General features: G+C 51.1%; 61 protein-coding genes and 2 pseudogenes. 22 read left to right on the top strand and 41 right to left on the bottom strand.

Features of this window, described 5'->3' with window-relative positions; translation table 11 throughout:
* The 12 genes and pseudogenes from BUF15_RS19605 to BUF15_RS19545 form a co-directional block, all read right to left on the bottom strand.
* Positions 1–734 (bottom strand): annotated as a pseudogene (locus BUF15_RS19605) (hypothetical protein); the annotation flags it as partial.
* Between the two features lie 683 nt (positions 735–1,417).
* Entirely contained in the window at positions 1,418–4,000 is a 2,583-nt protein-coding gene (locus tag BUF15_RS19595; RefSeq protein WP_073615408.1) for a TolB family protein, read from the bottom strand.
* 64 nt (positions 4,001–4,064) lie between these two features.
* Positions 4,065–6,221, bottom strand: coding sequence for a hypothetical protein (locus BUF15_RS19590; RefSeq protein ID WP_073615407.1), 2,157 nt, complete (start codon positions 6,219–6,221; stop codon positions 4,065–4,067).
* A gap of 2 nt (positions 6,222–6,223) precedes the next feature.
* Positions 6,224–7,030 carry a tetratricopeptide repeat protein gene (locus tag BUF15_RS19585; protein WP_159441334.1) on the bottom strand — a complete coding sequence of 269 codons (807 nt, stop codon included), beginning with the start codon at positions 7,028–7,030 and terminating at the stop codon, positions 6,224–6,226.
* A gap of 78 nt (positions 7,031–7,108) precedes the next feature.
* A complete protein-coding gene (locus BUF15_RS19580; protein WP_073615405.1) occupies positions 7,109–11,314 on the bottom strand; it encodes a tropomyosin in 4,206 nt (1,401 codons plus the stop codon).
* Positions 11,315–11,385: 71 nt separating this feature from the next.
* Positions 11,386–12,480: a S41 family peptidase gene (locus tag BUF15_RS19575; protein ID WP_143170790.1), complete on the bottom strand. Its 1,095-nt coding sequence runs from the start codon at positions 12,478–12,480 to the stop codon at positions 11,386–11,388.
* Between the two features lie 8 nt (positions 12,481–12,488).
* Positions 12,489–13,034, bottom strand: coding sequence for a hypothetical protein (locus BUF15_RS19570; protein WP_073615403.1), 546 nt, complete (start codon positions 13,032–13,034; stop codon positions 12,489–12,491).
* The gene (locus tag BUF15_RS19565; RefSeq protein WP_084554235.1) at positions 13,031–13,678 is read right to left on the bottom strand and encodes a YMGG-like glycine zipper-containing protein; all 648 of its coding nucleotides are present in this window, start codon (positions 13,676–13,678) and stop codon (positions 13,031–13,033) included. The genes BUF15_RS19570 and BUF15_RS19565 overlap by 4 nt, the downstream gene beginning before the upstream one ends.
* A gap of 80 nt (positions 13,679–13,758) precedes the next feature.
* The gene (locus BUF15_RS19560; RefSeq protein ID WP_143170789.1) at positions 13,759–15,456 is read right to left on the bottom strand and encodes an SUMF1/EgtB/PvdO family nonheme iron enzyme; all 1,698 of its coding nucleotides are present in this window, start codon (positions 15,454–15,456) and stop codon (positions 13,759–13,761) included.
* A complete protein-coding gene (locus BUF15_RS19555) occupies positions 15,446–17,278 on the bottom strand; it encodes an ABC transporter permease (protein ID WP_073615402.1) in 1,833 nt (610 codons plus the stop codon). Before BUF15_RS19555 ends, BUF15_RS19560 begins: the two co-directional genes overlap by 11 nt.
* On the bottom strand, positions 17,275–18,033 hold the full coding sequence (locus BUF15_RS19550) for an ABC transporter ATP-binding protein (RefSeq protein WP_200802428.1): 759 nt from the start codon (positions 18,031–18,033) through the stop codon (positions 17,275–17,277). Before BUF15_RS19550 ends, BUF15_RS19555 begins: the two co-directional genes overlap by 4 nt.
* A 12-nt stretch (positions 18,034–18,045) precedes the next feature.
* The gene (locus tag BUF15_RS19545) at positions 18,046–20,118 is read right to left on the bottom strand and encodes a vWA domain-containing protein (RefSeq protein WP_073615415.1); all 2,073 of its coding nucleotides are present in this window, start codon (positions 20,116–20,118) and stop codon (positions 18,046–18,048) included.
* A 345-nt stretch (positions 20,119–20,463) separates the two neighbouring features.
* On the opposite strand from BUF15_RS19545, the gene BUF15_RS19540 reads away from it, so the two are divergent.
* Positions 20,464–21,576: a GNAT family N-acetyltransferase/peptidase C39 family protein gene (locus BUF15_RS19540; RefSeq protein ID WP_073615400.1), complete on the top strand. Its 1,113-nt coding sequence runs from the start codon at positions 20,464–20,466 to the stop codon at positions 21,574–21,576.
* 8 nt (positions 21,577–21,584) lie between these two features.
* Here the strand turns inward: BUF15_RS19540 and BUF15_RS19535 are convergent, their stop codons facing one another.
* Positions 21,585–23,975, bottom strand: a complete 2,391-nt coding sequence (locus tag BUF15_RS19535; protein ID WP_073615399.1) for an ATP-binding protein — start codon at positions 23,973–23,975, stop codon at positions 21,585–21,587.
* Positions 23,976–24,514: 539 nt separating this feature from the next.
* On the opposite strand from BUF15_RS19535, the gene BUF15_RS19530 reads away from it, so the two are divergent.
* On the top strand, positions 24,515–25,858 hold the full coding sequence (locus BUF15_RS19530) for a cyclic nucleotide-binding domain-containing protein (RefSeq protein ID WP_084554229.1): 1,344 nt from the start codon (positions 24,515–24,517) through the stop codon (positions 25,856–25,858).
* The gene (locus BUF15_RS19525) at positions 25,855–26,340 is read left to right on the top strand and encodes an LEA/WHy family protein (protein WP_073615397.1); all 486 of its coding nucleotides are present in this window, start codon (positions 25,855–25,857) and stop codon (positions 26,338–26,340) included. Before BUF15_RS19530 ends, BUF15_RS19525 begins: the two co-directional genes overlap by 4 nt.
* Before the next feature lie 8 nt (positions 26,341–26,348).
* Here BUF15_RS19525 and BUF15_RS19520 read toward each other — a convergent pair whose 3' ends face one another.
* The 3 genes from BUF15_RS19520 to BUF15_RS19510 are packed head-to-tail and all read right to left on the bottom strand — an operon-like array spanning position 26,349 to position 29,326.
* A complete protein-coding gene (locus tag BUF15_RS19520; protein WP_073615396.1) occupies positions 26,349–27,176 on the bottom strand; it encodes an MBL fold metallo-hydrolase in 828 nt (275 codons plus the stop codon).
* On the bottom strand, positions 27,173–27,586 hold the full coding sequence (locus tag BUF15_RS19515; protein ID WP_073615395.1) for a PaaI family thioesterase: 414 nt from the start codon (positions 27,584–27,586) through the stop codon (positions 27,173–27,175). Before BUF15_RS19515 ends, BUF15_RS19520 begins: the two co-directional genes overlap by 4 nt.
* Positions 27,587–27,628: 42 nt before the next feature.
* Positions 27,629–29,326 carry an FAD-dependent oxidoreductase gene (locus BUF15_RS19510; RefSeq protein ID WP_073615394.1) on the bottom strand — a complete coding sequence of 566 codons (1,698 nt, stop codon included), beginning with the start codon at positions 29,324–29,326 and terminating at the stop codon, positions 27,629–27,631.
* Positions 29,327–29,603: 277 nt separating this feature from the next.
* Between BUF15_RS19510 and BUF15_RS19505 the strand changes: the two genes are divergently transcribed.
* The 5 genes from BUF15_RS19505 (at position 29,604) to BUF15_RS19485 (ending at position 35,346) form a co-directional block, all read left to right on the top strand.
* Positions 29,604–31,043 carry a TIGR01777 family oxidoreductase gene (locus BUF15_RS19505; protein ID WP_084554227.1) on the top strand — a complete coding sequence of 480 codons (1,440 nt, stop codon included), beginning with the start codon at positions 29,604–29,606 and terminating at the stop codon, positions 31,041–31,043.
* Positions 31,040–32,185, top strand: coding sequence for a hypothetical protein (locus BUF15_RS19500; RefSeq protein WP_073615393.1), 1,146 nt, complete (start codon positions 31,040–31,042; stop codon positions 32,183–32,185). Before BUF15_RS19505 ends, BUF15_RS19500 begins: the two co-directional genes overlap by 4 nt.
* A gap of 15 nt (positions 32,186–32,200) precedes the next feature.
* The gene (gene yfcD / locus BUF15_RS19495; RefSeq protein ID WP_073615392.1) at positions 32,201–32,725 is read left to right on the top strand and encodes an NUDIX hydrolase YfcD; all 525 of its coding nucleotides are present in this window, start codon (positions 32,201–32,203) and stop codon (positions 32,723–32,725) included.
* Positions 32,726–33,097: 372 nt separating this feature from the next.
* On the top strand, positions 33,098–34,540 hold the full coding sequence (gene pyk, locus BUF15_RS19490; protein ID WP_073615391.1) for a pyruvate kinase: 1,443 nt from the start codon (positions 33,098–33,100) through the stop codon (positions 34,538–34,540).
* 107 nt (positions 34,541–34,647) lie between these two features.
* On the top strand, positions 34,648–35,346 hold the full coding sequence (locus BUF15_RS19485; RefSeq protein WP_073615390.1) for a DUF554 domain-containing protein: 699 nt from the start codon (positions 34,648–34,650) through the stop codon (positions 35,344–35,346).
* 30 nt (positions 35,347–35,376) lie between these two features.
* Here the strand turns inward: BUF15_RS19485 and acuI are convergent, their stop codons facing one another.
* On the bottom strand, positions 35,377–36,366 hold the full coding sequence (gene acuI / locus BUF15_RS19480) for an acrylyl-CoA reductase (NADPH) (protein ID WP_073615389.1): 990 nt from the start codon (positions 36,364–36,366) through the stop codon (positions 35,377–35,379).
* A gap of 349 nt (positions 36,367–36,715) precedes the next feature.
* Between acuI and BUF15_RS19475 the strand changes: the two genes are divergently transcribed.
* Positions 36,716–39,328, top strand: a complete 2,613-nt coding sequence (locus BUF15_RS19475) for a response regulator (protein WP_073615388.1) — start codon at positions 36,716–36,718, stop codon at positions 39,326–39,328.
* Positions 39,329–39,347: 19 nt separating this feature from the next.
* Here the strand turns inward: BUF15_RS19475 and BUF15_RS19470 are convergent, their stop codons facing one another.
* Positions 39,348–39,899, bottom strand: a complete 552-nt coding sequence (locus BUF15_RS19470; RefSeq protein ID WP_073615387.1) for a cysteine hydrolase family protein — start codon at positions 39,897–39,899, stop codon at positions 39,348–39,350.
* A 381-nt stretch (positions 39,900–40,280) separates the two neighbouring features.
* Between BUF15_RS19470 and BUF15_RS19465 the strand changes: the two genes are divergently transcribed.
* The gene (locus tag BUF15_RS19465) at positions 40,281–41,270 is read left to right on the top strand and encodes a GlxA family transcriptional regulator (RefSeq protein WP_073615386.1); all 990 of its coding nucleotides are present in this window, start codon (positions 40,281–40,283) and stop codon (positions 41,268–41,270) included.
* 5 nt (positions 41,271–41,275) lie between these two features.
* On the opposite strand, the gene BUF15_RS19460 is transcribed toward BUF15_RS19465, so the two are convergent.
* Positions 41,276–42,184 (bottom strand): PilZ domain-containing protein, encoded by a 909-nt coding sequence (locus BUF15_RS19460; protein WP_073615385.1) that lies wholly within the window; start codon positions 42,182–42,184, stop codon positions 41,276–41,278.
* 485 nt (positions 42,185–42,669) lie between these two features.
* Here BUF15_RS19460 and BUF15_RS19455 point away from each other — a divergent pair, with 485 nt between their 5' ends.
* Positions 42,670–43,911, top strand: coding sequence for a phosphate/phosphite/phosphonate ABC transporter substrate-binding protein (locus BUF15_RS19455; RefSeq protein ID WP_159441333.1), 1,242 nt, complete (start codon positions 42,670–42,672; stop codon positions 43,909–43,911).
* Positions 43,912–43,950: 39 nt separating this feature from the next.
* On the opposite strand, the gene BUF15_RS19450 is transcribed toward BUF15_RS19455, so the two are convergent.
* Both BUF15_RS19450 and BUF15_RS19445 read right to left on the bottom strand, forming a co-directional pair.
* Positions 43,951–45,606, bottom strand: a complete 1,656-nt coding sequence (locus BUF15_RS19450) for a SpoIIE family protein phosphatase (RefSeq protein WP_073615383.1) — start codon at positions 45,604–45,606, stop codon at positions 43,951–43,953.
* A 16-nt stretch (positions 45,607–45,622) separates the two neighbouring features.
* On the bottom strand, positions 45,623–46,333 hold the full coding sequence (locus BUF15_RS19445; RefSeq protein WP_159441332.1) for a class I SAM-dependent methyltransferase: 711 nt from the start codon (positions 46,331–46,333) through the stop codon (positions 45,623–45,625).
* Positions 46,334–46,626: 293 nt separating this feature from the next.
* Here BUF15_RS19445 and BUF15_RS19440 point away from each other — a divergent pair, with 293 nt between their 5' ends.
* On the top strand, positions 46,627–49,008 hold the full coding sequence (locus tag BUF15_RS19440; RefSeq protein WP_073615382.1) for a PAS domain S-box protein: 2,382 nt from the start codon (positions 46,627–46,629) through the stop codon (positions 49,006–49,008).
* A gap of 8 nt (positions 49,009–49,016) precedes the next feature.
* On the opposite strand, the gene BUF15_RS19435 is transcribed toward BUF15_RS19440, so the two are convergent.
* Both BUF15_RS19435 and BUF15_RS26870 read right to left on the bottom strand, forming a co-directional pair.
* Complete coding sequence (locus BUF15_RS19435; protein WP_073615381.1) at positions 49,017–49,460, bottom strand: PPC domain-containing DNA-binding protein; 444 nt, start codon at positions 49,458–49,460, stop codon at positions 49,017–49,019.
* 51 nt (positions 49,461–49,511) lie between these two features.
* Positions 49,512–49,709, bottom strand: a complete 198-nt coding sequence (locus BUF15_RS26870; RefSeq protein WP_143170787.1) for a hypothetical protein — start codon at positions 49,707–49,709, stop codon at positions 49,512–49,514.
* Here BUF15_RS26870 and BUF15_RS19430 point away from each other — a divergent pair.
* The 4 genes from BUF15_RS19430 to BUF15_RS19415 all read left to right on the top strand — a co-directional run bounded on the left by BUF15_RS19430 (position 49,702) and on the right by BUF15_RS19415 (position 55,849).
* On the top strand, positions 49,702–50,175 hold the full coding sequence (locus BUF15_RS19430; protein WP_073615380.1) for an alpha/beta fold hydrolase: 474 nt from the start codon (positions 49,702–49,704) through the stop codon (positions 50,173–50,175). The genes BUF15_RS26870 and BUF15_RS19430 overlap by 8 nt on opposite strands.
* Positions 50,176–50,226: 51 nt before the next feature.
* On the top strand, positions 50,227–51,135 hold the full coding sequence (locus tag BUF15_RS19425) for an RluA family pseudouridine synthase (RefSeq protein WP_073615379.1): 909 nt from the start codon (positions 50,227–50,229) through the stop codon (positions 51,133–51,135).
* A gap of 161 nt (positions 51,136–51,296) precedes the next feature.
* Positions 51,297–54,749 (top strand): hybrid sensor histidine kinase/response regulator, encoded by a 3,453-nt coding sequence (locus BUF15_RS19420; RefSeq protein ID WP_073615378.1) that lies wholly within the window; start codon positions 51,297–51,299, stop codon positions 54,747–54,749.
* Complete coding sequence (locus tag BUF15_RS19415; RefSeq protein WP_073615377.1) at positions 54,746–55,849, top strand: HD-GYP domain-containing protein; 1,104 nt, start codon at positions 54,746–54,748, stop codon at positions 55,847–55,849. The genes BUF15_RS19420 and BUF15_RS19415 overlap by 4 nt, the downstream gene beginning before the upstream one ends.
* A gap of 50 nt (positions 55,850–55,899) precedes the next feature.
* Here BUF15_RS19415 and BUF15_RS19410 read toward each other — a convergent pair whose 3' ends face one another.
* The 3 genes from BUF15_RS19410 to BUF15_RS19400 are packed head-to-tail and all read right to left on the bottom strand — an operon-like array spanning position 55,900 to position 58,558.
* On the bottom strand, positions 55,900–56,475 hold the full coding sequence (locus tag BUF15_RS19410) for an NF038143 family protein (RefSeq protein WP_073615376.1): 576 nt from the start codon (positions 56,473–56,475) through the stop codon (positions 55,900–55,902).
* 39 nt (positions 56,476–56,514) lie between these two features.
* Complete coding sequence (locus BUF15_RS19405; protein WP_200802426.1) at positions 56,515–56,781, bottom strand: hypothetical protein; 267 nt, start codon at positions 56,779–56,781, stop codon at positions 56,515–56,517.
* Between the two features lie 25 nt (positions 56,782–56,806).
* On the bottom strand, positions 56,807–58,558 hold the full coding sequence (locus BUF15_RS19400) for a YeiH family protein (protein WP_073615375.1): 1,752 nt from the start codon (positions 58,556–58,558) through the stop codon (positions 56,807–56,809).
* Between the two features lie 716 nt (positions 58,559–59,274).
* Here BUF15_RS19400 and BUF15_RS19395 point away from each other — a divergent pair.
* Complete coding sequence (locus tag BUF15_RS19395) at positions 59,275–62,682, top strand: PAS domain S-box protein (RefSeq protein WP_073615374.1); 3,408 nt, start codon at positions 59,275–59,277, stop codon at positions 62,680–62,682.
* Positions 62,683–62,693: 11 nt separating this feature from the next.
* Here BUF15_RS19395 and BUF15_RS19390 read toward each other — a convergent pair whose 3' ends face one another.
* The 3 genes from BUF15_RS19390 to BUF15_RS19380 form a co-directional block, all read right to left on the bottom strand.
* Positions 62,694–63,878 (bottom strand): sigma-70 family RNA polymerase sigma factor, encoded by a 1,185-nt coding sequence (locus BUF15_RS19390; RefSeq protein WP_073615373.1) that lies wholly within the window; start codon positions 63,876–63,878, stop codon positions 62,694–62,696.
* A 197-nt stretch (positions 63,879–64,075) separates the two neighbouring features.
* Complete coding sequence (locus tag BUF15_RS19385) at positions 64,076–65,326, bottom strand: mechanosensitive ion channel family protein (RefSeq protein ID WP_234981227.1); 1,251 nt, start codon at positions 65,324–65,326, stop codon at positions 64,076–64,078.
* A gap of 363 nt (positions 65,327–65,689) precedes the next feature.
* Positions 65,690–66,613, bottom strand: a complete 924-nt coding sequence (locus BUF15_RS19380; RefSeq protein WP_073615371.1) for a LysR family transcriptional regulator — start codon at positions 66,611–66,613, stop codon at positions 65,690–65,692.
* Between the two features lie 75 nt (positions 66,614–66,688).
* On the opposite strand from BUF15_RS19380, the gene BUF15_RS27830 reads away from it, so the two are divergent.
* From BUF15_RS27830 to BUF15_RS19365, 4 genes are all read left to right on the top strand, one after another.
* Positions 66,689–66,826: a hypothetical protein gene (locus tag BUF15_RS27830; RefSeq protein ID WP_234981226.1), complete on the top strand. Its 138-nt coding sequence runs from the start codon at positions 66,689–66,691 to the stop codon at positions 66,824–66,826.
* A gap of 340 nt (positions 66,827–67,166) precedes the next feature.
* Positions 67,167–68,000: a cytidylate kinase-like family protein gene (locus BUF15_RS19375; protein WP_073615370.1), complete on the top strand. Its 834-nt coding sequence runs from the start codon at positions 67,167–67,169 to the stop codon at positions 67,998–68,000.
* A gap of 121 nt (positions 68,001–68,121) precedes the next feature.
* Complete coding sequence (locus tag BUF15_RS19370) at positions 68,122–69,969, top strand: SLC13 family permease (RefSeq protein ID WP_073615369.1); 1,848 nt, start codon at positions 68,122–68,124, stop codon at positions 69,967–69,969.
* 100 nt (positions 69,970–70,069) lie between these two features.
* Positions 70,070–70,477 (top strand): cytidine deaminase, encoded by a 408-nt coding sequence (locus BUF15_RS19365; RefSeq protein WP_073615368.1) that lies wholly within the window; start codon positions 70,070–70,072, stop codon positions 70,475–70,477.
* Positions 70,478–70,920: 443 nt separating this feature from the next.
* Here BUF15_RS19365 and BUF15_RS19360 read toward each other — a convergent pair whose 3' ends face one another.
* From BUF15_RS19360 to BUF15_RS19305, 12 genes are all read right to left on the bottom strand, one after another.
* Positions 70,921–71,805 carry a tyrosine-type recombinase/integrase gene (locus BUF15_RS19360; RefSeq protein WP_073615367.1) on the bottom strand — a complete coding sequence of 295 codons (885 nt, stop codon included), beginning with the start codon at positions 71,803–71,805 and terminating at the stop codon, positions 70,921–70,923.
* Positions 71,729–72,844 carry a tyrosine-type recombinase/integrase gene (locus BUF15_RS19355; RefSeq protein WP_073615366.1) on the bottom strand — a complete coding sequence of 372 codons (1,116 nt, stop codon included), beginning with the start codon at positions 72,842–72,844 and terminating at the stop codon, positions 71,729–71,731. Before BUF15_RS19355 ends, BUF15_RS19360 begins: the two co-directional genes overlap by 77 nt.
* 409 nt (positions 72,845–73,253) lie before the next feature.
* On the bottom strand, positions 73,254–74,261 hold the full coding sequence (locus tag BUF15_RS19350; RefSeq protein WP_073615365.1) for a hypothetical protein: 1,008 nt from the start codon (positions 74,259–74,261) through the stop codon (positions 73,254–73,256).
* 421 nt (positions 74,262–74,682) lie between these two features.
* Complete coding sequence (locus BUF15_RS19345) at positions 74,683–75,255, bottom strand: lipid-binding SYLF domain-containing protein (RefSeq protein WP_073615364.1); 573 nt, start codon at positions 75,253–75,255, stop codon at positions 74,683–74,685.
* A 182-nt stretch (positions 75,256–75,437) separates the two neighbouring features.
* Positions 75,438–77,741: a tetratricopeptide repeat protein gene (locus BUF15_RS19340; protein WP_073615363.1), complete on the bottom strand. Its 2,304-nt coding sequence runs from the start codon at positions 77,739–77,741 to the stop codon at positions 75,438–75,440.
* Between the two features lie 4 nt (positions 77,742–77,745).
* Complete coding sequence (locus BUF15_RS19335) at positions 77,746–78,264, bottom strand: QcrA and Rieske domain-containing protein (protein WP_073615362.1); 519 nt, start codon at positions 78,262–78,264, stop codon at positions 77,746–77,748.
* A gap of 4 nt (positions 78,265–78,268) precedes the next feature.
* Positions 78,269–79,555, bottom strand: a complete 1,287-nt coding sequence (locus tag BUF15_RS19330; RefSeq protein ID WP_159441331.1) for a cytochrome b N-terminal domain-containing protein — start codon at positions 79,553–79,555, stop codon at positions 78,269–78,271.
* Between the two features lie 68 nt (positions 79,556–79,623).
* The gene (locus BUF15_RS19325; RefSeq protein ID WP_084554219.1) at positions 79,624–80,823 is read right to left on the bottom strand and encodes an OmpP1/FadL family transporter; all 1,200 of its coding nucleotides are present in this window, start codon (positions 80,821–80,823) and stop codon (positions 79,624–79,626) included.
* 67 nt (positions 80,824–80,890) lie between these two features.
* On the bottom strand, positions 80,891–81,418 hold the full coding sequence (locus tag BUF15_RS26635; RefSeq protein WP_143170786.1) for a hypothetical protein: 528 nt from the start codon (positions 81,416–81,418) through the stop codon (positions 80,891–80,893).
* A gap of 251 nt (positions 81,419–81,669) precedes the next feature.
* A complete protein-coding gene (locus BUF15_RS19315) occupies positions 81,670–82,671 on the bottom strand; it encodes an HAD family hydrolase (RefSeq protein ID WP_073615360.1) in 1,002 nt (333 codons plus the stop codon).
* Between the two features lie 127 nt (positions 82,672–82,798).
* Complete coding sequence (locus tag BUF15_RS19310; protein WP_407642631.1) at positions 82,799–84,403, bottom strand: arylsulfatase; 1,605 nt, start codon at positions 84,401–84,403, stop codon at positions 82,799–82,801.
* 31 nt (positions 84,404–84,434) lie between these two features.
* Positions 84,435–84,803, bottom strand: a complete 369-nt coding sequence (locus BUF15_RS19305; protein WP_327021883.1) for a putative quinol monooxygenase — start codon at positions 84,801–84,803, stop codon at positions 84,435–84,437.
* Positions 84,804–84,854: 51 nt separating this feature from the next.
* On the opposite strand from BUF15_RS19305, the pseudogene BUF15_RS19300 reads away from it, so the two are divergent.
* Positions 84,855–85,077: pseudogene (locus BUF15_RS19300) on the top strand (IS256 family transposase); the annotation flags it as partial.

Below are 85,077 nucleotides of genomic sequence, written 5' to 3'. Positions count from 1 at the left end.
AATTCTCCCTCAAACACCACTTTTGAGCATAACTCTATGCTGCTTGCCCAGACTCTACGGGTCGTGATATTGAACTCCCAAATCCCAGCTTCTGCTGAAGTCGCAGCCAGATGAAGACGATTTTCACTGATGAGCAATTTGCTTACCACCTCTCTTTGGCGAAGAGCACTGACGAAAATTTCGCCAACCAGTCGAAGGCGAACAATAAACTCCTTCTGCCAGAGAACCTCCTTTTCAATTGCATGGACAACGATGAGATGATGAATACGACCTGATACACATAAAGGAATCGCCAGGTTCGACGTTACCTTCAGATGAAGAAATGCCTGCTGGTCAAGTTCCGCTCCCTCAGGCAGATGGGCAATACTTGAAATGGCAAGGGTTTTCTGTTCATTTACGAGCTTGTGATAGCACCAGGGAAATACTTCAGCAAGATTGATTTCTTCAGAAACAGTCTCGACACCTTCGGCATACCAGGCATGGGTCACCCGCGCCACTGGCTGTTCAGCAGCAACTTCAAGAAGGCCACCTCGGCCAACACCCAATAAACAACAGAGCGTCTCAAAAGATGCAATGATCGCCTGATCGAGCTGTTCGGCAGGCGTCTTCACGAGACGATAGGAAATGGCGGCTATCTGCCCTTCCAGCAACAGGAGGTCCTCCTGGGAATATGGGCGAGACCGTTGCTCATCCGACGTATGGGACCTTTCGGGAATATGTAGAATATTTTCCATTTAAACCTTGTACACAGGTACCTGACTGTAATTTATAACAGCATGAGATTTTGAAATTGAGCAAGTGGCCTGAAGGTTGGTATATTCTTACAGAAATTATGCAGAGAAATTTCCTAACCTATTCTTTATTCAGTTATACGGTAGCACATTGCGTTAGGCAAACGAAAAGATACCGTCTTGATCGGGAGCAAGTCTCTGACTTCCATACAAATACAATCTCAACCACATCGTCGCTTAAAGATAGGACAGATTTTTTCGTAAAGGTTTCTACAGGTTATGACCAAAACATAACGAAAAAGAAAATACAGGAAGAGGTCAGAATTCGCTTTTGGAAGGTGAAAATTCAACAATACTAAAAATACTGCTTTATCTCTGCTTCCTTTTGGGTATCCCCCACAGGTGCTTTAGGCATGTGGACACTTTATCTATGATGTGTTTTCACATGAGACCACGTTGAATACATCAACATGTCGTTCAAGATCAAGGCATGCAAACAGATATAGAGACAGATAAAGAAGGCCTGCCACTGTCTCATCACAGTACCAGGCCTTCTTTTCATCGGCTAACTCCAATACTCATGCCCTGCTTTACCAAATAGCGGGATACCAAAAGCCACAAATCTGAAGGAATTCAGCATGGCCGAACCGGCCTTAAATCCTTCTCACTGTTTGTGACTATCCTTATTAATTCAGCGGGAGGTTTTCTCGCCGCAAGCGGTTCCCGTCGATGGCAAGATATTCAACACCTGACTCAGTAAATACGGCCCGAGGCGGAATGGCTTCGTGGGTGCGATCTTTACCTCCGAAATCGGCAACATGCATCTTCTTTTCCCCATCAATAAAAAAATAAATCAGATGGCGACCGTCAGGGCTGAACTGTGGAGGCTCTTTTTCATATATTTCTCTAACTTCTGGTCCTTCTTTGCCATCAACATATGCTCGCCATGATTTTTTTTGTTCTTCCAACCAGGCAATCCTGCTGCCGTCAGGACTGAAAACGATCTTGCGGGGAGAACCCGTGCCGCGTCCGATCTCTTTACCGTCGGCCAACACAACGTACTCCTCATCTTGGAGGCGGAAAGCTGCTGCCCATCGTTGGCCGTCAGGACTGAAGGTCAGGCCCACAATGGATTTAATTGACCCGTAGCCATGACTGAATTCCGTATCATCTAGAACCAGAAAGGATTCCTCTCCCTTCTTTCCCACGTAGGCGTACCGCGTACCATCATCGTTAAATAAGGGTTTGCTCCAGATATCTGTATATTCGGGGCCGATTTTTCCGTTGACGATCAAACATTCGACTCTCTCACCGCAAGGAGCGACGTATGCATAGGAAGCACCATCAGGTGTCACGGTAAATTCATATCCAGAACCCATCGTCGGTTTCAACTCTTCCTCGTTACGCACGAGAAATCGTTCACCATCCTCTTTTGCGGCAATGTAGTAGAGATCTGCCCTGTTCTGGGTGAAGACAGGATCGCTATAGATGGCAGAATATTTCGGCCCCTCCAGACCTTTTGAGGTCACAATCTGGGCAAACTCTTGCCCGGTTTGAGCGTCACGTCCACTTTCTACCCATGCAGCTGTCCCATCATAGGCAAGAATTGCTTTACTCACCCGCGCCGATGTCTCCCGAATCTGCATCCCGTCCAAAAAAACCCGTGACACATCATTAGCAACTTCCCCAGCAACCATTATATGTCCACCGTCTGCACTCATGGTCAAGGTTTCGATGTCTTTGAACAGGGGCCCTTCTGCGCCATTACATACCGGGATTTCCTTGTCTCCCAACTCGGCTTGAAAACAGAAGATCTCACCCTGAGATGAAAAACGCATGGAGTAACCTGTCACATCATCATAGCGTTTGCCGGGAGAACCATTGACCACCACCCATTTTTGTCCTTTTTTCTCTCCGTCGATCCAGGCCACGTGGTGCATGTCGTCTGACACCCGGATCTTTTTTGTCTCCATCGTGTAGGGGGGCAATTCAAAATCAAATTTCTCGGGGGCTGTAGCCCGATTCCCCTGGGAGGCAGTTACGGGCTCAACTTTGCCTACCTCATACATGAGATCCCCGACCACATATAAATCCCCGGGCATCGCAACCACAACCCAGCCAATCCGCCTGTAATCAAGACGCAGGGTGCCGAAATCGCCGCCACCTGGACTCAACACTTTAACCCTGTACGCCATATACACGCCGACAGCACGTGGGCCAACCAAGCGACCGGTGCTAGCGTCGAGGCGCGGCGTCCAGCGCAATTCGCCCTTCTCATCGTCAGAATATTCTATTTCGGCATCGCCCGACGCCTCGCTGGACGTCAGATATAAAAATGACTTACCGACTACTTTATATGATTTCCCGTCTTTCGACGGCGGTATTACAGGATTTTCCGGAGCTTCAACACGAATGACAATGGGATTGTCAGCCTGAGCGAACCCAAGGTTCAGATCATACGAGGAGCCCATAGCGCCCGAATCTTCAGACACAGGCAGATGGCTTAATCTGTCCTTAAAAAATCTCTGTTCCAATTGCCGTATTTCGGAATTATCTGGCAATACCTGAGGCAGCATGCGTCCAAAATAGGGGTCATCTTCCGCCTTCGCAATCTTCAATCCTTCGACCTTGAGGCGGGCCCGAAAAGTACCGGAAGTCTGCTCGCTGATCCGGAATTCCAAACCTTCCCCTTCCGCAGAGGCCGGCTCAGCAACCACTGCATTAACAGGCTCTACAACTTGCGGATCGGTTGATTCTTCCTGTTTCACGTTGCCCGAAAGCGCAGCGACTACCTGAGAGGTCGGAATGGCTGGTTCACCTGAATGCACCCAACGCTGCCCGCTTTTGCGGACCAGCGTACCGTCAGGAAGCTGGGTTTCATCAGCAGCAACGATCCATTCGAGATGCTCACCTTGCTCGATGAATATAGCGAGTTCGGTCAGGCTATCGTGCATTTTTGCCAGAATGGCGTCGCCCTGATCCCCTTTCGCAATCCAGCCTTTTATCGTGTTCAGATCGGCTCCAAGCAAATCCAGACCAGCTTCCTGACGAAGCTTTTGCGCCAACTGAATGTATTTGTCCGGTAAACGCCCCCAGGCACGCAGAGCACGAACGGTGATTTTGTCTTGCTGCTCCAGTTCCAGTAACCCAGCTGGCCCGGTTGCCGTTTCAATAGCAGACGAAGGTTGCTCCTGAGTACCAAAGGCTGTGCTCATTTCACTTGCATATACCAGGGCTGTCACCATTAACCACGCAGCCAAAAAGCGCATGTACGTTCCCTCCTCAAAATCAAGACCACTGAAGTCGATACGTACAACCCGTCATGGGGTTGTTCTATTGGGCCATTTGAAAGTTTATCTGCACCTGCTCGAGCATATTCCAGGTATTGGTGCCACCGTCAAACTCAACATTCTCCACTTCTTTCCATTTAAGCTCGCTTTTTGTCATATCTTTCCCATCACTATGAAATTCAACCTCTCCATAATGGTATGTTCCTCGTTTTTCTCTATCTCCTAAAGCATAGACATAGCGTAGTCCATTCTTTTTGGAGTACTTCAAATTACTGCCAAGGTTATGGGCTGGATCGAGTGACACCTCCCGAAATGGGCCTATCCGTATCTCTTCTTTGGCCATTAAGCCATATTCTCCGCTGATAATCTGCAGGTCGAGGCTGAGTTGTTGAATGGTTGCACCGTCGGTGGAAAAATGTAGAATTCCCGTGCCCTCGTAACGGAAACCGTTTTCCTGATAATTGACCGGAAAAGATATTTCAGTGCCAGGGCTTATCGTAGCTTTGACCGTCGCCCGGGTTGCTCCGTAACCTTTCTTAAAACTAATTTCCAGGTTTGGTGTATCCTTCATAATTTCCCAGATATCGCCGGTCAGTTCCTCGCTCGCAGTGTCTGCCTCAATCTCCACTTTTTTTTGCACCTCAGCGATCTTACCGAGATTGTCCTGCACCTGAAATATCAGTGTCTGAGATCCCAGCCCCATCGGCGCCTGCCAATAAAAGAGCGCACCAGTTGTCAAGCCCAGACCATTCATACCCACCGGTGTGTAATCTGGAATCCCCCCTTGAAGCGTGACTTCATACTGGACTTCCTCGCCTGGCTTCACCTTGTCCGGGCCAGTTACATTTGCCTCTCCCAATGGCGGAGCTTCAGCTATCATTTTCTCGATAAACGCCAATAGCGCCTGTGCTTGCTGGACCCGTGCATGCAGTTCAGGATATTGCCCCTGCGCCTCCTGCAGGATCACGAGGGCATCTCCGACAAGATTTTTTGCCTGAATCAGGTTGCGGCCTTGGTCGGCAAGGCGATACCCCTGCATATAGGGTATTCGAGCCTCGGCAATAATCCTGTTGGCATGCAGCTGTTCTTTCGCTTGTACGATATTCTTTTCAAGCTCATGAATTTTCTCGTACAAGCCTTCATTTGGGATTTTTTTACCATAGGTGAAGCGCTCGACCTTACTGAGATAGTCTTCCGCCTTCTGCAGCTGACCGGTTTTGATCAGTTCATCAACTTTGAGCATGCCCTTGATGACATCCATGCGCAGCTCCATGTCAGCCCATTGGTCTTTCATGGCAGCGTTTTCGAGATCATATTGCAGCATGATTATCTCGGTAACCAGTTCCTTGACCTGCGCACTCGACCAACTGACTACCAGACCGGGAAGAAAGCCTCCACCCAAGGATGCAACAGCTGCAGTTCCGGTAGCCTGCGCAACATAGCCAAAGCCAACACCTGTGGCACTGGCAGCTTTTTCTTCGGCATCACTCAGAGCAATGAGGTTGGGCACATCAAAGGCCAGGACAAAAACACCATCAACAAAGGAACCGAGTACTGTCGGATTATTGGTAAGGTAATCTTTTACTACGCCACGAGCTCCTTTTTCAGCTAGAAGCTGGCGAGCTGCGCGAGCCTGCTCGGGTGAGAGCTGTTTGAGGGCGGTTTTGAGATCATTAGCCAACTTTGCCGGTACCTCACCGGTCCGGGTAATAACATCCTCAATCTGATTGAGAATATCCAGGGCTTTCACCCCGGCACTATCCAGACCATCAGCTCCGTATCCGACCAGCTTCTTCAGACCGTCTGCATTGATTCCACGAAACGCACTGCTGCCGCTTTCATCCATCACCGCAACGGCAAAGGTTTTCAATCGGTTTCCTTTTATCAGCTCACCCAGCTCGGATTTTCCACTATTTGCCATGGTTTTCAGACGCTTGGCAAATTCTGCCAAAGCAGCTTTGTTGCCCTTTAAAACCTCGAGAGCATCCCGTACTTCCTTTGCTGCGGCCTGTCGTACTGTGTCAGGGCTCAAACCGATATTAACACCAGATTTAAATAACGATTTCATGGTGTCATCGATAATAACGGTCACCGCAATTTCGTCCTGGGTGGGCTGCTTGAGTTTCTCGGCAAATGACAGACCTCCGAAACCAAGAGAGATGCACATCACAAGAAGAGGTATCTTTTTAAAATTGAACATGATTACTCAACCTCCCACATTGCCAGCTGTGAACCCGCCTCAGCTGCCTGCTGCCGCAACTGCCTGGCTTTTTCCTCGTCCTGTTTGATCCAGAGGCCAGATGCATATTCATCAGCCAGTGCAGCCATAGCATCAGCTTCACCTGCGGAGGCTGCATCCTCGAGAAGTTTTATGGCTCTGTACGGATCTGGTGGACCGGTAGCACCGGTTTTAGTAAGCAGCGCGAGCGTAAGCATTGCCTTGGTATTGCCGGCGTCTGCCTGTACGCCAAGATCGGCAACCATTTGAGTAATATCTGTTGTGTCAACGCTTGTTCTGGGCGAAGAATTGTCGACTTCGACAATCTGCCCAACAATAGAGGATGAATCGCTGTCATGGACAGCGACGCGGGTCTCTGCACTTGTTTTTTCGGCAGATTTAACCTGCGCAGTTTCAGGAGGAACAACACCAGTGACAGAATTCATTCGCTCGACCAATGCGGTGAGAATGGCCTTCTGCTCTGCATTGAGCTGAAGTTGCCCATATTCTGCCTGCTGCAACCACGTCGTGAGTTGCTCGTTATTCGCACCCAGCAGATCGTACCCGAGGGATCGAAATTCAAGAGCCATGCCCGCTGTTGATTCGGGGACAAGCTTCCAGGCCCATAAGGCCCTGACGGTAAGCTTGCCCTGGCTCTGCAGCTCCATCAACTCTGGTGGCAGGGAATGAGGAGCCGGTTCAGTAGCATAAATATTGGACGGCGCTATCCCGATCATCAAAAGCAGTATCAGAATACACTGCCAACGCTTTATTATTGCTCCAGTGTTCATGATCAACTTACCCATAGAGTGATATTGCAATTCAGACCGAACCTGCATTTCTTTTCAAACATCTCACCTGCAACGGAACTATTGACTGCCATTCATGCGAAACGTCTTCAAAATCGCGTCAATAGTCTCCGTGGTTCCTCCCTGGCCTCGAAAGATTATCAGAGCCACACCTCTATTTCCGGCCATTGCCGGGAAAAGCAGATTGATGGCTGGTCCATCATCAACCCATGAAACGGTTGTTCCAGAAAGTTCAACGGGCCTTGAGCCAGACATTTCCGCTTTACTCTTCTGCCAATCCAATGCAATTCCGCCAGAAAGGCCATGGACCGGGGAATCGAAATCTCCTTCCCAATAGATGTGTAGAAGTTCGACTTCAGGTTCTTCCATCGTCCTATGCTTCCAGGAAGAGGGTAAGGCGAAACTGACATTGCCCAAAGTAATCGACTGCCATCCCTGGGCCGCAGATTCCTGTTCAGGAGGTGCGGGAGACGTTTTGTTAGTGGAAGGTGATGCTGACTGCACAGCAGGTGAAGGTGACGCAACTGTTACAGGAGCTATCTGGGTTGCCGTCCATTGATACGAGCCTTGATTATTCTGGGTGAAAGTGCCGGTGATGGTCACCTTGCCATCGTCACTGCGTGTAATTGTGCCGGTAAAATCCTGTCGCAGATCTGGCGACTGATTTTTCCATCCCGTCCTGGCAAATGAAACCATGCTCCCGGATATTTGCCCTTTGATACTTGAGTCGTGAGGAGGTTGGTCAGGGTAGACTCTGCCTGAAAAAGATGCTCCATTCTGCTCTGACACCAGCATCCTTCCTCTATGGCCATTCCCAACAATAGCCCATTCACCGATAAGGCTGGCGACATCTGATTTTGCGATTGCCTTGGGTGGCGTATTCTCAACGACAACAAGATTTCGACGCTGCTGAACAACATACCCTCCTTTGGGCCAGTCGTGATACGTGCGAATCTCGTATTCCCCTGCCGGAAGGGCCTTAAACGTATGGCGGCCAGAAGTTTTCCCATCTGTATAAAACCATTCAGCATAGGTGTTATCAGGCTTATCCTTTTGAATCAGGGTTATCCAGTCCTGTCGATTACCCGGCAAATTGTCATAACTAATTTCTATTAATTCACCGGCCTGATAGACATCTTTCACTGCATGTACCGACCCGGAGGTTGTTTTGGCTGGTGCTGGCGATGATTTCGAGACAGTCTTTGGCGAGGCTTTTGGGGCTGTAACCACTTTGGTACCGGTCTCTTTTGCGACAGGTTTACCCTGAGCTTTCGACGCCTTCGTCAGCTCAATATATTTTTCCAGTTTTTTCGCACGATCCAAAATGACCGGATCCTTGAAGATAGCAAGCCCCGCTTTGTATTTCTGGAGAGCATCACCATATTTTTGCTCTCTCTGCATTTGTTCAGCCTCGTTCCAGATCCCCCTGGCCCTGTTCTTGAGATTTGCGGTTTGCTCAAGAGTTTTTTGCAAACCCGCAAGTGTCTCTTCCAGACTTGCGTCACTTTGGATCGCAAGGCTGGCAGTGTACTGTTCAATCGCTAGATCAATTGATCCCGTTTCCTGATATTTCTGGCCAAGAGTTTTTTTCTGCTCAGCTTTTTGCACTTCACTCTTGTTGTAGGACAACTGTCGGGTGAGAGAATCTTTATTGTTCTGGTGATGCTCCCAGTCCTTGAGGCTTTTCTCAAGTACAACTATAGCGGCACGGCGATCTCTCGCTTTTTCGAGAGAGCGAACCTTCTCCCAGGTTGCAGCGAGAGTTTCTGTATATTTTTTACCGAGGGCGGCCACTCTCTCTTTAAGTGACACAAAAGCAGGGTCGTGAATAGCAGGAGGCAATGCACTATTGGGCGCCTTGAGCATCAAGAATTCGAGATTTTCGATCTCCCCTCGGGCACGTTGCAGCTGATTGGTGCGGATGTTTTCGGAGATTTCCGGAAAGGTCTTTTTCTTTTTTTCATCCCAATTCGTTTTCCATTGTTGATACTGGGCTTTTTTTTGCCGAAGCCGTCCAGCTTCCTGAAAGCTCCGTGGCCCCATCGTCTCGAGCACAAGATCCAGATTTTTGAGGGCTTGATCAACCTTGCCCTCCTGAAGCCTGTTGACCGCATGGTTCTCAAGATATGGGCCGACCATTGCCCGCACATAATCGGCATCACCCGGCAGGAGCAGATCTTTTATTGCCCCGAACTGGTTCGCTATGTCTTTTGCGACTGCTTCATCGTCTTTTGCTTTTCCTGCAACAATATCAGCTTTGATACTCTCCAGGTCGCCCTGAACACTTTTGGCATTTTCAACTTCCAACTGCCTGGTCCAGGAGTCAAAGACTGCTCTGGCCTCGTTGTAACGCATTTGGGTAACGCTGTTAAAACACCTATATTGCGCCTCTTTGTCACCAGCCGGTAAAGGGGTTTTCCAGATGGTGAGGGGGCCATTGCACTGGCATGGACCGTGGCCGATATCGGATGTGCATTCCGGGTTAAAAAGACCACCCAGCGAGCCGCCGCAGTCACGACAAAGGCAATTCAGAAACGGCAATGCATCTGAGTCATGAAGACCGATCTTCCTCATGTCGGTCATCACCCTGTCAAAGGCCTGTCGATCTAGAACGATCTGGCGCATAATGGCTGCCAGTTCGTTCTGCATCTTGGCATAGCCTTCCATAGCCTTTTCTTCTGTGAAATACTCCCAGATAGCATCAGGAAGGTACAAGACGCCAACAATCGCATCCCGGCCCATATAGGTACTTGTCTTGAGCAAAGTGAGAGTAACATGCTTGACCATAGATGGGTCCTGACCCGCCTCGTGCTCTTTAAGATAGCGTTCAATCTCTTCTCGCTCTGCCTGTTCAAAGGCAGGACCGATCCCCGTTCCTTCCCAGGCTGAGTGGTAATAACAGTTTCGGAAATAGTCCCAAAGGGTATCGGTAGCTTTAACATTATCAAGGGTGATGGTGATTCCCTGGTGCGCCATCAACACAGCCCCACCGGCTGTCATGATCACGGAAACCTTGCTCAGTTGATTGATACCGCTAATATTTTTGACACCGCTTTTAAAGGATGTCCATTTCGAGGCCGCTGCTACCTGCTTGATTGCTTTAGCCTCTGCGACCACATTTTTCGCAAAGGCCGGGTTCGCCGCCTTCATGGCATCATCTATGCGGCTAACGGCCTGACCGGCACGATTTGGCGGCAGGGAATTCAACTCTTGCGCCAGGGCTCGACTAATCTCACCAGCTTTGGCGGGATCCTTCCTGGCAATCTCAAGCAAGGTATCGATCATGTCATCTGCCGAGCGCTGCAAAGCATTTTTATGCAGATTATTGACGACAGAAGCATCTTTGGCGGTAAATGGGTTACGGCCAATAGTGTCAATGTTTTTGACGGCCTTGGTGAAGCCCTTTCCGGTTTGATCAGGAGGAGAAAGATGATACTGCTCGCGAAGATGGGTATTTAGCTTGTCGATCCGATCATGATATTTTGATGCCTGATAATCATACTGCCTCGCCTGCGCTTCAAACGCCTCAGCCTTGCCTGGGTCTGTCGTGCGAATCGCTGCTGCATTTTTGCGAAGGTTATTCGCTTTTCGAATTTTAGCATCGGCCATCTCTTTCATGGTCGAACTAAATGAGGCTGCTTCATCAATTCCCATGGGCTGTGTTGTGCCCAGCTTGAATTGTGCTGAAGCAGCTTTGGGATCCGTATAGGCGGTCCCCCCATTATCATTGATATACTTGACGATCTTCTGAAATTCCGCCGGATCAGTGTGGGCGGGATTGGGCATAAAGTCTGTTTCGGTATTGATGCGTCCGGTTGGAGGCTCGAGCCCTTGACTTTTAAAATGCTGTTTGACGATTTTCTGATAGTTGTCGTCAATTTTTTTCATGTCTTCCAGGGTGAGTTTCTTACCACCCCTGGCATTGACATTGACATCGGTGTCGGTACCCGGATTGAATTTTCGGTTACTAATGCTCGGATCATACCCCAACTCTCGAACAGCCTTATCTGCAAAGCTTTCATTGAGTCGAAAAAAATCGTCCTGACATGACGCGTAGGTGAAATCAGATATCTTCCCTTCCTGGGCCAACAGATTCACTTCACTGTTGTTGATGAAGACCATCATTTCCTGTTCAGGCAGGGCTGTACCTTTCGCCACCGCCTCAGCAGCTTCCTTTAAACCATTTGTCCATGCGCATGCCAGTGATGGAAGAAGGCTAATCGATGCGATAATATGTATAATTCGGTATAGTTGCAGAAGTTTCATCGCCCCCTCTCTCACGCTTAATTATCGATGGCCTTCAACAACGTTTTTAGCCACCTTTGCCGTGTTATCTTTTATAAAAGAGCATCTGCTTCGGAAACAAGCCATGTAAGGTCTCGTAATTCAGCATCTCTCACATCCCGATCCGGCTGCAAACCAACCCCAGAACAGGATGTACCATCAGGCAGGCGAACCTCCGCATTGGTGTAGCGCAAAACTGAGCCATCAGAGAGGTGAACATCGGTCTGGGTGACACATTTTCCGAATGTTCGCTGGCCAATGAGCTTTGCCCGCCCATATTGTTGCAAAGTCCCGGCAAAGACTTCAGCCGCGCTTGCTGTATCAGGGCCAACCAGCAGTGCCATCGGCATAGTGAATTTTTCCCCGTCCGTAGACCGAATTTCGCGGTTGTCATCTGCGCGCCTGCACATTGTTCCAAGGATCGCCCCTTGTGGAAGGAATAAGCCAGCCACATCAAATGCTTCATACAAATCCCCGCCACCCGCATCACGCAGGTCAATAATCAGCACATCTGATCGAGCACCAGTCGCAGCACGAGACTCTCTGCCAAGGAAATCCAGAGTGGCCAGCAAAGCCGATTTGGTGAGTCCTCCGACAAACCTGCGTATACGGAGCACCTGATGTACACCCGGCGTAATCGGTTCTACATCAAGAGGTGAGAACATTTCCCTCTCAACCTGGAACCGACTCATCCTTCCCCCCGGCTGCTCAACAAAAAGTGAAACGGAGGTCCCTTCCATACCTTTGAGGCTATCAGCGATACTTTCTACGTCGACATGGGCGACGCTCTTACCGTCGATCTCAATGAGCCGGGAGTGGTCGGCAATACCGGCCAATTCCGCTGCACCACCATGGTATACTGCTAAAAAAAATTTACCATCCTGCTCTACCAGATCAGCACCAATGCCAACCCAGGATTCACGCCGGGACATTGGGGAGTGATACTCGTCAGATTCGAAATAGCGCGCATAGTTGTCTATTTCCCGCAGCTTTTGGAGCAGGTTTTCATCACTCATGGCAGCCAGCTGTGATTCAGCCGGAGGCTTGAGCGACTTCTCCCTCAGAATCTGACGAATTTCCTCCAGAGGTGCCGCCCAGGCCAGACACGATGCCGAAAGAACCAGCATCATGAGCAGAAGCAAGGACACATAATGTCTCACTGAACTAATTCCATCTGCATTTTCATGAGCAGGTCGTATTCGCGAGCCAAAGCATCTCGCTGTTTCTCAAGCTGCTTACGGCGCAGATCGACATCTGCATCGCCAAGACCGCTGCCTTCCAGGGCATCGAGGTCAGAAGCCTGCTGCCCCATCTTGGATTTGAGTGCCTTGACCCGTTTGTCCAGTTCAGCAACCCGCTGTTGGTCTGTTCCCTGCTGCGCAGCCAGGGCCTTTGATTTTTTTTCCAATTGGGCTATTTCAGATTGCATGGCATTGACCTCGGCCTGGTCTTTTGCCACCTTGGCATAGGCTGCAGATTTCTGTTCCTCGAGCTGACCGGTTTCAGCATCCAGTTGCCTTTGCGTGGCCCGTAGTTGCTCAAGACGCGCCTCGCGTTCTTTTACGCGATTCTCATAACTGCCGCTGCTCAAGCCGGAAATACCGCCTAAAAGCCCCCCTGAACGTGGATCCTGATCTACACCCGCACAACCAGCAAGCATACCTGTCAGGAAAATCATGATAACGATTGTTCTCGGTTTCATACAGATAACCTCTGATCAATGCTGGCAAGCTGGGTGCTTCCATCGCGGAGGGTTTCCAGGTTTTTCTGCAGGGTATTCACCTCTTTTTCCAGCCTGGCAATGTACTTGTCATCTGCCGGACGATCCTTTCGCTCCTGCGCTAGAATGGCATTCTGGACTTCAAGCTCCTCGGAAAGTGTCTTCTCAAGTTTGGCATTGTCAGCAAGCTGCTTTTCCAGATCGTTCTTTTTAGCCGCAAGGGCCTTTTTATCGACTTTGCCCTTGTCGTATTTGGCACGAAGCGAGGTGGATTCCTTTTCCAGAGAAGCTATTTCCTTCGTCAGTTGCTTATTGTAGGCAATAGCGGTCTTATTGAACTCCTGAGTGCTGGCAATCTCGGCATCAAGGAAATCTTCGGTATTGGCATAGGCCTGTTTACGCTTTGCGACTTCGTTTCCAACCAGAAAACCAAGTCCGGCACCGGCCGCCGCGCCAATGGCCGCACCCTTCTCACCGCCGATTACAAGACCCAACAAACCGCCGGCTACTGCGCCAATAGCGGTCCCCTCAGCTTTGGTGCGCCCTTGGTCGGACATGCCGGCACAGCCTGGGATTAAGGAACAAATGAGCAGTACTAAAACAACCATCCTCATAGTTTTCATCATGTGGCTCTCCTCTATCTATTGCTTTGTATCTACGAACCCCGTTGAACGGGAATCTGTTTTCAGCGCCCCCCTAAAAGGCACTAATCTGAAAATCCATCAAAACGTTTGTGAAACTCTCCAAGCCAGACCTCAACATCAGCCCGTCGCTGTTCAGCAAAAGACTGCACATGAAGCTTTAGCAACTCGGTAACAACCTGCTCTCGCTTGGTCATCTCCTTCGTCCCTAATTGCTCAAATGCATACTCAATATATGTTCCCTCGTATTCGCCGAGGCTCCCAACCTTTTCTTGATAACCACGCATCTGCTCGCCCATAGCTTTTTCCAGTTCCTGCATAGATTTTTCAACAGCAGCAACCTGCTCCTGATACCGCGAAGAGACTGCTGCCAGCTCCTGCGCCGTTTTCAAGGTAGCCGTCAGTCGTTCGAGCCGGGAGAGATAGACCGAAAGATTTACGCCGTTCCTAGCCGCATCCTGAGCCAGGCTGCGAGCGCTTTCCCGCTGAGCAAGTTCCAAGCGTTCCTTGGCCTTATCCAGAGTTGCCTGCACGGCCATCAAAGGTTCATTCAAGGCCGGGTTATCCTTCATCAGCCTGGCCAGAATAGTGTCAGCCGAGCCCAGCTGAACAGTGGCCTGGGCAACAAGGTTGTCCAGAGTTCGCCCCACCGGCATGGTGCGACGAAGGTCCGCCCGATATGTTTCATACTCTTGTTCTATCTGGGTTCGCTGAGCCGAAGTGACCACCACGTTAGAGCCAATTGCCAATCGTAATCCGGTGTTGAATGATCGGCGCTCCTCAATAATATTTTTGTCGACATTCCAGGCATAGACATCAAGCTCTGCACGCTGGGCACTGCGCAGATCCATAGGCTGGGTGGACACACTCCCACCACGCACGGCAACCCCGCCCGGTTTCCCCTGCCAGATTTCCGGTCGAAACATGCCGGACGTCATCTCCTGCGCATTGCCAAACAGATCATGAAATCCCAGCACATCTGCCTTCCTGAGCCCAACCGGACGAAGCTGATGTTTAGCATTACCCAGATGCCAGGCATACTCTTGAGCCTCAGCTATCGGGAATGGTAATCCATTGTCGAAGGTACCGGCCTGAGTGGAAGCTACGCCACCCCGGGCACAGTACTCCCATTCGTCTTCAGCGGGCAGCCGCATAAACCCAGGCGCCCCGTCTACTCGCGGCATCGCTGCTATTCGCTCGGGATATTCAGGATCAAACAGCCATTGATTGTAACGGCGGATGAATTCTAGTACATCACCATAGCTGACATAGGTGAGAGGACGCATCAACGCATCGCGCAACGCCCGGCCCTTTAAGGTGGGCAGTTTCTGATCCTCAGGGTCCCCGCTGACTGCCAGTAAAGCATCCATGCCCATTACCGCTGTGTACTGGCCACGGGTCAGCTCATATTTGGCAAGAACAATCTCCCAGACATTCTCTTTTCCCACTGGAAAAGACCCACTGATCTGGGTACGCTGGAGACCCTCGAAAATGCCCCCGGCTGCGTCACCGATTTGAATGATACGTTCCTGATCACCCCAGAAACCTTTTCCCGGTACAGGTACTCTGCGAAAAACCATTTCCGCGTCACCTGGCATAGGCAAAATGAGATCATTTTCCGCCGGTTTGGGATTATACACCGTTTGCGGCGGAACTTCGGCCAGCGCTGTTTCAACCAGCAAACCATTGTCCCCTATGCCCGCTGTCACGAGGATGGATAGAAAAGTCGCCCAACACCAAACAGAAAAAACTTTATTGCTCACGAATGGCCTCCGCAGGATCGATACAGGTTGCTCGCCACCCAGCCACCAAAGATGCCAGCCCGGCCAAGACAAGCGTTACAAAACAAAATACTGGAATATATTGACTGGGGATGACGCAAAATGCTTCTCCGGGGGCTAACTCGGTGGCAAAGGCATGATTGATGACCCAAGCCAGGGCTGCATAGCCACCAAAACCTGCCAGCAATCCCAAGATCGCGACCATAAGCCCCTGAGCTATTGGAAAGAAAAACACATGCAGGCGAGAAAAGCCCAGCAGCCGCAGCACCCCAAGGTCTCTTCGCCTGCGTTCCACCGCCGCATAGAGACTCGAAACCAGCACGGCAGTCCCGCCAAAAAGCCCGAGCAGGGCAATAAGCCAGAAGAGACGGGTCAAGCCCTGATCAAGGACCCTGATCCGTTCAATGGCCTCAACCTCCGCTATAACTTCTATTCCTTCTGCTTTCAGCTTGTAATAGAGTTGAGGAACGTCATCGATGCTCTCTGCGTAGAGACGGAACCCTCGATAGCCACCGCGGGCCATTTCAAAGCGTTGGGTCTTCTGATTAAATGAGATTGCACGCTGGCTGGCGGTTCGTAAAATTCCCATCAGTTCGATCGGCACCACCGGCCTGCCAAACGATGTTGTACCAATCACGCGCAGGTCAAATTGCAGTTCCGCAATTCCTGATGCCCGCACGTGCATTTCATCAGCTGAAGTCTCCCCTTCGGGCCACAAGGTGTGCACCAGCCGTCCATCCTCGGGTGAATTTCCAGTGTACCCGCCCCAGGGCGTCTCCGGAACGCCAAGTAGCTGTGCCTGTTCTGAGGTGAGTGACAAGCCAATGGGACTCAGAGACTTTCCGCCACTTTCGATAGTTACACCTCGAACATACGGGAGGAGGACCCTGGTCTGTCCTCTCAGCTTCTGATCGATAGCACGCAGGTTGGTCATTGTTACAGGTGTTCCAGGAGCGAGCAGGTCATATGCGCCAAAACCATGGGGAGGAGAAAATCCCAGCAACTCTTTAACCCGTTCTGCAGATACATCAGTAATACGGCCAAAACCGGTGTTGATTACAAGGCCAGAACGCGCTATGGGGAGCATGGGGTGTGGTAGGAGAAGTATTGCCCCATCAAAGCTCGGATAAGGCTGCGGAGTCTCACCCGCCCACCCACGAGACGGAGCTGCGTATCCCTCCTTATACCCTTCCACATCAAGGACAAATGGCAGAGGCGCATAGACCCGTGCCAGAGATCCGGCGCGAGGGCTCAGCACCGACACAACACGTAACCGCTCTTCGACAAAGTCCATGCGGCCACCGCGAGACCTGGTAACCCGCGAGATAATGTCTTCCCCACTCTGCACTCCACATCGTCTGGCAGCCTCAGCTGAAAGCACAACCTCACCGTCAGCGGGTACAACCCCACCATTTTCCAGAAGCAACGGATCCCCTGCCGCAGTAGGAATAAGATCAATAAGCTCAGCACTATTTGAGCCGCCGTGTACTACTGAAATCACAGACGACAAGGGCAGAATGGTCGGCGTATAAAAACCGACCCCGGGCCAGACAGACAACTCCTCAAACCACTGAGGACTGAATTCACGCGTCTGAGATGGTCTGATCTCACGGAAAACAGGATCTTCAACCAGCCGCTCGCGCAGGGTTTGAATGGTACCATACTTAAGGCCAAGCAAGACAAGCAGCGGGGCTATCACCGCTGCCAGGGCGATGACAAGACAGAAGGTCAGTATCCACTCGTGCCTGAGGTGGGACGCCGCCAAAGAGGGTATATATTTAAGGGGATTCGCAGGACGGGTCATGGGCTATGCTCCTTGACCAGCCGGCATGTGGAACGGGTGAGCTGTTCGGATACCTCTATCGTATCAAAGGTATAGGCAACCTCGACTCTGTCCATGATCAAATCCACATCATGGGTCACCACCACCACAGCTACGGACTCATCCTCGGCCAGCCTTTGCATGTCGTCCATAATGGCCCGAGCACGTGCCTTGTCTACAGCCGCGGTTGGTTCATCTGCCAGGACAAGGCGAGGCTGATGCGCCAGGGCTCGAACAATAGCTACTCTCTGCCGTTGCCCGATGGACAGGGATTCCGGCATCCGGTCAAGGCAACCGGCAACCCCCAGCCTTTTGGCCAGCGTCCCCACCCGGCCCGGCAAGATAGGATGCCCTTTGATGCGTCCTGGTAAACAGATGTTCTGTCGTACGCTCAAAAATGGTAACAAACCGCCTGTCTGTAGAACATAACCGAAAAAATCCCGGCGCAGGGCGGACAGAGCTCCTTCATCCCCACGCGCCCACAACGCAGCAACATCACAAACACCGCCAGTATTGCCAGTTGATATTTCAAAGCGTGCGACCTCCGTCGGCTCCATGACCAGGGCTATCATGTCTAGCAAGGTACTTTTGCCACAACCGCTCTCACCAATTACCGCCACCATCTGGCCGGGATGGACGGCAAAAGAGGGAACCTGCAGTTCAAACACACTCTCGCTCTGGCTGCGTCTCTTGACAATATCTTCGAGACGAACCATGGGTACACTATTTTCTGCCACGCAACAGCCCACTTACGGCAAATAGTCGAGATGCAGCGGATATACCAGATCCTGATCGGGATCCGTATCGTTGACGCGGAACCAGGCATCGACCTGCTCGTTGATGGTACGATATTGATCAAGCTTAGCCAAAATACTCCATTCGAGCTGCGAACGCTGCTCGGCTGTCATACTGGCAAACATATCATCGGTCAAAGAAAGTATGTCACTTTTATAGGGCAAACTCTGGATGAAGGCCGGCAGTAATCCAGTGTCGGCCAGACGGGTCGGCCCGCCAAGATCTTCTGGCCGCTTCATTGCCTGTCCCGCCACACCCTGCAACGCTTCAAAGAATTGTCCCTGGGTCACCTCGGCACGCATCAGCGCCTGCACCACCTGATCCAAGGCTTGAGAGAGCGACGACAACTGCTCACGCGTCACTAAAACTCGTACATCGAGTGACTTGTCGGCTGGGTTTATCAGGTCACGATCCAAGGCCCAGGCGACAATATCTTTTGGTGGGGTCGCTTCCTTGCCAATGTATTCGATCAACGCGGACTCCCAGAGCTTGTCGAATTCCTCTAGAGGCACCGATTCTCCTGTAGGTTTGCCACCTGTGGCAACAGTGAGCTGATCATTGATACGGGAAGTCAGATGTTCAACCAGTGCACGGTACTGATCTTCCTCAAAGGCATTTATTTCCTTGATAGCAGCACTCGCGTCATCACCTCGTACTCGAGCAAGATGCGTGAATTGAGCCAGGGCCCTGGGATGATCCTCAGTTGCACGGGGATCCTGCAGATGAATGGCAAAGAGGTGTACCTGGGCATCGTCATACTCTCTTCGAAGATCGGTCTCATCCTTGCCTGTCGTGTTCTGGGCATGCCCCTTGGGGTGCGAGCTTGCATCTCCGATGAAAATGACAAAGCGCAACGCGCCTTCACGCCACTTTGACTGCAAGGCCACCTCAACCCCGGCAAATGCCTCCTCTGCATAATCAACACTGCCGACAGCCGTTGCCTTTCCATCTTTTTCCAGGATTTCAACTAATTTTTCACCACTTACCAGATCAGGGGTAAGGTTGCGTGTCACATATTCAAGCTGAGGAGCGACATCCAGAGAATCGCGAAACACGACCAGCCCAAACCGGAAACGATCAGCGGTTTCCGCACTGAACTTTTTCGTCATCTCCGCCACCGCTGCCTTCGTCATATCAATAAAGGGCTGCATACTCCGGCTGGTATCGATGACAAAAACGATATCGGTCTTTGCATCTTTCAATAATGCACTGCCTGCTGTACGACCCACCTCGGCCTGGTTGCGATAATCAGAACTCTCAAGGGTATCGGCACCGCGGCTACGTGGCACTGCTGCCGCAAGTTGCAGCAGCCGGACGTCGTCACCGTTGATCTGGGTCTGGGACCACTGCAAAATAGGCAGCACATAGAACTGACGTGTGATATCAACAAAGCGCCGCGGCTCCATACTGACCAGGGTATCGGGAGTTTTTCCGTTACCAATCTCGTCGTAGATACTCTTGGCCTTACCAGCCATATCCATGTCGTCAACGATGCCCTCAAGAGTGGCCTGATCACGGAACATAAGGACAGGACTGCGCCCTTCAAGGGGGTTGCCGGGGTGAGTGTACGAAACCAGCAGGGCCTGATGCCATTCAAGCACGTCTTTGGCCTGCATCCAACCCTCGGCCTCTGAGCGTGAGCGCCCAACCTGATACCACCCACCCGGCTCAGCCGGATGACTCAGGTCGAGTCCCTGACGATTAAACACATACAATGGCTTAAAAGCCGGCATGTTGGCCAGGACAATTCCATCGTCGTTCGCCATCATCTCCCGGTAAAGATGGGAAAAGGGGCGTGGTAACACGCGCAGAGGAATTTGAGTAGCCGATTCAATACATGGCCCGGTTGGTTGACATACAATCCCGTCATCAAGAGTCTGCACACCGGTTTCAGAATGACCGGCAGTTCCTTCCAAAGCAGCCAGGCCGTCCGACGTTGCTCCTCCCTCAGTTCCTTCAAGATCATCAGGGCCGGCAGCTATTCCATTTGTATGAAAGAAAAGTACCAGACATAATATTGTGCTCATCCACAAAACTTTTCGCACAGACGCAAGATTCAAAAACATGATGCCTCCCGACTACGTAGGTTAAGATGAGTGTCGCATATTGAAGTATGATTCAACGGTTATATCACAACATAAATGCTGTAACAATACAGAAAAGCCTTATAATGTTCACCAATTCAAATAGAATTAAGACAAGTTACTTGACCATAACATAGACTCCGATGTTCATCTGCACTTCATCCTTACGCCAACCACAATTGCTTCGTTAATGGTGATAGGATAGGATGGAAGAAGAAGTAGGAATGAAACTGATTACCCCATTTACAGATATACTGGCGAAAACCTCGCTTTCGCCTATGGTCCATCATGATCCGAGCAGCACGTCCCGATGATATCCCCCAGCTGGTCCTTCTGGAAAATCAGTGCTTCCAGCAGGACAGAATCTCCGCCCGTCAGTTCCGCTATCTGTTGACAAAAGCGCATGCCCACAGCCTGGTATTTGAGCGTGAAAGCAGGTTGATCGGCTATGTCACGATTCTCTATTCTCGTGCCACGTCGACGGCCAGGATATATTCAGTGGCTGTTGACCCGCTTCAACAGCGCCAGGGTATAGCTCGGCAACTGATTGATCGTGCTGAAGCGGCGTCCCTTGAACAGGGCAAGACTTCCATACGGGTTGAAATTCGGGAGGATAACACCTCCTCCCGCCGGCTCTTCACGAGCCTTGGCTATAAGCCGTTTCGTCATGTACTGGACTATTATGAGGATCATCAGTCGGCGGTGCGGATGGAGAAAAACCTCCACCCCCGGCGTAACGGTCAGGAGATTCGAGTTCCCTATTACCAGCAGAGTCTCGAGTTCACCTGCGGCCCCGCCTGTCTTATGATGGCGATGAAAGCACTTGATCCGGGTCAGGAATTTTCCAAACAACGCGAGTTGCGCCTTTGGCGGGAAGCCACCACCATTTTCATGACCTCTGGCTTTGGTGGATGTGGACCGCAAGGACTGGCGCTGGCAGCATTGCGTCGCGGCTTTATGGCAGAAATATTTCTGAACTTTCCAGAAAACTTCCTCATTGACTCAGTACGATCAGAGGAGAAAAAGCAGATCATGAGGCTTGTGGAAGAAGACATGACCGAACAGTGTGTAGAACTGGGAATACCCATTCATCATCAGCCGGTATCCATGGAGATGCTGCGTCAGTATCTGGCTGAGGGCGCCATCCCACTGGTACTGATCAGCTCCTGGGCCATCTATCGCCAGAAGTTTCCCCACTGGCTGGTGGTAATCGACATGGATGACCGTTTTGTCTACGCCCACGACCCGCTCATTGAGTCTCACAAAGGGGAGACCCTGGCTGATTCGTTGTCGATGCCCATTGCCCATGCTGACTTTCATCGCATGGCGCGTTATGGCAAGAAAGGCCAGAGGGCCGTGGTTCTGATACGGCCTCAGGCCAATACCTCAGCAAGTCGCTAGAGTTCAGGTCACACGTCTTCAAAACCGTCCGTTCCTGAGAAAAGGGCGACCGCAACAATATCCCGCAGTTCCTGAAGAGTAAAAGGTTTTCCAAGAAAATATTTGGGATACTCTTCATCCGCTCCGCCCATCACCAGGTCCTCACTGTAGCCACTGGCGAGAATAATCGGAATATCCGGAACCATTTCCCTCAGTGAGGAAGCCATTTCCAGGCCATTCTTCCGTGGCATGGCAAAATCACTCAGCACAAACAGGATCTCCTCTTTATGCCTTCGGAACATTTCAATCCCCTCAGCCCCATCACGGGCCTGCAGTACCTCGTAACCCAGCATAGACACCATCCGACTGTTGATTTCGAGGACAACCTCATCATCATCGACCACCAGCACCTTGCCTCCACTCAGAGGAATGACCCCATCATCAGTTTCCGGCTCCAGAACATGGCCGCCGACTGCGTTCTCAAGTGATATCGGTAAAAAGACCGAAAACGTACTGCCGACACCCGGCGAGCTTTCGACAGCAACCACCCCTTTATGTGCCTGAGTGAGTCCCTGCACCACCGGCAGGCCCAACCCTCTGCCGGTGAATTTTGTCGAATAAAAGGGATCAAAGGCGTTCTCGATCTCTTCGGTGCTCAGGCCACAACCGTTGTCGTGCACCTGCAACCTGGCATAGGAGAGGGACTCCGGTTCCCAGTCGCGGGGAAACCTGTGGGCGACCGGAACTTCCTCGGCGGGAATGACCTTGACACCCAGCTGAATTGTGCCCCGCTTTGGCCCGATCGCCTCGCAGGCATTGGCAACAAGCTTCATGGAAATTTGCTGGATCTGGCCTTCATTGGTATCGACCGTTGGCCCGTTTGTCGGCAGATCCATCTCCAGCTCAACATTACTCGGCAGCACGCTCTTCAATGCAGGGTAATGTGTTCGCAATATTCCGGCAAGATCGAGAGGCTCCCGCCGCCCTTGAGCTTGTCCCAGATAGGTGAGCATGAGTTTACTCACCTCCGAGGCTTTTTCTGCGGCATCAAGGGCTGCAGCCATATTGTAGCGTGAAGCGTTGTGAATGGGCAGGGTTTCCATAGCCAGCTGCAAATACACCTGAATCACATGCAGCTTATTATTGAAATGGTGAACGATGGCTCCGGCCATGCGTTCAAGGCTTTTCTGCTTTTCCAGGTTCCGAATCTTTTTCTCCAGAGCCTCTTTTTCCTGCTTCATCGTTATACTTTTGGTAACATCGCGATAACTCCCGCGTCGCCCCTGCCACACGCCATCTTTATCATAGATGGCTGAACAGGAGTGGCTGAGCCAGCGGACCTGGCCATCGGGTGTAACTATACGGAATTCAAAACCACTGTTCCGGTCATCTTTTCCCCCATTTGCCATCACCTGGTGACGATGATCGGTAAACAACTTCAGATCATCAGGATGAACAATTTCCTCGATCAACAGAGGATTATTGAGAAAATCTTCTGCGGGATAACCGGTTACCCGTTCACTTGAAGGGCTGACATAGCGAAAGGTACCATCCGGCAGGCGCCAGGTTTCCATGGCGTAGGCAAACGCGGCCAGAGTACGAAACTGTTCCTCGCTTTGGCTCAACTCTTCCTCCGCCTGTCGTTTTGCCAGGGCAAGAGCCAGTATGTCGCCAATCCGTTCAAAATGGCTGATCAACTCGGATGAAAAGCGATCAGGGCGGTGATCATTAAATTGCAACAATCCCATGATCTCACGATCTGTCCGCAGCGGAACAAGGGCCACCGACTCATACCCCTCACCATTGCAGCGATTACGGGTACGGGCCTGGCGGTCTGCCGGAGTGGTACTGGCCAGAAGCCTGGTAGTATTATTAGACCAGAAACTCCCGCCATCGGTAAAAAAGGATTTCGATGGATCAACCCGGCCACTCAGCACATTGCCGCACATGCATTCCAGTACCGGGTTGCCCGCGCTATCACGGAGCAATTCTCCATCAGGATCATAGGCGCAAAGGGAGTTCTCAAGGCGAACAAATTCTCCGGGGAACCCACGGGTCTCAAAATAGGGAAAGTCTTCACCGCACCGCAGACGAACACCGACGGCCTCACATCCCGACCAGTCCTGCAGAAACCGGGTAAGGTTTGCAAGGCCCTCATTAAAACTCGGAGCACTACTGAGCTGAAGTATCAGTTCCGCCACCAGCTCCCGTTCATCTGCAAGTCTCGTATGTTCAATGGCATTGAGCCGATGAATTTCCTCCCGCAGCTGCTGCGGGGTAAGATCTTCAATTTGAACCGCAGATAAATGCTGGTGGTAAGAGCAATCATAAGCCTTTGTGCTCGACATTTTTGCCGGATCGACATGGTGTGGTAAATGGTCTTTCATCGTTACCTCTTTCCAGATATTCAAGATTTCCATGTCCGCTCTGCCCAACAACAACGGACAGACAGCACGGAAACGTCAGGCACAACACGCCCAAAACAATGCCAACCCCCTGAATTCTGCAGCCCACCACACCCGCCTACACTTTCATACTATCGAACCAAACCGCTCTCTTCAAGGGATATATAGATAAACATGATGCATGATATTACAGAATTTTAAATATTTACAGTCAACCACCGCCTAACTGCTCATATTGAATATCAAAACAAAAAACCGACCGTGAAAAATAACAGGAGCAAAACGAGAGAAAAAGACAACGTCATGGCAACATCATCATCGTCCTTTCTCAAGAGCAACGACAATACACCGTTAGGGGTAGCTGTGATTGCACAACATATGCACAATTGCTATTATATCCCTTGCCGTTCATCACCCCAACACACCGATAGCACCTGAAAAGTGTATTATTTTTATTGTTTCTGCGATGCTGCTGCGATAGTATACGACTGTTTCACCCGGCTTTCGGTACTCATATTGAGAATGAAATCACCCGCTCCTTTATTCAAGGTAAAATGACAGGCACAGAACAACAATCACGCTCAGCCCGCCACGATGGTGCTCAGAACGTTGCCATTCTCATGTCGGACATGGCGCAATACTCTCAGCAGACATCGTCCATGTGCCCGGAGACGTTACGTGATTTCATTATCGATTATCATTACAAGCTGGTCGACCTGGTCGATACGCCAGACAACAATCCGGTGGATATCGAGCCCTCAGGCGGCGATGGCTCGCTTATTATCTTTAAAAAACGATTCGGCGAGGATGACCGGGCCATCTGTACCCGGGCCGTGCAAACCGCAATAAACATTGCCAACGCTATCGAAACCGGCAATATTCAACCGACCCGGATGGGACTCTATCTTGGCAGGATTGTCGAAGCGGAAATCTGCGGTAAAATGGCCAAATTCAGCACGTGCTTCGCCGTGGCCAACAGGCTGGAGGAGCTATGCGGCCACTTCGGAACAATCCTTCTCATGGACCGCGAAGTAGCCCGCAATCAAGACGAAGATCAGCAATACCTGGTGAGCATCGGCAAGTTCAGTCTCACCAGCGTTCTCCACCCGATGAATGCCTACACCATTTACAAACCAGGCATCCATAATATCCCAAAAGATGTGAATGAGCAGCAGCTGCTCCATTTCATCCGCATGAAAAACGAGGCGATGGAGCTCTTCAGCGGCAATCTGCTCAAAGGAATCCTCCCCGACTTTCCGACCGTGCGAGAGCAGCTGATCGATGCCCAGAGTTTTTTCGTTGAGATGACCGGCAAGGAAGACCTGGCCATCGCCCGCATTCTTGAATACATCCGTGAAACACCCTACCCGGCCGGCGATTTCAACAGCCGGGGGATGCTGCTCATGGAAAAGAAACGTGACTCCATTGGTGACCGGCTGGTGCATCTCTCCGGCAAGTTACTCAAAGCGATGAATCACGATATTTATCATGCCCTCATCGTTGACACCGCCTGGGAGCAGTGCTTCAAGCTGGAGTGGCACAGTAAAGGTTCGACCATCATAAAAATCGGCGACACACCCGACGGTATTTACTATCTTGACACAGGTACAGCCAAAACCTACAACAGCGATAACAAGCTTCTTTCGGTGATGGAAGATGGCGATATTTTTGGCGAGATGGCATATTTCGGTAGCGAGCTGAAAAGAACCGCCACGGTTGTGGCCGACAGTGATGTTGTGGTCAGAAAAATTTCCACCGACGACTTCAGCAGACTGCCGGTCATCATCGAGATATTCAAGCGGATAGCCGAGGAGCGCAGGAAGGCTCTGGAGCTTCGTAACGGTAAGAATGCCGACAAGAACCACACCACCCAGAAATCGTTAAAGGGAGAGCTATGAGAATACAGCGCAAAACAGCCACAACCTGGCTGGCCATGTTCCTGTTGCTCGTTCTTGCCGGTTGCGCCGGTTTCTCATCACTGGAAAAACCTCAAGTGACCCTGGCCGACATTCAGATTCAGGAAGTCAAAACGCTGGAGACAGCTTTTCTGGTACAGCTGCGGGTTATGAACCCCAACACCAACCCGCTTGAGATTGAGGGGCTCAGTTGTGATGTTGAACTGGATGGCCGCAAGTTCGCCTCCGGCCTGCAGGGCGGTCAGGGCACCATACCCGCTTACGGCTCGGTCCTCGTACCCATGGAAGTTTACGCCTCGGTACTGGACATGTTCACTTCAGTGCTGGGAGTACTCCAGAACCAGAATGAACAAGGAGCAGTGGGCAGGCCCATCAGCTACAGGCTCAAAGGAAAAGTCAGGGTGTCAAGCGGCGGATTCTCTCACAATCTGCCATTTGCTTCAGAAGGGGAAATAAAACTGTAACGGGTCGATTAGATTTCGATAACCATCCCCGCCTGCCCCCAAACGACCTCCGTCGTGAGATGCTCCTGTAAATAGTTTACCGCCTCCTCGCCGCTGCAGTGGCATGCGACAATTTTCCCTATTTCAAAATTCCTTAACGCCGCCACCGTTTTCGCCAGCCGCTCCCGAGAACTGCTGAGAAGGTGGAGTCCGCCTATAATCGTAGCTATCCGTTTTTCACCGGTACGGGCGGTGATATAGTCCAGGGTATTCACCAGCCCCGAGTGACAGCAGCCCACGCAAATGACCAGTCCATCCGGGGTGTGAAGCCACATGGCAACGTCGTCTTTGATGATGTCCACCTGCCGCCCTTCCGGATCAAGGAAAAACGAGCCGCCGGTATCCTCAAAATCGTTGGTGCGGGAGATGGGGCCGGTGATACCGATAAAACTCGTCACCGCCACCGGTCGGCTCAGCCAGTGGATGCGGTTTTCCGGATGAAGGGTAATCGCCTCCATGGCCGCAAAAGGCATCCGGACAATCGCCGGTGCCTCTCCATCAAGACTGTAACGGGGCTGAAACACAGCGCTATGCAGGTAGATATCGATATTTCTATTCATCTTCAGAAGATCGACAACACCACCGGTATGGTCGTAATGGCCGTGGCTGAGCACCAGGGTGGAAATATCCGCAGGATCAAGACCAAGCCGTTCCATGTTGGGCAAAAACGCCCTCTGCTGACCGGTATCAAACAGGATATTGCCTTCCGGCGTTTGCAGGTGCAAGCAGTAACCATGCTCGGCACAGAGAGTGTCCGCTGCCTTGTTGTCGACAACTATTGTCAGCCGAAAGGTCATTTTACCCCGTCTTTCTGCATGAATTTAGCTTTAGCCCTGGCCACCAACTGACCATCAACCCGCGCCTCCGCCTTCAGTTCATAGAGACTGGAGACGGCACAGGTGAGCCAGGCCCGTATGGTAACCCGGCTGGTGCAGGGAATGGCATGGAGAAACCGGACCCGCAGATCGCCGGTCACAGCTTTGATATTTTTAACAAGCAGACAATGGGCCATGGCTGAATCAAGCACAGCCGAAATCACGCCACCGTGCAGAATCCCTTCATAGCCCTGGAGGTGGGGGCCGCCGGTGAAGGAGGCCTCCACCACATCAGCGCCCTGCGGCTCAAATTTCAGCCCCAGGGAAAACGGATTGTTCCTGCCGCAGATAATGCAGTTATCATGATTGCCAAGAACTTCTCCACCCGTCATCGTTGTCACTGTCCAGCCCCTGTCCCTTTTATCTGTTATTACTTACCGTTCGCGGGAAAATGGCCACGCCATGATCCCACCTTCCATCACCTTGACATTGGTATAGCCATATCCCTCTAAGATTCGTGCCAGCTCATAACCACGCAGAGAGATCTTACAGAAACAGACGATCTCGGTGGCTTTGTCCTGTGGCAGGTCGGCAAGCACGTTGCGAATCATTCCAAGAGGAATATACTTCTCCCCGATACCAAGACGCAAGACCTCATGTTCATCAGGCCCCCGACCATCGATAAAGCATGGAGGATTGCCTGCCTCAATTCTGGCATAGACCTCTTCAGCTGTAATCGTTTTCAGCCTTCCCTTTAACTTGTTGTCCATGATATGGGCAGAGGCGATAAAATGGTCGATGGCCAGCGAATAGGGAGGAGCATAGGGCAGATCAGCGCAGCACAATTCGGCGAGAGTGAGTTTACCGCGAACCGCCATCGCCGCCGTCGCCAGCTGCCTGGATACGTCACCACTGCCGACACACTGGTAACCGAGAATACGGCCGGTGCTTTTTTCCACCAGGAGTTTACTGATCAAAAGTTTTGCCCCCATAAATCCTGGTTTGTCGGGGCTGGCATTCACTACCGTCTCTATATCGGTCATCCCCTGAGCCCGCGCAGTACGCTCACTTAAACCGGTTGCACCCGCCCCAAAATCGAAGACCTTGCAGATCACGGTCTGGATCGTACCCGGGAAAGTGGCAACGTTCCCTTCCACCACGTTCTCCCCCACTACCCGGCCCTGAAGATTGGCCAGATCGCCCATGGGGGCATAGGTCTTTTTGCCGGTAAGCAGATGCGTGCATTCCACACAATCGCCTGCCGCGTAGATATCGGGGTCTGAAGTCTGCATCGACGCGTTGACCGCCAGGCCACCCAGATTGCCAATCTCAAGGCCGGCAGCGGCCGCAATCTCAACATTGGGCCTGACACCGGTTGCCATCACCGCCAGCTGACACTCCAACGTTTCGCCATTGGCCAGCTGCACACCGGTAAGTTTGCCATCATCGCCAACGAACCGCTCAAGCTTCATGCCGGTACGCAGTTCGACACCCTTGCTTCGCATATGGTTGCCCACCAGCATACCCAGCTGGAGATCGAGAAAAGTCAGTACCTGCTTTTCAAGTTCTACCAGGGTCACCTCAATACCGCGACTTCTCAAGGCCTCACACGCCTCTACTCCGATCAGGCCGCCACCGATGACCACTGCCCGTTTCACCTCACCTGAAACAGAGCGGTCATGGAGAAAATCGGTATCTTGCATGGTGAGAAACGTCGTAACACCGATCAGCTCACGTCCGGCAATGGGCAGCAGATTCGCTGATGCGCCAGTGGCGAGTACCAGCTTGTCATAACTTTCGACAAATTCATCGCCACTTTGCAGGTTCCGGCAAGCCACCTGCTTATTGTCGCGATCGATCCTGACGCACTCTGTTTCTGTGATAGCTCTGATATTCTTCGTCTTCTGGAAAAACTGGGGATCACGAACAACGCCAGTGGGGGTGGCCAGCAGCTGGCTCCGTTCACCAAATGTGCCACCGACATAGTAAGGATAGCCGCAACTTGCCATCGAAAGATCTGGGCTCTTCTGAATGATGGTGATCTCTGCCTGCGGATCCAGACGCCTGGCTCTGGCGGCAGCCTTGGCACCGGCTGCGGACCCGCCGATAACCACTATTTTTCTGTTTTCCATATTCATCTCCTGGTTGTCCTCCACTCTCCTGGAAGTGCCCACAACGGGCTATACTACATGGTGATATGTTCATATGCACACTTTGTGCGTTCACATACTTCATCGGAATGGTGAAGATGTCAAGAACGATAGACGAAAAATCGGCTCGAAAGTTACATATTCACTTTGGCAACTGTGGGGTTTGAGTTTTCAAGAAAAGATGATTAGCATAAGCCGGAGAAAACCCGCTCACTATCTGTAAAGGTTTCGGCTGCATTGGATATTTTGCTGAGCCTCCATGAAGCGGACACCTTCATTTTCACATACGGTGAGCCCTATCCATACTTTTCAATACAGATCGACATTTGACTGCAGTGCCAAGGAGCTCTACGCCTTCCACAGCCGCCCCGGAGCATTGGAGCGGCTGCTGCCGCCCTGGGATGGCTCGGAAGTGCTCTGGAAAAAAGGGTCCATCGCTCCCGGTGGCAAGGTCCTGATGAAACTGAAGCAAGGTCCACTCTCCATCAACTGGGAAGCACACCATATCGAGGAGATTCCGGGGAGGATGTTCAAGGACATCCAACACCGCGGACCGTTTTCCAGTTTCCAGCATACCCACAGTTTTGCCGATACCCCGCATGGTGCGGAGCTGACCGACACCATCAAGTTTGCCCTTCCTTTTGAGCGAATTTTGCCCTCTTTCGCGACCCACCAGGTTACCAACACCCTTACCCGCATCTTCACCTACCGCGAACATGTACTACGGGATGATCTGCAACTCCACGCCCGCTGCAGTAAAAGACCGCTTCGCCTGCTCATTTCCGGAGCCAGCGGGGTGCTGGGCAGGGTACTGGTACCGCTCCTCACCACCGGCGGTCACGAGGTCTGGACCCTGGTTCGACGCAACCCCATCCCTGACAGCAGGGAAATCTTCTGGGACCCGTGGAATGGCATATTGAAAGCCAGCGAGCTGCCTGAGCTGGACGGGGTCGTCCATCTTGCCGGCGAATATATCGGCCTTGGCCGCTGGACCGCACCAAAGAAAGAAAAAGTTGTAGAAAGCCGTAAAAGAGGCACCTGGCTGCTGGCCAAAACAATCGCCCGCCTGCCAAAACCACCCAGAGTATTTCTCTCCGCCTCGGCAGTAGGTTACTACGGGGATGGCGGCAGTGAAATCATCACTGAAGAGACGCCAAGCGGTAATGACTTCATCTCAGAAGTCTGCAGGGCCTGGGAGTTTGGCGTCGCGCCTGCGGCAGAAGCCGGAATCCGCACGGTCACGATGCGGCTCGGTGTCGCCCTCACCCCCCGCGGCGGCGCCCTGCAGCGCCTCTTGATGAGCGATCCGTTCTTTATTTTCAAGCAGTTTGGTCACGGCAATCAGTACATTAGCTGGATGAGCATAGACGATATGGTCTCTGCCATGCTCCATTGCCTTGTCACCCCGGAACTGCATGGGCCGGTCAACATTGCCGCGCCCCTTCCGGCAACCAACAAGGAAATGCTGGCCACTCTTGCCCGTGTGACCAAGCGGCCCCAGCTTTTCACTATCCCGCCGTCACCACTCAGGATGTTATATGGACAGATGGCTGATGAGATAGTATTGTCGGGCTGTCGGGTAGCGGTCGAAAAACTGGAAAGCTCTGGCTTCAGGTTTCGTCATCCCACCCTGGAAACGGCTCTCAGAGCACTTTTAGGAAAACTCCCAACCGAATACACAGAAGGACAACGACGGTGAGTCGACAACTGAAAATCACCTTCATGACCATCATGACCATCGCCCTTGGCTGTGGATTTCTCCACCATGTGGTTCCACCGGCCCAGCTCAATTTCGAGCGGCTGCACATCTTTCTCTTCAATCTCTGCAGTGGCGGGACGCTTCTGGTCTACTTCACAGAGAACAGGCGTGGGCTCTCAAAAAAAGCGCAGCTTTTTCTCCTGCTCTCCCTCGCTTTTGCCCTGTGCAGTTTCGCTGGTTGGTATATCCCGGCCATGATCGTCCCCCTTGTACTTTCTGTTATCATTGAACAGGTCCGGGTCGCTCATTTCGGCTCTTTGATCCCCATCGGTCTCTTTTCAGCAAAAGAGGATGTCTCTCGAAAATTCCACCAGGCGTCGCTCCTCTGCCTCTCCATCGGCCTCGCCCTCTCAAGCCCGGTTATACTAAATGATATCTACGGTCACTGGTTCACCCTTGAAAAACTGAAACTCGACACCTTCTTTCTCGGCTTCTCCTTTCCGCTGTCGCTCATCTCCATGTCGGTCATCTTCTCGCTGATGCGCCAGCACGAAATGCAGATAACCATGCACATCAAGGAGGCGCTGTTCTGGACCATCAACATCGGGGTAATCGTCTTCTTTCTCTTTATTCTGGCCCGCTGGTTTGTGCCTCAGGTGATGATCGCCACCACCCTGTTCGTGGCAGTGACGTTGGTGCTCTATCTCTACTACCACCAGGGTATCCGGCTGCAGCAGAAGGCGTTTCTTACTTCGGGGATTCTCTTTCTGCTCGTCACCTCAATAACCGGTATCATCTATATCCTTGTGGCATTCTCCGCCGACTACGATCCCCAGAAGACACTTCCTCTTTTGCGACTGCACGCCTTTACCGCCCTTTACGGCTGGAACCTGAGCGGTCTGGCGGTGATCAGCCGGCATGGTGATTTTCCCATCCAGCTCCATTCCCAGAAGGTCATCATTCTCCACTGGCTGACAGTGCTTATTCTTTGTCCGTTAGGCTATTTCTTTGCCCCCTTTGCGGTGCTGGCGGTGCTTTTCTACTGCTGGCTGCTGCACACCCTGCTTTTTAACCAGGGCCCGGTTGACAACCGGCTGGTATCGATGGAAGACAATGTCCTTGGATCTCTTATGAAACAATAAACACACGCAGTGACCATGGTTGTACAGACAAGCAACTCCATCCATTCACCAGCAGAAGAACTTGTCCAGATCGTCGACCGGGACAACCGCCCCGTCGGTGTGGAATCACGCCGGATCATGCGGGCACATGGACTTATCCACCGCGCTTCGTATATACTGGTATACAATTCCAGGAACGAGATCTTTATCCAGAAGCGGACCACGACCAAGGATATTTACCCGGGATACTGGGATGTGGCAGCTGGGGGAGTAATGCTTGCGGGCGAGTCGGACATCGAATCAGCCCGGCGCGAGCTTGCCGAGGAGTTGGGGATAACTGATACCCAGCTGGATTTTCTTTTTCACCACTACTACGAAGCTGGTGAAAACAAGGTTTGGGGTGCAGCCTACCGCTGTTGCCATGAAGGGCCCTTCGTTCTGCAACCAGAAGAAGTGGAATACGGCGAATTCGTCTCCATGGAAGAGGTGATACACCGCAAGGAAAACGAGCCATTTACCCCGGATGGCATTGAAATCCTGGCACGAATCGGACAAAAATGACAGAGATCGACAGAAGATGTATCATGGACATTAATACTGATAGAGCTCTTCGCAAAGATTGATACATTTCCCTCGGCAGACGGCTCTGTAAACGTTTACAAAACCAGTCAACAATCCGTACTCACACTGTTTTTTCAAGGCAAATTGTATTTCGTATTGAGAGTGATCCCCAAGCATGTCGAACAAAATGGTCCCACGGGATTGATGTGAGGAGAACAGCTCGTACTTGCAAAAGCACTTTTTGTTGCCCGAAACAGCAAAGCGACGTATTCTAGCCGGATTTTATCCATCTCATCTACCTCTGTAACAACGTTTCCGGCAGAGACCCACCATTCAAACCATAGCCATCAAGTGCCCAAGGAAGGTTTACCCATGCCCAAAAATACCAAAATCGTTGCTACCATCTCCAGTCTGAACTGTTCTGAAGCATTTATCAGGCGGCTCCACGAGGCCGGAATGGATGTTGTCCGTCTCAATACTGCTCACATGAGCCATGACGATGCCCTTGAAGTCATCAACAATACTCGCAAAGTGTCCAACAAGATCGGAATTTTATTGGATACCAAAGGTCCGGAGATCAGAACCTGCGATGCCGTGGAACAGCTGACAGTAAAGTTTGGGGATATCATCAAAATCAAAGGTGCGCCGGGTGAGCTTTCCCATGACGATATCATCTGCGTATCCCACAAGGAGTTTGTGAGAGACGTCCCCGAGGGAAGCTCTATTCTCATCGACGACGGCGACATCGCCCTGGCAGTCACCGGCAAAGATGATGAGTACCTGTTCTGCTCGGTAGAAAATGACGGCGTCATCAAGGCCAGAAAATCGATCAACATTCCAGCTGTTCACGTCACATTGCCGGCACTCAGCGAAAAAGACAAGGGATTCATCCGCTTTGCCGCCGACAATGATCTGGATTTTATCGCCCACTCATTTGTCCGCAACAAGGAAGATGTGCTGGCCGTTCAACAGATCCTTGACGAAAAGAATTCGCCAATCAAGATTATCGCCAAAATCGAAAACCATGAAGGCGTCACCAATATCGATGAGATTCTCGATCACGCCTATGGGGTCATGATCGCCCGCGGCGATTTAGCGGTGGAGATCCCCACCGAGCAGATCCCGCTCATCCAGAAAAAGCTTACCCGCAAGTGCATTGAAAAACGGAGACCGGTCATCGTGGCCACCCAGATGCTCCACTCGATGATCGATTCCCCCCGTCCCACCAGGGCAGAAGTTTCAGACGTGGCAAACGCCTGCCTCGACCATGCCGACGCTTTGATGCTCTCCGGTGAGACCGCCAATGGCAAATATCCGGAACTGGCGGTCAGGATCATGACCAAGGTCATCAAAGAGGTTGAAGGGAAAAACGGTAATTATGTGGATGTGCCCTACGGCGATCAGCACAAGATCACCGCTTATCTGGCCAAGGCCGCGGTCAAAGCGGCGCTGAGACTCAATACGAAAGCCATTGTTGCCGATTCAGTGACAGGAAAATCGATCCGGGCGTTGGCAGCCTATCGCGGCGGCAACCCCATCTATGCCCAGATCTATGACGAACGGGTCATGCGGCAGCTCTCATTGTCCTATGGGGTTTATGCCGATTATGCTCTTTTGGATGAGCACTCCACGGAACCATTGAAAAACTCCATCTGCCGCCTGATCGGCGACAAGCAGTTCAATGATGATGATCTGATCATCGTTTTGGCTGGCAGCTTTGGTGCCAAGCACGGCGCCTCCTATATCGAGGTCAGCACAGCCGGGAACCTCAAGGAGAAATGCGTCTATATCGCCCCAAACCCGCATTTCGCATAGGTGGATTTCGCCAGGTTCTTTTGCCAATATCTTTTTTTTTCTGGCATTCAATACGGCCTGACAACTTCTTTTACAGCCAGGGACCCGCAATGCGGGAATAAATTATTATGCTTGGAACTCTCGTCAATGCCCTGGCTATTATTGCCGGCAGTCTGGTAGGCCTCTTCTTCAGTAAAGGAATCGCCGACAACTATCGGGACATCATCATGAACGGCGTGGGCCTCTCCGTGATCCTGATCGGCATCAAAAGCGCCTTGGTTTCGGGTGATCTGATGGTGGTAATCTTCTCGGTGATCCTGGGGGCCCTACTTGGTGAAGCAGCCAGGATCGAGGCGCGTCTGGAAGCGCTGGGGAAATACCTCGAGAAGAAGGTGGCAGCAAAATCTAGCGACACGAGTTCCTTCGCCAGAGGATTCGTCACCGCCAGCCTGGTTTTCTGTGTCGGGTCCATGGCTATTGTCGGTTCGCTTGAAAGTGGGCTCACCGGCAATCATCAGACCCTTTTCGCCAAGTCGGTGCTGGACGGCGTGACCTCCGTCATCTTCGCCTCGGCGATGGGGCTTGGCGTCATGTTTTCCGGGGCCGCGGTCTTTCTTTACCAGGGGCTTATCACCATGACCGCCGTTTTCATGAAAAATTTCCTGGTGCCGGAGACCATCAGCCAGATGACCTCGGTGGGGGGGCTGCTCATAATGGCCATCGGCTTCAATATGCTGAAAATCACTACCATCCGGGTCGGCAACCTCATTCCGGGAATATTCCTGCCGCTGGTCTGGTTTATCCTGCGAGGCTGGCTGTTACCGTAACAGGGTAACAGCCAGCCCAAATAGTCAGTATCACCCTGGTTTGACTATGGTCCGGCCCCGAATTTTACCGGCCAGAATCGCCTCAGCCGCAGCCGGTACCTCTTGCAGACTAATCTCACTCACGAGTGATTCGAGCTTGGCCAAATCGAGATCACGGACAATACGTTGCCAGGCCTGTTCCCTTCGGGCAATTGGCGCCATAACTGAGTCAATACCGTAAAGGGTCACACCACGTAAGATAAAGGGAGCCACAGAAGTCGGCAAATTCATCGATTCAGCCAGACCGCAAGCCGCCACCGCACCGCCATAGCGGATCTGGCTGAGCACATTGGCAAGGGTATTGCCACCGGCCACATCCACCGCCCCGGCCCATAACTCCTTGGCCAGCGGCTTTGGCTTATCACCAAACGGCTGCCGTTCGATCACCTCTGCCGCCCCGAGGCTTTTCAAATATTCTGCCTCAGCCATTCGGCCCGTCACCGCCACCACCCGATACCCAAGCTTTGCCAGGAGCAGAACCGCCACACTACCAACGCCACCTGCCGCACCGGTCACAAGGATATCGCCACTCGCAGGCGTTACACCATGCTGCTCAAGTGCCATCACGCAGAGCATCGAAGTATAGCCTGCCGTACCGACAGCCATGGCCTGCCGGGTAGTAAGCCCCTCGGGAAGCTTTACCAGCCAGTCGCCTTTCACCCGCGCCATCTGGCTGAAGCCGCCACTATGCACTTCGCCCACCCCAAAACCGTTCAGTACCACCTTGTCGCCAGCCTGAAAGGCGGGATGCTCTGATGATGTAACAGTACCGGCAAAATCGATACCGGGGACAAGCGGGAAGCGCCTTACCACCGGTGCTTTCCCGGTCATAGCAAGGCCATCCTTATAATTGAGCGCCGAATATTCAACACCCACCGTGACATCGCCAGCCATAAGATCGTCTTCGGTCAATGTGGTCAGCTTTGCGTGCTGCCCCTCTTCATCTTTGGTTATTTCAATCGCCGAGAATGATTGCGGCATGATGCTCCTCCTAAAGTGAAAGATTGTCAGATTCCTCAACAATAATCTTTTTAGAGATCATCTGAACCCTACCATCTAGCAATTCATTATTACAACTGTGCTGACAGTTTTCATAAGATACACATAAAAAAATGGTGTTTATGGCAAGAATAAATCGGCGGCTATAACATTTTCCAACAGATGCATGCTATACTGATCCTACCGGTTTACCGAACCCGTAGTAGTTAATGTAATCTTGTTTTCATTCAAACCAAATGTATCGAATACCCTTTGTAATCTTTACTCAAAAACAAACACTCGTGTTGTTTCTAACATCACTTTTACCCATCTGTCATTCACAGCCGAAAGCATGAACCTGGCCAAAAACCTGCACACACTCTTTGTTATCGCGACCAGCACAACCGGACTTTCCAAGGAGGAAAGAACACGTTTTCAGCATTTTTCTCTGTTTCTGCTGTTCGGCATCCCGTTGATGCTCGTTTTCGGGATCACAAATTTTCGTAACGGTGACATCTGGGTTTCCGCATTTGCGGCACTTTCCGCCACCTGTCTCTCCATAGGCTGGCTGCTGATCAAATACAGCGAGAAAGGAATCATCGTCTATCGTTTCAACGCCGTACTCTATGCTTCGCTGCTTTTGTATCTACTTATCTATGGTGGTGAAAGCGGGTCAAAAATTTTATGGTTGTATACCTTCCCCTTCATCACCTTTTTTCTTTTCGGCAAAAACGAAGGCCTGATCTGGAGCACCATCACCATTATTCTCACGTTCTTCCTCTTTTTTATCCCACGTGGTTTCTTGGAAATCTATCCATATCATATCGCATTCAAGATACGTTTTTTTGCCTCTTATGTCACAGTTACCGGGGTCACTTTCTGGCTGGAATACCTGCGTCATTCCTACAGCACCAAGCTTGAAGCCCAGAACGAAGCATTAAACGACGAAATTGTGGAGCGGAAACGAATAGAGAAAGAGCGTGAGCGCCTTATCGCTGAAGTACAATCAGCCAATAGGGCGAAAAGTGAATTTCTCGCCAATATGAGCCACGAGATCAGGACGCCACTTAACGGCGTTATTGGCATGACCTCAATGCTATTGGACACAAAACTCGATGAACACCAGATCCATTACGCCACCACCCTGCGCACAAGCGGTGAGTTCCTGCTCACCATTATTAACGATATCCTTGACGTCTCCAAAATTGAGGCCGGGAAATTCGAATTAAACATCAAACCATTTGACCTGCGCGAGATGCTGGACAGATTTTCCGCTATCGCCACCCAGAAGATTTATAATAGCGATGTAGAGCTTATTGTCTGGGCTGATCCGGAAATTCCGTCACATGTAGGCGGCGACGCTGATCGGTTACAGCAGATTCTTATCAACTTGACCAGTAACGCCTTAAAGTTTACCCCCGAAGGTCATGTGACGGTCAAGGTCAGTACCAGGGAGGAAAGCCCATCACACATTTTGCTGCTCTTTTCCGTAAAGGACACAGGGATCGGAATCGCCGATGAAGATCAGCCAAAACTCTTTCACAGCTTTAGCCAGATAGACACCCCCACCACTCGTGAATACTGCGGCACCGGACTCGGGCTCAACATCTCCAAACAGCTATGTGAACGGATGGGCGGAGAAATAGGGGTCAGCAGTACCGCCGGTCACGGCTCTGAGTTCTGGTTCACAGCCCGTCTGGAAAAATGTGCACCAGCAGGAGAACAGCACCCTTCCCCGGACCTGCATGGAAAATCGGTCATGATCGCTGCTGCAAATGAGATGCTGACTGAAATGCTGAATTGCCAGATCTCCTATTGGGGAGCGACAGTACATTGCACCTCGACACCCGAAATGCTCATGCAGGAGATGACCAAACAGCCCGCTGCTATGCAACCCGGTGACTTTCTCTTCATTGATCAGGCATGTCTGTTACCTGCAGGAGAAGAGAGATTACAACAGTTTTGGAAGTCAGTTGCTGCCGGCCAACACCGGTTAATCCTGCTGGCTGAAGCAGGTGAACTGTTGCCGGAGATTGCCAAAACAGTCACAGATCAGGCCGTCATCCTGAAAAAGCCCATTCAATTTGGTGAGCTTCGTTTGTGCTGCAGTGACGAGCAACGTTCTGCCGAGCCCATTTTCTCCAGCGACACGACCGCTATGACCCAATCCCTTCGCGAGGTGAAAATATTACTGGCGGAAGACAACCCCATCAACAGGGAGGTGTTGGTCGGTATTCTGGCGAAATCGGGCATCGAACAGGTCGACACCGTCGATAACGGCCTTGATGTCCTCAAAGCCCTCGAACAAAAGAAATACCATCTCATCCTTATGGATGTATCGATGCCGAAGATGGATGGATTGACAGTAACCGGAAAGATCAGGACCAGTACCTTTACCCACAATTCCAGCACCATTCCTATTATTGCCCTGACCGCCCACGCTATTGCCGGTGACAGGGAACGGTGTTTACAGGCGGGAATGAACGACTATCTGACCAAGCCGATAAAACCGCAGGAGCTTCTACTTAAGCTCGACATGTGGCTGCCGCAAGGTAGTCTTGAACCGGTCTCCCAGCCCGCAGCTGTTACAGCCCTGGCGAACAACACAGCTCCTGAAGAGCTGCTACAATTTGACTCTGCAGCAATGCTGCACCGGCTCATGGGGGATAATGAGCTTGCCCGCCAGATTATGAACATGTTCCTCGACGATGCCCCAGAGCAGCTCAAGATTCTGGAAAATCTTATCAACAGCCGCAGCCTGCAACAGGCCTCCGATCAAGCCCACAAAATTGCGGGAGCGGCGTCAAATCTCTCAGTGAACAGGTTTCATGCCATTACCAAAACGATCGAAGCAGAATGTAGAGACAACAACGCCGACATGCTCGATGCGCTTCTTACCGACCTGAAAAACGAATTTCAGAAAGTACGGAAAGAGATTCTGCACTTCCTGCAAGATAGCGCATAACTCGCAACTTCAGACCGGCTTACAGCAACGCCACCATTTCCTCACTACTCAGCACCCGATCACACAACAGGGCCAAGGCACTGGTCACCGCCGCCCGCACCTGCTCTGCACTACAACTGACCCCGGCAAATTCGGCAGGCGGCGCTGCAGTACAGTCATGGAGTAGCGTACAACCAAATCCCAGATCCAGTGCTGCCCGCGTGGTTGCATCCACACACATAAAGGTCATCATTCCGGAGATGACCAAATGTTCAATACCCTCTTGCTGCAGATATTCTAAGAATTCCGTCTCCCGGAAGCTGTTGGGCCAGTGCTTGACAATCACCTTTTCCCCGGCTGCCGGCTCGACCAGCTGGTGAATCTTGACACCTTCTGTTTCCGGCAGAAAAAAGGTGGAGTTTTCTCGCAGTGAAACGTGCTGGATATGAATAACCGGTAGCTTATTCTCTCGAAATGATTCCAGCACCTGCCGGATGTTTGCAGCAGCCTCCTCGGCACCTGGCAGCGCCATCCTGCCGCCCTGAAAATAATCGTTCTGAACATCGATGATAATGAGTGCGGTGTTATTCATTTTATTCTCCAAGATAGTTGAGCCACTTGCAAAAGTTCCTTTTCGCTCAATCTCTGCGTTATGTTCAAAATTTGATCCTCGAAATATTGTGTATATGTCTGTGATAAAATTTTTTCACACGCCTTGATCTTGAAGGAAAATGATACTTTTGCAAAAGGCTCAGTTGATAATCGTAGAATGCATCGTTGAAATTCAGGTCGCCTTGTTTTCCCCGGCCCAAAACCCGTATTCGACATGCTGCTATTGTAAGATAGATATAGCCAGCAGCAAAAGTGTCTGATCAGACATAATAGGGGTCAAATTGGACAATACGATGAAATACTATTATGCTGAGATAAATCTGGCCAATCCTCTTTTCTCAACAATCATTTTTCACGACCTATGCTCACTATCGCACTTCTTGCCATCCAGAACGCCATTTCCTCCAGCATCACCGGCCCGCAGGACATCTTCTCGGTAAGCAATCTGCAATGGCAACAGATGCATAACGACAGCGAACCATTTTGTGAGGTCAACATAGTCCAACCAAGCATTGCCGGAACGACCTCCTTCAACGGCTTGCAGATCGCATCCACCGCCACAATAGCCGATAACAAGACCTACGATATCATCATTATCCCTGCAGCATATGGTGATCTCCAACCCACCCTCCACAATCAGCATCTCATCGGCTGGCTCATTCGCCAGCACAGTTCAGGTGCATGCATCTGCTGTGTCTGCGCAGGTTCCTTTCTAATCGCCAAGACGGGACTTCTGGACAATAGAAGGGCCACGACGCACTGGGCCCTGGCAAATGAATTCAAACAGCAGTTCCCGAAGGTTATCCTCAGGGCGGAAAAGATGCTGATCGACGAAGGTGACATCATCAGTTCAGGCGGCGTCACTTCCTACCTTGACCTTTGCCTCTACCTGGTACGCCGCTTCGGCACACCTGAGCTGGCCACCGCTATCTCTCGGACATTTTTGATTGATACCACCAGGCAGGCGCAGCTCCCTTATGCCACTTGCAGCTTTTATACCCAGCACGGTGATGCGGAGATTTTGCAAGCACAACAATGGCTGGAAACCCATTTTTCCCAGCCGGTAACAATTGCCCAGCTTGCCGGAACGGCAGGCCTTGGCGAGAGAACCTTCACCAGACGTTTCAAAAAAGCCACAGGCGACAGCCCAAGTGAATACCTGCAAAGAATACGCATTGAGGCGGCCAGAGAGTCACTTACAAAGACCAGAGAAACTGTCGACTTCATCACCAGAGCGGTGGGATATGAGGATGTCACCTCGTTTCGTCGACTTTTCAGAAAGTACACCGGTCTTTCACCTTCAGCCTATCGCAAGCGATTTACTCTGCTGTACGACGAGGTGAAGGTGTAATGACCCTATAACTTCAGTTCAACACCCAGCCCTTCGGTTTCTTCCCGTAAGGCCCTGATAAATGTTCGCTGCAGGACTGTGAACTTCTGTTCGATCATCGCGGCGAGTGCACGCGTTTCAAGATCAAATTCAATACCACAGACATAGGTGGCCTTGTTATGTTTTCGAGCTCTGGCCAGATGCCGGACGACAGCATTCACTTCAATAGGTTCAGATGAGCGACAATCAACAGCAACTTTGAGACGAGAGCCCATAGAAATAGCTTCAAGGGGAACATCACTGCCAAATGCAAGCCCCCTGGCACTCAGATCAATCAATGAGAACTCCTGTTGCAGAAACTCTCTTGGTCCAATAAGAATTTTGATAAACGACTGGTAGTCCTTATGGGTTTTCGCCCGAAATGGCCTGGCATTTCGCGTAATTCTGGCCAATATCGGAAATGCGCACTGTACCACCTGCTCGCCGCGCTTCTGAGCGATTTTGATGAAAAAGGTGCCCAGCTCAACCGAGGTTGTGCCGGTATAAAACTCCAGCACCATGAATTTACTCTGACGTATCAAAAGATTGCCGGCAACCGGTTCCAGTGGCGCCAGGTTTATGTGCGAAAGTTTTTTCAGATACGCCCCCGGCTCATGGTCCGGATCAACACTGATCACATCATTTAATTGGACCAAGTCGGGCAGTTCATCAACGAGAGAGGTATAGAAATGTCGGGTCTGGTGTTCGATCTGCACACCTACCAGACGTTCTTCAAAAAGCAGTGTCTGCAGATAGGGCAGAATCTCCGATTTTTCGGTCAAATACTCCGAAGCATCGCCAGATGAGAAGTCACCATCTTGAGGGAAACAGCCCCCAGGGAAAAAAATGCTGATATTTCTAGTTACTTCAGTATGTTCTGCAACCATCAGAGCCATGCCGCCACCATTACGTAACACTTCGATATTATTGAATATACAATGCTCCCTAGCACATATATCGCCTATCTATTCGTTTTTACGTTATATTCATGATATCATGCTGGCATGTATACCTCAATAGTTTTTCTATCTATAGTTAAGCAACATGACACGAAGGGACAGGAAAACTCTATCTCCAAAAAAACTTGTGACTATTTACGGTTCCTGCCTACCGAAAACAGTTCGCTATCCTGTATGATGAAATGAGCAAAAGAAAAAAACAGATGATGTAACAAGGGAAACGTACCATTGGACAGCCTTGGCTGATAGCTAAGCAGCCCTTTACATGAAAACGACAGAAGAAGCTGAGAAAAATCTCAACATCTTACGATGACAACATTCATCCAATGTATCACAACATGATAAAAGTGGTTCTCGAGCCTTTTTTCGAATCCACTCGAAAAAACATATACCTTTTCACAACATCGGTACTGGCCTTGCTCATGGCAGTGTGGGCGCCCTTCAACCTGGCCGCGGAACCGGTGCCAATAAAAATTGGAGTATTGAGTTTTCGTACCGCCGAACAGACCAGGACACAATGGGCGCCCACAGCCGAGTATCTAAATGTGGCTATACCCGGCTATCGTTTCCAGATGGTACCGATGAATTATCCGGAGATAGATCGGGCTGTCACCGAAAAAACCATTGATTTCGTGCTGACCAATACTGCCCATTACGTGACGCTTGAGGCAAATTTCGGGGTCACCAGGATTTTGACCATGGTGGTTTCCATTGATGGGCACCCCTTCAAAGAGTTTGGCGGGGTGATTTTTACCCGCAGCGACCGGGGTGACATCAACGATCTTTCTGACCTTCGGGGCAAGACATTTCTGGCGGTTGGGGCCAATTCGCTTGGAGGATATCTTGTGGCTTGGCAGACACTGAAACGAGCTGGGATAAATCCTCAGCATGACTTTGCCAAATTACTGTTTAACGGGCTTCCCCATGATGAAATTGTCTACAAAGTGCTCAACCGTGAGGTGGATGCGGGAACCGTCCGCACTCACGTTCTTGAAAACATGGTGAAGGAAGGACGAATTAAGCTGGCAGATTTGAAAATTCTCAACCAGCAGAAGGTACCGGACTTTCCCTACCTGCTTTCTACCCAACTTTATCCAGAATGGCCGCTGGCACGGCTGCAGCACACCGATGAGACCGTCGTCGAGAAGGTAATTGTCGCCCTGCTCACGATGAAGCCGGGCAGTCCGGCAGCAGTAACTGGGAAATATGCCAGATGGACACCACCCCTCAACTATCAGGGCGTTCATGAACTTTTTAAGGAATTACGGACTGGGCCCTACCAGGATTTCGGTGCCTTTACCCTTGGAGACGTTTTTCACAAGTATCTCAAGGAGATTGTATTTCTGATCATCTTCATGGCCTGTGTTCTGCTTTTTTTGGCCAAGATCATTCACTTGAACGATTCGCTCCGTAAGGCCCTTTCCGAGGTGAAAACCCTGCGCGGATTTTTGCCTATCTGTTCATCCTGCAAGAAGATCCGTGACGATTCAGGTTACTGGAACCGGATAGAGACCTATATCCGCCATCATTCGGAAGCAGAATTCAGCCACTCCATCTGTCCGGACTGTGCCAAAAAGCTGTTTGATAGATACAACGATTCAGTAACAGCTAAAGAGATGGCGACCGCCAATAAAGAGGCGGCAAGAAAGACAAGGGACGATTAGGTCAAACAAGTCCTGTCATGCCTCTAAAAAGTACATTTTTCAGGGCTCAAGACCATCGACCTTAATTACCACCAGGGTGATGTCATCCTCGGTTTTGCGCCCCAGGGTGAACCGTCGCAACTCCTCATATACAGCGCCCAGAATTTCCGCAGCGCTGCGCATCGCATTGGCACGAATACACTCACGCAGACGATTTTTACCGTACATCTCCCCCTGAATATTGAAGGCCTCCCAGATGCCATCAGTGCCGATAGCAATGATCTGGCCGTTGGCCAAATGCTCACGACGATGCTCATGATAGTTCACTTCGTCGACAACCCCCAGCGCAATACCCTCGCCCTTTAATTCTGTAAACTCGTCTTGGACCGGATCGTAAAGCAGCGCAGGATCGTGACCTGCCCGCACCCAGTCCAGGCGCCGATGTTCAGGGTCGATGGAGAGATAAAAGAGGGTCATGAACCGGCCCGAGTCGAGCACATCTCTCGCCAACTGGCTGTTCATGGCCGAGATGATCTCGGAGATGGTCCCCGGCTGCGAAGCCCGCATCCGTAAAAACGCGCGGGCCGTGGTCATGAGCAGGGCAGAATCGACTCCGTGGCCGGAGATATCCCCCACCACCACATTGAACGGTCCCTGGTGTGAATCGCGCTGCCAGATAAAGTCGAAATAGTCACCGCCGATCTCATCGCAGGAGACGTTTCTTCCCGCGATATCAAGCCCTCTGACCTGGGGTTTCTCCTGGGGAAGCAGACTTTTCTGCACCTCACCGGCCAATCGCAACGCCTTCTTGTGCTCGGTCATATCGGTGATGAAGGCCATGTGACCAATAATCTCCCCTTGGTCGTTTCTTAAGGTATTACCGTGCACAAGGAAAGGAATGCGCCTGCCGTCCTTGCCATACCCTTCGCCTTCAAACTCCCGATATTCTTGATTCAACAGGGTATCTCTGTTCTGTAACATGAACTCGCGGAACTCTTCTGTGCCACGGTCAAAAGAGCTCGTACCGATCAGTTCTTCACGGGAATAGCCGGTGTTCCGGCAATAGGCGTCGTTGACATCGACAATGATAAGGTCTTCATTCATGAGCACAAAACCCTCGGCGGCGGTTTCAACAATCCGACGATATTTTTCCTCGCTTTTCCTGAGCGCCTCTTCCGCGAGGCGGCGGTCGGTAATATCAAACAGAACACCTTGATTGTGGGTTTTGCACCCATCCGCATCACGAATAACCGAGGTTTGATCCTCGATCCAGCGTACATCGCCATCTTTGGTTATGCATCGATAGTGCATGGTATACTCTTCCACGTCCTCTTTGGCATAACGACGGATCTCCTCCCCCACCCGCACCTGGTCGTCCGGGTGGACGACATCCTTGAAATGAATAGCACCTGAAAAAAAATCCTCGGGCGAATAGCCAAACTGACGGACATTTTCCGATATATACTCAAGATGCGGGTTTTCCCCGGCGATCCGGCGAAAGAGAATAACGGGACTACGCTCCACGATCAGCCTCGACATTTCCAGCGCCTGAACAGCTTTCCGGTGCTCGGCACACTCTCGGGCGAGGTCACGGTTACGCTCCTCACACTGCTTTTCAAATGAAAACAATTCCAACTCTGCGTTGGCCAGCCGTTTTCGCAACGAAGCGACTTCTGCCAGCAACTCTTCGCGTGTTTTTTCCTGATCGCTTAGCATAGTAACTCCATATTGCTCACTCATAGATCCGCATAAGATAGCGGCCGTCGGGAAACGTTATAAGCTGTTCACATTGCATACCGTTAAATCCCGCAATTGTTTGCATCATAGCAAAATCGATATAGAGCCAGGGAAAGGGCTCTGAAACGATCTCGTTGTATTTCATGACAAAAATGGTTTCCCCAAGATACTGGCCATCACGCCGGCTCACCCGTTTTCCACGCAAGAGCGGGGTCAGATCTGTTGAATCGGCAATGAGATTTCCACCAGGAGCAAGTAATTTTTTCGCATGCCGGAGCAGCGGTCCAAGCCGTTCCAGCGTACCGCAGATACCCAGGCCGTTCATGAGCATGAGGATGGTGGTGTATTTTGTACCGCCATGGGAGAAGAAGTTGCAATGCAGCGGATGCTGCACCCCGCGCCGCCGCATAACCTCGATGCAGCCCGGCGAGACATCCAGCGTGTCCACCTCCAAACCATGTTCCTGAAGCCAGAGACTGTGGCAGCCGCTGCCACCTCCCACATCGAGCACTGTTCCCTGACAGCAGTCGAGACCTGTTCGCTCCAGTTCGTCCATCTGCTCATATCCCCGGAACATCACCGCTCCGCTCATACAGGCCATTTCCAGCGTTGTCGATTCCACTTCCACACTGACATCCAGCTGTCCCTGCAGATAGTCGAGCATCATTGCCCCAAGGGGATCTTTCTCCCGTTGTCGGATCACCATATCCATCTCACGTGTGAAAAAAATGTAGCCTTCCGAAAACAAAAGAGAGGCATCAACAACCTCAACAGCTCGATTCAACTGTCATGACAATAATTTCATCTCACTGTTGTCCGGTGAAGATAATAGCCACCCATTCTGTCAGACGCAATGTAACTGTTGCTTCTCGCTATACGATTGCAGTATTCTAAATCAACTGTTTGTCCGGCAGAGCGTATCGGCAACGCCAATGCCGATGCAAAAGGCAAACAGGATGGTCCCTCTCACTTCTCTACCGAAAAGACCGGTGACCCCACATGAGTCAGGACATTTTCCATGACAGCTGGAGTTCTTTATGCCGTTACAACGGCAAAGACAACTCGTTTGTTCTGGACGATAATCTCATTCCCGTCCTGGACTCGGTTGACATAGGTTTTGTTGTCCAGTCAGCTGCAGGAAAAGTTGTTTACTGCAATCGACTCGCCGCATCAACATTTCAACTGCGACCGGGTCTCGATATACATAGTCTGCTTTCATCAGGAGACTGGTACGTCCTGGATGAAAACGAAACAGTCACCCCCCTTTCCCAGTCACCTGCCACCACCTGCTTTGAGACAGGAAAACAAACCGACAACAGCATCATCTGCCTTCGCCGTTCGAACCGACCGTCCATCTGGATCAACCTGCGCTGTCATCCTCTTTTCACTCCGGGCATTTCACAACCCTCGGCGGTCATTCTCACCTTTACCGATATCACTGAAGAACGAAGTATCCGGAGTAACCTCAAGGAACTGAGCGAAAAATACCGCCAGCTCTCCGATGCCACCTTCGAGGCTATCTTTCTCTCGGAAAACGGCATCTGTATCGGTCAGAACAAAACCGCCGAAAAGATGTTCGGCTACACCGACGACGAGGCGCAGGGGCACCCAGGGACAGACTGGATTCATCCCGACGACCGGCCCACGGTCATCGCCAAAATGGCTGCTGGCGAAGAAGCACCCTATGAGGTTATTGCCCTCAGGAAAGATGGCTCCAGTTTTCCTTGTCAGATCCAGGCCAGAATGACGGAGGACCTCGACGGCAGGAAAATCCGGATCACCGCCTTACGGGACATGTCCGACCGTGAGATCACCAGAAACCGTCTGCTGCAGGAGGCCAAGCGCCGCAAGATCCTCATGGCCAAAAGCGGTGACGGCATTGTCATTACCGACCGAAACCATAAGGTCATTGAAGCCAACAAGCGCTTTGCCGATATGCTGGGTTATACGCCGGAAGAGATGACAAATCTCCATATCTGGGACTGGGAAATCATTCACTCGGAAGAAGATATTCGTCAGTCGCCACTTGACCAGGCCACCCTTGATCACTTTTTTGAAACCCGCCATCGCCGCAGGGACGGCACCATCTATGATGCGGAAGTACAGTCAAGCGGGGCAATAATTGGTGGCGAGCTCATGGCCTTCAACGTTGTCCGTGACATTACCCGCCGAAAACGAGTGGAACGCGAATTGCTGCAGGCCAAACACAAGGCGGAAATGGCCTCGAAACACAAGTCCGAGTTCCTGGCCAACATGAGCCATGAGATCCGTACCCCGCTCAACGGCATCATGGGTATGCTCCAGCTGATGCAATCTGAACCACTCCCCCCGTCGCTCAAGGACTACGTTGACAACGCCCTGCAAGCCTCGGAACGGTTAACCCGGCTGCTTGGTGATATCCTCGATCTTTCCCAGGTCGAAGCAGGTATGCTGAAGATCCAGCCGGTCATCTTCAATATACAAGAGTCGATGCATTCGCTTGAAGCCCTTTTTAAACCGGCATTTATGGAAAAAGGTATCACCCTCTCCATCAATCTCTCACCTGAAGTACCGACCTATATGATAGGCGACGTCACCCGCCTCCAGCAGATCTTGACCAATCTGGTCGGTAACGCCTTAAAATTTACGGATAAAGGCAGTGTTACCGTCGATGTATCTGCCCTTCCTGAAACCAAGCCAGACCAACGGAAGCTGCTTTTTTCCGTCATCGACACCGGTATCGGCATTGCCGATGAAAAAATCTCCGCCCTGTTCAACGCCTTTATTCAGGTGGAAAATAACCTCACCCGCAAATACCAGGGCGCCGGCCTGGGACTTGCCATCTCCAGACATCTCGTCTCACTCCTCGGCGGCAATATGTCCATCAACAGCCAGGAAGGGAAAGGAACCGCGTTTTACTTCTCCCTGCCCTTTGCCATCTCCCCCAGGCCACTGCAACAGCGGACCGGGCCCACTTCAAGCAATGGGGTGAACGACAACCTCAGAATCCTGCTGGCGGAAGACGACAGTATCAGCCAGCTGGTGGTCTCAAAGGTACTGGGCAATCTCGGTCATCAGGTCCATACAGCAAAAAATGGCAGGGAGGTTTTGGAGATACTGCGGGTCATGCCCCATTTTGACGCCCTGCTGATCGACATCCAGATGCCGCTCATGAATGGGATTGAAGTCACCCGCATCCTGCGCACTGATCCCGAATACCGTGATTGTGCCGGAATACCCATAGTGGCTATGACCGCCTATGCCATGACCGGTGACAGGGAGACGTTTCTGGCCTCGGGCATGGATGATTATGTCAGCAAACCGATCAACCCAGACGTACTGGTATCCGTTCTCCGCAAGGTTACCGCTGCCAGACACTCATTACAGCAGCGCTCTCGCTGACAATCTGGTTACGGCCTGAGCAGCTTCAACCCTAACGGTTCCTCCACCAGCCTTCGGGCGGTCGAGCCGGTCAGTTCATGGATAATCACTTCCATCACATGCCAGACCCGCACGCCTTCGCGAATACAACCGGTGATGGTCTCTTTTTCCCGGCCGCAGGCCATGTGCATGTGCAGCAAGGGTGTCCCTTCCTCATCTCGAAAAAGCGTACCGGTACCGGTAACCTCATGGGCGTGTTCCAGCTGCAGCTTCATGGGTGAAAGTGGTAGGCCGCGATCCTCGGCCGGCCCCACTACCAGTCGGCTGCCGTCATCGGCTCCGCCGACAATAACAAGTGAAGCCGCCTCGATCTGCTGCTCTACTGCAAACCGCTCGATCACTTCATGGACGATCTCTCCATCTTCCAGGCGCAGGACAAAAATCCGGCCGGGTTGTGCCATTGAATAGCGCATAGTCTCAACCTCATGGTAATGTGTTTTTGATCATCAAAAGTTCTTCAATATTCAAGTCGGCCCATCATAGCCCATCCATAAAAAACTGTCTTCTCTTCTGACCATGCTATGAGCTGCCGTCAGGGTGCCAGCAAATAAGCCGTTGACAAGACCGTTGATCGGCACCACAATGATTGACCTGTTACCGGCAGGGTGCTGACTGCCGCAACCACCGGAACAACAAGCAGATAGGATACGACAGATGAGCATTTTTTTTCTCCATGGCCTCGATTCGTCAGGCCAAGGTGCCAAGGGCCGCTACTTTTCGGAAAAATTTCCACAGGTATTATGCCCTGATTTTTCAGGTGACCTTAAGGAACGGCTCCACCAGTTTGCAACGCTTTCGGCCAACCACCAAAATCTCACCCTGATCGGTTCAAGCTTTGGCGGGTTGATGGCCACCTGTTTTGCCATCGCTCACCCTGAGCGGGTACAGCAGTTGATACTGCTCGCGCCGGCCCTGAATTTTGGCGATTACACTCCGCCGCAAACGCTACTGAATGTGCCCACTCTGCTGGTGATCGGTAAACAGGATGTCGTCACGCCACCCAATCTGGTGCTGCCGCTGGCCCGAAAAACTTTTGCCAACCTGAAAGAGCAGCTGGTTGAGGACGATCATATGCTGCACCATGCATTTTATGCCATTCCCTGGCAGGAACTGCTTTTCGACCAATGAGAGCAACACCAACCATACAGCTCCCAACACTATTTTTTTGAGACACACGTTATGAAAACCACCAGGCCGAAAGCCCGCCCCGCCGGGAAGATAAAAAACGAGAAATTCACCGTTGACAGCGATAGTCCGCTTCTGGAATACCTCATCCGTATCCTGCCCCAGAGAAGCCGCAGCCGGCTAAAAGCTGTACTCAAAGAGCGGCAGGTCCTGGTGAACGGCCGGCCCGTCACCCAATTTGACCATCTTTTAAAAAAAGGGCAGAAGCTGGAAGTGCAATGGGAACGATCCGCAACGCCTCCACCCATGCTGGGGTTGCAGATCGTTTTTGAGGATGCGGATATCATCGTTGTGAATAAACCGCCCGGGCTGCTTACCGTGGCCACCGACAAGGAGAAACGAAGAACGGCATTTGCCATTTTAAGTAGTTATGTAAAAACTCAGGATCCCGAAAACAAGATTTTCATTGTCCACCGGATTGACCGTGAGACCTCCGGGCTGCTGCTTTTTGCCCGCAACGAGAAAATTAAGCGTCAGATCCAGGAGACCTGGGAGCAGACTATCAGCAAACGCACCTATGTGGCGGTCGTCGAGGGAGAGGTAAGTGAGAACGAAGGCACCATCACCTCCTGGCTCACGGAAAGCAAAGCATTGAAGGTGTACTCCTCCCAGAACCCACAGCACGGACAGAAATCGATCACCCACTTCCAAAAGCTCCGTACGAACTCCAGCTATACGCTGTTGCAGCTCAACCTGGAGACCGGTCGCAAGCACCAGATCCGGGTCCACCTGCAGGACCTCGGACACCCGGTGGTGGGTGACACCAAATATGGTTCGGGTGAGAAACCGATCAACCGGCTTGCCCTGCATGCCCAGGTGCTGGCCTTCACCCATCCGAAGACCGGCGAGCTCTGCAGCTTTGAAACCCCGGTACCGCCGGTGTTCATGAAACTCTTTGCCTGAGCTGCCTCCCCAACCTCCAGAGGGCTCTATAAGGTCACCACTCCATCGTCACGGATTGTGGAGTGGTTTTCAGAAAGTTATGGTATGGTAATTCTCGTTTATGGAGCTGGTGAAACCCGTTTTTTCCGCCTGAAACGGAAAATGCAATCCAGGTGCTCTTAATGAAGAACACATGCCACCGAACTCTGCCCTCTTTTCTCGTTCTCCTGGCCTCTTTCCTCGCGGTCATGGTTCCGTCATTGTTGCCAGCTACCGAAACGCCGGTGAAAATCGGGGTGCTTGCCACCCGCGGTGAAGCCCAATGCCTGAAGAACTGGGCGCCCACTGCCGACTACCTGAGCCAAAACATCCCCGGCTTCGCCTTCACCGTCGTCCCGCTTCCCCACGACCATGTCACCTCAAGTGTCCGCGAAGGTGCGGTCGACTTTATCCTGACCAATTCGGCCCTCTATGTGGAGCTGGAACAGCTCTATGGCGCGAGCCGGATCGCCACCATGAAAGAATTGCGGCTCGGCCGCTCCTATTCCCAATACGGCAGTGTCATTTTCACCCGTGCCAACAGGATGGATATTCGCACCCTCGCTGATTTCAAGGGCAGATCGTTTATGGGAGTGGACGAGGCCTCACTCGGCGGCTGGCAGATGGCCTGGCGGGAGTTTCAAGAGCGGGGCATAGATCCGCGCCACGATTTTGCCAGCCTCACCTTTGGCACAACCCACGACGAAGTGGTCTACGCAGTACGCGATGGATTGGTTGACGGTGGTACCGTACGCACCAACACCCTTGAACTGCTCGCCGCCGAGGGGAAAATAGCCCTAGCCGATTTTTTTATTCTCCCCCAACTCACCCCCTCAGATCAGCCCAGCCCATATTTTGTGACCACCCGGGAATACCCAGACTGGCCGATGGCTAAAGTGACCAAGACCCCGGACGAACTGGCAGAGAAGGTGGCGGTGGCCCTTTTACAAATGACCCATGATTCACCGGCGGCAAGAGCTGCCGAATGTGCAGGCTGGACAATTCCCCACAATTATCAGCCAGTGCGAGAACTGATGATCGAACTGCGCATCGGGCCCTACCGTGAACTTGGTAGAGTGACCATGGGAGACCTGATCCGCACCTACGGGCCGTGGCTGGTGGTTGCCTTTATCTTCTTCTGTACCCATACCGCTTTCACCTTTCTGGTTGTCAAACTCAACCGGCGGTTGCGGGCGGTGCATATCTCACTCAGGCAGGAGATCGAGCTGCATAAAAAGCTGGACAAGGAACTGGAACAGGCTAAAGAGCAGGCCGAAGCCGCCACCCTGGCGAAAAGCCAGTTCCTGGCCAATATGAGTCACGAGATCAGAACGCCGATGAATGGCATCATCGCCGCCACCGACCTGGCCCTGGCTGAACCGGTTTCACATGAGGTGGAGCACTATCTGCAGATCGTGCAAAACTCTTCATTTACCCTTTTAGGCATTATCAACGACATCCTCGATTTCTCCAAGATCGAGGCGGGCCAGCTCGAACTGCGAGAGCGGCTCTTTCGCCTTGACGAGATGTTCGATCAGGTTATGGACGTCTTTGTCAACCAGACAGCGGAAAAGGGCATCGAACTGCTGGTCGACGTGGACGCCGACACCCCTCGCCTGCTCCTTGGCGATTCCCAGCGCCTCCAGCAGATTCTCACCAACCTGATCGGCAATGCCATCAAGTTCACCAACACTGGCGGGGTCATCCTGGTCAGTGTCCACGATGCGACGAGAGACGGTGAACATCTGGAAAAAGATCAGGTCATCCTTTCGTTCTCGGTAAAGGATACCGGTACCGGTATCTCACCCGACTACCTGCCATCCCTGTTTGAGCCGTTCTCCCAAGGCGACTCCTCCTCGACCAGGAAATATGAAGGCACCGGCCTTGGCCTTTCCATCTGCCGACGCTTTGTCACCATGATGCACGGTACTATCGGGGTGGAGAGTGTGCTTGGCGAAGGCTCCACCTTCACCTTTACCGTGCGGCTGGTAAAAGCGGGTGATACACCCGTCCGTGCCCTTGATATCCCGGCTGACATCAGCGGTCTCAACGTCCTGGTTGTGGACGACTGCCGTGACAGCCGCACCATCATGGCCAGAATGCTCACCTCGCTGGACTTCAAAGTAGAAACCGTCTCCTCGGGTGCCGAAGCCATTGAGCGGCTCACGGCTGGGCAAGCGAGCCGGAACACTGTCGATCTGGTGTTGATGGACTGGAAGATGGAAGGCATGAACGGCATTGAAACCTCAAGGAAGATTCGAAAAAAACTGAATCTTTCCATACCCATCATCATGATGACCGCCTTTGCCCGGGAAGTGCGACGTTCAGAGGCAGAAGAGGCCGGCACCAACGGTTTTCTCACCAAGCCTATTTTTCAGTCAACCCTCTTTGACGCCATCATGGACGCCTTTGGCCGGGAAGGAACCCGTAAAACCGGCGAAAAAGTGGATTTCACCACCCGTGCCTCCATTTACAAGAAGCATCTCCGAGGCTGTAGGATTCTGGTAGCCGAGGACAACCACACCAACCAGCAGGTGGCCCGCGCCATCCTGGAAGGCGCCGGCATCCACGTAACCATTGTGATCAACGGAGAAGAGGCGGTCGAAAAGGTCACCACCGAGCAGTTCGACGGGGTACTGATGGATGTGCAGATGCCGAAGATGAACGGTTATGCGGCAACCCGGGCGATACGAGCGTTGCCCGGTTGCAAAAAACTACCGATTATCGCCATGACCGCCCATGCCATGAAAGGCGACGAAGAACGTTGCCTCGAAGCGGGAATGGACGGTTATGTTGCCAAACCGATAAACCAGGACCGACTCTTCTATACTCTCTGGCATCACCTGCGCAGTAGAAAACGACTACACACCGAGACAAAACCGAAAATCGAGATGGTCAGCGATCTGAGCACCATACCGGATACACCATCATATGGTCCAGAACCGGTACCCAACCTGAACGGTAGACCTGCGGGCTCCATCACACCACCGAAAATTCCAGGCATCGACATCGAACAGGTGCTCCAAACCACCGGCATCGACTGGCCAACCTTTCGTGAAATCATGGTCGGTTTTTATCATGATAATCGTGATACGGTAAGGTTACTGCAGTTGGCCCAGAACGACCACAACCTGGAATCCATACAGGCTTTCGCCCACAGCCTCAAAGGAAGCAGTGGCAACATCGGCGCCTCCGATCTCCAGCAGGCGGCCAAAGCCCTGGAAAATGGCTGCACCGGTAATATCTCCCCGGAGATGATCCTCGATCTTTGCCAGCGGGTGCAAAAGGAGCTGGAGCGGCTGCTCTCCTTTCTTGAGCCACTGACTACCCATGACAACCATACCATCGGCCAGGAGAAACCGCAGGTCGCCCTCGATCCCACTCCGCTGCTGGCGGCACTTACCGAGGCCATCGATCGGGCTGATCCTGAAGAGATACGGGAAAAAACAGAAATCCTGCAAAATGCTTTTGGTGGAGGAGACGTGCTGCCCCGTCAATTGCTTGACGAGCTCGTCCGCCAGCTCAACCGCTACGACTACGAGGAGGCCGCTCTTACCATCGACCTCATCCGTGCCCGAAAGGAGGAACACGTATGAAATCGGGGCCGCTGGTGCTCATTGTTGACGACAACGCCACTAATATCGACCTGCTGGTCAACACCCTAAAAGACGAGTACCGGCTTGGAATTGCCAAAAAAGGTGCTGCCGCCCTGGAATACGCGGTAAAATACCGCCCGGATCTCATCCTCTTGGATATCATGATGCCGGAAATGGATGGATATGAAGTCTGCTCACGGTTAAAAGCCGATCCTGGAACAGCGTCGATACCGTTCATCTTCATCACCGCCAAAAGTGAAACGGAGGACAAGACCCGCGCCTTTGCCATGGGTGCCGTGGATTACATCACCAAGCCCTTTCATGCCGCCGAGGTCAAAGCCAGGGTGCAGACCCACATCGCTTTAGAGGAGATGAAATCACGGTTGCAGGACCAGAATTTTGAATTGGAACAAGTTGTACAGCAGAAGACTCTTGAATTAAAAGAGATGCTGGAAGCCTCGATCCATTCCATGGCATTAATGGCAGAAATCCGCGATCCCTACACCGCCGGCCACCAGCAGCGTGTAGCCCGGCTGGCCTGTGCCATAGCAACAAAAATGGGACTCACCGAGCGGATCACCGAGGGTATCCACATCGCAGGAATCCTCCATGATGTCGGAAAAATACGGGTACCGGTTTCGATACTGAACCGCACCGGCAAAATATTGAACGCCGAGATGGAGGTGATCAAGATCCACCCCCAGATCGGTTTTGAGCTATTGAAAAATATTCCCTTCCCCTGGCCCTGTGCCCAGATGGTCTTCCAGCACCATGAACGGCTGGACGGCTCCGGTTACCCGCTTGGAATCCACGGCGACGAGATGCTCCTCGAATCACGTATTCTGGCTGTGGCTGATGTGGCAGAAGCAACCAGCTCCTTTCGCCCCTACCGTCCCGCTCAGGGAATGGATGCTGCCCTCGCCGAATTGAAAAAACATCGCGGCATTTACTACGACCCCGACGCTGTCGATGCCTGCGTCGAATTATTGGAAAGCGGTGCTTTCACCTTTGACTTCAGCCAGAAAGATACCGCACCCTTTCTCTGCGTGGCCTCGCCCGAAACCATCAATTCCAGTTTCCCGACCCAGCGGTATAAGTGATAATTGCAACCGCGAATCAACAACAGTCACTGCTCATCCTGTAGTAAGGTTTATGAAAAAACCTTCTCCACCTCTTCTCGAGAAAGCGCGATCAGACTTTGCTGCATGCGGTCGGCGATAAAGTGAACATCCTCCCTGTCGCCTTCGACTTTGGGCACTAATGCGCTATTAAAATTCTTCTCCGCACTGCTCAACCTGTTGGCAACAAAGAGATAATTCGACTTGTTGCGGTAATGGGTGCGAATCATATCTTCTACGCTCTCCCCTTTGGCAGTCAACAGGTTGTGATAATGATCGATCAACAGCGAAATCCAGTCACGGTAGAGAGGACGGACTTCAGGCGGGAGTGCTTCTGCTTTTGCCACCAGCGGCTCAACCTCAGGAATCGTATTGTTCCGAACAGCTTCATACGCTGTTTCAAGCGCACGGCGACGGGAAACCAGGTAGTGGTCGGCAAATGTTTTCAAACCATTTGAATATTCTTTTATCTTCCAGGCGTAGAAGACGAAAAACACCGGAATCAGTATCATCCAGATGGGTGGTACCGGTTTCTCAAGCACCTGACTGGCAAGCCGGCCGGCCATGGCCTCCTCATAGGCGAGGATTATTTTTCTCTTCTCTTCCAAGGAAAGACTCCTGACCCCCGGCGTTGATATACCCATTGTCTAGTCGAGCTCCAGAACCGAATCGAGATACTGTTCAGCCTCCTGAACCTGTTCAACATCGGTATAATAGTAACGGCTTGGATCAATCCCATTATCATCAAGATATTGCGACATCCGGTTCAAGACCCCGAACGAGCGAGTCAGATATGGTAGAAATACATACACAAACAGCACGGCTACACCAAGGGCGACCACAAAATTACAGAGTCGCTGCGCCATGCTTTTGTTCGTAGCTATTTCCATATCATCCATTTGAGCCGGAGGCACAACTCCTCCGGCTCACAGTTTATAGTTAGATTTTCGCGGTGATCTCAGGGAACACCAGATAGAACATAATGTAGGCCATAGTCAGGGTCAGCACCAGATTGAAGCTCTGACCGCAAACGTAAAGGATCAACGGCTTGCCACCCTTGAAGTACTTGGCCAATTCCCTGAAGTTGGTGGAAAGGCCGATAGCGGCAAAAGACAGGGCAAAAAACCAACCACGCAGCAGACGGGTGCCGCCGCGGACTGCACCCTGATCAATAAGGGCACCGCTCATCTCTTTGCCAAGGTTACTGTCAAGAAAAGAAAACAGAATGGAAGCAGCAAGAAAACCGAGTACGAATTTCGGGAATCTATGCCAGATTTCGCCAGCACCGACGCTACGGGTCTGCCCGCCGTCCTGCTCAACTTTCATACACCAGTAAAGGGCCACACAGAAAGCAGTGACACCGATCATGACGTTCTGGATCATCTTGATGGTCGCTGCCACATACAAGGCTTTCTCGCCAAGGAAGGCACCGGCAGCAGCTACGGCGCCGGTCGCGTCAATGGTGCCACCCATCCAGGCACCTCCAAGAATCTCAGGCATGCCCACCGCCTTGATCACTGCCGGCATGGCGATCATCATAATGGCTGTAAAAACGAGCGAAAGCCCTATAGAGAGCGTGAGTTCCTCTTTTTTTGCCCTGCAGGCCGCAGCAGTGGCGATGGCCGCAGAGGTTCCGCAGACCGACATATCGGCCGAGATAACGATGTTCAAGGTCTTGGAAGGCATTTTCAGAACAGTCTGGCCGAAGATATAGGTCGAAACCAGCACCACAGGGGTCACCACCCAGGCCACAAAAATACCGGGGATACCGATGGACATAATCTTGCTGAAAAGTACTTCCGCACCGAGCAGTACCAGACCGGTTTTGATAAAGAACTCGACCTGACAAGCCGGCAGCACCCATTTCGGGGTACCAAGGGAATTAGCGATAATCATGCCCAATAACACACCCCAGGCCTCAGCACCGATTCCGTATTGCTTGGAGATCGACTGACCGCCAAGCATATAGGCCAGAACAGCCACCAGGAAAACGATGATAAACCCTAAGCCGAACTCCCTCACGCTCCGACCCATCAGTTTGATGCCGATGCCAAAAAACACAACCATAAACAGACAAAGACCTATCAGGCTCGGAATACGGTTATAGGCCTTGTTGGCAGTCTTGCTCTTGGCGGATGCCGCTTTTTTATCGGCCGCCCGCCAGTCGGCAATCTTCACTGCTGCTTCTTCATTTAAAGCCTGATCCTGAAAACTGGCAACAGCAGCTGCCTCTTCGGCAACGGTTGCTGCAGCCAATGCCGCGGCAGCCTTACCCTTGGCTTCTTCATAAGCAGGCATGGCCTTGTCATTTTTTGCCTTGGCTTGTTCTTCTGAGAACACAAGGGAATCGAAGGGATTTTCTTTCCAAGTTCCCGGGCTCTTGGTCCAATGTGAGATGAACTTGCCAAAACCAGTTTCCCCGGACGCCTTCAGTTTTTTCATATCATCGCCGGCTGTATAATAGGCGATGGTCTTAAAGGGGGCCCGGGCAGATTCGGCTGCCTGGACCTGTTTTGCAGCATCAATTTTTGCAGCGAATTCAGCCTTCGGTCCAAATCCCAGATAGGCAATGAGGCAAACAGCTACCACAAGAAAACCAAGCCAGATGGCCAGGTAGTCCTCCTTGCTCCAGAGGTCGGACAAACGACTTTGCCCATGGTCGATAACAACATTTGAATCTTCTTGAGCCATAAAGTAGTCCTCCTGTGTAGTTACTGCCCTGATCAGTTTGCCTGACCTCCGGAATCTCCGGTCACAAAAAAGAGTCGTATTCCGAGGTGGCGTATAATGGCATCAGGCCGAGGTGACCAACGAATGTGGCCACCAGAGTTCGCCAACTGGAAGACTTCAAAATATCGAGATAAATCCTCCAGAAAGCCATTTGCTCCATTTTACACCCTGCCAGAAAATGTTAGAAATAAAAAATTCGGATTTTCGATATAAAATGAGTATGATGCCACAACACCCTGCCCGGCTGATGAAGCCATATACGTTCGAGAGACTGAAAACATTGTACTCTTTTCAGTTGACGCCCCCACAACCCTTTTCTGGGGCCTGTTTTATCAGGCTCTTCATCCGTTTCCCAACAGACCAGGCATATGGTCATCTGTAGCACTCTCGAGTCGGCATATGTCAATATAAATCGTACAGATACCGAAGCTAAGGACAATGATTCCAGCTTCGGGAAAATGATTCTATACCGAGTCCTTTCCTCCTTCTATAACGCCAAAGGGTCCAGAATCCTTACTGGACTTGGCTTCTCAGTTTCGTATAGACTAATGAGTATAGAACGCCATACGGCAAAACCGGGCAGTAGCCGGGGAAACTGAATGGCTGTGGTTTGCCAGGTCTATGAACCGACTGTGATTACTTCAAGTCGTGCTTAATGACCAACACTGAGACGAAGGATGAAGAAGATTGTCATGCATGAAAACCATTCAGGACAAAATCACCAACAAAATAAACCACTGCCCAATAGTGAAGATAGTTATCGCCAGCTCATCAACAACATTCATAACGGATATGCCCTGTATGAGATTGTCTTGAACGATCAAGGCCATCCCATCAACTACCGATTCCTGGAAGTCAATCCTGCTTTTGAACAGATGACAGGGTTCAAGTCAGAGTCCCTGGTTGGTCATACTCTCCTGGAAGTCATGCCGCCAACTGAACCGGGCTGGCTTGACCAATATGGCAAGGTTGCTCTGACTGGTGAATCCATCCACTTTGAAAATTTCGATAAGCGGATTAACCGTCATTTTGAGGTAACGGCAATTCGCACATCATCCAATCAATTAGCCTGCATTTATAACGATATTACAACACATAAACAGACAGAGGAGGCTCTGCGTGAAAGCAAACTGAAATATCAAAATCTTTTTGAGAACACGCAAGAGACGTTTTTTGAGGTGAGTATTGACGGAATTCTCCTTGATGTCAGCCCCTCCGTCCAACAACTGTCAAAAGGGCAATACAAACGCCAAGACCTTATTGGTAAGCCGTTATTCGACTTCTATGCAGATTATACTGAGCGAAAAAAGTATCTGGAAGCCTTACAAAAGAACGATTTTGTTACTGGTTACGAGATAAAAATCAAGAACTTTGACGGCTCAATTATCAATTGCTCGATCTCTTCCAGGATGCAGCGCGATGGGCATGGCAAGCCTCTTAAGATTATTGGCAGCTTGATCGACATCACAGACCGGAAAAGAACTGAAGAAGCGCTTGAGAAGAGAATGATTGCTTTGGCCCAGCCGCTTCACAGCCAGAACATCACCTTTGAAGAGCTATTTAATCTGGACGATATCCAACGCCTTCAAGACGAATTTTCCGATGCAACCGGAGTGGCGTCGATAATCACACACCCAGACGGTACACCACTGACAGCACCGAGCAACTTCTGCCGTCTCTGCTCAGAGATTATACGTAACACTGAGACTGGGCGTACAAACTGCTTTCGCTCCGATGCCGTAATTGGAAGAGCATGTATAGAGGGTCCGACAATACAAACGTGTTTAAGTGGCGGACTTTGGGATGCAGGTGCTGGCATTACCGTTGGAGGCCGACATATCGCAAATTGGTTGATTGGCCAGGTGCGAGACGAGACCCAAACTGAGGTGAAAATGCGGGCTTATGCCCGAGACATTGGTGCCGACGAAGACTCTGTCGTTGAGGCTTTTTCAGAAGTTCCAGCAATGTCTCGCGTACAGTTTGAAAAAATAGCCCGCGTACTCTTTACCCTCGCAAGTCAACTGTCGACACTTGCTTTCCAAAATGTGCAGCAAGCGCGCTTTATCGCCGAGCACAAACAGGCCGAAGAGGCGTTGCAGTTGACCCGTTTCTCGATTGAGCACGCCTCGGATGCTGTCTTTTGGACGACGCTTGACACACATATCGTTGATGTCAATGAAGCGGCATGCCGGACGCTCGGCTATACACGACAGGAGTTATTGCAATTGCGTGTGGCAGACATTGACGCTCACTTCCAGGAAGATCTTTGGGAGAAAAACTTAGCTGAGCAAAAGCTTCGTGGTTCAATGAAATTTGAATCCGAACACCTCACCAAAGACGGACGATTAATCCCCGTAGAAATCGTTTCAAACTATGTGCAGTTCGGAGATGAAGAGCGCCTATGCTGCTTCGTTCGCGACATCAGCGAGCGCAAGCAGGCGGAGGCTGCGCTCCTGGCTGAACGTCGTTATCTGACAGACATCATCGACTCACTCCCAGATCCCACCTTTATCATTGACAATGATCGGCGGATCGTTGTCTGGAACAGGGCTATTGAGGAGATGACAAAAGTCAAAAGAGAGGACTTACTCGGCAAGGGAGACTATGCCTATTCCGTTCCTTTCTACGGAGAACGCAGGCCTATTCTCGTTGACCTCCTCAATATTACAGATACAGAAATGGAGAGTGCATATTCCACTGTCAGGAGATCCGATGATAAGGTTTACGCCGAAGCTTTTATTCAGAACTTGAATGATGGCAATGGTGCGTATCTTTGGGGCGTTACTGCGCCTCTCTACGATCAATCCGGTTTGCGTATCGGAGCTATTGAAGTCATCAAGGACATTACCGAACTAAAAAAATCAGAAAAAACCACCATTCAACTGCAGGAGCAACTGCTGCAAGCTCAAAAGATCGAGTCAGTTGGACGTTTAGCCGGAGGGGTTGCCCACGATTTCAATAATATGCTTGGAGTGATCATTGGGCATGCTGAGCTGGCACAGTCACAGTTGGAGAAAACACAACCACTCTTTCATAACCTCGAAGAAATTCGCAAGGCTGCTCAGCGCTCAGCCGATCTGACCAGACAACTGCTCGCTTTCGCCAGGAAACAGCCCATTGTTCCGGAATCAGTCGATCTCAACAAAACCATAGAAGGGATGTTGGCAATGCTGAGGCGGTTGATCGGTGAGGATATACTGCTGGATTGGAAGCCAGGCAACAATCTCGGGTTGATCAACATTGACCCCTCCCAACTTAACCAGGTAATTGTGAACCTTTGTGTCAATGCGAGAGATGCTATTACCGATACCGGAACAGTCTCCATTGCGACTGACAGTATCGCTACTGACGAAACCTTCTGCCGAACTCACAGCGATTTCTCCCCCGGCGAGTATGTTCTGCTGACGGTCAGTGACAACGGTTGTGGCATGGGTAAAGAGGCATTGGCCCATCTCTTCGAGCCCTTTTATACAACCAAGGAGATGGGTAAAGGTACTGGTTTGGGCTTGGCGATGATCCACGGCATTGTCAAGCAGAACAAGGGGATCATTCAAGTTCAAAGCGAACCAGCCCTTGGCAGTACCTTCAAGATTTATTTTCCCAAGCGTGAAAAAGATATTGCAGTGATGCCCACGAGGGATTCGACGAATGTAGCGATGCGTGGAAACGAGTCGATCCTACTGGTGGAAGATGAGCCAATGGTACTCGGCATGACAACAACGATGCTTGAACTTCAGGGCTACAAAGTTATCCCGGCCAAGACACCTGATGCGGCACTTCGTCTTGCAAGCGAGCATGCTGGTACAATCCACTTACTCATTACCGATGTGGTCATGCCTGAAATGAACGGCAAAGACTTGGCGAAAAAACTCTCAGCCCTCTATCCCAACCTCAAATGTCTTTTCATGTCCGGCTATACCGCAAACGTGATCGCGCATCATGGCGTGCTTGATGAGGGTGTGTACTTCATCCAGAAGCCATTTGAACTCAAAGATCTTACCAATAAAATCAGGAATGTCTTAGAGGCAGATCACGACAAAGAACCCAGCACTCGGCCTGACTCTCACATGAAAAACACCTCTTGATGAGCCCATTGTTAATAAGCAACGCATGAGCTGTTCTTCACCCGGAGTTTTCTTCTGAGAACCTTGAATGCTTCCTGTTCAATCTGATACATCCTGCCGCGCGTCATCCCATACTGTTCGGCAATTTCTATAATGGATTGTGGAACAGAATAAGGAGATAACCCATACCTTCGCCTGATAATGTCTCGTGCCCTCTCAGAAAGTTCGGAATCGAGCAGTTCAAGGAGAATCTGTTGCTGTTCGTTCGTTTCCGCTTCCCGTTCGGGGTTACTGCCTGCAGGCTCCCAGCATCGCTCTGCCCGAAGATAGAGGTCCTCATCATTTTCAAGAAATACATCCGACAAATCAGGACTGTCATTTCCGGTTTTTCGAGCCTTGGCAAACTGTTCAACGCTATTCGCCGAAAGGTAAATCAAGCGTCCGGCAAGAGCCTGCCGCTGGACCTCCTTGTAAAACCAGTTTGCCGCATACGTTGAAAACCGGACTCCGCAGGAAGGGTGATAGCGGTAGGCCGCTCTGGCAATACCGAAACAGCCTATTTGCACGCGGTCATCATAATTAACGGATTGCCGGTAAACAGGACTGACATTACCGGCAAGCTTTAAGACAAGCCTTGATGAAAAGAGGATGTAGATGTTTCTCAACGTATTGAGGTTCTCGACCACAGCATGCAGTTCAAGAAAGGCCGGGTCACCAAAGAGTGACTCCTCTGCCTTATACACAATTCGGGCCCAGACACGTGCGAGGATCGAGTGACAGAGCGACAGGCCAACCGGCAGATCTTCCTGCTGTGATAACGTACTGAACAGTTCCAGGGCCAGCCGCCGCTCCTCAGCCTGGTTGTCGGTAGGCGGTATAAAGAAAATGTGCCGATTCTGAAACAGGTAGATGTTTTGAATGACCGTCAGTGCGGCTTGACGGAAAATCGATGATTTCAGGACGCAGCGGGTGAATTTATGACGATAGTACAGAACTTCGGTCGCAAGCACTTCTTCGTCTTCTCTGCTCAGCGAATAGGCGAGTTCCGGGAGATGACGAATCTGCTGGGAGCGCTCATGACACTTCAGGACTGTTTTCTCAAACGGTTCCGGCAGCTGCAACCTGCCAACCCTGTAAGTAAAGGATATTTTTGAGGGAAATGTGCAGAGCAAATCCACAATATTTAAATTTTTCACTCGCCATCCAGAACTGTTCATTGTCACCTCGTTATTCAGATAAAAAAACGATTGTCATGTAGTATAGCACGAGACATGTCATTGAAACAGGATGGCAGTGCCGATTTTTTTACAGAATCAAGATCCATGATATCGCCCGCAGGTCAGCCAAGCCCCATGACAATCCGGAGAAAATACAGAAGGAAGCCGGGAAGAAAAGGACGGTACACCATGAAATATTACTTTTGCGGCAGAGTTTTCGATGCTGAATCATTCAGCGATTTTTGCGAGACCGCCAGCAATGCCTCCGGCAATCCACGTATATACAAATCCTGTTTGGCGTAAGGGATTTCAATATTCGCCCGGTTGAATTGCTTGTATACCGCATCGTTCAATTTATCCATGGTCCGGCCGCGCAGTTCAGGATTGGGAATCCAACAGAGTAGTTCAAAGTCAAGACTCGAGGCTCCGAAAACCCGAAAACGCACCCGAGGTGCAGGGTTTTCGCAGACTAGGGGCTCATCCTGTGCGACTTTGAGGAGGATGGCACGCACTTCATCGACATCCGAGCCGTAGGCCACACCAATTTTGACTCGGATGCGCAGTTTTTCAGTGGGACCACCGGACTGGTTGACGATGGTGGTATTGCCAATGATCGAGTTCGGGATAGTGATCTCGATATCGTCACGGGTGAGAATACGGGTGGACCTGAGGCCGATATTGATCACCTTGCCGCGGTCGCCGCGATCCAGCACGATATAATCACCTACTTTATATGGCGCATCTGCCAGGATAAATACACCGGAAAAGAGGTTTGACAGGGTATCTTTGGCGGCAAAACCTACAGCAATACCCGCGATACCGGCTGAGGCCAACCAGGCGGTCATGTCGATTTTCCAGATGACGAAAAAGGCGTAGAGACCGGCCGCAAAGATAATAACCTTGGCTCCGTTGTCAAAAAGTGTGAGGGTCCGGCGCTGGAGAAAACTGACTTTGTGGGAGATGAGCGCTACCCGGGTGAGGAGCAGCGAGGCCAACCGCACAAAGAACAACACCCACACCATGACCCCTGCCGACTGGATAATTCTAGTCGCCATGGTCTCGACACCATCGGTCATCGGCATCAGGTGTACCCCATAGGAGAAGCCGCTGACCAGCAGGGTGTAATAGATTGGCGGCCGCAGTAACAGGGCAATCTGGTCATCAAGATCAAACGTGGTCTTCAGGGTCACTTTCCGGATAAGCTTGAACAACAACCAGGTGGTGAACGAGGCAACGGTAAAGGTAACTACAATGGCGACAATGCCCTGCAGCCACGGATTACCGTGAAAAAGATCAATCAGCGGCCGGAGATAGGTTTCAATCGCCTCGACAGGCTCCGATGCTTCTGCCGGAAGAGCAGCCAATGCTGCACCACCCGGTACGCTTACCATAGAGATGGCCGACATTTGAGCCAAAAGACAACGCATTTTGCAAGATTTTCGCTTCATGTTTCCCGTTTTAGCGAACCGCCAAGGGTCACCCTTAGCGGTAAAAATAATGTTATTTTCTTTTTTGATTACCACTCATTCTCAGCATAAGGTTAGGTGAGAGGTGTAAGGCGTGACATATTAGGAAGTGGTCACTCAACAAAATTTCTCCTACTTTCATACTGTTGAAACGAGCACTATCATTTCATGCAGGCGCTCCTCACTCCCCTCTCCTTACCCCTCACTTCATGTAGCTGAGCTTTCGGGGTAATCAGATTTTCTTTTCTTTCCCGTAAAGATTCAGATCGTATCACAATTTACCAGAAAAATCGCCAACGTCCCGGCATTGTCTATGCTATTTATTAACCAATGGCCAGCTCGAGATCACTCAGCCCCTCTCAACGTCGACATCGATTTACTGATAGACTGCATCGCTGCATTGACTTCCTCGAACACCGCTTCCATCAATATGGTAACCGATTGGCGTGGGTGGATGACCTGATAGATATTCCTGGTGAAACGATATTTATCAATCTGCACCGGATAGAGGGTTCCTCTGGCCAGTTCATGCATAACGCAATGCTGGGAAAGACAGGCGAGGGTCCCCTTGTTTCTGAGAACATGTTTGATCGACTCCATATGATCGAGCTCCATGAACACATTCAGCTGCTGGCCCCGTTCTTTGAGCTGATGGAAAAACGTTTCGCGCGTGCCTGATCCACTTTCCCGCATTATCCAGCGATGACCAAGCAGCTCCTCCATGGTGTAGCTCCTGGCCCCGGCAAATTTCTTATCGGCGGTGACCACTACCAGCTCTTCCGTGCCGATCAATGTCGATGTCAAGATTCGACTGTGCACCTCACCTTCGATATAACCAACCGGCACCTCGCCCAGCTCCACCGCCCGCACCACGCTCTTTGAATTGCCGGTCCAGATCGAAAGATGAGCTTTGGGATGCTGCAGCTGGAAGTCATAGAGCACCTGCGGCAAGACATAGTCGGCAAGGGTCTGGCTTGCCCCGATCTCCAGGTCGCCGGTGACGCAGTCTTTTTTAAACATCAACGCCACATCCTCAAACCGTTGCACCAACGGTGACAGCTCTTCAGCCAACACCTTGCCATTACTGTTGGGCGAGATCTTTTTATGCGCCCGATCAAAGAGTGACGCCCCAACCGATTCTTCAAAGCGTTTGATGGCGGTCGAGACCGCTGATTGGGTCAGATGAAACTCTTTGGCGACGCTCTGGATCCGGCCAGAGCGCACCAAGGCCAGAAACAATTGCGCCTGCCGGAGTGTAATATCGATCATACCGAAGTTTTGATTAGATTGAATTTAGTCAATTGCGAAATATTATCAAATTGACATAACCACAGAAGGCCTCTAATGTCACGAATGAAGGGACCGTTTTTATCGGAATCACAACACGAAGGTAACCTGGTGAAGCATCAGGCAAAAGAAGCGGACATATGGGCAATCGATATACGCTACCGCCGCAGAAGGCAGACCTCCTTGCTCGCCTGACATTTAGTTACCGGCCTGACATAGAGCATTCTTGTACTTCCCCTAGTCGTTTTTGGGGATGCCCAGACCGAAAATATCAGCTCACTATTGGAGCAAACTGCAATATGCGCCCTCAACCTGGGTTTAGCCGATTTTCTGGTCCAATGCCTACCTCGGGAAAAATTTGTTATAACGATAGAAAGGAGATAGGATAAATACAATGGCGTTGATTTGCGGTCAACGATTCTTCACGTCCGCTTTTGAGACTTTTGGCCGCAAATCGTAACCCACCTGCGGATTCAGACGTGCATGGGCGCACAGCACATTACTACTTCTACACATTACAAAGGAGCTTACCCATATGCCTATCGTCACTATTTCCAGAGGATCCTACAGCCGCGGCAAGGAAGTTGCGGAGAAGCTCGCAGCCAAGATGCAATATGAGTGCGTCTCCCGTGACATCATTCTTGAGGCGTGTTCGGAGTTCAACATCCCGGAAATCAAACTTGTCCGGGCCCTGCACGATGCCCCTTCCGTGCTTGAGCGTTTTCAGCACGGCAAGGAGCGCTACCTCAGCTATTATCGCTACGCTTTACTGAAACATTTGCAGCGAGACAACGTTATCTACCATGGATTAGCCGGCCATTTTATCTTAAGCGACATTCCGCACATCCTCAAAGTGCGGATCACCGCCAATATGGACGACCGGGTCCAGGAAGAGATGAAACGGGAAAACATCTCTGCCGAAAAGGCCCTCTTCATCTTAAAAAAAGATGATGATGAGCGGAGAAGATGGGGTTTGCAAGTCCATGGAACCGACACCTGGGATAGTCGGCTTTACGATCTGGTGCTGCATATTGGCAACCTAACGGTGAACGATGCAGTGGAGATACTTGAGCAAACCCTGCAAAAACCGGCATTTCAGACAACACCTGAATCAAAGCAGATTATGGAGGATATGATCAAGTCATCCCAGATACATTCCATGCTGGTCGATCTCTCCCCAGGCATCAAGGTCGTTGTCCGTCAAGGAGTCGCCTTTATCAGCAATGTCGGAAAAGAGCTGAAGACCGACTCGACTCTCCGGGATACGATGGAAAAAAATGTCCGTACTGTCGAAGGCATTACCTCTGTCGTCATCCAGGAACCGTTGATGTCCAAATCGGCCTATATCAATCCGTATCACAATATCTAGGCTTCACAACCAGGCCTGTGTCGGCAGAAACATTGTAGTCTTCTGCCGACGCGTTCAATCGTCTTAGTCATCCATCCCGGCTGAGACCTGCCAGCCCCTCGTGACAAAAGGACACGTAACAATGGAACCAACTGTTCTCACTACAGATATGATGATTGTACTCGGCTTGCTTACATTTGCCATCATCCTGTTTGTTTTTGACTTGTTGCGCGTTGACCTGGTCGGGATGTTGATGATGGTGCTACTGCCGCTCACCGGCGTCCTGAAGGCCGAAGAGGCCATCGCCGGACTCAGCTCGAATGCGGTTGTCTCGATCATCGCGGTAATGATCATCGGTGCTGGACTGAACAAGACCGGAGTCATGAACGTCGTCGCCTCGCAAATCATCAAAGTTGCGGGAAGAAGTGAAACACGCATTATGGTGGTGGTCTCGACAACGGTGGCCATTATCTCCAGTTTCATGCAGAACATCGGCGCCGCCGCACTTTTTCTGCCGGCCACTATGCGCATCAGTCGAAAACTCAACATCTCTGCCAGCCGCATTCTCATGCCCATGGGATTCTGCGCCATCACCGGCGGCTGCCTTACCCTGGTTGGTTCGAGTCCGCTGATTATGCTTAACGACCTCATGGGCGCCTGGTGGAAGTTCAATGGGGAGGCGGTGAACAATGTACCGTTCAAGCCGCTGGACCTCCTGTCTGTCACCCCAATCGGCATTGCCCTGCTTATCACCCTGCTCCTCTATTTTTCCTTCTTCGGGCGCCATCTGCTCCCCAAGGATGTCTGTGAGCTCGATGCGGACTGCATGGACAAGCGACTCCAGGAAATTTACGGCGATGAGGTTGGCCAGGGGTATGAACTGACGGTACCGCAATATTTTCCACCGCAGACTCTTGGCGAGATGGAACTGCGCCCGAAATACCACATAACAGTGGTAGGCATTGCAAAAAACGAAGGCTACCAGAAAGATCTGGCACCAACGAAAGACGCCCTGGTGGAACCGGGAGACGTTTTATGGATAATAGGCTCCGAAAAAAATATTACCAGGGTCGCCGAAGGCCATGGCTGGGCCATCAAAGCGGAGCCGGAAGTGTTCAGCGAAGAGAATTTCATTGAGGTCTCCGGGGTAATCGAAGGCGTCGTCATCCCTCACTCCAATCTCAGCGGCCACACCATGGAAGAACTGCAGTTCAGACCGCTTTACCAGGTCAACCCCCTGGCAATCGTTAGGGGCGATGAGATAATCATGGAAGGCATCAACATCACAGAACTCCGCCAGGGCGATACTATTCTGCTACAAGGCCGCTGGCAGCAGTTCAAGCTCTTGTCTCAACAAATGGACATTGCCTTTATCGAAGAAATACTGGGCGAAGAACTCAAACCAGAGCGAACGCGTTGCGCCCTCTTTTTTCTCATTCTCTCACTTGTTCTGGCGCTCAGTTTTGAGATCAAACTCTCCATTGCCCTGTTGACCGGCGCACTCGGCATGATCATCACCAATATTATCCGCGCCGACCGGGCCTATGAAGCGGTTGACTGGCGCACGGTTTTCCTGCTTTCAGGCCTAATTCCCCTGGGTACAGCCTTTGAAAAAACAGGAACAGCAGCGTATATTGCCGAGCACATCCTGAACCTCGTCGGCACCCCGGCACCACTCGTCCTCATGCTCGTCATTTCGGTGCTCACGGCATTTTTCTCGCTGGTGGCGTCAAATGTCGGAGCAGTCGTACTGATGGTGCCGCTGGCGATGAATATGGCTGTTGATATCGGAGCCAACCCGACTACGGCAGCAATGGTGGTCGCCATCTCCGCCTCCAACACCTTCATTCTCCCGACACACCAGGTCAATGCGCTTATCATGCGACCAGGTGGCTACCGCACCAAGGACTATATGAAGGCTGGCTTTGGCTACAGTATCCTTTTCACCTGCGTACTAATCGCCGGCCTGGCGACCCTCTATCCTCTTTAAACGTCGAAGCTCAACCCCTCCGCCAACAGGAAGGGTTGAGCTTCACCTGAAATACGAAAGATACAACTCTTTTCCAGACCCCGACGACAATACTATCCTTATGACTCCTGACCAGATAAGCTTATTGAAGGCAGCCAAAGATGCCGCAGAAAAGGCTCACGCTCCCTATTCCCGATTTCGGGTCGGGGCAGCGGTGCTCACTCCAGAAGGGATATTCAATGGGGCAAATGTTGAAAACGTATCCTCAAACCTCGGGGTCTGCGCCGAAAGGGTGGCACTTGCCCACGCCCGAATGCATGGAGCCACCACCATTATCGGCATCGCCATCTGTTGCCGTGACGCCCAACCAGACGCAACGGGCAGCATCCCCCCCAACCTCACCATGCCCTGCGGTGGTTGCCGACAATGGCTGGCGGAGCTTGCCCCCGACGCCTGGATCATCACCAACGGTGCCAACCGGGTCTTCACCCTGCAGGAGTTGCTGCCTTCACCTTTTATAATAAAATAGCGGCTACAGACTATAATGCGTGAGTCTCTGGTTCGAATCCTGACAGCAACGCCACTTAGAGACAGGCACTTACAGCTACAGAAAACATGAAATGGTGAAGTGGTCAAACACTTGGTTAATAGATGTGTTGGCAAGGTCAAGTGCACAATGTCTGCTCCTGATCCTTATTGACTGAAAAAGTAGACAATTATCCCGACTCGGATGCTCAGAAAAAAGGTAAGCTATGCCTTCTCACGACTGAAGTAAAGAGATTCATGGACTCCGCGTAACAAACTCTGTTTTTTCTATTATTGTTAGGTTGTTACATTCTTCATTTTTCTCATATTTGAAAGTAAAAAGTCAAGGTCTACTCCGGCGGTAGCCCGGCCTGTTGTCAGTGCGAGAATGGGCCGCTACTGCATGCTCGTCGGAGCATCTGACAGCTGGCCGGGCGGATTTGATCCTTATCCTTTGAAATACTCATTTTTCATTACTCCATTCATGGCTTTGTAGTAGTCGTGTTGTGCCCTCATGTTGGAAAGCTGGCTGTACCGCATAGTTTGTTCAATTTTGGAGTGCCCTAATAGCTCTTGGATAGTAACGATATCAGCCCCGGCGTTGAGCAATTGGGTTGCCATGGTATGACGCAATTTGTGGCAGGAAAGTGTTACACCGATCTTCTTCGAGTAATACTCGATACGCTTCTGGATACCACGAACTGAAATCGGCTCGCCTTTATGAATACCCTTTTCCACCAAGAAAATTCTTCCCTCCTTGGTCGGCTGTCTTACTTGTAGATAAGCGGCCAGTGCATCTGCGGCATCATTACTGATGTAGGTTGTTCTGTCCTTGGCCCCTTTTCCTCTGAGTACAACAATCTGACTATTCTCATAATCAATGGCATCAAGGCTCAAATTGGCGACCTCGTCAACCCTGAGTCCGCAACGCAGCATGAGCATAAATAAAGCACGATCTCGCTTTTTGGTTATAACCTCAAACAACAAATCGAGTTCGCTCTGTTTTGCATGCCTGGGCAACGGTTTTGGCAGCCGTAATGCCATACCTTTGAGGACAGGATTTTTAATAGATTTACCTTCCTCTTCATGCAGGTAACGGTAAAAACTGCGGATAGCAATCAAACGTTCATTGACAGTCTTAGGAGCCAAGCGCTGCTCCAAGAGGAGATCAAGATAACTCCTGATGTGGACTGAGGTTGCAGACTCCAGTTGTACAGGCAGCCGAACCAGAAAATGCATTAACCGATACAAGTAGCTATTTACGCTTTGAGCGGAGTAGTTTTTTCTTTTCAAATACCCTTTGTAATTGAGTATTGACGCGTCGATGTTCATAGTATCCTCCCTGCTCAATACGGGCGATGGCTTTGAAATACTCATGCTCACGGGTCAAATCCGTTATCTTGGCATAGCGCATGGTCATTTCGATCTCCTGATGACCAAGCAATTGCTGAAGAACTTCCAAGCGCATACCGGCATTCAGCATATCGGTGGCAAAGGTGTGCCGAAGACTGTGTAAGCTATATCCTTTATCCGATAGACCAGCACGATCCAGAATATTTTGCATAACGCTCCAAGCTGTTACATAGCTTATACTTCTCCCTGCTGATCTGCCTGGAAAGAGGGAAGTCGAGTAGCCTGGCCTGATTTTCAGCCATTTTTTCAGTGCCAGTTCTGCATCTTCACTGTAATACACCGCACGTCCCTGAAAGTTCTTCTCTCCCAGGTAGATCATGATCTTTCGCTCAGCTACACTGATATCGGATACCTGAACTTCGAGTAACTCACCAATTCTCATTCCGGTCCGCAGTAAAAGCAAAATCAAAGCCCGATCTCGATCCAAGCGAATAGCACCAAGAAGACGTTGCTGATCCTCAGGAGTGATTGCACGGGGAAGTGCTTCTGGGAGTTTAATACGAATTTTTCGCTCCATGACTGTATCCGGTAAAACATCTTGATCAACCAGGTACTTGATAAAAGCATAGACAATTCTAAGATAATTAACAACGGACTGCGTCTTTTGCCCTCGCTCCTGTTCATATCCTACAAATTGACTGATATCCTGATGAGTCAAAGTGTAGATGTTTGTTTTTTTGCGTTCCAGAAAGTGTAGGAAGTAGAGAATAACACGGCCAGAACTCTGAATGGTCTTTGTTGACAGATCTCTGATGTATTTGTCATACATGTATTCTGCGGCGAGATCTGCTCCAGGCAAGCGACTTGCGATTAATCGTGTACATGAGAGTTGAGCCCAATACCGTTTTTGAAAAGAACGAGGGTTCCCTGGATCAACATGCTGGACTTCGATATGACCACTTGAAAAGAACCCTTGAGCAAAAGCAGTAAACTTGGTCGTAGAGATTACTTCGGTCATAATCGCCTCCTTTTTCTTTTACAGAAAAAACAGAGCGTTAATAACCTTAGTATATCATTTATACGGTTGGAATTTTGTTACGTGGAGTCATGGACAATCTCTCCTCTGAGACTGGATTTTTCCTGTTAGGAATTTTTAAAAGCAGAACTTCCCGGATGTCAGTAGCAGTTTTAAGTTGCAGTGTACAGGGGAGTTATTGAGACTATAACTGAAAAGGTTCATAGCCCACTTTACCCAATGCCATCTCAATCTTCATAAGTGCCAGACAGGACATAGGGACAATGCCAAGGACTGCTAATTATATATGAAACCACGTTCAGCTGTATGCCAGATAATTCAATTCTCCTTACTCATTCACGAACAGGCGATAACCCTGCAGGATGATCCCCAGCAACAAAACAAACAATTATCAGTTAAAAATGTTGGGTATGATTGGCGTAATTACTACACGGATGTTGTACTCCTGCCCTAACTCATCCGGTCGAATGGGCATGTATTGCGCCTCAAGGCCCATTTTGACCGGCAATTTTCCAAAAAATGATGTTTTGTAAACGCCAAGGCCAATCGGAACAGTCCACACCTCGTCACTGTCATTTTCCCAGTCAGCAGTGATGATCGGCGAACCGCCAACCTGCCAGCCGCCGCCTAAATTAAGGAAATAGAAGAGTTGAATATTGGTGAGATTGACATCATCACCAGAACCATTACCACCCGAGCCATAGTCCCACCACTGTTGCACAAGGGAACCAAGAACAAATCTCTTACCGATAAAAGCTGCCGTTGCGGCAGGGCCGGCAGAATACTTGCCACTGCCGATTTCATCCCTGGAGGCCGTCGGAAACTGAAAGGTCGCTCCACCTGCCAAAACCACTTCACCACTACCCCATTTTTTGGTGGGCGTGGCCTTACCCAGCAGAGCGAAATAGCTTATATCGCCAAAACCACTTACACTTTCAAAGGGAACATCAGATGAGTCGAGAGTCCCTGCTGCAATCCGACGAGAAATTTCTTTCTCATCGGGAACATCGGAATTCAACACGATATTGATCGTCGGTCTGTTTACCCAAATCCAGCCGTCTCCGATTACATCCTTCATGGAAATAGGGATTACCGGCTGAAAGGCCCAGTTATTGTAATTTTGGTAATCGTCGGTAATGTCTCCTTTCAGAAAGAAATTATCGAATTGGTTGATAAGCATAATAAAATCGCCACCTAATGGATTAGAAGTTTTTCTGGCGAGATCGGCGGCGCTATCGGATGGTGGACTGCCGCCATCCACTGTAGAGGTGGCTGCCTGAACGGAAGCGGTAAAGGCCGACAGCAGGACGAATGCGAAATTAAATACCTGTTTTAACGTTTGTATTAGGCTTTTACGTATTTCTGACAAACATGATGGTAATTTCCACATTATCTCCATACTATTCTCCATTGCAAAAAGATGCAGATCAGATGAGTCGAACTGTAACACCTCTCCCAGCTGTGAAACCCAGGACCATAACAGTGCCTACTGCGAGTCTTTACCGTTCGAATGGGCTGCCAATCTGGTACTTGACTGTCTTCTGCACTTGCGATCGTACAAAATCACCCATCCCTTATAACATCCCGAATATATAGATATATCTGTTGCGATACTTGTTGCGACCAGGAAAAAAGGTCGTGGGGAATTGCACAAGAAAAGGAGATTTCGATCTCAATGTCCTTGTGCAATATCCAGACAACACAAACTGTTCGTTAAAATGCGTAGCCAATGCTAATACCGTTGATGCCTACACTCACTCGCCAATGGCGATTGAGATCTAGAACACCGCCGATCATCATGTGATATTCGTTCACACCGCTCAATTATCTGGATTGATCCTGGTGATCTTCGAACCCTGGATACCAATCCCTGCCATCAAGCCTTTCTGGCCGAAAATGAAGGCATAGACATCGTCCTTGCCTGTCGTGGTCGTCAGGCTTTTCGCCATCCCCTCATCCATGACAACGATAGAGGGCCCTACACCGAGTTCCCAACCTTCAGATTTCGAAAGGTATTGCAGAGCACTGTCCGTCATCAGAAACATGGCATAGCCAAATGACTGGGCTCCGGCCTGCAACCCGTAGGATGCTGCCACACTGTTGTAGTAACCGGCATTTTTGCCGTTAATAAGAAGCGCTCCTTGACCGTATTGACCACCAACGATCAAACCGGCTTTCACCATATCGGGAAAGACCAGAACCCCTTTCGATACTTTCGAAATTTTTACCGCCGCCGGGGATTGGGAGTAAAGTTGTTCCAGAGCCACCTTGACTTCCCGGTCGATTTCCTGAGCGCTGGCTGCCAAGGCCTGTTTGCTGGCCACAGACAGGCTGACCATGATCAAAAAGATAAAGAGTCCTGCCAAATACTTTCGAGATCGTTGCCGTGCCATATTCACTCTCCTCTAAATTGTTGAATTACCCTTCCTTTCAAAACTTCTCAGCATTGCATTACAATTACACGTCCCGGCTCACATTTCGTCCTGTTCCACAACGAGACAGGAGCGGCAGGATGTTGAATAACTGATTGATCGCACTCAGGTTATTTTGATCATATGATCCCTCCCGCCCGGTCTTATTGGGTCGTATTGACATATTCAAGTATCTTTGCTGCTGTCGGATCACCTGGGGAATGCTGGAGAAATCGATTTGCCAATTCCCGCGTGCGGTCTTTCATGCCAAAATTGAGATAGAGCTGGGTCAGTGCCTCAAAGTAGCTGGTGTTGGCAGGTTCCCCGGCCAGGCATTGAAGGAGTTGCGTTTCAGCTTGCGGCCACTGGCTGAGTTTGAGGAGAACCAGGGCATAATTGTATCTTGCCCTCCCGAAAGTGGGCATGCCGTCTACGGCATGTTTCAGAGAGGTGGCTGCTTCCTGGTAGCGCTCCATTTCTGCCAACAGCAGCCCGAGTGAGTACTGGACATTATAGAGCTCGGGATGATCGGCAATCACCTCCCTGAAGAGGTGAACCGCTTCATCATTTTCGCCTTTTCGGTTCAGTACCCTGGCGAGATTGACCTTGGCCGGGAAGAATGCGGCGTCAATGGCAATTGCCTCGCGATACAGAGCGATCGCTTTCTCATCCTGCCCCATGGCCGATTCGAGATTTCCAAGATTGTACCGCTGCGGGGCAAAATCACTATTGTACAGCATTGCTTGGCGGTATTCTGCCAACGCCTCTGAAAATGCCTGGCGATTTTCCTGTCGCAGCATGTCTGGCGGGAGAGTGGTAAGCGCCATGGCGGCTTCCTTTCTTACTGCCTTGACCCGATCATAGAGCTTTGGCTCAACCAGTCGTTTTTTTGCGTCAGGGTCCAGATAGAGGAGATTGCGAATTGCGGTGTAGCGCAGGAGGGCATCCGGGCTTTCCAGAGCGGTAGTAAATATCGGTGTATTTTTCTCTGCCCCGTAATCACTCAATAGGCTGAGAGCAGTTGATCGTACTATGACTGGTTGCAGAGTATCCTGAGCCAGCTTAACCAATAGAGGTTCTGCATCGGGAAGATGCTGTCGACCGGCGGCAAGAATTTCCCCGTAGTGTGGTTTACGTGCTGTTCCGTACCAGGCTGTATATTTTTCATTTATCCAGGCGAGGTCCTTGTCCTGATGACATGACGATGCCATGCAGCTGTTGGGGACACCGATTTTGGCCGTAAGGTCGGGCCGCGGAATTCTCAGGCTATGGTCAGGTCGATAATCCGCTCCCATATAGGTGCGCCCAGGCATGTGGCATTTCACACATAAATACCCCTGGCTCGGTTTTCCCTCATGCTCCCGTTTATGAAAATGATGGGTCGGCGTATCATAGTCACTGGCCTTGTGACACTGTAGGCAGAGATCATTGCCATCCAGATATCTCTTCAAGCTGTGTACGTCATGGCAGTCGCTGCACCGTACGCCGTGTTGATACATTTTGGATTGGACAAAGGAGCCATAGACGTACACTTCGTCAAGAATCTGGCCATCCGGATAATAGAGACCATCCTCGATTAGGGAAGGCACCATGGTATCGAGCAGTTCACCAGGAGTATGGTTGTTGTCGCCCAGTTGAAATCTTCGTGAATGGCATGGAGCACAAACCGCGACCTGCTGAACGTTATTCGTGCCGGCGGTTTGCACCTGTAGTCCGAAATTCCCAAGTGAATCACGAGCCAACTCTGGTTTTTCCGCCCAGGCAACATGCCTGGAACCGGCTCCGTGGCACGCTTCACAACCGACATTAATCTCAAACCACCTGGTATCGTATGAGTTTGTTGTGATATTGAAGCGTTTTTCCAGCTGTGTTGAGTGGCATTCAGCGCACATGCTATTCCACGTCTGTCCTGCCCTTGTCCAGTGCAGCCAGTCATCAGGGCCCTTTACCTCATAGGGCGGTAGCCGATACCATTGCTTGTCTTTCGAGTTCCAGGCAATATTGAGGCATTGTAAACGCCCGCCGGGAAAGGGCACCAGGTACTGCTGCAGTGGGTAGGCGCCAAAGGTATGGGTAATCGCAAATATCCCCGGCTTCCCATCCGGCCCTTCGGTTTCTACGTAATATTTTTCTTCTTTTTGGAAAAAACGGCTTTCCACTCCTGAATAGGGGTCGCGATACACTACATCGGCAAAGTCACCAAGTACCGTTTGTGCATTGGCTTCCGCCATGGCCAGATCGTGGTACGATCCCTGCCATTTGCCAAGAGCCTGCTGATGACATGTACCGCATTTCTGGCTGCCGACGAATTGCAGGGGCGGCGAATCCAGGCGTTTAGCGTGACGTTCCGGGCGCATAAGATAGATAAACGGTGAAACCAGAAGTGCAATAAACGCTGTAAGGGCAACCAACTCCAGCAACCTCACCTCTCCACCACCCTCACCAGTCCTAGGGGATTGCCTTGACATGTCCTCAAACCCCTGCTGTCTGGGAGGAGGAAAAACCGCTTCGCCCAACGGATGTTGTTATGTTTACCATGATCACGCCATTCTCAATTCTCACCCGGTAATAGTCGAGCGGCCGGGTTGCCGGTGGTCTGGTCGCCAACCCTTGTCGATCAAAGGTCGACCCATGGCACGGGCAGACAAACGCCTGTTTCTCGTAATTCCACGGCAGGGCGCATCCTAGATGCGTACAGACTCTGGACAACGCAATGAATCTGCCATCTTCCAACCGGCTGAGGTAGAACTGGCCCTGAGCTATTGCCTTGACCTGACCCGGTTTAAACTGGTCGACGGTTCCCGCATCGATGATCCTGTCCTGGGTCCTTTCTTTGCCGCGCTTGCCAGAAGCGTTGAATATCGAAAAACCAAGCCAGCCGACTTCAACGGCAGCCAGGGTAAGACAGGCGGTCCACAGCCATTGCAGAAATGACCGGCGCGGACGCGAATGGGGACAGTTGCACGACTTGTATTGCTTGGTACTCTCCATCTTTCTACTCCAGAAAGGGAACGACCAGGGCCATTCCTTCACCCCGGAACCAGCAGCCGATTATCGTCAGGCTCACTATCGTTCCGGTCAAAAATACCATCACCGCCATTGTTCCTTCAGCCCGGCTGCAGCCTGTATACCTCCTGAAAAACGCGTACCAGCCGGTAAGAAGCGCGCCATAGACCAGAAGTGGCAACACTCCGCGAGTCAGCCAGGGATGATCGGGCATGGTTGAGTTGAGAGATAGCATGGAGTCGATACACACCGTTATGGTGGTGCAGGCGGCTCCAATTACCAGCGACCAGGCGGCCACATGGTGGCCGCGCGTGCCACCGAACCAGACCCCGCCCGGGAGAACCGCATTATTTATATACGGTATAGACGCCAGCACACAGAACGTCAGGACCGGGATGAGACACGTGACAAATGCCGGGTGGAGGTGGAGCAGGAGTTCCTGCAATCCCATAAAATACCAGGCCGCCTTGACCGGATTCGGACTGTTTCCCGGAGTAGCCGGCTCACCGAGCGGGGCATCGAATATTGCCGAGAATACCGCAAGAAGAGATAGTAGGGTCAACCCGACCGCAAATTCACGAAAGACAAGGTGCGGCATGGCGTCTACCATCTTTATGGGGCCTTCACCCTGAGGCCGTTGAATAAGTCCACCTGCCTTGCGGATAAGCCAGAAGTGATACACCAGCAGCAGCCAGAGGAGAACCGGCAGGATACCAACGTGAATCGCAAAGAAGTTCGTGAGGGTGACCGGACCAACATCCACGCCCCCCCTCAGAGTGGTAACCAGCCATGAACCGCAAAGCGGCACATAGGAAAGCATTGAGGTGAAAATGGTGACCGCCCAATAGGCAAGCTGGTCATTCGGTAACAGGTAGCCGGTAAAGTTGGCACCAAGGACCAGACCGAATACAAGCACCCCCACCACCCAGTTTATTCCCCGGCGGCCGGTCAGGGCGCCGGTCAAAAAGACGCGCAGCATATGCAGGAAACAGACAATCACCAGCAGGTTTCCCGACCAATAGTGGATGTTGCGCATGAACCCGGCCAGGTTTCCCTGGTCGTACATCTGCAGCACGGACTCGTAGGCCCCATCCATTCGGGGAACATAGCTGAGTAATTGAAACACGCCGGTAAAGGTGAGGGCCAAGCAGAGCGTCGCCGCCATGCCCCCAAGACCAAGGCTGAGAGAAAAACGGATCGTTTCTTCCGGCACCCTGCGGGGATGGAGGTGGAGAAGAAAACTTGGCCTGGCGGTCCTCACCCTGCCTTTCTCCATGTTTGTTGTCCTGTCTTCAAGCATTACATACATACACGATGTGTGTTCCTAAGCTTTGCCACTATCACCTAAAAACGATAATTGTAGTGGATCGTGAAAAAGTACATCTGCGGATCGTCATAGGCTCCCGCCAATACGGCAGGTGAAGCCACCTCGGCATCTTCGATAGTCAAATACTCTACCGCTGCTCCCAGGGAAGAATTGTCGTTGAGCTGATGCATCACACCGGTGCCGAAACGCCACGCTCCGCCTGTCGGGATGAACAAGGAAGTGTTGTCCTGATCATCATACATGCTACTGTCGTAGGCGATGCCAAAATTCATATGAGTGTCGGTGGTTACCCTATATTGCACTCCTGCTGCACCATGCCAGGTATCCTGCACCTCAAGGTTCGAGGACCTGGTAATCCCCCCAACTGTCACTTCAGTTTCGCTCAGCGAAGACCAGTCCTGCCAACCGATATTCATCAGCAGCGACCATTGGGTGTTGAGATCGTGAACCGCGCTGAACATCACCTGCTGAGGGGCACTGACTGCTGCATCTATGGGCAGTGACCATGGAGCATTGGTCAACGGCAGATATCCGTCGGCATCGATATCGAAATCGTAGTCCACCTTGCTGGTGTAGGTGAGCCCGAACCGGGTCGCGCTGGACAGCTCATAGAGGATCCCAAGTTTGACGTTTGGGGCAATATCCGTATCATCCTCTGTATTGCTCTCGCCGCTCAGCTTGTCGCGTTCCAGGGAAAAAATACCGATGTTGATCCCAAGACCGGCGCCAAGCGACCAATGCTCATCGAGCCGATAGGCGATAGAGGGCTGCACGGTCAGCCCCATTAGGGTGGCCTTGGTAGTAAGGTTGTGGCCTGCCCAATTATCGCCATAATCAAGGCTCAGGCCGAAATTACCGTAGAGGGCAACTCCCAGCTTCAGGTCCTCACTGATACTGTGGCTGTAAAATGTGCTCGCCCCCGGCAGCCAGCCGACGACATTGCCGGGCCCACGCAGATTGGGATTATCCAGGTCATAATCGACATCGCCATAGAGCATCTGGGCCCCAACCGTCAACTGATGGTCGTCCAGCCGTGTCATGCCGGCAGGATTACCGGCAATAACCGAAGCATCGCCAGCGCGGGCAGCATTACCGGCATTGGCCAGACCAACGTCCTCGGTGCCTATTTCATAGAGGTAGATACCGCCTGCTTCTGCTCGGGTGAAACATCCGAGGACCAACGTCATCATCAACGGCAATGCCATTCTCGACTTCATTATCTTCTCTTCTCCACAATTCCTGACCTTGAATAAATATGCGAAATGGATTCCCTCTCCCAGGCTCCTAATTCTCGCGGACAAAGACGACCTCAAAAGATTGACTCACAACCGGTTGATAATAAATCCCCGCCAACACATTCTGCGGGGAATGAAACATCAGAGTATAGGTAGCACCTGGATATCCGGTATCATTGAGTTCAATAAATACCTGTGGCGCGTTCTGCTCCATTGTGACTCTGGCTTGTGATACATTTATCGGCCGCGGATTAAAATATGCAGCCTGGAGGTTTCCTCCGGAGTCCACTCCTCCGATTTCAAGCACGTATCCGCCGTCCGGCCGCTGCCACCGGCCAACGAGTTGGTTGAGAACATCCCTGGAAACGGGTTCGGATGGCTGCTCAGTGGAGGTCCGGGCAGCCTCATCTGCAGATGCCGTTCCCGTTCCCGCTCCCGACTCGTGGGTAAACAACCACCCGCCCGCACCAATCATCACCATGCAGACAACAATCAGCACAGCTGGCAGAAACAGCCTGTAATGTGAATTGCCGGTTTTTTGTGGCTTTTTACGTGTATTTTTTTTTTTTGATCCCATGGTTGCACCAATCAATTATAGTTTCATTTCTCAACACACATTCAACTCTCGGACAGGCAGGTACAACACGTTGCTTCGCGAATAGCGTATCGTTTGCCATTACCTTCTCTATGCCGGACAATATCCTCTGTGAGCCTGCATTTTCTCGCCAGGCTATAAGGCCTTCCCGATTCAAGCTCCACCAAGCAACTTCAGCAGGCCCCACAAACACGGGACCTGCTGAAGTACACAAACAAGCAGCAGCCAGGTTTCTATTTAGTCGGTGGATAGATGACCTTCCAATCCTGTTTCATATCAACAACCGTCCAGCCTTTCGCTTGTGCTTCGTCCAGGGCCTTGTCTAGCTTGCCGATATGCGATTTACGATCATAGGCCCACTCCCGCTCTGCATCGGTGTGGTGAACAAGAAGGCCAAAACGGGCACCGGTTCCGGCAGTGGTCCATTCCAGCATCTGCAGATCGCCGTCGGAATTGCCGAAGGCTGCGATAGGGCGGCGACCGATGTGTGAGTTGATACCGATTGGCTTCCCTTCCTTGTCGTCGATAAAGTCGATTTCAGGGAGCCGCATTAGCGCTGGCGTGTCACCCTGCATCACGTATTTGGTCTTGATGCTGCTGCCAACAACCCATTCCGGCGGGATACCGTAGACCTCTTCAGTCCATGGTCTCATGAATTCGATCCCACCACCGGAAACGATGAACGTTTTGAAATCATTGGTTCGCAAAAATGACAGTAATTCGAGCATCGGCTGATACACCATCTCGGTATATAGACGTTTGCTCACTGGATGTCTCGCTTTCCCGATCCACTCTTTTACAATTGCTGCAAAGTCGTCAGTACTCATGCCCGCATGGGTTGCAGCTACAATTTGGAGAATCGCCTTATCGCCACCAGCCAAGGCACCTTTCACGTCCCCTTTGAGCAGCGAGGCAAAAGGTTCCTTGTCCTTCCACTCTGGGTGTTGCGGAGCGAGATCCTTGACTAGATCAAGGGCAAAAAGCAGTTGAAAGTACATGGGCTGCTCAGCCCACAATGTCCCGTCGTTATCGAAGGTGACGATCCGTTGCCCTGGTGGAACGAAGTCCGGAGAGTTCTGGGTGGTGGTCTTAATCACAAAGGCAATGATGGCCTGTTTGGCCTTGCCTTCATTCCAGGATGGTAGAGGATCAACATCCTGGGCAGATGCAACGGCACTGGATCCCAGGGTAAGGACCAGTGCAAGATAAATAAACAGTAAGCGTTTGATATTCATCGACGTGACTCCTTGAGATATTGGTCAGTCTTACCATCTCAAAACAGCGCCCAGCAGTTCTCTTACAGCTGCTGGGCGCTGAATAATGGCCTTTCTTTTATGGCCTCACATATTCCGAAAATACAAATCAGTTGCCTGTAGGCAGGGGAAGACTAATCCCATCTTTTCCTAACTGTTCTCGAACCCATTGAAATTTCTGATAATTGGAAATGGTGATAGGACCGGTGTAGACCTCGCTCTGCAGTTTGCGCGGGGGATGATCCAGATAGGTTTTCATCAGCTTCCTGACTTCTTCATTGATAGTCACGAGGGTCCAGGTTCTCTCCGTATAGTTGTTCATGAATATGTCGTAACGCTCCTGGGGATCCTGCCACAAATCGAAAATCTGGGGTACGGTTGCGACATATTTTTCCGGACCTTTCCAACCGAGATTGGAATCTACTGCGATCCCGCCAGTAGCCTGTCCGTTATCGCCGCGAAGATTGAAGACAGCCTTGTAATTACCGACCCTGGCCGCGCCCGGAGTCAGCTCGTTCTCGGTAAAGTAGAACCAGGATTTTCGTTCAGATTTTCCAGTACCGAAGAGCACCGGTGACATATCGTAGCTGTCAAAAACGATCGGTTTTCCCTCGCGATCTTTCTCTGGCAATGCAATGCCTGCCACGGAAGCGAAAGTGGCCATCAGGTCAAGACCGCCAACAATATCGTGATTCCTGCTGCCAGCCACGATTTTACCAGGCATGACTGCAATTGCAGGTACACGGTTGCCGCCTTCTCGCACCGTCCCCTTGGTGCCACGGAAGGGGGTGTAACCGGCATCGGGATACACGTCCTGCCAGGCGCCATTATCGGTGGAATAAAAGACCAGGGTGTTCTGGTCCAGCCCCAATTCCTTCAGCTTGTCCATGATATGACCGATTCGGGCGTCAAGTTCGACCACGGAATCGGCATATTTACTCTTTGAAAGCGACTTGTGCTCATACTCCGGAGCCGGCATGTTCGGCTGGTGGACCTTCATGAAGTTGACGTTGATAAAAAACGGCTTGCTCGGATCTTTAGCAGCTGTTTCGAGAAATTCGATCGCAGCTTTTTCGACATAACCATCAAAGAAAGGTATTCCAACGACTCCTTTGTCTGGAGTGTCCACATACTGGCCGTTGATCTTGAAGTCTTCCTTGGGTTTCTCACCGGCCTTGCCCGACAATGAGCCTTTTGTCACTTTCTGGAACATAGCCCGCAATTCAGGGTCCATGTCAGGGAACAAGGTCGGATCAGCATAGGTGTAGGCGTTCAGGTGATACAGAACCACATATTTCATCTCATCATAGCCCTGGGCGTTGGGTAAGGCATAATCATCTTCACCCAGATGCCACTTTCCGGTGAAATAGGTCTGGTAGTTGGCCTGTTTGAGAACAGAGGCCAGAGTCCACTCCGCTGCCGGTAAACCGCCTCCCTGTCCCTGGAAGGCCACGGTGGTCATGCCGCTACGGTTGGGAATGCGGCCGGTCTGCATGGCTGCGCGGCCCGGCGTACAGCTCGGCTGGGCATAGAAGGAGAAAAAGGTCATACCGTTGGCAGCCATGTGGTCTATATTGGGTGTAGGCATACCTCGTCCTTCACCGCCACCATACGGGCCAAGGTCACCATAGCCGGTATCATCCGAGACAATAAACAGGATATTCGGCTTGGTGTCGGCAGCGTTTGCCGACACTGTGAACAAGATCAGCGCCATGGAAAAGGCGATGACCCCAAAGATGGCAATTTTAGCAGATGTTCGTCTCATCATTTTGCTCCTCTTGTTGATGCAGAATTTCCAATTGTTCGACCTTCGTCACTGACATTGGGCCAACAACCAGGGTCATGAATTCCGGGGGCGTACACATCAAGCTCCCGGCTCCTCGTAAAACAGTGAAAAGCTCTGAAGCAAACAAAGCCTCTGCACTTTGGTGATTCACCCATTCCTGATACAGTAGGATACTGATCTCGTCCTCGACATCCTGGTAGATACCTGCTCGCAAAAAACCCTTCTTTTTCCTGACCTCCTTGACGATAGAAGTAAGGGTTTGCATGAGCTCTTTGGAGTTATGCTCAAAAGTGGTGTTTGAGGGAGAATTAAAAAAGAAATGACGTATCCTGTTGGAATCAGTTTGCCAAAACAGAATTCCAACAAAAAAGGATACGTCATGATCAACAGTAAAGTTATCACACTGAAAAAGCCAGGAGAGTTTGTCGAAGACCCGCTGACCGAACTGTTACGTATCGGCGCCCGACAACTCATTGCTGATGCGGTTGAGGCTGAATTGCAAGACCTGCTCCAGCATTACGCAGAGCTGAGAAATGAGAAAGGGCACATGCAGGTTGTGCGCAATGGCTATTTGCCTGAAAGAGAAATTCTCACAGGGCTTG

The sequence above is a fragment of the Desulfopila aestuarii DSM 18488 genome (assembly GCF_900143695.1).
GTDB lineage: Bacteria > Desulfobacterota > Desulfobulbia > Desulfobulbales > Desulfocapsaceae > Desulfopila > Desulfopila aestuarii.
Note: the sequence above shows the minus strand (reverse complement) of the source record. Positions and strands in the feature narration are given on the sequence as shown.

Coding starts and splice junctions, on each gene's coding strand:
- pyk (WP_073615391.1), top strand. CDS start 33,098: ATGCCCAAAAATACCAAAATCGTTGCTACCATCTCCAGTCTGAACTGT.
- BUF15_RS19530 (WP_084554229.1), top strand. CDS start 24,515: ATGACAGGCACAGAACAACAATCACGCTCAGCCCGCCACGATGGTGCT.
- BUF15_RS19415 (WP_073615377.1), top strand. CDS start 54,746: ATGAAATCGGGGCCGCTGGTGCTCATTGTTGACGACAACGCCACTAAT.
- BUF15_RS19425 (WP_073615379.1), top strand. CDS start 50,227: ATGAAAACCACCAGGCCGAAAGCCCGCCCCGCCGGGAAGATAAAAAAC.
- BUF15_RS19385 (WP_234981227.1), bottom strand. CDS start 65,326: ATGAAGCGAAAATCTTGCAAAATGCGTTGTCTTTTGGCTCAAATGTCG.
- BUF15_RS19525 (WP_073615397.1), top strand. CDS start 25,855: ATGAGAATACAGCGCAAAACAGCCACAACCTGGCTGGCCATGTTCCTG.
- BUF15_RS19590 (WP_073615407.1), bottom strand. CDS start 6,221: ATGTTCAATTTTAAAAAGATACCTCTTCTTGTGATGTGCATCTCTCTT.
- BUF15_RS19325 (WP_084554219.1), bottom strand. CDS start 80,823: ATGAAGTCGAGAATGGCATTGCCGTTGATGATGACGTTGGTCCTCGGA.
- BUF15_RS19365 (WP_073615368.1), top strand. CDS start 70,070: ATGACTCCTGACCAGATAAGCTTATTGAAGGCAGCCAAAGATGCCGCA.
- BUF15_RS19540 (WP_073615400.1), top strand. CDS start 20,464: ATGATCCGAGCAGCACGTCCCGATGATATCCCCCAGCTGGTCCTTCTG.
- BUF15_RS19510 (WP_073615394.1), bottom strand. CDS start 29,326: ATGGAAAACAGAAAAATAGTGGTTATCGGCGGGTCCGCAGCCGGTGCC.
- BUF15_RS19520 (WP_073615396.1), bottom strand. CDS start 27,176: ATGACCTTTCGGCTGACAATAGTTGTCGACAACAAGGCAGCGGACACT.
- BUF15_RS27830 (WP_234981226.1), top strand. CDS start 66,689: ATGTCACGAATGAAGGGACCGTTTTTATCGGAATCACAACACGAAGGT.
- BUF15_RS19555 (WP_073615402.1), bottom strand. CDS start 17,278: ATGACCCGTCCTGCGAATCCCCTTAAATATATACCCTCTTTGGCGGCG.
- BUF15_RS19360 (WP_073615367.1), bottom strand. CDS start 71,805: ATGAACATCGACGCGTCAATACTCAATTACAAAGGGTATTTGAAAAGA.
- BUF15_RS19375 (WP_073615370.1), top strand. CDS start 67,167: ATGCCTATCGTCACTATTTCCAGAGGATCCTACAGCCGCGGCAAGGAA.
- BUF15_RS19565 (WP_084554235.1), bottom strand. CDS start 13,678: ATGATGAAAACTATGAGGATGGTTGTTTTAGTACTGCTCATTTGTTCC.
- BUF15_RS19340 (WP_073615363.1), bottom strand. CDS start 77,741: ATGTCAAGGCAATCCCCTAGGACTGGTGAGGGTGGTGGAGAGGTGAGG.
- BUF15_RS19420 (WP_073615378.1), top strand. CDS start 51,297: ATGAAGAACACATGCCACCGAACTCTGCCCTCTTTTCTCGTTCTCCTG.
- BUF15_RS19515 (WP_073615395.1), bottom strand. CDS start 27,586: ATGACGGGTGGAGAAGTTCTTGGCAATCATGATAACTGCATTATCTGC.
- BUF15_RS19430 (WP_073615380.1), top strand. CDS start 49,702: ATGAGCATTTTTTTTCTCCATGGCCTCGATTCGTCAGGCCAAGGTGCC.
- BUF15_RS19545 (WP_073615415.1), bottom strand. CDS start 20,118: ATGAGCACAATATTATGTCTGGTACTTTTCTTTCATACAAATGGAATA.
- BUF15_RS19460 (WP_073615385.1), bottom strand. CDS start 42,184: ATGGCTCTGATGGTTGCAGAACATACTGAAGTAACTAGAAATATCAGC.
- BUF15_RS19330 (WP_159441331.1), bottom strand. CDS start 79,555: ATGGAGAAAGGCAGGGTGAGGACCGCCAGGCCAAGTTTTCTTCTCCAC.
- BUF15_RS19505 (WP_084554227.1), top strand. CDS start 29,604: ATGAAGCGGACACCTTCATTTTCACATACGGTGAGCCCTATCCATACT.
- BUF15_RS19435 (WP_073615381.1), bottom strand. CDS start 49,460: ATGCGCTATTCAATGGCACAACCCGGCCGGATTTTTGTCCTGCGCCTG.
- BUF15_RS19310 (WP_407642631.1), bottom strand. CDS start 84,403: ATGGCGCTGATCTTGTTCACAGTGTCGGCAAACGCTGCCGACACCAAG.
- BUF15_RS19440 (WP_073615382.1), top strand. CDS start 46,627: ATGAGTCAGGACATTTTCCATGACAGCTGGAGTTCTTTATGCCGTTAC.
- BUF15_RS19450 (WP_073615383.1), bottom strand. CDS start 45,606: ATGCTAAGCGATCAGGAAAAAACACGCGAAGAGTTGCTGGCAGAAGTC.
- BUF15_RS19475 (WP_073615388.1), top strand. CDS start 36,716: ATGAACCTGGCCAAAAACCTGCACACACTCTTTGTTATCGCGACCAGC.
- BUF15_RS19465 (WP_073615386.1), top strand. CDS start 40,281: ATGCTCACTATCGCACTTCTTGCCATCCAGAACGCCATTTCCTCCAGC.
- BUF15_RS19470 (WP_073615387.1), bottom strand. CDS start 39,899: ATGAATAACACCGCACTCATTATCATCGATGTTCAGAACGATTATTTT.
- BUF15_RS19390 (WP_073615373.1), bottom strand. CDS start 63,878: ATGAACAGTTCTGGATGGCGAGTGAAAAATTTAAATATTGTGGATTTG.
- acuI (WP_073615389.1), bottom strand. CDS start 36,366: ATGCCGCAATCATTCTCGGCGATTGAAATAACCAAAGATGAAGAGGGG.
- BUF15_RS19380 (WP_073615371.1), bottom strand. CDS start 66,613: ATGATCGATATTACACTCCGGCAGGCGCAATTGTTTCTGGCCTTGGTG.
- BUF15_RS19445 (WP_159441332.1), bottom strand. CDS start 46,333: ATGGTGATCCGACAACGGGAGAAAGATCCCCTTGGGGCAATGATGCTC.
- BUF15_RS19350 (WP_073615365.1), bottom strand. CDS start 74,261: ATGGAGATAATGTGGAAATTACCATCATGTTTGTCAGAAATACGTAAA.
- BUF15_RS19570 (WP_073615403.1), bottom strand. CDS start 13,034: ATGAAACCGAGAACAATCGTTATCATGATTTTCCTGACAGGTATGCTT.
- BUF15_RS19355 (WP_073615366.1), bottom strand. CDS start 72,844: ATGACCGAAGTAATCTCTACGACCAAGTTTACTGCTTTTGCTCAAGGG.
- BUF15_RS26870 (WP_143170787.1), bottom strand. CDS start 49,709: ATGCTCATCTGTCGTATCCTATCTGCTTGTTGTTCCGGTGGTTGCGGC.
- BUF15_RS19585 (WP_159441334.1), bottom strand. CDS start 7,030: ATGAACACTGGAGCAATAATAAAGCGTTGGCAGTGTATTCTGATACTG.
- BUF15_RS19400 (WP_073615375.1), bottom strand. CDS start 58,558: ATGGCTCAAGAAGATTCAAATGTTGTTATCGACCATGGGCAAAGTCGT.
- BUF15_RS26635 (WP_143170786.1), bottom strand. CDS start 81,418: ATGGGATCAAAAAAAAAAAATACACGTAAAAAGCCACAAAAAACCGGC.
- BUF15_RS19315 (WP_073615360.1), bottom strand. CDS start 82,671: ATGAATATCAAACGCTTACTGTTTATTTATCTTGCACTGGTCCTTACC.
- BUF15_RS19595 (WP_073615408.1), bottom strand. CDS start 4,000: ATGCGCTTTTTGGCTGCGTGGTTAATGGTGACAGCCCTGGTATATGCA.
- yfcD (WP_073615392.1), top strand. CDS start 32,201: ATGGTTGTACAGACAAGCAACTCCATCCATTCACCAGCAGAAGAACTT.
- BUF15_RS19485 (WP_073615390.1), top strand. CDS start 34,648: ATGCTTGGAACTCTCGTCAATGCCCTGGCTATTATTGCCGGCAGTCTG.
- BUF15_RS19345 (WP_073615364.1), bottom strand. CDS start 75,255: ATGGCACGGCAACGATCTCGAAAGTATTTGGCAGGACTCTTTATCTTT.
- BUF15_RS19455 (WP_159441333.1), top strand. CDS start 42,670: ATGGCAGTGTGGGCGCCCTTCAACCTGGCCGCGGAACCGGTGCCAATA.
- BUF15_RS19395 (WP_073615374.1), top strand. CDS start 59,275: ATGAAGAAGATTGTCATGCATGAAAACCATTCAGGACAAAATCACCAA.
- BUF15_RS19370 (WP_073615369.1), top strand. CDS start 68,122: ATGGAACCAACTGTTCTCACTACAGATATGATGATTGTACTCGGCTTG.
- BUF15_RS19335 (WP_073615362.1), bottom strand. CDS start 78,264: ATGGAGAGTACCAAGCAATACAAGTCGTGCAACTGTCCCCATTCGCGT.
- BUF15_RS19580 (WP_073615405.1), bottom strand. CDS start 11,314: ATGAAACTTCTGCAACTATACCGAATTATACATATTATCGCATCGATT.
- BUF15_RS19535 (WP_073615399.1), bottom strand. CDS start 23,975: ATGGAAATCTTGAATATCTGGAAAGAGGTAACGATGAAAGACCATTTA.